Genomic DNA, 113,007 nt, shown 5'->3' on the forward strand with positions numbered 1-113,007 from the left:
CGGCCGCTGAGGCGCAGACCCAGGCCGCTCAGCCTCTTCAGCCGATGATACGGGAGCACCCGCGCGCCCCACCCGAAACACGCTCACATTCGTCGCAATCCGCCCGTTGTACATCCCCACGGTCCGCTCCGGCGTCATCCGCAGCCCCGCTCCCAGTCCCGCATCCGGCGTGATCACCGCGAGCTTCCAGCCCGCGAATCCTCCTTCGCGCAAGCCAGCGGCCAGCTCGGCGTAGAGCGCAGCCAGCTCTCGGCGCTCGCCGATACGCTCGCCGTATGGCGGGTTGGTCGCCACCAGCCCCGGCCGCTCCGTCACGCCGTCGGTCACAGCGCCCTCCGGCGCCACCAACTCCGCGACCGCGCGCCGCTCGACCGACACGTGTCCCTCAAGTCCCGCGCGCGCCACACACGCAGCCGCGACCTCGATTGCCCGTGGGTCGACGTCGTATCCGGCCACCGGCACCATCGCAGCCAGCCCCGCCTCGCGCCGCTTCTCCGCCGCTGCGCGCACTCGCTCCCAGTCGCCGGCGTCGTGCCCCAGCCATGCCGAGAACCCCCAGCGCTCCCGAAGCAGCCCCGGCGCGATGTCGCCCGCCATCATCGCAGCCTCGATCGCCAGCGTGCCCGAGCCGCACATCGGGTCGACGAACGCCCCGCCCGCCTCGGCGATCTCGGGCCAGCCGGCCACCAGCAGCACCGCGGCGGCCAGCGTCTCTTTCATCGGCGCCGCGACCTGAACTCCGGGCTCGCGGTAGCCTCGGCGGTGCAGGGGCTCGCCGGCCAGATCGATCGAGACGGTCGCGCGATCTGCCCGCACCACCACATTCACCAGCAGATCAGGCCGCACGGTGTCCACGCTCGGGCGGATGCCGCCGCGCGCGGTGAACCGGTCGGCGATCGCGTCTTTCACGCGCACCGCCGTGAACTGCGTGTTGCGCAGGGCGGCGTTCACGCCGGTCGCGTCGACCGCGATGGTGCCGTCGGCGCGCACGTGGTCCTCCCACGGCAGCGCGCTAACAGCGGCGTAGAGCTCGTCGGCAGAGGCCGCCGAGACGCGAGCGAGCGTGAGCAGCACGCGCGAGGCCGTGCGCGACCACATGAGCGCCCGATACGCGTGCTCAAGCCGGCCGCCAAACGACACACCAGCGGCGACGGGCCGCACGCTGCGGCACTTGAGCGCCCGCAGCTCGTCGGCCAGGAACTTCTCGGCGCCTCTGGGGCATGGCGCGAAGAACTCCAAGCGGTCGCCTGTGAGCTGCAGCGTACTAGTATCAGCCATGTCTCCCGCGATCTATCAGGCGAAGCCCTCCACCACGTAGGTGCCGGAGCGCGTGTCTTTGTGCAGCGTGATGAAGCCCATCTTCTGAGCGTCCTCAAGCAACTGCGTGAACGATCGGTAACCGTAGGACGATTCCGAGAACTGCGGCTGCTTGCGCTTCATCGTGTCTTTCAGGAGCGACGAGTGCATGGCGCCCACATTCTCGCGCTGCAGCGCCTCGATCGTCTCGAAGAGCAGCGTGAACGCGGGCTGCTTCGCCGTCGGCACCGTGTCGCTGATCTTGGGCGCTCCTGCGGCCGCACCAATGTCCTCGTAGTAGATGAATTCGTCGCAGTTGGCGGCCAACAGATCGCTCGTCGAGTCCTTCATCCCCACGCCGATGACCGTCTTACCGTTTTCTTTCAGCCGCAGCACGAGCGGCGTGAAGTCGCTGTCGCCCGACACGATCACGAAGGTGTCGATGTGCTCCTTGGCGTAGGAAAGCTCCATCGCGTCGACCACGAGCCTTATGTCGGCCGAGTTCTTGCCGGTCTTGCCGCGCTCGGGGATCTCGGTGAGTTCAATGCCCAGCTCATGCAGAACAGTCGTGTACTCCGAGAACCGCGCCCAGTCGGCATACGCGCGCTTGGCGACGACCTTACCCTTTTCAACGAGCCTCTCAAGCACCTTCTGGAAGTTGAGCACCTCGGTGATCTTGGCGCGCCTTCCGCCATTGCGCGGAGCCAGGCCCAAGGCGATGTTCTCGAAATCTATGAAAACAGCGAGCGAGTGCGCTTCTTCAGCCACGGGATTCCCCTCTCACGGGATACTTCGCTCCTGATAATGCCACATGTGGGGGTTTCTCACACGGATTCGCCCTAGGCGATGTACCGACGACAGCTACCGTGACCCGCCGCTAGAGGGGCGAGATCACCTCTACGTGCACATCCGCAAGCCCCATGGACTTGATACCGAGTATCTCGGCGGACCGCTTGGTAATGTCGAGAATACGGCTTCCCGAGTAGGGCCCGCGATCGGTCACCACCACAATGATGCGCTTGCTGCCGTAGGAGACCGCAAGGCGGGTTCCAAAAGGCAGTGAGGGATGGGCGCATGTCAGCTCGTTTTCGTTGAAACGGCGTCCCGAGGATGTGTAAGCGCCGGAGCCCGCATTGCCGTACCAGGAGGTGATACCGTCAAATGCAATGCCTGTCGTGCGGTACGCCGTCGGCTCGCCGGCCATGACGATGTAGCCGCCCTGGCCATCGACCGTCGCCTGCGTCAGATCGGTGCCATAACTGGCCCCGCTGCCCGAACCCGCCCTGGCCGCGGCGCGCTGCGCTTCGAGAATCGCCGCAACCTCGGCAGAGAGCGACTTCACGAACTTCTGTTGCTCCGCGACCGCAGCCATCGCCGCATCGCGCTCCTGGGTGACCGACGCAACCAGAGCGGCCTGCTGCAGCTCTCGCTCCTTGAGCTCGGCGGTAAGCCGAGTCACCTCGGCGCTTTGGTCCTTGAGTGCCACCATCAACTTGGCGTCCTGGGACGAGATGATCATCATGACCCGCAGCCGGTTCGCAAACTCCTGAAACGACTTCGCCGAGAACAGCGCATTCAAAAATCCCGTACCGTCGGTGCGGTACAGGTAGTTCGCCTGGTCGCCGAGCCGGGCCTTGCCGGCCTTGAGCGAGGCATCGAGCTCCGTCAAGCGCTTGGTGTTGGCGGCGATCTGTTCGCGAGTCTTGGCCAACTCTCCGGATGCTGAGTTGTAGGTCGACATCGTCTGCCCGAGAGAAGCGCTCATCTGATCCAGCTTGGACTGAGCGTCTTGCGCCTGTTGCTGGATCGATGAAACGGTAGGTGCAGCCAGCCCGGGGGCAGGCGTGCCAATGAGCACGACCACCACACCCAGGACCGGAACTACAGCGCGCAAGATTCTTGGAAGCGACGCCAAACATGCCTCCGCGTACAATAGACACGACACCGCGACGGTCGATCAAGATCGTGCAAGGGGAAAGTTTACATCATCAGGCACAGCAACTGGCTAGCCAACCTGCGTGCCAAGAGAGGACAGGCGCCTCATGACCGGGAACACCCTTTCTACCAGCGACTCCGGCACCGCACCGAAAGTCGTCATGTACTGCCGGACGTGGTGCGGCGATTGCTCCCGCGCGCGCAGGTGGCTGGAAGCTCGCGGCATCGACTATATCGAGATCGACGTCGAATCCGATCCGGGTGCGCATGCCCGCGCCGCTGCCCACAACGAAGGCCGACTGCACACGCCCACCTTCGAGATCGGCGACGGCGTCTGCGTCGACTTCCATCCTGACAAGCTGGAACGCCTGCTCGGCCTCTAGCCTACCGACCCAATCGGAGCCGCCCACTCGGTTCGCGAATACGCGTGGCACAAGCCCAGCCGCTCCATGTTGCGCTTGCTCGAGCTCTCGGCTGCGGCTTCGCTGACGGCCAGTTCGCAGCCGGCGTCGCGGGCGATAGTGAGCCTGGCCCGCTGCAGCGAGCGCTGAACACCGCGCCCGCGAAACTGCGGTACTGTCGAGTCCGCCGACAGCCAGCCCACACCATCGTGGCACTGAAGCTCGGCCGTACCTGCCGGGCGTCCGTCCACCAGCGCGAGCAGGAACCAACCATCATCACGCGCGACGATCGAGCGGCACAACTGCAGCTCGGCAGGCGTCGGATCGTCCGGCGCCGAGAACCCGTTCGCCGAGACAAGCGCCCATACCTCGCGCTCCTCGGGGGTCTCGGCGAGGCGGATCTCGACATGCGCTTCAGGCCCGGGGATCTCGTCTGCCGAGGAGATCTCGCGCACCATCACGTCCTCGCATCCGAGAGGCGTCCAGCCGCGGCACATGAGCGCATCCTCAAGCGAACCATCGGCAAGCGAGCACACACTCACGATCGGCCTGGCACCCCGGGCGCGGAAGAACTCCTCTACTGCCTCGACATCGCACTGCGACACCCGGTCGCCCGAGAACCCCAAGCCGACGGTCTGGTTCACCGGCGAGGCGGGACCCACGAACGCTGCCACTCCCCCCGCGACTTCGAGCACCTCCGGCTGGATCGCCGGAAACGCCCTTTGGGCCGCGAACGCGAGAAGCCGCAGGTCGGAAGCGGCGATCGTCTCAAGGCGACGCGCGAGTGCCTGCACGTCTCGCATCGGCGGCAGCGCCTACTCGCCGAGGTGGCCGAGCAGCCAGGCCATGTTCTCGCCCAAGCGGCGCATGGTGCCCATGCCCTCGGCGTCGCCGACGACCTCGCCTTTGGCTCCGCCGAAGCCGACATTCCAGTACGACGAGCCCACCACGATCATCTCGTTGATGAGGAAGAAGTTGTTGATGCTCGTGAATGCGTGCATTCCGCCGGCGCGGCGCATCGACACCACCGCCGCGGCGGGTTTGCGCGCAAGCGTGTTGCCGTTGCCGCGCGAGACGTAACCCACCCGGTCGATGATCGCCTTCATCTCGGCGGTGACATCGGCGAAGTACGTAGGGCTGCCGAGGATGATCGCGTCGGCGTCACGCACGGCATCGATAACGTCGTTCCCGAAGTCCTTGCGCCCGTGGCACTGCCCATCGCGAAGTTCGCGGCAGCGTCCGCATGCCGTGCACCCGCGGACGTCCTTGCCCGCAAGCTCGATGAGCTCACACTCGATGCCCGCCTCGCGAAGCGGTGCGAGCGCGGCCTCGATAAGCAGCGCCGTGTTCCCGCCTTTGCGAGCGGACCCGTTGATTGCGACAACTCTCATGGGATCGATCCTTTCGTGTGTGTCGATTCCTGACCAGGTTCTTATGCCCAGTCCCGCTCAGTTTCGTAGACGATGCCCACGGCCGGGCCAACGTGCACGCCTACGACCGGGCTGACCGGGACGAGCCGGACACTGTACCCGACAATCGGCTCTATGTGCTCCTCAGCAAACTTCCTGGCGACTTCTCGGCTGCCGATGTAGTGCACGACAATCTGTGAGAGGCCATAGGCGCACATATCGTCGGCAAGCTTGCGGGCGATCTCGGCCATCGCGCGGGCGCGCGTGCGCACCTTCGCGAAGGTCTGCGTCTCGCCGTCTTCCACCGTGAGAATCGGCTTGATCTGCAGCAGCCCGCCGAGCAGGGCGGTCGCACCGCCGATACGCCCTCCGCGGCGCAAAGGCTCGAGTGTCTCCGGGGTGAACAGGTATCTCGTCCTCTTCAGGGTAGCCGTCGCGGCCTGCACGCACTGCTCCAGCGACTGGCCCATCTGCGCGGCCTTCGCCGCGGCCAGCGCGCCGAACCCTTCCTCCATCGAGTTCGAACCGCTGTCGACCAGCTCGATCCGCACGCCGGGGTGATCCTTGAGCACCATCTCGGCGGCCATTCGAGCGGTAGCCATCGTGCCGCTCATCTTCTCGGAGATGAACACGCCCACGACATCGCAACCGCGCTCGACCGCGTGCTGAAATGCGCACATCAGCGAATCCACCGAGGGCTGAGAGGAAGTGGGGAGGACCCGCATGGCAGGAAGCCGCGTGTAGAAATCGTCAACGTCCATGTCCAGCTCCCGCGTGGTTCGCTCACCCTCGTTGACATACAGCGACACCACGTCGATGCCGTATTGAGTATTGAGTTCCGCCGGAATCGATGCCACCGAATCAGTGACCACGTTCACACACATGTGCACTCCCGCCCTGACGCTATCTGTTTGCCAAGATTTGTGTTCCCACGATACACGAGTCGGCGGCGCTGCCCCCAAGAAGTCGTTACCGATCGGCACGCCATGTCGCCGTTTGTCGCGAACCCGGGGGACGGCGGCGCTCTCCTACTCGCCGATGGGTATATCGCCCGTACGTTCAATCAGTGCAATCCACCGCCGCCCGAGATCCCTTCCGGAGGACGCGATGAATAGTGACGCGAACACAGCACTTCTGAGAGGCAAGAACGCCGGGTCCGACAGCCGCCGAGACTCGGCGTCGGAGATCTCCCTCCTCATGGCGGACAGAGTCGGCGGACTCTACGCCGAGGAGGAGCGTCGTTCACGTCTCAAGCGGACCGAGGACATGATCCGCAGAGCGCAGTCTTTGAGATAGCGTACCGGCGCTCAACCCTGCGATACTGACCTCTCAACAAATGAAACGAAATCACGGAGGCCTTCTGCGCATGTGCCAATTCTGCGTCGAGCACGGTGAGGGCAAGCGCTGGTATCTTGAGGCCGCGAACTACGCGCACGATCTCGAGAGCGACCTGAAACGCCGAGACTACATGGTGGGCTTCATCCGCGACTTCGACTCGATGCGCGCAAACGGAATAGCGGGCATGGAGATTCTCGGAAAGCTGCCGAGACCGCTCGAGACCGCCGGCAAGAACGCGGTCTCCCGCCATATGCGCAAGAAGCATTTCGGTCAGCCGCTTTCGCTTGAGGATTGCGCGGAAGTCTTCTCACTTGCGACCAGCATCACCGTCATCCCCTGCATCTGCCGCATGCACGCGCCCAACCGCGTCGCCGAGGAAGTCTGCATTCTGGTCACCACTCAGCCCATCACACCGCTGCTTGAAGAGGGCTTCAAAGACTACATCGACGGCCCCGATCTCGACGACTTTCGGACCGTCACCAAAGACGAAGCCATGTCTCTCCTGCGCTCATGCGAGGAGCGAGGGCTCCTGCACTCGATCTGGACGTTCAAAACACCCTTCACCGCTGCGATCTGCAACTGCAACCTCGCAAGCGGATGCATGGCGATGAAGATGACCGCGGGCTACGGCATGAAGATGATGTGGCGCGGCGAAGACATCGCACAGTTCGACGCCGAGAAGTGCTCAGGCTGTGGAGTCTGCGTCAGGCTCTGCCCGTTTGATGCAATCAGCACCAACCGCGGCGGAGGACCCGTGCGCCACGACGTCGCCAAGTGCTGGGGCTGCGGCATCTGCCGCGCGGGGTGCCCGCGGGATGCGATCAGCCTGGCCGATCGGCGGAGCGTGCCCGCGGTCGCAAACCTCTGGTAGCTCCTCGCAGCCCGAAGACTGTCGGCACTAAGGTGCCCGTCGACGTGGGATGGCCGCCGGCGGGCACTTCACTACCCTTTGTACCCCTAGGATGTTGCAGATATGTTTCTCGCGCGGCTGACTTTGGTTTTTAGTCGCTCCGAAAGCCGTGTGGCTGGTCCTTGCTTTGCACGTCTCGCCGTCGCCGAGACGCACGCTGCACCCGCCGTTTCTCAACGATGAACGATGCTGCGGAAGCGGGGTCGAACTTCTCCCCCATACTGTCCGTGTTCGCCAGAATCGCCATGCCGAGCGCGATCCGTCCGGCGTGTTCCTCGTCTTCCGCGCACGTGGCAGCAACGAATGCTCCGATGAGCAGCCCGTCTTGGCGCCACACCTCCACAACGTACTCCCACTCCCAACCAAGACCGTCTGCGGGCGCGCACACAGGAACACCTGACAGCGGGATCTCGGTAGTCCGGTCGAAGGCGGGGTCCTCACGCGGGGGCCACGGCGGGCGGGCAACATCGAGCACCCAAGCCGTCACCGCAACAGCAGTCTCCCGCACGTCTCGGTCGGCGTCCTCCAGCGCACGTTCCAACCAGAGAATGCGCTCGTCGCACTCCACATGCTGGAGCATCGCCACGGCACGCCTGCGTGTTGCCCTGCCGGACGATGACAGAGCGCGCTCAAGCACGCGATAAGGATTAGAACCACGCTCAACATTCATGCCGCATCACTCTCCGGGAACCAGAGTAGCTCGGCAGTCTGACATGCCCGCCGGTGCGATCCCGGGCCACATGGAGCGCTTGGTGCTACGCAGGCCGCACGGTCACGCCCCACGCCGTGCCCACGTGAGTGGCAACCACGATACCCGCCTCACAGATGTGCATCTCAGAGACCTGATACTGCTGCTCAATGTGCGCGCGCAGCCATTCCGCACGCTCGGGAGACATGGCATGCGTGATGGCGAACGCTCCGCGCTTGGCGCCGTTCATCTGCTCGGCGACCCACTCCAGCGTGTAACGGAGCGCCGCCTTCTCGCCGCGCAACCGTTTGAGCGGCTGAAACTTGCCCTCCGCGTCAACCGTCAACGTCACCTTCAGGTCGAGCAACGCGCCGAGAAATGCGCTCACCTGGCCGATACGCCCGCCCTTCGCGAGGTTCTTGAGCGAGTCCAGCCCGACGAGCATCTTGACGCGTTCCCGCGCAACCTCAAGCCGCGAGATCGCTGCTGCCGGCGTAAGCCCTTCGGCCGCCGAGGCAGCCGCATCGAGCGCCTGAAACGCGAGGCCCATCGAGAGGTTGCGCGAGTCGAAGACGTCGACGCGTCCCGGGAACCGTTCTGCGGCCTGCAGAGCCGCCTCGATCGTGCCGGAGAGTTTTGAAGAGATGTGGAGTGAGATGATGTGGTCGGCGCTCGCCAAGATGTGCTCGTACACCTCGATGAACGTGCCGACCGGGGGCTGCGAAGTGGACGGCAGCTGCGGCGCCGCATTCATGCGCTCGAAGAACTCGGCTTGCGTCAGCTCCCCGTCCTTGAACGTCTCATCTCCAAACGTCACGCTGAGCGGAACAACGACGATGTTTCGCTCGGCCGCCAGAGCCACAGGGATATCTGCGGTTGAATCGGTGACCACGACGAAGTTCGGTTTCGGTGATTCTGCTGCTGACATGTCGGAACTACTCCTCAAGTTTGCGTTTCAGGACCTCGTTGACCACGGCCGGATTCGCCTGCCCGCCGGTTTCGCGCATTACCTGTCCCACGAAGAACCCGATAAGTCCCGTCTTGCCGCTACGGTAACCCGCGACCTGCCCCGGGTTGGCCGCCAGAATGCGCTGGACGACCTCCTCGATGGCTCCCGTGTCGCTCACCTGCTTCATACCCTTGATTTCGACGATCGCACCCGGCGCGTCCCCGCTTGCAGCCATCTCGGCGAAGACTTCCTTGGCCTGCTTGGAAGAGATCGTGCCGTCCTCCACAAGCGCGACCAGCTCGGCGACCATGGACGGCACGACGCGCGAGTCCGTAACCGAGATGCCCTCGGCGTTGAGGTAAGCCGTGAGGTCGTTCAGGATCACATTCGAGATTGCCTTTGCGCGCTCGACCCCGCCGATCGCAACCGCGCTCTCGAAGAACTCGGCGAGATCGAAGTCGCCGATCAGGAGCGTGGCATCACGGACCGGAAGGCCATACGCCGCGATAAAACGTGCGCGCTTGGCATCGGGAAGCTCCGGCAGGCGACCGCGGATCTCGGCAATGAAGGCGTCGGAGAACTCGAAGGGCACCATGTCGGGCTCGGGGAAGTAGCGGTAGTCGTGCGCCTCTTCCTTGCTGCGCAGTGCGCTTGTTCGCTTGGCGCCGACGTCGTAGTGGCGCGTCTCCTGGATGACGCGGCCGCCGCCCTCGATCAGCTCGGCCTGGCGGACGATCTCATAGGCAAGCCCGTCGTGCAGTGCGCGGAAGCTGTTCATGTTCTTGATCTCGGCTTTGGTGCCAAACTCGGTCTGGCCGCGACGGCGCACGCTGACGTTCGCGTCGACGCGCATCGAGCCTTCCTCCATCGAGCAGTCGGAGATGGAAAGCGAGAGCCAGATGAGGCGCAACTTCTGCGCGAAACGGCGGGCCTCCTCGGGCGTGCGGATGTCGGGCTCGCTCACAAGCTCGATCAAGGGCGTGCCCGCGCGGTTGAAGTCGACGAGCGACTTCGTGGCGCCGGAGATGCGTCCTTCGCTGCCGCCGACATGGATCATCTTGCCGGTGTCCTCTTCGAGGTGGATGCGCGTGATGCCGATACGCGTCGTGTAACCGTCGCCGTCCGCCGACACCGTCACGCCCGTGGGCGCAGCCGCGAGGTCGTTGCGCTCATCGGCATCCCTGCCTTCGAGTTCGATATCGACCCAGCCCGCCGAACAAAACGGCAGGTCGTACTGCGAAATCTGGTAGTCCTTGGGCATATCGGGATAGAAGTACTGTTTGCGATGGAACTGGCTCCAGCGCGCGATCTCGCAGTTGGTCGCAAGGCCCGCGAGCACCGTGGACTCGATCGCAGCCTGATTGGGCACCGGCAGGGCGCCGGGCAGGCCGAGGCACACCGGGCACGTACGCGTGTTTGGCTCGCCGCCGAACGCCACCGCGCAGCCACAGAACATCTTGCTGTTCACTGTGGTGAGCTCGGTGTGGATCTCGAGGCCGATAACGGCTTCCCAGGTCTCAAGAACCTCTGCGAGACGGTCTTTCGCCATACTTGAGCGCTCCTTCTGGCTTTTCATGTTGCGCCGACGGATGGCGCGCATGCCATTTTCTGTACGGGCTGATTCTACCCGAGCGCACGGGCACGTGGGCGAAGACGTGGCAGGACGACAAACAGGGGCGGCCTGGATGGGACCGCCCCTGCTCTAGGACATCGAAAACGATGCAGTTCTACACCAGCCGAGCGGGTGGCGCAGGTGGCTCTTCCTCTGCGAGCGGCGCAGTCGGCGACCCGGGTGCCGGTGGCGCGGGTGGCGCGGGTGGCTCCGGCGCCGGTGGTGCTGGGGGCGCTGGGGGTGCAGGTGGCTCCGGCACTGATGCCACCGGGGGGGCAGGCGCGACCGGCGGTGCCGGCGGAACGTAGCTGGCGGGCGGCGTGTAGGTCCCTTGCTCGTAGGCCGTCTTCTGGCTGGAGAGCGGCGCCATGGTCGGCCCGACACTGGTCTTGCCGAATGCGGCCTTCACGTCGGGAGTGAACAGGTAGTACAGGATGAACAGGTTGAACGCTAGGCCGAGTAGGTCGCTGAAAGCTGATCCACTTACGGCGACAAGCTGGATGAGGTTCGAGACGGCACCGATGGCCATCAGCACGACGCCCACCGTCCATGCCCAGCCCCGCAACTTCAGTGCGCCGAAGCCGAACACCATGTCCGCTGCGCCGATCAGCCCCAGCCAGAGCGCCAAGAACACGACAACGACTCCGCTTGCCGCGGCCGCACCGCTTCCGGCTCCAAGCACGAGCAGCGCAAACCCACTAAACAGAGCCACGATGCCGCCGAGAACCGATAGTGCGCCGCCGATGATCGCCAGCCATCCGATCACGGTAACGCCGGTCGGTCTGTTCATGTGATCCCCTTTCACATCCTTGGTCCCAACGTATCAGTCGACACGCCGACGGCGTCTTCTCTTGAGCCGTCTGTCGCGTTGTATTCCCATTCGTTGCCAAACCAACCACTTCGATCGGCGAAAAACACGAAGGCTGCACAATGGCAGCCTTCGAGGTGAATCGAGTCATGCCGCGTTCGCCGTCTACCGCGCGAGGGGACTCCTCAGATCCAGCGCCAGATCGCGCTCGAGCGCCGCGGCGGCGCGATAGATCGTGCTCTCGGCGAAGTAGTCGCCGATGATCTGCAAGCCGATCGGCATCCCGTCGGCCGAGAAGCCACACGGCACGTTGATCGCGCAGTTGCCGGCCAGATTGACCGGGATCGTGTAGATGTCGGAGAGGTACATCGTCAGCGGGTCGCCCTTCTCGCCGAACTTCCACGCAACCTGCGGGCTTGTCGGCGTGAGCAGCACGTCGTAGTCCGCAAACGCCGCCGAGAACTCGCGTGCGATCAGCGTGCGCGCCTTCTGCGCCTGGCCGTAGTAGGCGTCGTAGTAGCCGGCCGAGAGCGCATAGGTGCCCAGCATGATGCGACGCTTCGCTTCAGGCCCAAAGCCTTCGGCGCGCGAGCGCAGGTAGAGGTCGATGGTATCGGCGGGGTTCTCGGCGCGGTGGCCGTAACGGATGCCGTCGAATCTCGCGAGGTTCGAGGATGCCTCAGCGGGACCGATGATGTAGTACGCCGAGAGGCCATGCTGGCTCGTGGGCAGGTTGACCTCGCCCACCGTCGCGCCCATCGCCTCGAATCCCGCAGCGGCAGCAAGCACGGAATCGCGGACCTCTGAGGTGACGCCCTCGGCGTCGAGGAGGTCGCGCACGATCGCGACCCGCAGGCCGCGCACGTCGGCGTCGCGCGTGGCGGTCACGAAATCCTCCGGCACGCGGTCGGCCGAGGTCGCGTCGGCCGGGTCCTTACCCTGGATCGCGCTCAGTGCACGCGCGTTGTCGGCGACCGTGCGAGAGAACGGGCCGATCTGGTCGAGCGAACTCGCGAACGCGACGCAACCGTAGCGGCTGACGCGGCCGTACGTCGGCTTGATCGCGACGGTGCCGGTGAGCGCGCCCGGCTGGCGGATCGAGCCGCCGGTGTCGCTGCCGAGTGAGATCGTCGCCATGCCGGCCGCAACCGCCGCGGCACTACCGGCGCTGGAGCCGCCGGGCACGCGAGAGAGGTCCCACGGGTTCTTCACCGGGCCCCACGCGCTCGACTCGCCCGACGAGCCGAAGGCGAACTCGTCCATGTTGCACTTGCCCAGCGGAATCACGCCGGCGGCGATCATCCGCGCGACCGCCGTGCAGTCGTACGGACTCACGTAGTTCTCGAGAATGCGGCTCGAGCACGTCGTGCGCGTGCCGATCAGGTTCATATTGTCCTTGAAGGCGGCCGGCACGCCTGCGAGCGGCGGCAGGTCAGCCTCGCTCGCACCACCGCGCACGAGCGCATCGATGCGTTCCGCGGCGGCGATCGCCAGATCGGCCGTCACCTGATTGAAGGCGTTGACCTCACCGTCGAGGGCGTCGATGCGCGCTAGAGCGGAGTTGGCGACCTCGACAGCCGAGAACTCCCCGGCCGCGATACATCCGCGGATCTGCTCGGCGGTCATGTTCGAGACGTCGATTTTGTGGGTCACTCGTCATCGCCTCCCCCGGTGATCTGCGGGATCACGAAGGCGCCGTTCTCGGCGAGGGGGGCGTTGGAGATGGCGACGGCCTGAGGGAAGCTCGGGCGAGCAACGTCGGGACGGGTCACGTTGACGACCTCGATCGCGTGCGCCATCGGCTCGACACCAGCCAGATCGAGGCGCTGGATCTCATCGATGTGGCCGAGAATGGAGTTCAAGTCACTCTGCATGGCCTTGGTCTCCTCGTCGGTCAGGCCAAGGCGCGCGAGCATCGCCACATGGCGAACGTCGTGCTCGGAAAGGGACATGCGGATGGTCCTTTCGTGCGGATGTGAGAACGCACTCCATCATACCCGAGTTGCGCGCTACCGCACCGCCATGAAGGCGGCGACGACGGCCGCCGAATTGTAGAGCATATGCAGCAGAATCGCCGATGCAAGCGAACGCCGAGTCCACGCGATCCAGCCCAGCGCCACCCCCAGCACGAACGTGGGCAGGAGCATCCAGAGGCTGAGGTGAGAGGCGGCGAACAACAGCGCCGAGGCGATGATCGCCGGCCACATCCCCCACTTCTCGCCGAGCGCGTTCAGGACCACGCCGCGAAACGCCAGCTCTTCCACGACCGGGGCGACGAGTGCCACCAGCGCGACGGCGAGCACCGCGCCTGCGGTTCCCGCGCCAAACACCGCCGTCAGGTCGCTCGACAGACGCACCGGCTGCGCCCAGCCGAGAGCCTCCACAGCGAGGCTGTACACAAACGCGACGAACTCGATGCCCAAGAACAAAGCGATGGCCAACCCTGCGGAGCCCATGCGCGCGAGCACCGAAGGCCCGGTTGCGCCCTTGACGCGCCGCAACCCGAACGCCTCGAGCAACCCCACGTTGCGGCGCGACGCGAGAAAGGCGAGCACGCCGATCTGCAGCGCATAGAACACCACCAGCACGACCACGCGCATGGCGACCTTGCCCGAGAAGGGCATCAGCGAGATCGCTCCCATGCCCAGAACCGCAGTCTTCGCGTACATCGCAAGCATCAGCACCGAGAGCACCGCAACGGCGTCAAGCAGCGTCCATCCCGCGACGACGCCCGATGACGAACGCGACGGGGGCTTCGGCTTCGCCGTGGATGTTGCCTTGGCCGACTTGCGCCACGCGGTACCGTCTGACGCGGTCGCGACGGGCTTCGTCGATGCAGCGGACTCGGCGGGCCTAGCGGCATCGCCAGCCCTCTCGGCGAGACTGCTGTCGGAGGCGGCACCGCGCGCTGACGCATTCGCCGGACGCACGATGGCGTCTCGGCGACACGCCTCGACGCAGGCCGCACAGCTCGTGCAGGCCGCCCAATCCACGTAGATGTAGGTGGGCCCCACGTTCACAGCCCCAACCGGACATACGGCCATGCAGGCGCCGCACCTGTCGCATCTGTCGGGATGAAGCGTGAAGCGTTCCATTCTGACGCCCGCCATCATGCCCCCGCGGCTTTGAGCGCCAGCAGCAGTGCCAGCGCGAGCAGGTTGTATGCCGAGTGCGCCACCATCGAGACCCACAGCGACCCTGAACGCACGTACAGCCAGCCGAGGATCACCGCCGTGAGCGCGATCGGCACGAAGTCGTAGCCGCTGAAGTGCGCCAGCGCGAAGACCACCGATGAGCCGACAATCGCCACCGGGATCCCCCACCGCTTCCGCAGTGAACGCAGCAGCACCCCGCGAAACACGAGTTCCTCGGCGAAGGGAGCGAGCACGCCTATTGCGATCGCAGCCATGATGGTGCCGGCCACACCTGCCGGGAAGAGCTTCGTAAGATCGACGCTCTGACCAGGAGGTGTGAGGTTGAGCACCGCAAGCACGATCGCGTACACGGCCGTCACCACGCGCGCAAGCACCGCTCCACCCAGCGCGGCCGCAAGCCACATCCCCGGACGATCGACCCGCGCAAACCCTACCGATCGCGCGAAGCCGAGACCGGATCTGCGCGTGCCCATCCAAACCGCCACGACGTAGAGTGCGTAGACAACGAACAGGACGACAGCCAGCAGCAGTACGGAGGCGCCGCCTCTCGCGAGGAAGTAGCTGCCGAGCACGGTCTCGGCAAGCACGAAGACCACCAATGCGAGCGCCCGGCCGATCCCCCACGCTCCCGCGACACCGGCAGCTTCAACCGGCTGCAGCGTAGACTCGCTCTCCACGTCGCCGGACGTCATGCGCCTTTGACCCCGCTTGGCGCTTCGCCGGTCGTAAGGATGCGCTCGAGGTCCTCCTCGGCAAGCACCGGCACACCCAGCTCGAGCGCGCGGTCGTACTTGGAGCCGGCGTCCTCGCCCGCGATCACAAATGACGTCTTCTTGCTGACGCTGCCGGAGACCTTCGCGCCCAGCGCCTTGAGCGTTTCGCCGGCCTGATCGCGCGTGAGGCGCGAGAGCGCGCCTGTGAGCACGAACGTCATCCCTGCGAGCGTCTGCGGCGCTTTCGGCTCGCGGCGCTCCTCGGCCAGACGCACGCCGCCGGCACGCAGGCGATCGAGAACCTCGATGTTGTCGGGATTCGCGAAGAACGCGCGTATGCTGGCTGCGATCTTGGGGCCGATACCATCGACTGAGGCCAGTGGATCGGCCGCCAGCGCGGCTGCTGCCGAGACCTCGCCTCCTGCCGGAAGCGGTGCCTCTGCCGCCTCGCGAATCGCATCGATGCTGCCGAATGCTGCCGACAATGCCTCGCCCACGGTCGCGCCCGCGTGGCGGATCCCGAGCCCGAACAGCAGACGCGCGAGCGGGCGCGTGCGGCTGGCGTCGATGCTCAGCATCAGCTTGGCGGCAACGGTCTCACCCAACAGGATCGCGGTGCCGTCCACGCGAGTGCGGCCCATGTCGAGGCCGGCGAGCTGCTCTTGCGTGAGTGCGTAGAAGTCGGCGACGTCGGAGAGCAGGCCCGTCTCGGCGAGGCGGGTGATGATCTCTGCGCCCATGCCGTCGATGTCGGCGGCTCCGCGACCGGCCCAGTGGCCGAGACGCTCGAGGCGCTGCGCAGGGCAGGCGACGTTGGTGCAGCGCACGGCGACCTCGCCCGGCTCGCGCCACACGGCCGCGCGGCAGCTCGGGCACACCTCGGGCATCCGCCACTCGGCGGCGCTCGCCGATCGCATGCCGAGAACGGGGCCGACGACCTCGGGGATCACGTCGCCGGCCTTGCGCACGACGATGGTGTCGCCCACGCGCAGGTCCTTGCGGTGGAGTTCGTCTTCGTTGTGCAGCGTGGCGCGCGCGATGGTCGAGCCGGCGACGGTCACGGGATCGAACTCGGCGAGCGGTGTGAGAACGCCGGTGCGGCCCACCTGCACGCGGATGTCGCGCAGCACGGTGGTCTTCTCCTCGGGAGGGAACTTGAACGCGATCGCCCAGCGCGGGGCCTTGCTCGTGTAGCCGAGTTCCTCTTGCAGCGCGATCTGGTCAACCTTGACCACCACGCCGTCGATCTCGTACGGCAGCGCATCGCGCTTCTCAAGCGCCGCCTCGCAGAAAGCTCTCACCTCCGTGGCGTCCGCGCACACGGTCACGTCCGGGTTCACGCGGAAGCCGGCGGCGCGCAGCCACGCGAGAACCTCGCCCTGGCTCGCAACCCCGAGCGCTCGTGGGTCGGCGGAGGCGTAGAGGAACGTCGCCAAGTCGCGGCTCGCGGTGACGCCGGGATCCTTCTGCCGCACGCTTCCGGCAGCGGCGTTGCGCGGGTTGGCAAACGGCGGCAGGCCCGCCTCGTCCTGCTCGGCGTTGAGGCGCTCGAAACTCGCCCTGGGCATGTAGACCTCGCCGCGCACCTCCAGTGACGCGGGTGCGGCAACGCCCTCGCGCAACCTCAGCGGCACGTCGCGGACGGTGCGTATGTTGACGGTGATGTCCTCGCCCACCCGCCCGTCGCCGCGTGTGGCCGCGCGCACAAGCAACCCGTCCTCGTACGTGAGCGCGAGCGACGAGCCGTCGATCTTGAGCTCGCATACGTATGTGCAGCGCCGCTCGCCGAGCGCCTCTCGCACCCGCGCGAGCCATGCGTCGAGTTCGCCCAGATCCATCGCGTTGTCGAGCGAGTACATGCGCGACGCGTGCGCGACCGGCGCAAACTGCTCGCTCGGCGCGGCTCCGATGCGCTGCGTGGGAGACTCGGGCGTGACCAGCTCGGGGTATGCGGCCTCAATCGCCTCAAGCTCGCGGACGAGCGAGTCGTAGACGGCGTCGGAGACCGCAGGAGAGTCGAGCGCGTAGTAGAGGTGCGCGTTGCGCTCGATCTCAAGCCGCAGCTCCTCAGCGCGGCGCGCGGCTGCCTCAGTCTTGGTGGGGACGTCAGCCAAGGTTGTTAGCCTTCCTCGCCTGCCAGCCTCTGAACGTGCACCGGCCCGACCTCATAGATGACGACCGCGGGTACGAATCGCTGTGGGCGCTCGGCCTCGTAGATCCATGTGTCGGTGAGCGTCACTTTGAAATACGTTCCCCCCGGCGCTGCAACCGGCTCGACGTCGACCTTGTTGCACAGGTAGGCGCGCAGCTCGGTCTCAACGTAGTAGGCGAAGACGCGGATCGCGTCTTGGTATTCGGAGTACAGCTTGAGGCGCTTCTCGGCCTCGAACATATCCAGCTCGTCGATGCTGTCCACGTGGCGGTCTTCCTTTCATCCGGCGAACTGCCAAAAACGGCGCGGTAACGAAGCGCCGCTTCACATTCTATCGCTTCCACCTGCGCAGGTTCGCCGATTGTGGCGATACCTTCTACGCTATATCCTTGGAACAGCGACATTCCTCTGTCCGTCCTCTGAAGAAACGGTGGAACCGCCGCCATGGAACAGGTCTTGGGTCTTTGCATCTCGCTTGACCGCTCGGCTCACCAGACGTTCACGCACATGGCAGCTGACTGCTCCGACCCTGAACTTGCGGCAGTGTTTCGCCGCATGAGCAGCGAAGAGTCCACTCACGTGTCTTGGTGGTCGCAACTTCTCGAACAGTCGCATGCCGGCCTCCTCCCTCCGCTTGCAGATAAGGACGAAGTTGTCGCGCAGCTTGAAGCGATCCAATCCGAGTTCGCGCAGACGATTCCCGCAGACACGGCTGGGCTGCCCTGCGACCGCATGCTTGAGATCGCGCTTCGCATGGAGTTCTTCATGCTCGATCCGCTCTTTGGGGAGCTGCTCGATCTGCTGGATCCCGGCGCGACGACCAATCATGCCGACGAGTACGCCCAGCACGTGATCGGCCTCACAAAGGCCATCGAAAAGCACTACAGCCACAGGGAAATTGCGCCGATGCTCGCTGGGATCCTGACTCGCATCTTCGCCGAGCAGGGCGTGCTCGCGACTTTGGCTGTCCACGACCCGCTCACCGGAATCTACAACCGCCGCGGCTTCTACGGCTACCTTCAGCAGTGGTCGGCCTGGTCGGAGCGCTACGAACACCCGCTTGCCGTACTTCTCATCGACGTCGACAACTTCAAGACGATAAACGACACTCTGGGGCACCCCGCGGGAGACACAGTGCTCGAGTCCGTCGCTGCGGCGCTGGGCAAGGCCGTGCGAAAGGTCGACGCGGTCGGCCGATACGGCGGCGACGAATTCGTCATCCTGGCTCCCGAGACCGGCGCAGCGGAACTACCGATGCTTATGGAGCGGGTGCTGCAGATGGTGCGAGAGGCTCGGCCGCTCTCGGAGGACCAGCGCGCTCGAGTTACCGTCAGTGTAGGCGGAGCGTACACGAGCGGCGGGCTCGCGGTGACTCCGGAGCAACTGCTCTCGGCGGCGGACCGCTCTCTCTACGAGGCGAAGGCGGCGGGAAAAGACTGCGCGGGCACGCCGATCGAGATCACAGCGGAGTAGGAGCGGGCGTGAACCGCGCCGCCTAGAGTCCTGCGGCGAGTTCGCCTGCGTGGTAGCTCGAGCGCACGAACGGCGCGCTCGCCACGGCTGCGAACCCGAGTTTGTAGGCGTCGCGTGCCAGCTGCGCGAACACACTCGGCTCGACGAACTCGGCTACGGGAAGATGCGCCGCGCTCGGCCGAAGGTACTGGCCCAGCGTGAGCGCCGTGACACCGTGCGCGAGCAGGTCGTGCATGACTTCGCGCACCTCGTCCGGCGTCTCGCCAAGCCCGAGCATCAGCCCCGACTTCGTGGGCAGATCCGGCTGTGTTTCGCGCACGCGCGCCAGCACCGCAAGCGAGCGGGTGTAGTCAGCGCCGGGGCGCACTTCGGCGTACAAGCGAGGAACGGTCTCGAGGTTGTGGTTGAAGACCTCCGGACGGGCCGCCGCCACAGCGTCGACGCTCTCCATCCGGCCTGCGAAGTCGCTGGTGAGCACCTCGACGGCCGTCTCCGGCGCAGCCGAGCGGACCGCGTCAATGACCGCGACCATATGGGCGGCACCGCCGTCAGCCAGATCATCGCGCGTCACCATCGTGATCACGACATGCGACAGCCCCATCCGCACCACAGCCTCGGCCAGCCGCGCCGGCTCTCCCGAATCGAGCGCCTCCGGAACGCGCGTCTCCACCGCGCAGAAGCGGCACCCGCGCGTGCAGGCATCACCCATCACCAGAAACGTCGCGGTTCCTTCCGCGAAGCACTCCCCGCGGTTGGGGCACTTGGCCGACTGGCATACGGTTGAAAGCCCCAGCTCGCCGAGCAACCCGGCAACCTCGGTCCCGCGTCCGGGCGTGGCGACCGGCCGCCTCAGCCAGGCCGGAAGCCTGGCCTCTGTGGAACCGTGCCGATACGCGCCGTCTTGTGTGCCGTTGCTCATCTAGACCTTGGAGGCCGCATCGGCGGCGGCCATCTTGATGACCTCGGAGACGGTCGGGTGCGCGTGAACCGTGTGCGCAATGCCACCCACCGTGATCCCGTGCGCCATCGCAAGCGCAACCTCGTGGATGATCTCGACCGCGTGCGGTCCGACGATCTGGCAACCCAGAATGCGTCCGGTGCCCTTCTCGGCGACAAGCTGCACGAAGCCATCGCCCTCGCCCTCGCCCAGCGCCTTGCCGTTGGCGGCGAACTTCGCGACCGCCTGAATCGCGTCGATTCCGTCGGCCTTGGCAGCGTCGCGCGTGGCGCCAACGACCGCGACCTCGGGGAACGTGTACACGCATGCCGGCACGCAGTCGTAGCACATCGACGACAGTGCGGCACCCTCGCCCGCGAGCTGCGCGATCGCGTTTCGGGCAGCCAGCACGCCTTCCTCCTCGGCGACGTGCGCAAGCATCATCCCGCCGATAAGGTCGCCGATCGCGTAAACGTTCGCGACGTTGGTGGAGAAGAACTCGTCAACCTTGATCGCGCGACGGTCAAACTCGACGCCCGCTTCGGCGAAACCGAAACCTGCCGAGTTGGGAACGCGCCCCACGGCGCTCATCACGATGTCGCTTTCCAGTACGGCGCCCGAGCGCAGCGTGGAGAGCATGCGCCCGTCGGCGCGCTTAACGCTCTCAACCGCGTCGCCGAGGTGGAACTCCACACCCATGGCCTCGAGCCTGCTCTGCGCCAGCTTCACCACGCGCTTGTCGTTACCGGGCAGCACCTGGTCCATCAGCTCGACCACGGTGACCTTGCTGCCAAACGCGGCGTACGCGCAGGCGAACTCCAGCCCGATCACGCCGCCGCCGATGATGACGATGTCGCCGGGGATCTCGGAGAGCGCGACCGCTTCATCGCTTGTCCACACGCCCTCAAGGTCGTGGTCGATGTTGGGGAGCTTGAAGACTTCCGAGCCCGTTGCCAGAATCACGGCATCCGCCGAGATGGTCTCGGCACCGCCCCCAGTGAGCTCGACTTCGATGGTGTGCGGAGCGTCAGCCACCAAGCGGCCGGTGCCATAGACCACGCGAACCTTCAGACGCTTGGCGGTAGCTTCGATCTGGCCCACCAGATCGTCGACAACGCCCTCTTTGCGGACCCGCAGGCGATCGATATCGACGGTGGCGCGCTGCGCGACGAGGCCGAACTCCTCGGCTTCCGCGGTGTCCTTGACGATGTGCGCCGAGCGCAGAATGGTCTTCGTGGGCACGCAGCCCCAGTTCAGACACGTACCGCCGAGCCTGCTGCGCTCGATGAGCGTGACCTCGGCGCCGAGCCTGGCCGCCTCAAACGCCGCGGCATATCCGCCGGGACCTCCACCAAGGACTGCGATCCGCATCTGTTAGCCTCCTGAAAAGCTGCGCACTTCGGGACAAAACGTCCGAAGATTCTAGCATGCCGATTGACGCCTCTACGCGTTCGGAGTCGGAATTCCTGCGCCCTCAAGAATGCGCCCGACGGCGTCATCTGCGCCCAGCGGCATGATGTGGATCCCGTCGGCGATCTGCGCAAGCTCGCGCACCTGCTCGGTCGCCAGCGCGATAGCTTCCTCAAGAGGCTTCTCGGCGCGGGCGATGCGATCGGCGATGTGGTCGGGGATCATGAGGCCGGCGAGGTTCTCGTTGATGAAGCGCACCACGCGCGGGCTCTTGAGCAGCAGCACACCGGCGATGATCTTGACGCCTGTGGGGCGCAGCGCCTCCACCGTGCGTGCGAACTTGTCGATATCGGTGATCGCCTGGGTCTGGAAGAACTCGGCGCCTGCCTCGATCTTGCCCAGCGCGCGCTCCATCTGGATCTCCCACGGCTCAGCCTCAGGGAACAGCGCCCCGCCGATGTAGAAGCCGGTTCCGCCGTCGAGCTTGGAACCGTTCATGTCGATGCCGGCGTTCAGGCTCGCGGTGACTTCGATGAGCTGCGTCGAGTCCAGGTCGAAGACGCCTTTGCACTTGGGGTGGTCCCCGCCGCGCGGGTCGTCGCCGGTGACCACGAGCACGTTTTCCAGCCCCAGCGTCCAGGCCGCAAGCAAGTCGCTTTGCAGCGCGAGGCGGTTTCGGTCCCGGCAGGTCTGCTGGAAGATCGGTTCGCACCCGCCGCCCGAGTCCAGGACCACCTTCGAGGCCGCCAGCGACGACAGGTGCAGCGTGGCGCCCTGGTTGTCGGTCACGTTGAGCGCATGGCACAGCGGCGCAAGCTTGCGCACACTCTCGCGCATCGCCGAGTAGTCGGTGCCGTGCGGCGGCGCGACCTCGCCGGTCACCACGAACTCGCCGCGCACCAGCGTGTCGCGAAAGCGGCTCATCGCGGCCCACCCCCGCTGCCTTTGGTTTCTCTCAGGTTCACCGAACCCGGCTTCAGTTTCGCCGAGTAATCCTTGGGCGCCAGCGCGCCCGATCTGGTACGGCCCTGCTCGGCAAGCCGGCGGTGAATCTTCACGTGTGTGCACTCGCGATCGGTGAGCACCTCGCACTTGCCGTCCCACATGCCGCCGCACGGGCCGTTGAGCAGCCCTTTGGGGCAGGTCGTGACCGGACAGATGCCGGCGGTCTTGTCGAGCACGCAGTCTCCGCACATCTGACAGCGCTCCTCGAACACCCCGTGCCGAATCACGTTGCCCAGAAACACGCTCTCAAGCCCCGGAAAGACCGGCTTTGCGATGCTCTCGGCGACGGTCTGAACTCCCGCGCCGCACGACAGCACGAGCACGGCGTCGGCCGCCTCGAGCAGACCTGCGTGCTTGCGCATGTCCAGGCGCGTCCCGCCGAGGTGGCAGGCGACCTCGCCCACTGCCCAGCCCGCGACCGCGAACCCGTCGGCCTCCAGCGTCGCCTTGGCGGCCAGAACCTCCGGCTCGCCCCCGGTCTTCGACGTGGTCGCACACTGGCCGCAGCCCATGATGAAGACGCTCCTCGCGCCGACCTCAGCGAGATTCGCGCGGATGCGGTTCCAGTCCCTGGGCTTCGTGATGATCATGCGCCGACACCGGCCCCTGCGGCCGCGACAGCCTCGCGCACAGCGCGCACGCACCCGGGTGCGTCGGCAGCGTAGCCCACGCCGATGGAGGCAGCCCACTCGCCGGTCACGACCGCCCCGCCGACCAGAACCGGCATCGCCGAGTACCGCGCCCGCACCGCATCCACGGTCGCGCGCATCGCCGGCAGCGTCGTCGTCATGAGTGCCGAGAGACACACGGCATCCGCGTCCGCCGCGGCGGTAACCACCGCCTCGCCGGCAACGTCGACGCCCAGATCGGTGACTTCGAAGCCTTGGCTCTCGAGCAGCGAGACGCAGATATCCTTGCCGATGGAGTGGATGTCGCCCTTCACGGTCGCAAAAACCACCCTCCCAGCCGAGATCCCCGCGCCGCCCTCAGGCAGGTGCGTCTTGACTTGCGCGACGGCGGCTTTCATCGCCTCGGCAGCCACCATCAGCTGCGGCAGGAAGACCTCGCCGCGCCCGTACGCGTCGCCCAAGCGCTGGATCGCCGGCGCCAGTACGGCGCTGATGACGTCCTCGGCGGCCAAGCCACCCGCGATCACGGCGTCGATCAACGCAGGCGCGCCGTCGGTGTCGCCGCGGAGCACGGCGGCCTCAAGCGCCGTCGCCGGATCAGCCGCGCCCTCACCGGCGCCGGAAGCGCCCGCAAGCGCCTCGGTGCCGCTGGCGGCGTGAGCCAGAGCGGCCGCGTACGCCGCGTCCCATGCCGCCCACGCATCCTCGCCATGGCCGATCACGCCTGCGTCCTGCGCCGCGCGCGCCACATTGACCGTGCGCAGCGCCTCCATCACCACATGATCGTTAGGATTCAGCAGCGCCGCGTCCAGCCCCGCCTCTGCCGCAGCGCCAAGAAACGCGGCGTTGAGCAGCGGCCTATCGGGCAACCCGTGGCTCACGTTCGACACTCCGAGGATGGTCGCCAGCCCACGCTCATGCGCCGCGGCAAGCGCGCCCAGCGTCACCCTCGGCGCACCCGGATCGGTTGCCGCCGTCATCACGAGCGCGTCGACCACCAGTGCGTCGTCGGACAACCCAGCCTCGTGTGCAGCCTTGCGAACCCGCTCCACTACCGCCACACGCCCATCAATGCTCGCCGGGATCCCGGCGTCATCGAGCGCGAGCACGACCATCGCCGCGCCGTAGCGGGCGGCAAGCGGCAGGACCGCCGCGATGGACGCCGGATCCCCATTCACGGAGTTGATGAGGGCCCGGCCGGGATAGATGCGCAACGCGGCCTCAAGAGCCGCGAAATCGGTGGTATCGATCACAAGCGGCAGATCGGTCGTGCCGACCAGCGCCAGTACGGCCGCCGGAAGCGTCGCGACGGCATCAACGCCCGCAGCGCCTACGTTGACGTCAAGCAGATCCGCACCGGCCTCCTGCTGATCGCCCGCAAACGAGCGCACGATGCTCATGCTGCCAGCTCGGAGCGAATCGGCCAGAGCACGCTTGCCTGTAGGGTTGATGCGCTCGCCAACCACGCGCATCGGCGCTGTCGCCCCCAGCGTCACGACCCGCCGGGGACCGGCGAGCACCGTGCCCGCATACCCGCGACCCTCCACCTCGACGACGTCCATATCGGCGACCTCGGCGACGATGGCACCGGTGAACGTCGGCGTGGATCCGCAGCAGGAGCCAATCATCGCCGCGCCTGCTGCGCGGAACTGCACGGCAGCCGCAGCCATCTCGTCGGGCGTTCCGGGGAAGACGGTCGCACCGCTTGCGTCAAGCGTCGGAAGGCCGGCGTTGGGCTGCACGAACACAGGCAGCCGAGTGGATGCGACCATGCGCGCGACCAGCGGCAGCATCTGCTCCGGCCCCAGCCCGCAGTTCATGCCGACAGCGTCAGCGCCTGCGGCTTCCAGGACCACCGCCGCGGTCTCGGGATCGGTGCCGGAGAGGTCCATCCGGCCGGACGCACCAAACGTGCAGCTCGCGAAGACCGGCAGATCGCACACGGACTTCGCGGCCATAACGGCACAGCGAACCTCGGCGATATCGGTGAATGTCTCGAGCATGATGGCGTCGGGGTTCTCGGCGGCAAGCGCGGTCATCTGCTCTGCGAAGGCGGCGAAGACCTCCTCGAACGTCGCCGACCCGAGCGGCTCCATGACGAGTCCCGTGGGGCCGACGTCGGCCAGTATGTGCGCCCCGCCTTCTTTGCGGGCCAGGTAGACCGCGGCGCGGTTGAGCTCCGCCACGCGGTCGCCGAGGCCGTACTCAGCAAGCTTGGGCCGAGAGCCGCCGAACGTGTTCGTGGTCGCGCAATCAGCGCCTGCAAGCCGGTAGAACCGGTGGATCTCGCTGATGACTTCCGGAGCGGTCACGTTGATCAACTCGGGGCATTCGCCCGCCGGAATCCCGGCACGCTGTAGCATCGTCCCCATCGCGCCGTCGATGATGAGAAGGTCGCGTCCAAGGCGCATCATGATGTCCGGCATGATCGGTCCTTTCGCCCTGGCCGAGATTCTCGACTGCGGCCCTCGCGCTCACGCGAGGCTTGATGTGTGAGCCAATCAGTTTAGCGTAGTGCCATAACACTGCGTAGACGCCGTACTGCGGCTTCCACGATCTCGTCGTGATCGAAGGCCAGCGGCGAGGGCAGCGCGTCGAGCGGGAACCACGCAGCCTCTGCGGCATCGTCCCCGCCGAGAACCTCGGGCATTTCCGGTCCCACGTCGGCCACGTAGGCCGCACACACGTTCCAGCCGCGCGGATCGCGCCCGGGATCGCCGAACGCAGCCACCGGAATCATCGCACCGCTCCAAGCCAGGCCGGTCTCCTCGGCAAGCTCGCGACGGGCGGCGTCCTCGAGGCGCTCCCCTTCGTCCACGAAACCTCCCGGAAGCGCCCACCTGCCGAGGTACGGCTCGGCGCCGCGGCGGATGAGCAGCGCCTTTCGCGCCCCGGCTGGACCCGCGAGAGCGACTGTGTCGGCGGTCAGCGCGGGCCGGGCGTAGTCGTAGCAGTACTTCGTCATACGAGCTCCGTTTCCTCGGCATGAGTGTACTAGAGAATCCCGACAAACAACGGTCCCCGAGCGCTACACTGGGTGAATTCTGTTTGACCGCTTTCGGAGGCTGCATGTCCGCCCTGTCACACCGCACCAAAGTCATTCTCGCCATGCTCACGTTGTACGTCGTCTGGGGCACAACGTACCTCGGCATCAAAGTCGGCATCGACGCGAATCTACCGCCCACGCTCTTCGCCGGCATCCGTCAACTTCCCGCCGCGCTACTCATGTTCGCGATCGCAGCCTCTCGCGGCGCTTCCCTCAAGATCTCGCCGCGCGACCTGCGGATATCGGTGATCGTTGGAATCCTGCTCATCTGCGGCGGCCAGTACTTCACCTTCCTCGCCGAGGTCTCGATTCCGTCGGGCATCTCGGCGCTGGTTGTGGCCTTGCTGCCGCTCTGGATCGCGCTTGCCGAGTCGGCGTTTCCCGATATGCAGCGACCTGGACGGCTCGGCTGGCTTGGCTTGGCGGTCGCATTCGCGGGGCTCGGGATCCTGCTGTGGCCACGCATCGTTGACATGTCGACCAACAGCCACGAGCTGCTTGGGATCGGACTTCAAGTACTGGGAGGCTGGCTGTGGGCCGCGGGCACTATCTACAGCAAGCGCCACCCCGTCAAAGCCAACAACATGGTGATGACGGCCTACGAGATGCTGGCCGCGGGGTGTGTGCTGCTCATTCTGGGAAGCTTCCTCGGTGAGTGGCCACTTCTGCATTTCACTCCGAAAGGCCTGGGCGCGCTTGCCTACCTCGCCGTATTCGGAAGTGCGCTCGCCTTCACGGCGTTCACGTACGCCCTCAAGCATCTCCCTGCAAGCAAGGTCATGACGTACGCCTACGTGAATCCCGTCATTGCGGTGTTCGCCGGCGCGCTCGCCGGACGCCTCGGACTCGTGCCGCCGGAGCCGATTACAGCAGTGACATTAATCGGCATGGTGGTGATCGTTGGCGGCGTTGCGCTGGCCACCTCGGCGCCGGTCCTACCGCCTCGGAAGGAGTCTGGAATCCGCCCAAGCGGGTCCGAAGCGGCCGAAGCGGTCCCCAGCGAGGTCTGAGAGATCCCTTCGAAGCGGGGTTTGATGCCCTGAGCAGGGCTTTTAAGTCCACACCATCTCCACAATCGGTTCATTCCCCCTCCTTCCCGTTGCGAGAAAGTGGTCTTGCGGCAAACAGCCGACAGATCGCACCGCAGACACGAGGGAGGTCGCCATGAGCACAGTAATCGTCGCAGCAGCTTCGATGGCGATCATCGCTTTCTGTGTTGCGTATCTCGCCTCTGACTACTCCGAACGGATGGTTCGTATCAGACAGAGCTAACACACCAACTCCGGCGCCCATCCCAGCGCCTCTTCTCCCTCCTTGTGCGAAACGACCCGGTCTGGCAGAACCGGGTCGTTTCGCGTTTGGGGGGTTCTTTCCCGCTGCCGCCTCACGCCGTGATTTGACGGCGTCTGGCGCACTGCCACGGTAGTCGGTCGCTGATCGGAGCGACTTTCCGAGAGACTCCCCCTCCTTTTCGTGGCTCAGGTTCAACCAGAGCCACTTCTTGCGCCTCTGACGTGCAGTTTTGTTGCAACACTCAAGTTTACGTTCACTCTTGAATTCTATATATGTGTCATCTATTATATGTTTGATCTTATATCACTGTTTAGGGGGTTTCAGTGTCTCTAGAGGCGGCGATTCTCGGCTTTCTGAGCGATCGGCCGCGCTCCGGCTATGACCTCAAGACGCGGGGCTTCGACATCTCCCTCAAGGACCTCTGGACGGCCGATCAAGCGCAGATCTACCGGACGCTGGAGCGCCTGCAGACGGCCCGGCTCGTGACGTCCAAGCGCAAGCGTCAGTCCGGCAAGCCCGATCGCCGCATCTACGACGTCACCCCGGCAGGACGCGCGTTCTTGTCCGGCTGGCTTGCAGAGACGACCCCCCTTCCGCCCGCCAGAGACGCGCTCCTGCTGCGGATGTACTTCAGTGCCGAGCTCCCCGACGAGCATCTGGTGGCGTCCTTGTCGGCAAGACGGGAATTCCACCAGGACCGGCTCAATCACCTGCGATCCCAGCTGCTGGCTCCGCAGACGGCTGAGGTGGCTGCCGACCCGCGGGCTGAAGGCCTGCGGGAGATGGCGGTTGACGGCGCCATCGCGTCAGAGCGCGCCGCAATCGACTGGCTGGACAACTGCATCGAGATCATCAAACGCGGCAAGCTTCCCGCCGCAATCGAGGCTGATGGGGGCGCGGCCCTCTTCGGAAGGGGAATCGGATGAGGATTGTCGCGATCGACGCCAGCCCGACACGAGGCGTGGTGAGCTTTTCGGTGGAAACGGCCGCACAGGCGGCTGCCTCGAGCGGCGCAGACATCAGCCGGGTTCGTTTGTCGGAACTCAGGATCCACAGCTGCACGGGTTGCGGTATGTGCCGCTACACGGGACGCTGCAAGATCCCCGACGATCTCCCCTCTCTGGCTGATGCGATCGCGCAAGCCGATGGCGTGATCTTCGGCATGCCTTCGTACTTCCGGCACCCCGACGAGCATCTGAGGGCGGCGCTTGAGAGGCTGCAGCACTTCTTCCCGGACGACAGACAACTTGTGCTGCCAGGCACTGCGCGATCCGGGGCACCATCACATGCCCAGAAGCGCGCGGTTATCATCACCGCCTGCAACGCTCCTGAACCTCTGGCGACCTTCTTCGGCTACACGACCGGCCCCATCCGCGAGCTGCGGCAAGCACTGGCAATCACCAAGATCAGGACAATTGGATCTCTCGCACTCACGGGCAGTTGGGGACGACAGTCGTTCGACGACTGGGAACATGACAGGGCGAGTTCACTCGGCCGAATGCTGGCAGGAAAAGCATAGGAACAGCGGTCAGCCCAGCAGCAGGTCCATGACCTTTCGACCGGGATCAAGCACGTACCCTGTCCCGGCAGCGGCAACTTCGTCAAACGAAGCAGCACCGTTCGTCGCGATTCCCGGTCCCCAGAGCACGAATGGCACAGATTCGGCCGAGTGAGTCTTGATCGCGACCGGCGTCGGATGATCGGGCATCGCCAGAACGCGAACGTCGTCCCGATCCCGGGCCACTTCTCTGACGCGCGAAATCACCTCGCGGTCGATAGCCTCAATCGCAGCCACTTTCCCGGCAGTGTCGCCGGCGTGGCCCTCCTCGTCCGGGGACTCAACGTGAATGACCACGAGGTCGTAGTCGCCGAGAGCGTCCAGCGCGCCGGCAGCCTGGGCCGCGTAGTCGTTGTCCGAGCCGCCTGTCACTCCCGCGATGGTGAGCCGATCCATGCCGAACAGCACCGCAAGCCCGTTCAGAAGGTCAACTCCGCTGGTCATCGCCGCGCGCACGCCTCGCAGTTCCGCAAACGGCGTCAACGCCCTCGGCGCAGATCCCGGCCAGAACGGCCACACGTCGGTGGCAGCAAGGTGCCCCCGGGAGGCACGCAGCCGGTTAGCCGAACTCTTGGCGAGGAGGGGACGTGCGCTCTCCATATAGCCGAGCAGAAGTTCAGTGCCCGATCCCTTCGGCAGAAACGGTTCGATTCGCCGATCGGAGATGTCGTGAGGCGGCGTGTACGTGCCCTCAAGCAGTTCCGGATGGCCTGTCACCACGAGGATGTGCCGGTAGGCCACGCCCGGATACAACTTGAATGCGTCGTCATCGAGCTCGGCGGCGAGATCCGCGACGATCGCGTGCGACTCCTCGGTGCTGATGTTGCCGGCCGCATAGGACGCCATCACGCCATCGACGACCGTCACGAGGTTGAGACGCAGGGCCACCTGATCCGGTGCAAGTGCGATCCCCATGCTTGCCGCCTCGATCGCACCACGCCCGACCCAATCGGCGACGGGGTCATAGCCCAGGATCGACGTGCACGCAGCCGATGACGAAGGCTCGGTGTTCTCGGGAACCGTCCGTGCACATCCGAGCAACCCGCGACGCGCCAGCGCATCCAAGTGAGGAGTGAAGGCGGCCTGCAGTGTCGTCCTGCCGCCGAGCTCCTCGATCGGCCACCCCGCCGCTCCGTCCAGAATCACGACCACGTATTTCATGCGCAGAGTCCTTAGCTCCTCGGCTACAAGGGAAAGCGTACAACAGGAACGCGCGGATTGGGGGCGCGGGAATCTCGGCAGCCCACGTTTGCATGTGCGGAGCGCTGACATGAACTGATCTGGCGAGCGGCACCGCCCGCTCGGCCGCCCACTCGGGTATCATGCTCGCATGAAGCTGACTACATACCATGACACCCGCGGGCTCGACACCGAGCCCAAGACGTTCACCCAGGTCGTCGTCGAGGGCATCGCGCCCGGAGGCGGGCTGTACGTGCCCGACGAGCTGCCGGCGTTCTCTCTTTCCGAGATACTCTCGCTTTCCGAGATGCCGTACTGGCAGCGCGCTGCGCATGTGTTCGAGCGGTTCGGCGTCGATGTCGCGCCGGAGCGTATCGCTGCGCTCATGCAGCAGGCGTACGGTTCCCAATGGGACGACGAGCGCATCGCGCCGGTCGAGGAAGTCGTGCCAGGCACGTGGGTGCTAGAGCTGTGGCACGGCCCCACCTCGGCGTTCAAGGACATGGCGCTGCAGTGTATGCCGCTCTTCTTCTCCGAGGCGATCGAAGTGCAGCGCGCGCAGGGCCGCTCGGCGGACGACTATCTGATCCTCGTAGCGACGTCGGGCGACACCGGCAAGGCCGCGCTCGACGGCTTCGCCGATCGCGCTCACACCAGCATCATCGTCTTCTACCCCGCCGAGGGTGTCAGCGACATCCAGCGCAAGCAGATGGTCACGCAGCACGGCGAGAATGTCGGCGTCTTCGGCGTGCGCGGCAACTTCGACGACTGCCAGTCGGCCGTCAAGGCGGCGTTCGCCGATCCCTCCTTCGCCGAGATGCTGCACGCCGAGCACGGGCTGAAGCTCTCCAGCGCCAACTCTATCAACTGGGGAAGGCTGCTGCCGCAGATCGTCTACTACGCGAGCGCGTACGCCGACATGGTAGCCGGCGGAGGAGTCGTCGAGGGTCGGCCCATCGATGTGTGCGTGCCGACGGGCAACTTCGGAAACATCCTCGGTGCGTACTACGCCAAGCGCATGGGCGTGCCGATCGGCAGGCTACTTGTGGCATCCAACGAGAACAACGTGCTGGCCGACTTCATCGCCACCGGCGTCTACGACATCTCGGACCGGCAGTTCGTTACAACGCCGAGCCCCTCGATGGACATCCTGATCTCCAGCAACCTGGAGCGGTTGCTGTTCGAGATCACCCGCGACCCCGCACGCATCCGCGAGTGGATGGCGTCGCTCGCCCAGACCGGCCGCTTCCAAGTCGACCGCGAGACCTTCGGCGCGATCCGCGAGCTGTTCTCGGCAGATTACGCCGACAATGACGAGTCACTCGAGACGATCCGCAACGTCCTTGCCGACAGCGAGTACCTGCTCGACCCGCACACCGCTGTGGCTTGGGAGATCGCTGAACGGCTGCGCGAGCGCGACCCCGTGCTCGTGGTGTCGACCGCGCATTGGGCGAAGTTCGGCACAGACGTGTACAAGGCCCTGGCCGGCATCCCGTACGACGAGATCCTGCCGGACGGCATCCGCGAGCTGACCGGCGTCGAGCTGCTGGCGCGAGTGACCGAGCTGGCGCCGGACGCATACGCGCCCAAGTCGCTCACCGAACTCGACGACATGGCCGAGCGGTTCTCAGTCGTGGTGGATGCGGGGCGGACCGGCGTCGAAAACGCCGTCCTGACCTGGCTCTAGACCCACGCTGCCTTCGAGAGCGCGCCGAGTGCTTCGAGTTCACTGCCGTAGGCGATCTGGTCGCGCGACTCCATGCGCCCGTAGAGCGCCCGGCTGATCCAGTACACCTGTTTTGACGTCAGCAGGTCTCGGCGGCGGTCCTGCATGATGGCGCGAGAGAGTTCAAACGATCGCACGGTGCGCACGTCGGAAGTTCTCGGGTGCTCCATGATGGCGCCACCAGCGGTGTAGACGATGATTGCCTCGACCGGCACCGAGCTCAGCTCGCCGCCCGACCAATGGGCGAGGGCCTCACGCATGGATCGCGCAACCTGTTCGGCCGAATCGATGTTCGATGTGCCGCTTGAAACCGCGGGACCTGACTGACGACGGCGCTCTATGCGCACAGCAAAGACGCCGGTCGGCCCGACCACGACGTGACCCACGCTGTCGGGAGCGCCGGAGCCGCCCAGGTTCCAGTTCATGTCGGTGAAGATAGCGTACGTGCGAGGCAGCGTCGAAAGCTCGCGATCGACGAGCATCCCGCCGTCAGCCCGCTTCAACTCCCTGAAGTGGCGACCGGCGTCCCGGGCCAGTCGGCCGACGCGCGGTGCCAGCGCAATCAGGATGGCCATGCCCACAAGGAAGCCGAAGAACGCGGAGAGGTACTGCCCCTGCATAGTGAGCACTACCTCGATGACGCCCCACGCCAACAGACCGGTGACCAAGAGCCCGATTTTGACGGCCCCTCTTCGCGCCCCGATATACGCCGGCCTACCGAATGTGTGCGCCATGGAACCCGCCCCCGTTCCGCTCCCGTTTTCTACATCCGAAGTATCGGCAAGTACCCGGTAATCCTTGACACCCTGACCGCCCGCCCTACACTGTGATGCCATCGACAAACAGAAGACGTGAAAGCCGCGCATGCCCGAAGAAGATCGCGAGATACTGCACCGCTTCCTCGACAACCTCTTCCGAGACTGCACGCGGGTCTCCCGGTTGGACGTCATCATGAGAGCACAGGCATTGGACCTCGACGAGGAACTCGCCGGACTCTTCGAGTTGCTTCCGCCAGGCCCGTACGTACGTCACAGGCTTGCCGACCAGCTGAATTCCGCGATCGTGGGACACGGCTGGAGCCGCCGATACGGGACAGTTGAATAGCCAAGACGCCGAGTGGGCAAACGTCGGGTGGCTCTCTTCGGCCGTTCTGGGATAATGCAGCGTGGTGTCGCTAGCACAATCGTCACGAAGGGATCTGGAAGCCGATGAGGTTAACGGCTGTTCTGGCCGCCAAGACCGTCTCCGCACTGTCGAGAGTCACGCGGCGGGGCAGCGGCATGACCTACTCCGGCATCATTGCCGAGCGGCTGGATCCCACGTTCATCCGCGACATGGCAGGGGATCCGCGCGATGGCGTAATCGTCCTCACGGGCACCAACGGCAAGACGACGACCGCTAAGATGCTCGGGGACGCGCTGGCACAGTGGCCTCGCACGATCGTGCGCAACGACTCCGGCTCGAACCTGCGTCAAGGCATCGCCTCGGCCCTCGCACTCGCGGCACACCCGCTCACCGGTGCGATCACGGCCGACCTGGCCGTCTTCGAGGTCGACGAAGCGACCATGCCCCGAGTTGCCCCCGACCTCTCCCCCCGCCTTATCTGCGTCACGAACCTCTTCCGCGACCAGCTCGACCGCTATGGCGACCTCGACGGAACCGCGGAGAAGATCCGCGAGGGTCTCTCGGCAACTCCGGGCGCAACGGTGCTGCTGAACGCCGACGATCCCATTGTCGCCGGGCTTGCAAGTTCGGCACGCGGGCCTGTGGTCACGTTCGGGATCGACGATCCGGCGCTCGCTCGCCCCGTATCGGGCCGCGGACTCAACACGGCGCATTGCCCCACGTGCGGTGGAAGCCTCGCGTTTGCCCGCGTCTACTACGGTCACTTGGGCGACTGGGGATGCCCGCACTGTGCGACCGTGCGGCCGACGCCGGAGTACGTGGCGCGCGACATCGAGCTTTCCGCCGAGTCTTCGCGGTTCACCTTCGTCGCCGAGGGAGTCGCCACCCGCGTCGATCTTCCGCTGACGGGGGTTCATAACGTCTACAACGCTCTGGCGGCGCTGGCCTGCGCGACGATCGCAGGGATGCCCGCCGAGCAGGCCGCCGCCGCGATCTCCCGATTCAAGCCCGCATTCGGCCGTGCCGAGAAGCTCGATGTGGACGGCAAACTCATCGAGATCGCGCTTGCGAAGAACCCCATCGGCGCCGAGCAGGCAATCGCGACGGCGCTCTTGCTCGGAGCGGAGACAATCGGCATTGCGCTGAACGACAACTTCGCCGATGGCACCGACGTGTCGTGGATCTGGGACATCGATCTTGATTCGATGGATTTGTCCCGCGCATCGTTCGTGTTTTCAGGAAGCCGCGCGGAGGACCTTGTTCTCAGGCTCAAATACGCGGGCGTGCGCGGTGACCGCATCCTGATGCAGAAGAACCCGGCTGAGGCTATCCTCATGCTTGCCCAGCGCATGTCCGACGATCACAGCGTGTACATGCTGGCCACCTACACTGCCATGCTTGAGCTGCGAGGCGCCTGGACTCCCGTCGGCGACCGGTTCTCGGGGCTTGGAAAGAGGCTCGCGCATGACGGCTGACATCCCCGCTCGCAGGAAGATCAAAATCGCGCACCTCTACCCCGAGGCCATGGATCTCTATGGCGACATCGGCAACATCATCACGCTGTGCCGACGCTGCGAGTGGCGTGGGATCGACGTCGAGGTTCTTGAGGTGCGAGCCGGAGACGACGCGGACCTGCACGACGCCGACCTGCTCGTCATGGGGGGCGGCCAGGACAGCGCGGAGTCTTACGTGGCAAGCGACCTGAAGGCACGCGGCGCGCTCATCCGCACGCTTGTCGATGAGGGCGCTGCTGCGCTCGTCGTGTGCGGAGGATTGCAGCTCTTCGGCCTCACCTACGAGACGGCGTCGGGTGCGGAGCTGGAAGGCATCGGCGTCTTCAATGTGAGGACGACGGCGGGCGGGCGGCGCTACATCGGCAACATCGCGATCGAAGCCAAGCTGGGCACACCAAGCGATGCGGTGGAGCCGGAAACCGTGGTCTTGGTCGGCTTTGAGAACCACTCGGGCCTCACCCACGTCGGCGGGGACACTCTTCCGCTTGGGCGCGTACTCATGGGAGCGGGCAACCTCGGCGACGGATCAGTCGAAGGTGCAATCTACAAGAACGCCATCGGCACGTACCTGCACGGGCCCGTGCTGCCCAAGAATCCCAAGCTCGCGGATCACCTCATCGCAACCGCTCTCGCGCACCGCTACGGCGTGAACGAGCCCCTCGGCGAACTCGATGACACTGCCGAGATGGCCGCCCATGCGGTCGCACTCACACGCTGCGAAACCGGGCGCGTCGCCGGGCCGGTGCGAAAGAAAGCCTAGCCCGGGGCGGGATGCGGAGTCGTCGATCCGTGCAGCTAGCGTGCACGATCCTTGCATACACTCCTGAGCACCAGATAGCCCGCGTAGCCGGCCACGACGGAAGCGATCATGATCGCGGCCTTCGCTTCATTGACTTGGGATGCGTCACTGAAGGCCAGCCCGCTAATGAAAATCGACATCGTGAAACCGATTCCGCCGAGGATACCGGCACCAATGATGTGGCGCCAACCTGTGCCCGACGGAAGCTCGACCAGGTGAAAGCGTTCCGCGAGCCACGTCGCCAGCACGATTCCGAACGGCTTGCCGAGCAGAAGGCCGAGCGTGACGCCCAGTGCGATCGGGGTCGCGAAGAGATCGGTAAGGCTTGCGTCAACGAATCTGACCCCCGCGTTAGCGAGCGCGAAGAGCGGGAGCACCAGAAACGTCGTCCACGGGTGCAGCGCGAATTCGAGCCGCTGCAGAGGCGCGGATGTATGGTGTGCTGCTCGGCGGATGCGGCGAGCCACGATTTGCTGGCGATCATTCTCAAGAACGTGCTCCCCCCGAACGTGATGGCTCTCGATCTCGGAACAGTCTTCGCGGGTCTGTCGAGCAAACGACAGGGGATCGAGCTTGGCGGTGGACGGGATCGCGAAAGCAAGCATGACGCCTGCGATGGTCGAGTGAACGCCGCTCAGTAGCACGCAGAACCACATGAGCACTCCGACGATCAGGTATGGTGCCGGATGATCGACCGAGAGACGATTCAGCAGGACGAGCGCGACGAGCAGCAGAACCGCAAAGGCGAGCCATAGCACGGAGAGATCCGCCGTGTACGCAACCGCTATGATCAGGATGGCACCGATGTCATCCACAATCGCCAAAGACACGAGGAATACCTTGAGTCCCTGAGGCACGCGGCTGCCGAGAAGCGCCATGACCCCAACTGCGAACGCGATGTCGGTCGCCATCGGGATACCCCAGCCGCTCTCCCCTGCCCCTCCGTAGTTCAGCGCTAGGTACACAAGTGCAGGGACAGCCATACCGCCGATGGCGGCGAGCAGCGGGAGCGCTGCCTTTCGACGAGCAGAGAGCTCGCCAACGAGAATCTCGCGCTTGATCTCGAGCCCGACTACCAAGAAGAAGAGTGCCATGAGTGCATCGTTGACCAGATCGACCAGCGGCATCGAGAAGCCGTGATCGCCGATCGCGATGCCGACAGAAGTCTCCCAGAACGCCTCGTAAGCCACATGGAGCGGCGAGTTCGCGAACACCAGAGCGATTACCGTAGCCGCCAGCAGCACGATCGCGCCAACAACCTCGGTGCTCAAGAACCGCCCAAAATCCTCGGGCATACGCTTGGGCATCGACAATTTTCTAGGGATCGTGGTGCTCACTTGCTTTCTCTCTTCTCCGCCGAGGTGCCGTCGCTCTCAAGCGTACTTCAACTCGGCTTGCTCCCTTGTGTCTGCAAGTGTACCAACTAAGCGTTCCGAGAGCCGACCAAGAGGCATAGCACGGTCGCGTGTGCGCCCCCTATAAGTCGAACTCTGATCCACCGGAGGCGGAAGTGTTAGGACAGAAGCGAGTACAGGTACACGACGTATCCGCAGAGCAAGCCCGCGCCCTCCCACCGATTCAACACCGAACCACGCCACATGAGCGGTAGCAGCAGCACAGCGCTTGCGACCATGACGGCAAGGTCGGTCGCCCTGAGCCCCTCCACGTCGAACGGACGTATCAGAGCGGCCACGCCGAGAACCGCCAAGATGTTGAGGATGTTCGATCCGATGACATTGCCGAATGCGACATCTGCTTCGCCCCGGATGGCAGAAGTGACTGACGTCGCAAGCTCAGGCAGACTCGTACCTATCGCAACGATTGTAAGGCCTATCACGACTTGACTGATCCCAAGTGTCTCGGCGATGAACACAGCACCCTTGAGCAGCATGTTTGCCCCGAGGAGCAGTGCCGCTAACCCGGTCGCAAGTAGTATCAGATCCACACTCAGACGACGCTTGGGACTCACCAGTGCCTCGTCGAATTCCGCCTCAATCGCACGACCCTCGCCGCGCTTCGCCGCAGAATAGGAGAATACCGTGTAGGCGACGGCCCCCAGAACCAGAAGGAGCCCGTCGAGACGGCTTAGGCTTCCGTCAAGGAGCATGCCCCCTAACACCAGCGTTACAGCAATCATCAACGGCACTTCGCGCAGGATCAACTCGGAGCGCACACGCATTGGCTTCACGAGAGCGGCGATTCCTAGGACAAGCGCAATATTGCTGATGTTGGAACCAACAATGTTGCCCAAAGCCAGACCGCCGTTTCCGGCTCGTGCCGCTTGGACACTCAGAACGAACTCGGGGCTGCCCGTACCGAACGCGACGATGGTCAGGCCGATCACCAGCGATGTGACACCGAGGCGAAGAGCTAGGGCCGTGCTTCCGCGAACCAAGCCCTCGGCCCCGATGACCAAGAGCAGAAGCCCGCCGACCATGAGGAGAACATTGAGGAGCACTTGTATCGATCCTCCGTACGCATGTGCGCACCACCTTGAGCAAAAAGGAGCGCGCCGGCACTCGGCCGACACGCCCGTGCTTTCGCCTTTCAGGATACCGCTATCCGAAGCGGCCCGTGATGTATGCTTCCGTGCGTTTGTCATGCGGCGTCGTGAACATCGCCTTGGTGTCCCCATACTCGATCAGCTCCGCGGGCCGATCCATCGACTCACGCAACATGAAGGCGGTGTGGTCGGAAATACGCGCTGCCTGCTGCATGTTGTGGGTCACGATCACGATCGTCACGGTTGGCTTGAGCTCGGCGATAGTGTCCTCGATCTGCTGGGTCGAGATCGGGTCGAGTGCCGAGGCCGGCTCGTCCATCAGCATGACCTCGGGTTGAGTCGCCAGCGCACGTGCAATGCAGAGGCGCTGTTGCTGCCCACCGGAGAGTTCGAAAGCATGCTTCTTGAGCGAACCTTTGACCTCATTCCAAAGGGCGGCACGCCGCAACGACTCCTCTACCAGTGTGTCGAGCTCGGCGCGCTTGCGTATCCCTTGCGTCCGAGGCCCGAAGGCGACGTTGTCGTAGATGGTCATCGGGAAAGGATTGGGCCGCTGGAACACCATACCCACGCGCATCCTGAGTTCCACAGGATCAACGTCTCGGCTGTTGATGTTCACCCCGTCGAGCAGCACTTTGCCGCCCGTTGTCACGTTGCCCACTTCGTCGTTCATGCGGTTCAGCACCCGCAGCAGCGTGGACTTGCCGCATCCCGACGGGCCAATAAGCGCCGTCACTTTCTTGGGTGCGATGTGCATGCTGACGCCCGCGACCGCGGTCTCCTTACCGTAAGTCACCGACACGTCAACGAGTTCGAATGTCCCGCTCGCGGACTCTACCATCTGATCTTGCTCCTTTGCCGAGAACGCCAGGCGGCCGCGAGCACTCCCGCGATCGTCACGCCTGCCACGAGTACGAGGGCGGTTCCCCACACGATGTGCGGGGCGGGTTTCACGGCCTGAGTGGCCATGATGTAGAGGTGGTACGGCAGCGCCATGACCGGCTCGAACGGGGAGTTCGGCAGCGGGGCATAGAATGCGGCGGCCGTGAGAATGATCGGCGCGGTTTCCCCGGCGGCTCGAGAGAGGCCGAGGATCGACCCGGTAACGATCCCCGGTGCTGCCGCGGGCAACACCACACGTGCAACCGTACGCAGTTTCGTGGCACCCAAGGCAAGCGACGCCTGCCGAAGGTCCTGAGGCACCTGACGGAGCGCTTCTTCAGTCGCGGAGATGACGACCGGCAGCGTGAGACATGCAAGGGTCAGCGAACCTGCAATGAGCGACTTGCCGAAGTGCGCCACGATGACGAAGAGCGCCAGGCCGAACAGCCCGTACACGATCGACGGAACTCCCGCCATGTTCGCAATCGACAGCCTGACGATGCGTGTGCGCAGGCCGCGTTTGGCGTACTCAGAGAGGTAGATGCCTGCTCCGACGCCCAGCGGCAACGCGAATAGTGCGGTCCCGAAGGTAAGGGCGAGCGTGCCGTAAATTGCCGGCCAAATACCGCCTGCGCGCATGTTGCTCTTGGGCATCGCCGAGAGAAACTCGGCCGTGATCGAAGGCGCCCCGCGGTAGACGATGGCGCCGATGACGCCGATCGTCGCCACCACCGCGAAGAGGAGGCACGCGCCGGTGATGATCTTGGCGGTCGTCTCGAACGCACGGGCGCGCTTGACCCGCGACTTCTTCATAGCAGACGTGCTCATCGACGCCACCTCTTACGCTGACGCTCGAGCACCATGTCGGCGGCAAGGTTGATCAGGAACGTGATGACGAACAGCACCAGACCCATCGTGAACAGCACTGAGTAGTGCTCTCCCCCACTCACGACCTCACCCATCTCCTGAGCAATCGTCCCCGTGAGCGTGCGCGCTGCCTCAAGCGGTGAAGAGATGATGAGGCCGGAGTTCCCGGCAAGCATGAGCACGACCATTGTCTCGCCGATGGCCCGGCCCAAGCCCAGCATCACCGCCGCGAAGATACCCGAGGACGCCGAGGGAACGACAACCTTGTAGATCGTCTGCCACCTTGTGTTGCCCAGAGCGAGCGACCCCTGCCGCAGGTCCTTGGGTACGCTGTGCAGCGCGTCCTCGGAAATCGAGATGATGGTGGGCAGCGACATGATTCCCACGACGAGGCCGGCCGTCAGCGCCATGAGCCCCGAGCTAACATGGAACGTCGTAGCCAGCAGCGGGGCCAGATACGCCAGCCCGAGCAGTCCCAACACGACCGACGGAACGGCGACCATGAACTCCACGACCGACTTTGTGACCTCCTTGACCCAACCCGTGGCGAACTCGGACAGATAGATCGAGCCCGCAATGCCGATCGGAACTGCGAGCAGAAGCGCGATGCCGGTCACCCACAGCGAGCCCACTATCGACGGCAGGAAGCCATACCTGGCAGGCTCAATCGTTGGATACCAGTCCGTGCCCGAGAGCATCTTCCACAAACCCACATCCCGGAGGGCCTGCGTTGCGTTCCATGCGAGAAATACAAAGATGGCCACGAGAACCGCAATGGCCACCCACCCACACACCCATATTGAACGCCTGGCGATCGCATCGGCCGCCCGGTTGAAGGCCGGGCGGCCCTTGCGCGCCGTCTTCTGTGAAGACGGTACAGTCATGTCATTTTCCTTTTAGGGCCGGAGAGCTACTTCTTCAGGGGCACGAAACCTTGCTCGGCAACGATCTTCTGGCCCTCGGTGCCGAGGATCCAATCGATGTATGCCTTCATGACGCCCGTCGGCTGACCGTTGCTGATCATGTTCAGGTCACGACTCAGCGGATAGGTGCCGTTGAGCACCGTGTCTACTGAGGCAGTCACTCCCGCGCAGGTCAGAACCTTGATTGAGGAGTTGTCGTAGCCGAGGCCCACGTAACCGATCGCATCGGCGTTCTTGCTGACCTCGTCAACAATCGCCTGGTTGGACTGGAGGTTGCGCATCGATTTTGCGTAGGTCTTGCCGCTGCCGATGATCTCGTCCTGGATGAAAGAGTACGTGCCCGAAGACGAGTCCCTGCCGAGAAGGACGATCGTCGCGTCCTTGCCGCCGACGTCCTTCCAGTTGGTGATCTCACCGCGGTAGATCTTGCCCAGCTGCTCCTTCGTGATGTCCTTCATCGTGTTCGCCGAGTTCACGATGATCGTGACAGCATCTTTCGCAACAACCGTGGTGACCGCGTTGAGACCGGCCGTCGTCGCCTGGGACTTCTCGGCATCTTTGAGCTTACGCGAAGCGTTGGCGAAGTCGACTGTCTTGTTCAAGAACGCCGCTATACCAACGCCGGAGCCGCCGCCCGCGACCGTCAGCACGACACCCGGGTTCTCGGTGTTGAACTTCTCGGCCCAGGCCTGTGCCATATTCACCATCGTGTCGGAGCCTGAGATCTTGATCGTGCCGGACAATGTCGACTTAGTCGATCCCGACGTGTTCGTGTCTGTACTTGTGCTCTTCGAACTACAACCGCCTGCCGCGAGGGCACCGGTTGCGAGCATCGCCGCAAGCGATATCATCAACCACTTCCTGAGTTTCACCAGCATCTCCTCCTTGTGTGTGTACATCATTCGCACGCTCTTTTCCGAGCCCGCTACGAGCATGCTAAGAGGAAGCCTCCTGGAGTTGGTTGCATCGTCGTTAACTCCGGAACATATATGTAAAACAAATGTGAATTGCACTGCGTACGAGACTCTCGCATGGCATGATGCTCGCGAGACATGTGTTCCCGCGAGTAAGCAGGAGGAAACGTGGCAACCTTGCTCGTTGTCGAAGACGATCCGATCATTCGTCAGACAGTTCAGTACTCCCTGAAACGTGCAGGGTTCACCGTCCATGCGGTCAGCGACGGCGGCGAGGCCCTGGAAGCTGCCGCGCGCATCCAGCCCGACTTGATTCTTCTGGATCTCATGTTGCCGGGTATGGACGGCTATGAAATCGCTGAGCGTCTCCGGCGAACCGACAAAGAGACCGCCATCATCATGGTGACAGCGCTCGACACCGAGCGTGACAAGGTGCGCGGCCTAGACGTCGGCGCCGACGACTACATAACCAAACCCTTCTCGACCGAGGAGCTCCTTGCCCGCGTCCGCGCCAATCTGAGGCGGGTTCGTGCCAAGGAGGCCCTCGCCGGCGATCGGCTCATCGAAGTGGGCGACCTCACGATCGACCCAAAGAGTTTCCGGGTTTCGGTGCGCGGCACTCAACCTCGCCTGCGCCTGAAAGAGTTCCAGCTTCTGCTCGCACTGGCGCAGCGTCCCGGCCAGCTCTCCACGCGCCAGTTCCTTGCCGAGGAAGTGTGGGGCTACGAGCATCTCGCCTCTTCCAGAACCATCGACGTTCACGTGAGACGCTTGAGGCAGGCCATTGAGGACCCGTCGGACTACATCTACATCCACACGGTTCACGGAATGGGGTACCGCTTCGAACCGATCCTCAAGTCCGACCTTGAGCCGAACGGCGGGGTGCGCAGATGAAACGCCCCGAGTACATGCGGGGTTCGTACCGTGCCCGATTGGTCCTCGGCTACATTCTGGTCGCAACTGTTCTTGCCGCAGCTTGGATCTGGTCAATGTACGGCCCACTGAACACCGCAGTCGTCAACCAGGAGGAACGCAACCTCACGCAGACAGCACGCGCCGCAGCACTCTACGCCAACGCGTCAACGGAGCCGATCGGCGATGTCGCCAAGCGCCTCGTCGCCAATTCCGACCTTCGGCTCACTGTTGTCTCGGCGGACGGAACGGTGCTCGCCGACACCAACAACGACGCCTCGACTATGGAGAACCACCTGTCACGCCCCGAGATAGCGGCGGCGCTCAAAGGCGAGGTCGGCATCTCAAGGCGCGTTTCAAGCACGGAGGACAAACGGGAGATCTACGTCGCGGTACCGGCAACCATCGCCGGAAAGCCGGCGGCTCTGCGCATTTCTCGGCCTCTCACCGACGTTGAGCAGATTGCGAACACGTCCAGAAGTATCGGCTTGGGGCTGCTGCTTGCCGCCTTGGCGATCGTGGCAGGAATCGCGACCTGGGCGAGCGGTGCTGCCGCGCTCCCGATCCGCGACCTCTCGGCGATCGCGAAGCGCATGGCCTCAGGCGACCTGCACTCGCGGGTGCCGGAGGTGCCGGCCGACCTCAAGGCGCTCGCAGACGCGCTCGAGACGCTTCAGCATCAGATGCGCGACCGGATCGATGCCCTTGAAGGCGAGCAGAAGACGCTGCGCGCAGCCCTCGACGGCCTCACCGACGCCGTCTTCCTGTTGGACGGCACCGCTATCCACTACGCGAACCGGGCTGCCGGCCGGATCTTTCGCGCGGCCACGGGCGATCGGCGAGAGGTGCCGCTCGCCCGGTCCGGACTCCCCGAGTCGCTGGTGGCCGCCATTCTCGGCCCGCTCGGCGAGCGGCGGCACGTCGCCGTCGACCTCGATCCGGATCCGTTTGGGAGGACGCTGCGCCTCCTCGTCGTCCCGCTCGACGCCGCCGAGAACGGACGCACTCTCGTGGTCGTCACCGACATCACCGAGCGCGCCAGGCTCGACCGCATGCGCCGCGATTTCGTCGCCAACGCGAGCCACGAGCTCAAGACGCCGGTTGCCGGCATTCAGTTGCTGGCCGAATCCGCCGAGACCGCTGCCGAGGACGGCGACGCCGAGCAGTCGTTCGCCTTCACGCGCCAGATCGAGGCCGAAGCCGCGCGCCTGAAGCGCCTCGTGGGCGACCTGCTCGACCTCTCCCGTCTTGAGTCGATCCCCTCGCCTGATGCGGTGACTGACGTCAGGCAGGCTCTCGACAACGCTCTTGTCGGGCACCGCACGGCCGCCGGCCGCAAGGGCCTCACGCTCAGCGCGGACCTCTCGGCGGTGCGCGGCATCGACGTATTCGCCGCTGCCGCCGAGCCCACGGATGTAGCCATAGTTCTCGACAACCTGATCGACAACGCGATCGCCTACACCGCCGAGGGTTCCGTACGAGTCTCGGTTGAGGCAACCCCTTCCGAGGTTCGCCTGCTCGTGACCGACACCGGCCCCGGCATCGAATCCGAACACCTCCCCCGCATCTTCGAGCGCTTCTACCGCATTGACCGTGCTCGCAGCCGGGAGAGCGGCGGCACCGGCCTGGGCCTCGCGCTCGTGCGTCATGTCGCCGAGAGAAGCGGAGGCTCCGTCACCGTGAGCTCCGAGGTCGGCGTGGGCACGACGTTCACCGTGACGCTGCCGAGAGCACAGTAGGCAGCTTTGAGTTCGAAGAGCGCGTGGCTCAAACCCATGCCACCTGCTAGGATGCCTAGCGGGCGTTTTGGAGGATGCGAGTACCGTGCAGGATGACCTGAGAGACAACAGAGCGGAAGAACGCGCGATGCGGCGACGCAGGCGCGCACGCCGCGACAGGTGGATCGCAAGCGCTATCGCCGTTGTCGGCGTGCTTGTTGTCGTGGGCGCGATCGCTGGCGTGGTTCACCTAGTCTCGCCGGCACGCGCCGAGAACACTTCGGCGGACAGCAGTGCGGCTTCAGCCTCCGTCGCAGCAACGTCATCCCCGGCATCGGCGGTGGCCACGGCATCCGTGCCGGCTTCAACCCCGCCTGTCGCGACGCCGCCGGCCGAGACCCCCAAACCCGCTGCGACGTACAAAACCGACGGTAAGCGGACGATCGTCGTCTACCGGAGCCGCCAGGAGATCACGCTCTTCGCCGAGGACGGCAACGAGGTCGCTACCTACCTCTGCTCGACGGGCGAGTACTACCCGGTACCCGGAACATACAGCGTGTCCGATCACCAGCAGGCCTCATACGAAGCTGACCTGCGGTTCTACTACTTCACGATCTTCGCCAAATCGGAGAAGGGCAACAACATCGGCTTCCACTCGGTTCCGATCGATGCTGCAGGAGTCTCCGTCGGCGGGCTGGGCCAGCCGGTTTCGCATGGCTGCGTGAGGATCGCGTACGACAATGCAAAACTGGTGTACAGCTGGGCGGCCGTGGGAACCAGGGTCGTAGTGGTCAAGTAGGAGCGATCCTACCTGCGCCGCCAGCTCACATACGCCCTAGCGCGATCACGACCGTTACAGCCAACGCTTCAGCACGCGAGGCTATCCGCGCTTGACCGCATAGCCGACCGGTGCCCGAATATGCTGCAAGGCAAGAGAAGAGCAGCGGCCCAGAAGCCCGAACCGCTGCCTCACTGCTCTATCGATCGAGAACCGACTCTCAGTTGTCCGGATTCTTCCAACCCTCTGGGAGTTCCCAGCTGTGACAGCTGTTGCAGAAGAGAGTCGAAGTGCCGTGCATACTGTGGCATTCGTAGCAGTTCATCACCCCTTGGTGCGAACTGTGGGGGTTGGCATTCTCACCGCCGCCGTAGTCTCCAGTGGCCTTTGTGACGTCATCATAGTTGTGGCAACCTTCCTGAAGACAGAATTTAGGGGTGGCAAACTTGCGCCCCTCAAGCGGATCGTTGAAGTTGCCGGTCACCCACTTGCCGGCCTCGGCAAGTTGCTCCGAAAGCGCGGGTTCGTGGCAGTCGAGACATGAGACCCCATTGTCTGCATGCGCGGTGATAAGGAGCTTGCCGTCATTGCCGTAATAGCCATTCACATACGCGTTCATCGGTGAATGGCATATGGCGTTGCAGAAGCTCGGCTTGCTGTGAAGGTAGAAGAACCCGCCGACAAGGGCAACGACTACTATGATAATGATGCCCAGCGTGATCCAGAGTCTCTTTCGGGACTTCTTGAACTTCACGGAGCCCATTAGGGCTTCGGTGTCTGACATCTACGACTCACTTCCTGTGGCATTCACGGAGTGGCGATTCTAACAGTCTGCTTGCCATGCGACGTCAGCTATTTAGGCTCATTTCCGAGCAGTTGTTTGAGGGGATTCGCGGTAGTACGATCGGCCAGAGGCCCATCGTATTCCTTGTCGCCATACCAGTTTTTGGCAACCGTCCCACCGAGAAGGTTTGCTACGGCATGACGAGCGGCCACGCTTCCGCTCCATAGAGCCACGGCCTGAGATGTGCCGGTGCTGTATACCTCAACGTTGAAACCGTGGACGCTGATGCCTCCAGCGTACAAGCCTTCGATGGGGGTGAAGAACGGATCACAGACACGGCAGGACTCGTCGATACGGATTCCTCCGTTGGTCTGAATAATGCCGGAGAAGATCCTGAATCCGTAGTAGGGGCCGTCACCGAGAGAAACCATGTATTTTGCGGTCTTGCCGAGAACAGAGTCGCCGGTACCAGCTGTCACGTTCGCTTCATAGGCCTTGATAGTGTTCACGAACGTATCACTAGGCACTCCCATCGCTTGCGCAAGCCCCTCAAGAGTTGGCGCAGTGAAGACGTATTTATTGTCCTTGTACTTCGCCAGATCACTGTCGAGACTGGTAGGTGTCTTGTAGTAGTAGTACCAGAGCGCGTCTGACCCCTTTGTCTCGAAGTACTTCTTCAGATTCTGTCCGAATATCGAGAAGCAATAGCCTTCTGTCTCGATGGCTTTGCCAGCCGGGATGAAGGGATACACAGAAGTCGCCTCTTCATTCACAAATCGCTCACCACGCTGATTCACCCAGACGTTCGTTGGCTGCAGGGCCACGGCGACTCCTAGCGGCGAGGAAAAAGAAAATCCCTTCACATTGTGGAACATGCCCGTGGGATAAACGCCCTTGCACATGCCATGAGCGGTCTGCTCAACCATAAGATGACCGTCGCCATCCTGACCGGCACCGAGCCCGAGGCACTTCTGCTGCACATCTTCGCCCGTGTAGTATGAGAGCAGGTCCAAGTTGGTTCCCATGCCGGCCGTGGCCAACAGGACAGCTTTTGCGTTGATGTTCTTGTACGCGCCAGAGACAACGTCGAGAGCTTGCACGCCAGTGCACTTGTGATCACTGGCCAACAGAAGTGCGGTCGCTCGGGTGTTCAAGCGAATTTCGACATTAGCGTAGGCTGAGTCGGACTTGATCTGGCTGGTGAGTTTCGCCATCGATTTGGCACCGTTGCGAGTCTCATAGTACATATGGGTTTCGTCGAGAAGAACGCCGTGTTTGGTGAAGAGCCATGCCGAGTTCTTGGCTGCATCGAGGTACAGATTGACCAACAGTGCCGGATCCTTCAGATACGTGCTAGCCTTGAACATGTCAAGAGCCTTCTGCCTAGCGGCCGCATAGGTTGTTGCACGAGCCGGCGCGTTGATCTCCGCAAAATTGCTGTTCCCGCCAGTAGCGGAAAGCTTCTCGAGCAAGAGTATCTTCGCCTTCGGCATCTGTTCTGCTGCGATCATCGAGGCCGTGAGACCAGTCAAACCCGCCCCCACAACCACGAAGTCGAACGTTTCTTGAACAGACGTGTTCTGTACGATTCCTATCTTTGCGGAGTTCTCATAGGTGGTGTATTTAGTTCCTTTTGCAGTCCCAGTATCCTGCGCTCCCTGACTTTGAGAAGTGCACCCTGCCGCAGCGACTCCCATGGCCATAGAGGTCAACGCTGCGCCTTTTAGAAATGCCCTTCTCGTCAGCGTCCTTGGACCTTGTTCTGAAACAGTAATCATTGAAATCCCTTCCTCCCTTAGAGCTCAGTGTCTTCTTTCCCTCATAACGAGTCTAGAAGGGGAGGCAAAACGGCGGTATCACTCGCCGCGGATGAATCCATGTGCGGCTTCTTGTATTCGCATCACCCGTGGCGTGTGATAGTCGGTAAGTAGACCCTTTGCATACGCACCGAGTGGAGTCTCGGCAGAAAGCCTCAACTGACTAGCCGTGCGGCATGGAAGGAAAAGCCAAGCACGACTGGGATGTGCCGCCCCTGAGGCTCTTTCGACTTCAGGAAGGCCAAGGGGCACCGCTCCCCGCCTTTGGGCTTGTCTCCGTCGCTGCATCCACCTCACCGAAGCACCGGCGTGCGGTTCTCGTGACTCGATCTCCTAGTGTTATGATGCCAACTGACTGTGAGCCTCATGGGATGGCTCTCTTTCGCTTCGGGGGTTCGTATTGCCAAACGACTGTCCTTGGGAAGTGACTCGTCGTGAATGAGCACGGAATGCCTCAGATTCTGAGAGTCGTCCTGCTTCTGCTTGGGATCTCTTTCTATCTGCTCTGGTTGATCGCAGGGGTCTTCAGCTTCCTAGTGTGGTATGGCGATTCGCCCTACCATGGAATGAACGCATGGCTGGTGACTCTGGTCGCGAATGCGGTCTCCCTGGCACTGGCATATTTTCTCGTCAGACGGATAGGTCCCCTAGTCCAGAGAATCCCCATAGTAGTAGCGTCAGCATGTGTGACAGCAGCGGGTATCGCATTGGTTTCTATTGCGTTGAATGTCGATGGGTATCTCCAGTTCATGATTCCTGGATGTGTGCTCACTGGTATTGGAGCAGGACCGCTTGCGCTCTGCTGGCGGGAGTGTTCCGAGGATTTGGCATCAAAACGGATCCAACGCAGCTTGTTCGCTCTGGCCATGGCATTGGATACCATGTTCTATCTGCTCGTCGTCTCGCTTCCGTTTGTCGTGGCCTTGATAATCTGCACGCTGGCCCCGATCTGTTCGGCCTTGTTCTTCCTCTATTCCTTCGACTCCTCGTCGAAGGCCGGGTCCGTCCTGAAACAGGAGAGAGTGACTGTGACAGCCTCTCAGAGGGGAACGGCCCTGGCAAGAGAGCAGGGAACACATCTGGCAATGTTGCTGCTCTGCTGCCTTTCCTTGTCATTCGCACAAGGAGTCTTCCGGACCGGTTTCCCGGCGGCAAGTGCGCGGTTGCCCTGGACCCTGATAATATCGAGTGCCGTATTGACGATTGTGGGCGTAGCTGCAGTCGACCTGTTTCTGCTGCAGAGGCTGCCGAGCAAGACTCTCCCACGTCTGTTCTTCCCCGTTGTGGTGATTGCGTGTCTGGCAATGCCCTTCTTCGTATCCCAAGACGCCTCGATCGCCCATTTCTTCACTTTTGCCGGTTGCTTCCTGCTCATGGTCTATCTCTATTCCGAGGTAGATGCGGCAAACCCGGGCAGACATCTTCCGACGCAAGTCTTCGCACTAGGGATCATCGCCTCAAATATCGGCTGCATCTTAGGAATCGTCTTTGGGAACATGGCGGGGAGCACCTCTACTACGGCGGTAGTAGGGTTACTTTACGCGGCTGTGTGCCTCGCTCTATGCCTATGTCGCGAACTGAGGAAGTCCTCGGTAGAGAGTGAACGCTTCTTGCCCGTGGCCAAGTCCGGAGAGAAGTACAACATATTTCGGATCCCTGCCGAGCCGGGAATGACCATGATAGACAGCATTTCCCGCCAATGCCATGGCGCAGCGATACAGTACGCACTCTCGACACGCGAGGAGGAAGTGCTGCGGTACTTGGTCAGGGGGAAGAGCGCAAAATCGATAGCGAGCAGCACATATATCTCCTACAACACCACGAAGACCCACATGAGCCACATCTACCAGAAGCTTGGCATACACACGCGCGAAGCGATGATTCAACTTGTGGAATCCATCACAATCAATGAGTGAGCTGCTGACCAGTAGCCTATGAGGCATGGTTCATGGGAATAGAATCCAGCCAACAGGAACGAAAGCTTGAATGGGAGATGGCCTGCCTGTAGTGGCGCTAGGAACAGTTTGTCCCTAGCGCCTGCGCCGCCAACTCGCATACGCCCCCGCGCACAACGACAACCACGCCCCGCCGAACAGCCACGACGCGATCACATCGCTGGGCCAATGGACGCCGAGGTAGACCCGCGAAAGCCCCACCAGCACGATCACGACTGCGGCGACCACAGCAGTCAGTACCCGGGGCCATCCGCACTTGACCGCATAACCCACGAGCACCCCGAACATGCCGAAGAACAGCAGTGATGCCAGCGCATGACCGGACGGGAACGAGTACGACGTCGGCAACGCGATCAGGGCATTGCCGGATGGAGGCCGCGTCCGCACGTACAGGTTCTTCGCCAGTGCCCCGAGGAGCGCTCCCGCCCCGACCGTCCCGGCAAGCGCGATCGCCTCGGCACGGTGTCTGAACGCGTAGAGCCCCAGCGAGACCACAGCGACCAGCAGCCACATCGTGGCGCCATTCGCAATCGAAGTCACGAGCATAAATACGCGCGTCAGTTCGGGCGTGCGCCAGGCGTGCACAGCTGCTGTGACGCTGCTGTCAAACTTCGCGATCGCCGAGGAGATCCGGAAGTCCTCGGCGAGTTCGAAGAATGCTGCGAGGCACAGGGCGGCCACAGCCACCCCCGCCAGAAGCGGCCAGATGCGGCGCGTGCGCGTTCTCGCCCGGGCCACCTACGCGTCCGCCGCTTCGAGGAGACGCGCGGCGATCTGCTTCTTGCGCGAAAGCACGCCCGGCATCCACGCCGAGCCACCTACGAGCGAGATCCCCAGCGCGCGCTCGATCCCGCGCGTCGCACCGACTGCGAGAACTTCGCTCCCCTCGCGCATGATGTCGGTCACCAGCAGCACGACCGCCGAGTACCCGCGCGCCTCGCGCAGGGTCTCCATCGTCGCGCGCAGCTCGTCGGCGTGCTCCATGACGGCGTTCGCGTCGACGGTCTCATACTGCGAGACCAGGAGCGTCCCCTTGCCCACGCGGAACTCTTTCGCGTCCGCGCGAACCACACCCTCCGCCGAGAACACCTCGCCGACCCGTCGCGAGCGCAGAAGCTCCATCCCAAACTCGATCGGGTCCACTCCCACGGTGCTCGCGAGTTCAGTGGCGATGCGGCGATCGGTGTCGGTGGTGGTCGGCGACTTCAGGAGCACGGTGTCCGTCAATATAGCCGAGAGCAGGATCCCCGCGATCGCGGCCGGAATCTCCACGCCGAGCTCTCGGAAGCGCGCCGCCACGATCGTGGCCGTCGAACCGACTGGCATGTTGAGGAACAGAATCGGGCTCGCGCTCTGAATGTCCCCCACGCGGTGATGATCGACGATCTCGACCACGGTCGCGTCTTCGATCCCCAGCGCAGACTGCGCGACCTCGTTGTGGTCGACAAGCACGACGCGCCGCCGCGTCCCGCGCGCGACATCGGTACGTGTGAGAATGCCCACGACCCGGCCATCCTCCCCGCTCACCACGGCCTCGCGCTGAGAGCTGGCGAGGAGGTCCTCCGCCGCCTCGGCAAGCAGTGCCTCGGGGCCGACCGTGAGCACGTCGGTGTCCATCAGGTCGCCGACCGCATGCGCAAGCGAAACCAGGCGCGCAGCCGAGTACGTGTCGCGCGAGGTGACGACAACGGCGGCGCCCTTGGCGCGCGCGAGTTCAATGACGTCGTCGGCAGGGCGGAAGCCGCCGGTCGAGATCAGGCACGCCGCACCTGCTGCCAGCGCCATCGGCTGAGTGCGAAGGCGGTCGCCCACGATGAGCGTGTCGCCCGGACGGATGCGCGCAGCCATCGTTGAGGGCTCGGCGGCACCCACGATGACGTCGCCGCTGATCTCGGCTCCCGCGTCGCCGCACAGAAGCTCGCCGTCGAGTGCGAGCACAAGCTGCTCCACGCTTACCGGCATGCGCTGGAACCCTGCGATCACCGTTTCGTCGAGGTAGTGTTCGGCGAGCACGCGTTCGCCCACGAAGCCCACCGCACGGCCATCGACGTCGACCACCGGTACGCCACGCACGCCGTGCTGCCGCATGATGCGGCCGGCCGCAAGCATCGGGTCCTCGGGGCGAATCGTGATCGGTTCGGGCGTCATGACATCGCGAACGCGGGTTCGAACGTGCTCGAGTTCGGCGGGCGCATCAAGACCGAAGCGCTCGAACACCCAGCGGGTCTCCTTGGGCAGCGGCCCGAGCCGCACCGGCAGATAGACGTCGCACGCGTCGGTGACGTTCTTGAGGTGCGCGTATGCGACAGCCGAGCAGATGCTGTCGTTATCGGGATTCCTGTGGCCGAAGACGAGGATCTGGCCCATGTTTCCTCCTGCGCCGCGCTCGCGGACTTAAGGCTTGAGCTTGACTATTGGAGCGTACCCGACCAGCAGCTTCTTCGTCTCTCCGGTGCGGTCGAATCTGATCTCGAGCGCGTCGCCGTTGACCGACAGCACCCGCCCGCGCCCGAACGCCTTATGATCGACGATGTCACCTGGACAAAACGTCTCGGCGGATTCCTTGGGCGCACGTGAGACCGGGCCCGCCGGCGCGCCGGAGCCGAACACGCGGCCGCCACTGGCGCCGGCACCCGTGCCATGACCGAGCGTTCCGCGCCTGTCGCCGCGCTTCTCCCATCCGCCGCCTGACACACCGTCAGAGCCCACACCGCAAGCCAGAAGGTGCTCGGCGGGAATCTCGCTCACGAAGCGGCTCGTGGGGTTGTGCTGGGTGGTGCCGTAGATCGAGCGCGAGTTCGCGTGCGTCAGGTAGAGCCGTTCGCGGGCGCGCGTGATCGCGACGTAGGCGAGGCGGCGCTCCTCCTCAAGACCGGAAGGATCGAACATGGAGTTCGCGTGCGGGAAGATCGACTCCTCAAGCCCGACGACGAACACGACCGGATACTCGAGGCCTTTCGCCGTGTGCACGGTCATGAGCGTGACGAAGTCGTCGCCCTCAGCGATCGAATCAAGATCGGTGCGAAGCGCGAGCCATTCCATGAATGCGGGAAGATCGGGCGTATCGTGGTTCTCGGCGAACTCGGCGACGACGGTGAAGAACTCGCGGACGTTCTCGGCGCGCTTCATTCCCTCGTCGGTGCGCTCGGCCTCGTAGGCGTCGAGCATGCCCGAGCGGGCCACGATCATCTCGACGAGCTGACGCAGGTCGCCCTGCATCGAGCGCAGCTCGTCGAGCAGCTCCGTGAACTGCGCGATCGCGGTGCGGGCGCCCGAGCGGTGAGTGTCGTCATCGGCGGCCGAGCGAAGCGCCGTCTCGAAGCCGACGCCGGCCTCATGCGCAGCAGACTCCACGCGCTCGACCGTCGTTGAGCCGATGTTGCGCTTGGGTGTGTTGATGATTCGCTTGAGCGAGATATCATCGGCGGGGTTCACGACGGCCTTGAGGTACGCCATCACGTCGCGGATCTCGGCGCGGTCGAAGAAGCGCGTGCCGCCGACGATTCGGTACGGCACGCCGGCCTTCATGAGCGCGTCTTCCAGCACGCGGGACTGCGCGTTGGTGCGGTAGAACACGGCGATGTCGGTGTAGTGGCGGTACATGGTGCGGACAAGCCGCTCGATCTCGCCCGCGATGAAACGCGCTTCGTCGCGCTCGTCGGTCGCGAGGTAGCTCGAGATCTTCTCGCCCTCGGCGTTGGCGGTGAAGAGCGTCTTGACCTTGCGGTTGGGATTGTTCGCGACAACGGCATTTGCGGCCGCGAGGATGCGGGCGGTCGAGCGATAGTTCTGCTCGAGTTTGACCACCGCGGCCACAGGATAGTCGCGTTCGAACTCGAGGATGTTTCGCAGGTCCGCCCCACGCCAAGAGTAGATCGACTGGTCGTCGTCGCCGACGACCATGAGGTTGCCGTGGCCGGCCGCCAGCATGTTGGTGATCTGGTACTGCGCGTGGTTGGTGTCCTGGTACTCGTCCACCGAGATGTAGCGGAAGCGGTTCTGATACACGCTCAGCACATGCGGGTGCTCGGAAAGCAACCGGTAGGCGTTGCGCAGCAGATCGTCGAAGTCCATCGCGTTGGAGGTGAGCAGGCGCTGTTGGTAGCGTTCGAAGACCTGCGCAGCTTTGCGGTCAAGCGGCATGGCCGCCTTCGCCGCAAACGCGCTCGCCGTCATGAGCTCGTTCTTGGCCGCCGAGATCCTGTTGGCGATTCCGTTGATCGGATACTGCTTCTCGTCGATATCGAACTCGCGCATGACCTCTTTGATGAGGCGCTTGGAGTCGTCGGCGTCGTAGATGGTGAAGTTGCGGGTGAAGCCGAGTAGCTCGCCGTAGGATCGCAGCATGCGCACGCACATCGCGTGGAAGGTGAGCACCCACATGTCGCGCACGCGGGGCCCGACGAGTTCGCCGAGACGCCCCCGCATCTCGGCGGCGGCCTTGTTGGTGAACGTGATTGCCAAGATCTCGCCGGAACTAGCGCCCAGATCGCCGACGAGGTGTGCTATGCGAAACGTGAGTACGCGCGTCTTACCGCTGCCGGCCCCCGCGAGAACGAGGAGCGGGCCTTCGGTGGTCAGCACGGCTTGACGCTGCGCGGGATTGAGTGTGGAGAGATCGATATTCATGGGACGGGTAGTTTACCATGCCGAGAGGCCCCGGGAGGCGCTATCGGCTGGGGAGTCGGACTTCTTGTGAGATCATCTCAGATCGGCCTGCTGTCGTTCGTCTCGCGGATCTCCCGAAGAATGTCCCGTGATGGCCGCGAATCGAGCACAGGCCCTGCGGCGATCTTCTTCATCGTCAGAAGCGCAACCCGCTTCGCGAGCGCTCGGTCAGCCGTTTCCAGCCTGCAACCAAGAACCTGCGCAAGCGCGACATAGGCGGCGTCAAAAGCGGAGATACCGTTTTCGACCAGCTCCGCTGCCAACAGGACCTGCTCACGATCGGGCCCAAGAAGCGTCACGCCGGCGTCAAGAAACGTGCCCATGGCGTCAGCCAAGTCGGGCACCTCCCGATTCCGCCGAGCAAACACGTTGCACAGTTCATGCACGAGCAACGTCGGGGCGACAAGCTGCACCTCCCCCGCAGCATGCGCGGCGAGCAGCTTGTCCGCTTCGGGTACACCGTCTTCGTTCGCGGTCACAAACCACTTCACGGCGATGCTCGCATCAACCACGATCAGCGACGCGTCAGCCTTCATGGCGGGTCTCCTCGGCAGCTCGCGCCTCGGCGATCAGTGCAACCGGGTCTACACCAGCCAGTCCCAAACGCGTGCCAATCTGCTTCATCCGCTTAGCGGCGGATTCAATGCGCAGGCGCTTGATCTCGGCTTCGCGATCTGTTCGAGCTGCCGTGATGTACCGAACCGACGCCTCTTGTATCAGCCCACTCCGTGTGATGCACAACACGTCCGCTTCAGAATCGATCTCATCGAGCAGCTCTTGCGGAAGCGAGATATTGATCTTAGCCATCTTGCCACCTCCTAGTGGAGAACTCTATTCTCTACTCGGAGTATACACCGAATTCGGTGCGTCCTACGCCAGCGTCTTCCCCACCGAAGCCGCCACGCCTCGCAGGTCTGCGACCAGGGCGCGTATCCCCTCGAGGTCGAGCGACTGCGGACCGTCGCACAGCGCTCCGCGAGGGTCCGGGTGCACCTCGACCATGATGCCGTCCGCGCCCACCGCCACCGCGGCACGCGAGATAGCAGGCACGAGGTCCGCTCGGCCGGCCGGGTGTGAAACGTCGACGATTATGGGCAGCAGCGAGAGACTCTGGACGACCGGCACGGCCGTGATATCGAGTGTGAAGCGGTACGCCGTTTCAAACGTGCGGATGCCTCGCTCGCACAGTATCACGTTCTCGTTACCGGACATGGTGATGTAGTTGGTGGCCTGCAGCCACTCCTCGATCGTGGCGGCCATGCCGCGCTTGAAGACGACAGGCTTGCCGCTCTCGGCGGTGACCTGGCCGACCTTCTTCAGGAGGCTGAAGTTGGCCATGTTGCGCGTGCCGATCTGGATCATGTCGGAGTACTCGGCGATGAGCTCGGCGTGGGCTGAGTCGGTGACTTCGGTGACCACGAGCAGGCCGTACTCGTCGGCGGCTTCGCGGAGGAGTTCGAGCCCCTTCTCCTCGAGGCCTTGGAACGAGAATGGCGACGTTCGCGGCTTGTAGGCACCGCCGCGCATGACCTTGATGCCGAGCTCGGACAGGCACGCCGCGACCTCGTGCATCTGCTCGCGAGTCTCCACCGAGCAGGGCCCAGCAATGATGGTGCACGTGTTGTTGTCGCGCGTGACTGCGCCGATGGCCGGCGCGTTTTGCCCGCTCATCCTCGCAGCTCCTTCATCACATGCAGAATCGCCGAGTAGATCTCGCGGAGATTGTCGGCGAACAGCGGGCCCTTGTTGTGCTTCGCGAGGTTGACGAAAATCTCCTCCTCGCGCGCCGGGTCGTACAAGCCCCAGTGTACGACGGGCTTGAGATGGCGGATCTCCAGTGAGCACTCGGCGCGCTTGTTGAGCAGCTCCACAAGCTGGCCGTCGATCTCGTCGATCTCGGCGCGAATCTGCGCGATGCGCTCGGCTGCGGCGGTGTCGTTGGTTGTCATCTCAAAAAGCCCCTTTGCATCTGGACCCATAGGCCACGGAGAAGGCGGTGGCAAGCATTGTAGCCGAATCGGCGCTCAAAGGTCTGCCTATCGCGCCAGCAGCTCCGCCACTCGCGGAGTCAGATCGGCTCGCTCCGCTTCCGAGAGACCCTTGATCGCCGCCCACACCTCCGGGCAGTGCGCATCTGCAGGCGAGCCAAGCACCTCGCGGATCGCCGCGTCGACACGCTTGCGGCTGGGTTTGTCGTATTCGAGATCGAGGGCTTCGAACAGCCAGTGCATACTGCGCAGATAGCAGCTCATCGCGCCGCCCTTTCCCGGCTCGGATGCAGTCTCGCCCGGACCGGAGGCAGCAAGCTGACCGCCCACAGTGCAGCAGCGACTACGAACACCAGCGCGTACTCGGTGACAGGGATGAAGCTTATCTCGTAGACCTTCGCCAGCCGTGCGCCCGAGAAAGCGCCACTCGGATAGAAGGTGTAGAGGCCGAGCGACAGGAGCAGGTATGCGGCAGATGCCGTGCGGATGACCCACTTCGGAAGCCCGAGACCGTAGATCTGGGTCACGATGAAGATCGTGAGGAACCCGGTGAAGAACATCGTCCAGATGATCGAGCGCTGCGTATAGAACGCCACAGCGGTGCCGTGGATGAGCACGATCACTTCAAGAACAAGCGTCCAATACTTGTTCATGTGTACTCGCGTGTAGGCAAGCGACATTTGGATGAGCAGCAGGAACATATAGAAGAAGCCGATCACGTGCGCCCACGTGCTGACCACAGGATGGAACCAGAACGTGTAGATCGCCGCCCAGGCAATGTAGTAGCTGTGAACCCTGGTGGTCATCAGCACGCCGTCCTTGGGCAGCCGGACCTTGTGGCCGAAGAACAGCCCGCGCCAGCGATTCTTCATGATGAGGATCAGCACAAGCATCCCGACAACGGAGTACTGCGAACTCCAGATGGGGACGTCCTGAGCCAGTCCGTCGTAGAACAGCGATGTCTGGACAAAGTGGATCACGACGAACACGCCGTTGACGCCCAGAAGCCACCAGTTCCACTTCGAAAGAGAGTCGTCGACGCGCTTCTTGGAGGTGGTGAGCCTGTAGATCAGGTACCACACCAGAACCTGCTGAACTAGGTACGGAATCCACACCGAAGCCCGCGTCCACCATGTTGCATCCGGAAGCTTCCAGAAATACCACGCAGAGCCCTTGTCCGGAATGAGTGCGACTTGGGGCACCAGGAAGGCGTCGAAGACCGGAATGAGCGCGGCTACAAGAACCGCGGCGATCACGGACCACAAGAATGCGCGGCGATCGACCTTCATGGGCTCATCCCCTCAACAGCGCATGGAAGATGAACCCATGATACCCGTCCGTTTGAGAAACGCCAGAACGTCGGCGATGGCGCGCCGACGTTCAAGGCTGACTCTCGGAGATAGCCCAAGGGCTACTCCACTCCATTTGGAGATCACTTACTTAAGTGTCTCTCCGCGGCTCTCGAGCTCGCTCTTCACTTTTGCAGCCAAGATCGAAGAAACCGGGTTAGAGGGAGTTCTGCTGTATTTTTCGTACAAAGCAATCAGTTCTTCTTTGCTTTGTTCCTTGAGATCCTTCTCTTCAGCCATGATTCTCCTTTCATCAAGGACTAATTGTACTGTGTCTTCAGCCATGCGGCCAAAGTCGATGCGCAAGGGCAATCACTTGTCAGATGGCGCAACTGGAGCAGAAGGGGCTTTTGGTGCCGTAGGAACAGAAGGGGCTTTTGGTGCTCCAGGGGCAGCGGGGGCCATGGGCGCGCCCGGAGCCGGTGCGCCCTTCACTGCGGCGACTGCCTCAGATACGTCGGCTTCGCAAAACGGACAAATGTTCGGGATGTTCCCCATGACCTCATTTATCTTCTTGCCACAGTCGGGGCATTTTACCGACAAGCTCACGGTGGGGGGTCTAAAGCACATGGTCTCTCCCTAAAGAATGGACGTTGCCAAAACAGATGCTACGGGCTGCACCGGAACTGAGAAGGCCGATGCAGCCCCGCAATCGCTTACGGTATGAAACAGACTACCTTCTCGCCCTTCCCGGATACGGTCTCGCCAATCTTCTCGATGGGAACCGCAGTCATGCATGCGCCTAGGCAATGATGCACGCATGCGGGACGCTTCCCGGCTTCGATGCGATCCTCACACATGTCGCAAAGACTCGATGGGATGGGAACGTAGTCGTACATCCACGCGCCGCCGAGCTTGACGGGACCCTGTTTGGTTACTTTGATGCCATATTCCTCAACAGGCAGACCCTTCTCCTTGCGACATGCAACCTCGCAGGTGTGGCATCCGGTGCAGTATTTGTAATCGATGATGAGGGCGTACTTCGACATAGTTGCTCCTTCTCCTTTCAGTTGCCCTAGGAATCCAGTCCGTCGACCTTGTAGATCTTCGCGATGACGCTCTTGTAGTTGGCACCGTAGCCAGTCGACCCAATGATCTCGTGCGGGATAAGGTTGTTGGGGTTGGCTTTGAAGGGACCATACAAGTTGGGCGCTTCGCTGGTCTGCTCTGGAAACCACCAGCCATGTTCGCAGTGAATGATCCTCGGATCAGCCTCATAGCTCAAAGAGGCGCGCTGAACGCAGCGACCCTCAGGGTTCTCGATGGCCACCCAGTCGCCATCAGAGATGCCGTGCTTCGCGGCGGTCTCGGGATGGATGGTGACCAGCGGATCGGGATGCAGCGAGCGCAGGCTGGGAACGTTGCGGTGCTCGGAGTGGAAGTACAAGATATTGCGGCCGCCAGTGGTAAGGACGAGGGGGTACTCGGCCTTCACTTCGTCGGAGATGCGGTCGCTGTAGGGGCTGTAGTACGGCTCCTTGAAGAACGGTAGGGCCTCTTCGCCAAACATCGGATAGATGCTCGACTTCAGCTCGACCAGACCCGTCGGAGTATCGAAGCCGGGATCCTTGTCGGCGCGAAGCTTGCCGGTGCGGAACTTGTAGTACTCGAACGGCTGCTGACGCACGACATCCTGCTGGAGATCCTTGAAGTCCCAGTCGTACTCGGTATGCAGCTGCTCATCGAGGAACGCTTCCTCGTCTTCCCATGGCCATATGTCGGGACGCAGTCGCTTGCCCATATCAAGCATGATCTGGAAGTCGCTCTTGGTGTCGCCGGGGTCGACGGCCTGGTTCATGGCTCCGAGGAAGTGCGTGTTGCGGCCAAAATGGGGCATGACAATGCCGATGTGCTCCGCCCAAGTAGAAACCGGGAGGACCAGGTCGGCCAGAGCCATAACGGTCGGGGTCATGAATATCTCATTGGCGATGAAGAATTCCACTTGCTGCAAGTTCTTCAGCCATCGCTCGGGCTGTGCAGCCGAGCAGGCAAGAAGGTTGCTGCCGACGATCCAACCAAGCTTCAGAGGAAACGGCGGGTTCTCCATTTCCAGCCAGTCGATCATGGTGTCGCCAAGGGCGCCGGGCATGGCTCCGCCGGTCGTGTACACGGAATAGCGGCCGTCAAGCGGCTTGATCAACTTGTCGCGAGTCTCCGGCGGCAGGGACACAACGGCATCGTAGCGCCACTTGCCCATGAATGATGCGGGAGCGGCCAGCGTTAGACCGCCGGGAACGTCCAGGTAACCGCAAATGGCAACAATACCCAAGAAGAGATGGCCAGCCTGCACGCCGTTCTCCTGCATATCGAAAGCCAAACCCCACATAGCCGAGGAGGGGCCATTCGTGGCAAAAGCACGGGCAGCTTCGCGCAGAACGTCGGCGGGAACCCACGTGACTTCCTCGACGCGCTCGGGCGTCCACTCAGAAACACACTCGGCGAATGCCTTGAAACCGTAGCACCACTCATCCACGAACTCGTGGTCGTAGAGATCCTCCTGAATGATGACATTGGCCAAGCCCATGCCGAGAGCGGCGTCGGTGCCGGGGCGCAGCTGCAGATGATACTCGGCATGGGCAGCCAGCCACGTCAGGCGGGGATCGATCACGATGAGCTTCGAGCCGCGCTGCATCAGGTCGACGACGGCATGGCCGAACAAACCATCGGAGTTGGAATAGATCGGGTCCTTGCCCCAGATGACGATGTACTTGGGAACCTCGTAGCGCGGATCGTCGTAACGATCCGGGAAGAACGCCGCGTAGTCGAGCTCGGGATAGCCAGCTCCAAGATGATAGTTGGCCATGGTGCAGCGGGGACCGTAGCAGGAAGCACCGCTGATGACACCGGTCCTGTTGGGGGAACCCAGTACGTTGGTGGCATACACGTTCGCCCACAGCGTAGTCTCACGGCCAGTGCCTGTGATGACGAAGCAGCATTCGGGGCCGTGCTGTTCCCAAACCCTGCGAACCTCAGTCTCAATGAGATCATAGGCCTCGTCCCACGTGATCCGCTCCCATTTGTCTGTTCCGCGATCCTTTGGGTCACGCTTCATCGGGTGCAGCAGACGGTCGGGATGGTACTGAACCTCGTCAAAGGCCAAGCATCTGGGGCACAGGCGTCCTTGGCTTATCGGATGCTCAGGATCTCCTTCGACCTTGATAATCTTGCCGTCCTTGACGGACATGATGACACCGCATCCCGTGGGGTGATCACCAGGCGCGGACCAGGCGCAAGAGCGCACTTTGATGATGCCGTCTTCCTCCGTCATCCATTTCTTCTCGTCTGTCGTGCCCATATCTGTTCTCCTTTGCTTCTTCGCGGACTTCCTCACTGGCGCACGAAGGAGATCCGAGGTGTTACCCCAAAGGGAACCGTACGGCGGGCGACAAGACGCGCGCATCAGGCACAGCAGCCGAACGTTCATGAGAAGCGTGCGAAGTAACGGACAAAACAGGCATTAGCCTAATTGGTCTAGCCCCATCTCGGGAATGCCTCAAGCAGCCCACAGTCGCCGATCTCCCACCTATCGTCTTCCGACTGGGCTCAAACGCTGTCCCCATTCGGTCTTGTGGCGGGCATGATGTGGGACGAAGGGGTCTGCTCGCTCTTCCTCGATCAACGGCACGGTCTGACGTGAGTCATGCGAGCATATGCCGTCTGAAACCACGTTGTTCGTACGTTCTACTCCCACTCGATCGTGCCGGGAGGCTTGCTCGTGATGTCGTAGACGACGCGGTTGATGCCTTCGACCTCGTTGATAATCCGGTTGCTCATCTTAGCCAACAGGTCGTGCGGCAACCGCGCCCAGTCCGCCGTCATCGCATCGGCCGAGGAGACCGCGCGGATGATGATCGGATGGCCGTACGTACGCTCGTCGCCCATGACGCCCACCGAGCGGATGTCGGGCAGAACCGCGAAGTACTGCCACACGCCGCGCTCCGTGTCCCACGCGCCGATCTCCTCGCGGACGATCGCATCGGCTTTGCGAAGCAGTTCGAGTTTCTCGTGCGTGATGGCGCCGATGATGCGGACCGCAAGGCCCGGACCCGGGAACGGCTGGCGATGGACGATCTCATCGGGAAGGCCGAGTTCCGAACCCACCGCGCGCACCTCGTCCTTGAAAAGCGCCTTGAGCGGCTCAATGAGCTCGAAGTGGACGCCTTCCGGAAACGGAATCAGGTTGTGGTGGCTCTTGATCTTGGCGGCCGTCTTGTTGCCCGACTCGATGACGTCGGGATACAGCGTGCCCTGCGCGAGGAACCGCACGCCCTCAAGCGTGGTCGCCTCGTCGAAGAAGACCTTCCAGAACTCCTCGCCGATGATTGTGCGCTTCTTCTCGGGATCGGTGACCCCGGCCAGAAGCGACAGGTAACGATCCTCGGCGGATACGTGCACGAGATCGACGCGGAACTGGTCGCGGAAGACGCGGATGACCTCGTCGGCTTCGTTCAGGCGCAGCATGCCGTGGTCGACGAAGACGCAGGTGAGCTGATTACCGATCGCGCGATGCAGCAGCGCCGCGACCACGCTCGAGTCCACGCCACCCGATAGGCCGCAGATGACCTTGGCGTCGCCGACCTGCGTGCGGATGCTCTCGACCGCGTCATCGATGATGTTGACCATCGTCCAGAGCGGCGGAATGCCCGCAAGGTCGTGGAGGAAGCGTCGGATGATCTGCTGGCCGAACTCCGTGTGCGCGACTTCGGGGTGGAACTGCGTGGCGTAGAGCTTGCGCTCCGCGTCCTCCATCGCGGCAACTGCCGTGGTGCCCGTGCGCGCGGTGACGGTGAAGCCGCTCGGTACGGTGCCGACGCTGTCGCGGTGGCTCATCCAGACCTGCGAGATGACCGGCAGTCCGTCGAGCAGCTGACACTCGGGCTCGAGCACCTCGAGCTGCGCGAAGCCGTACTCGCCGATGTCGGTCTTGGGGATCTCCCCGCCCAACTGCAGCGCCATCTCCTGGATGCCGTAGCAAAAACCCAGGATCGGGATGCCCAGCGCGAGCACGGCGGGATCCATATGCGGCGCACCCTCGGCGTACACGCTCGCGGGACCACCCGACAGGATGATCGCGGCCGGACCCCGACGTGCGACCTCCTCGGCAGAAATGTCGAAGGGTACGATCTCGGAGTAGACGCGGGCTTCACGCACGCGGCGTGCGATCAGTTGCGCGTACTGCGCGCCAAAGTCCAGGACGAAGACGGTGGGCTGGTTCTCGTGTTGTTGCGCCACCGGCTGCTACCGGCCCATTCCGACGCCCTGCGTGTTCTGCAGTACCTTGCCCTCGGTCTGAAGCGACGGGGCAACCATGACTTCGGCCTTCTGGAAAGCCTTCAGGTTCTCGTAGCCGGTCGTGGCCATCGAAGTGCGCAGGCCGCCGAGAAGGTTCAGGGTACCGTCGTTCTGGTGCGCCGGGCCAAGCAGGATCTCTTGCAGCGTGCCGCGTATGGTCGCCTTGACGCGGGTGCCGCGAGGCAGATCCGGGTGGAAGGTCGCCATGCCCCAGTGGTAGCCGCGGCCGGGCGCCTCAGAGGCACTCGCGAGCGGCGAGCCGATCATGACGGCGTCGGCGCCAACGGCGATCGCCTTAGCGAGGTCGCCACCGGTGCGCATGCCGCCATCGGCAATGATGTGGCAGTACTTGCCCGTCTCCTCAAGGAAGCGGGTACGAGCGGCAGCTGCGTCGGCAATAGCGGTGGCCTGCGGCACACCGATGCCGAGCACGCGGCGCGAGGTGCACGCATGGCCTGGGCCCACACCCACGAGCACGCCCACGGCGCCGGCACGCATGAGGTGCAGAGCGCCTTGGTAGCTGCAGCAACCGCCGATGATGCACGGGATGTCGAGAGCTTCGACGAAGGCGTTCAAGTCGAGCGGCTTGTCGTAGCTGCTCACGTGCTCAGCCGAGACGACCGTGCCCTGGATGACAAGGAGGTCGAGACCGCCGGCAAGGGCAGCTTCTAGGTAGCGTTCACAGTTCTGGGGAGTGAGCGATGCGGCGGCAAGAACGCCGCCGTCTTTGATCTCGCGAACGCGCTTCGTGATCAGCTCAGGCTTGATCGGCTCCTTGTAGATCTCCTGCATCTTCGCGGTTGCCTCTTCCTTGTCGAAAGAAGCGATCGCGTCGAGCATGGGCGCCGGATCCTCGTAACGGGTCTGGATGCCCTCGAGGTTCAGGACCGCGAGACCGCCCAATTTGCCTAAGGTGATCGCAAAGGCGGGATCGACGACACCGTCCATAGCTGAGGCGAGGACAGGAAGCGGGAAGACGTAATCACGACCGCGGAACGAGAACTGCCAAGTGATATCCACATCGCGCGGATCCCGAGTCCTCCTGGATGGCACGATCGCAATGTCGTCGAATCCGTATGCCCGCCGTGCCGTCTTGCCGCGTCCGATCTCGATCTCCATATGTGCGCATCCTCCTTGAAAGTCAAAACGCCTCTTTGGGCGATGGTTCCACTTTCACCGGGGACGAGGGCGGCGGGTCTTCCAGATACGACGAGACCAGGCAATCGTCGCCGAGTTGCAGAAGCGAGCTGCCTGGTCCGACCTAATGCTACGAAGAGTGGCCCGCGGAACCGGAAATCCATCCGGACTGCGCCCCGGTGTGAGTATTCTACACGTTGAACTTGAAGTGCACCACATCACCGTCAGCCATGACGTACTCTTTGCCCTCAAGCCGCATCTTGCCTGCCTCGCGGGCGCCCTTCTCCCCGCTGAGCGCGACATAGTCCTCATATGCGATGACCTCGGCTTTGATGAAACCACGCTCGAAGTCCGAGTGGATCACGCCGGCTGCCTGTGGCGCCTTCGCGCCGATCGGAATCGTCCACGCGCGAACTTCCTTCTCTCCCGCGGTGAAGTAGCTCTGCAGGCCGAGCAGGCGGTATGCCTCGCGGATAAGCGCGTTTAAACCAGGCTCAGACAAGCCGAGATCAGCGAGATACTCGGCTGCCTCTGTCGGATCGAGTTCGGCGACGTCTGCCTCTATCTGGGCGCAGATAGGGATGGGACGCACGCCATCCACCAGCGCCAGCTCTTTCGTGACCTGCGACTCGTCGACGTTGGCGACGTAGAGCATCGGCTTCATGGTGAGCAGATGCAGGTCGCGCACCGACTCGCGCTCCTCGGGAGTCATGTCCATCTTGGCCGCGCGGTGACCCTGGTTCATCCAGACCTGTAGGCGTTTGGCGACCTCGATCTTGAGCTCGAGTGTCTTGTCGCGTTTGGCTTCCTTCTCAAGCCGCGGAAGCGCGCGTTCCAGAGTGCCCAGATCCGCTAGGACGAGTTCCGTTCGAATCGTCTCGACGTCACTCTCGGGATCGACCCGGCCTTCGACGTGGACGACATTCTCGTCGGTGAAGTAGCGCACGACCTCGGCGATGGCGTCGGTCTCGCGGATGTTGGCGAGGAACTGATTGCCCAGACCCTCCCCTTCGTTCGCGCCCTTGACCAGCCCGGCGATGTCGACAAACTCGACGGTGGCCGGCATGATGCGCTGAGGGTGCACGATCTCGGCAAGGCGCTCAAGCCGGGCATCCGGAACCGCCACGATGCCGACGTTGGGCTCGATCGTGGCGAACGGATAGTTCGCGGCGTCGACCATCTTGCGGGTCAGTGCGGTGAACAGGGTGGACTTGCCCACATTGGGCAAACCGACGATTCCCAGGGAAAGCGCCACGTCTAGACTCCTCGGCAGAAGCACCGGAACGCCAACCGCCCCGCGTGCATGCGGTATAGTACCACCCATGAGTTCTCTACCAACGATCGTGGTCGTACACGCATCGGTGGGCTCCGGTCATAAGATCGCCGCCGAATCCGTTGCCGCCGAACTGCGCACACTTAATCCCGAAGTCCGCGTCAGGGTTCTCGACGTGCTTGACTTCGGCACTTTGCGAATCTCGGGCAACTCCGCTGCGAGCATCGTTGCAGGTCCGATGGCGCCCGTCTATAACGCCGTCTGGGGCAGCGTTCCTCTCGGCCGAGCGGTCATGGCGGCAGGACGCCCCGCTTTGCGCGGCTTCTTCGGGCGCTTCGAGCGCTGGCTTCGCGAGAATCGCCCCGTTGCCGTAGTCGCCACCCACGCACTCGCCGCAAACCTCGCGGTCCAAGCGGCGGCGCGCAATGCCAACCTCAAGAACATGCCGATAATCGCGGTCGCGACCGACTTCGGCGTTCACGGCTACTGGCCGCGGCGCGGGCTTTCTCTCTTCTGTGTGGCCGATGACGCAAGCGCACGGGAGCTGCAGCATCGTGGAATGCCGGAGGACGCGATCGCAGTGACGGGCATCCCCGTACGTCCGCAGTTCATGGTATCCCGAGACGCTATTGCGACCCGGGAGCGTCTCGACCTGCCACCCGAAAGGCGTCTGCTTCTGGCGCTTGCGGGAGCCTCGATGCCGGGACCGTATGAGCACTTCAAGACTGCGCTTGCCGTCGCACTGCCTGCAATTGCCGGATTGCCCGATACGGCCGTAGCGGTTGTCACCGGCCGCGACACGGCGTTCGCCGATGAACTACGCAAGCGCGCCTCCGGCATCACCGCCACGAACGTCCGCATTCTCGGCTACACGGAGAACATGGCTGACCTCATGGGTGCCGCCGATCTGGGAATATGCAAGCCCGGCGGCCTCGTGACCGCAGAGTGCATCGACTCCGGCCTTCCGGTGGTATTGGTAGGGCCGTCGGCCGGTCAGGAGCGCGCGAACGTGCACACGCTGGTCCGAGCCGGAACCGCGGTCGACTGCGAAGACCCGCGCCGACTCACGGAAGTCGCGCGCAAGACGATCTCAAACCCCGCTAAGCTCGCGCAGATGCGGGAAGCGACGCTGAAGCTCGCGCGCCCGACCGCTGCAATCGATATCGCCGAGCGAATCTTGAGACTCATCGGCTAAGGCACCGAGGGGAATCACCCTCTGCCCGGATTTGTCACTTATCTCCAGGCAGAGGATTCCCGCTAGAAACACCCTTTCGCGCTAGCGTCTCTCGATCAGGAAGAGATCGCACGTGCCGGGTGCGCCGCTTGAGCCCTTCCATGCGATTATCGTCCCGTCCGATGAGGTCTTGACGAAATCCACGGCCTCCCGGAGTGGCGCGTACTCTTGCTGTTGCCCATGTTTCTGGTCGATGAGCTGCACCGTAAGCTTCCCATTCCGATCGACGATCACAAGCAGGTTGTCGGCGATTCTGAAGTAGTTGGCGATGAACCCGTCCTCCACAATCGGCACGAATCGCCGCTCCTCGATCGAGTAGTAGCCGAGCTGCTGAGCATTCCAATCCCACTCGTCCGTGGAAGTGAAGTTCACGGAATAGATGCGACCTCCTACCTCTTGAGCGTAGCCGGGATAGCGGAAGACCCCGTCAGAAAGAATGTAGCCCTCCTTGCCACCAGTCGCCGTGTCAAGAACGTTGTAGTACCCTGCTCCGTCGATAACGTCCGTCCAGACAAGCCGACTGCCGTTCCACGACGGGAAGTTATTGTAGAGATCCGGCAGCACTAGTGGAGCAACCACCGTCGTCTCCTGTGATTTCAGATTCCGCAAGACAATCTGGTGCGTACGCGAGGGCGTCAGGTCGTCCCACGCGACCAGGTCCCCATTCAGCGCAGGGGCGTAGAGATCTCGCGATGAAGACAGAACTTGCCGCTCCCCAGTAGCCACCGACTGCGCGAAGAGCTCGAGCCCCACATTCCAGACCAGCCAGCTATCGTTCGCGACAAACCAGCCAATCGCCTCGGAGTCCGAAGCCTCGACAATGATCTTGGCGGTCTTCGAATTGATGTCGTAGCAGATGAGCGCGTCTCCCTTGTCGGCCCCCTGACCTACGGTTGCGTAGATCGACGAACCGACCTTCTGTGGGTTACCGCAGTCGGCATATGGTAACCGCACACTCGTGACAGTGAACGGCTGGCTTTCCGTCTCGGTCGCGCTGCCCGAAAGCTTGCCGCATCCCGGAACCATCAGAAGCGCGACTGCAAGCGCAACAGCACACGAGGACTTCCACAGTCGCCTCGTGGCTACCATGCCATCGCCTTGTTTGTGCCTCTGACGTCAGCCTCATAGCAGGCCCGGCACAGTCCGTTGACGGTGGTGGATCCGACGTTCTCCCAGCGGATCCCGTAGTAGGCGCTGTTGTAGTGCGGATCGACACTACGCATCTTCATCGGACTGACGGTGTCGTTGATTCCGCTGATAGTCATGTAGTGGCGCGCGGAGACTCCGTTGTAGCGAGGGATGTACTTGGTCTCCACAAGAATGATCGGCGTCGTGGGGCTTGAGACCATGTACTTCAGCATCGTGCCGATCCTGTTCACGAAGGTCTCGTACGGATTTGCGGTATCGGTGATGTCTGAAGCCAAGTACGAGACAGAGCCGAATGTGCCGTTGTAGCGATTCAGTGCAGACGCGATACCGGTTGTCGTGCTGCCGGATGTGGTGGTTCCGATTCTGGTCGCCAACGTAGACTGCGATGGCAGCGCCGCCGATGAACCGCTGAACGCCTTGTGGAAACTCAAGGCCTGGCGGGCTGAGGCCACTCCGCACCAGTACGTAGTCTCCTGCCGATAGTTGGTCACGGGCCGCGTCACCAGTCCATAGGAGTTGAGCGACATCGTCGAAATGCCGCCCCCCGTGCGTATTCCGTTGGCAGCATCCTTTTCGGCACTGAGTGCCTGCAGTTGAGACTGGACTATCGGGGTCAGACTCGGGTCGTTAACAAGAGCGCCACTCTGGTTTGTCTTGCCCGAAGCGGCGAAAGCCGGGGTGGCCGATGCGGCCAACAGCAATACAACGAGTGTCGTTGCGATGAAAGGACTCTGTTTCATGAAGCATTCCCCCCCTGAACCGGGACGATGGATGTACCGCTACCACCTACTGAATTGATTGACTCCAGCGACTCTGATCTCGCCTCCTGTCCGCCGCACCGGTTGTCTCAGCCGCGCCCCCGGCGACCGCTACACACGCAGGACGAGCGTATGCTCCATGGCTTGCGCGAACCCTGCACAGACCTAATCCGGACCCATGCAGCAGGGAAATGTGGCGCAACAGCAAGAGCCCCGACATCTTCGCCGAGGCTCTTGCTGTTCTATGGTGCTGGCGCTCTGCTGTAGACAGGAAGCCTACATCATGCCGCCCATGCCGCCCATGCCGCCCATGCCGCCCATGCCAGCTCCAGCGCCGCCATCCTTAGCAGGCGCGTTGTTGACAGTGGCCTCAGTGATGAGGATGAGTGCCGCGATCGACGCGGCGTTCTGCAGCGCCGTGCGGGTCACCTTGACGGGGTCGATGACACCCATCTTCAGCATATCCCCATACTCGCCGGTCGCGCTGTTGAGGCCCTCGCCCTTGGGGAGCGTTTTGACCTTCTCAACCACGACAGAGCCTTCGAAGCCGGCGTTAGCGGCGATGGTCTTCATCGGGGCGATCAGCGCCTTGCGGATGATGTCGACACCCACAGCCTCATCGGCATTTGCGGGAACGATCGCGTCGAGTGCGGGCAGCGCGTCAACAAGCGCCACGCCGCCGCCGGCAACGATGCCCTCTTCGACTGCCGCGCGAGTCGCCTGAAGGGCGTCCTCTATGCGGTGCTTCTTCTCCTTGAGCTCGACCTCGGTGGCCGCCCCAACCTTGATGATGGCCACACCGCCGGAGAGCTTGGCGAGACGCTCCTGGAGCTTCTCCTTGTCGAAGTCTGAATCCGACTTCTCGATCTCGGCCTTGATCAGGTTGACGCGCGCCTTGATCTCGTCCTCGGATCCCGCACCGTCAACGATGGTGGTGTTTTCCTTGGTGATCTTGACGGTCTTGGCTCGGCCCAGCATCTCCAGCGTGACGCTCTCAAGCTTGGTGCCGAACTCCTCCATAATTGCCTGCCCGCCGGTGACGATCGCGATGTCTTCCAGCATGCGCTTGCGACGATCGCCGAAGCCCGGAGCCTTGACGGCGACGGCGACAAAGGTCCCGCGCAGCTTGTTGACGAGCAGTGTCGAAAGAGCTTCGCCGTCGACGTCCTCGGCGATGATGAGGAGCTGCTTGCCGGCCTTCATGACCTTCTCGGCCACGGGGAGCAGATCGTTGATCGAGCTGATCTTCTGACCGGCGATGAGGATGAGCGGATCGTTAAGCACCGCTTCCATGCGCTCCGGGTCGGTGACCATGTAGGGTGAGATGTAGCCCTTGTCGAACTGCATGCCCTCGACGGTGTCGATGTCGATGCCGAAGGTCTGGGACTCCTCGACGGTGATGACGCCGTCCTTGCCCACGACATCCATCGCTTGGGCGATCTTGTCGCCGATCTCGTCATCGGCCGCCGAGATGGACCCGACGTGCGCGATCTCTTCCTTGGTTTCGATCTCTTTGGCGTTCTTCTTGATCTCGACCACGATCGCGTCCACGGCCTTCTCGATGCCGCGGCGAATGGCGAGAGGGTTGGCACCTGAGGTGACGTTGCGCAGGCCCTCGGTCACGATGACCTGGGCGAGCAGCGTCGCGGTGGTGGTACCGTCGCCCGCGACGTCGTTCGTCTTGACGGCGACTTCCTTGACGAGCTGAGCGCCCATGTTCTCGAGGGCGTCCTCAAGTTCGATCTCCTTGGCGATGGTCACACCGTCGTTGGTGATGGTGGGCGCGCCATACATCTTCTCAAGCACCACGTAGCGGCCTTTGGGGCCAAGCGTGACTTTGACGGCGTCGGCAAGCTTGTTGACGCCCGCAGCGAGGCCGTGACGAGCCTCTTCGTTAAAACGGATCTCCTTAGCCATTCCGGAAGTCCCCTTTCAGTTAATTACGGACAAATCGGACGTTGAGCGAGCCCAAGACTAGACGACGATTGCGAAGATCTCGTCGGTGCGCAAGATCTTATACTCCTCTTCGTCGACCTTGATGTCCTGGCCGCTGTACTTGCCGTAAATGACGACGTCCCCGACCTTGACATCCATCGGGATGCGCTTGCCGGATTCATCACGCTTGCCCTCGCCTACCGCAAGCACAGCGCCGCGCGCGGGCTTCTCCCTGGCGCCCTCTGCAAGGATGAGACCGCTCTTGGTCACTTCCTCGGCTGCCGCCACCTTGATGATGACGCGATCTCCCAAAGGCTTCAGATTCATTCGCGTTCCTCCTACCTTTCAGTCTGATATTTCCTGACAGTGTCCTTGGCGCAGTTCTTTCGAGCTTTAGTCTTGCCCGGGCGGACGCATCTCGCTTTCGCCCTCAGGTGTTTGGCACCCCGCTCGTAGAGTCTACCCCGACTGCTGGCACTCCGATCACCTGAGTGCCAACATAGGCGATTCTATCGTTACCTTCGAGGAGGTTCAAGAGAAAAGAACGCGAATCCCCACAGATCTGACAACTGCGCACTCAGATTTCTTCGTCAGCACAGGTGTCTACTCTGTGTCGAGTCGCCAATTTGGCAGCGGCTCGGCGTCGAGTGACAGCCTGTCGCCGCACAAGAAGCGATAGTGTGCCGCGGCGGCGATCATTGCGGCATTGTCGGTGCACAGCGCCATCGGCGGCACGCTCACGTGAACGCCGAGCGCCCCTATCGCCGAGACGAGCGCCGAGCGCAGCGCAGGGTTGGCTGCAACGCCGCCGGCCAGACAAAACGTGGTCGCACCGGTCTCCTTGACAGCGCGAACCGCTTTGGATACCTGCACGTCGATCACTGCCTGCTGGAACGAGGCCGCAAGATCGGGAATGTCGATCTCGCGCCCAGCCTCCCGCTCGTGGCGGATGTGGTTGATGACGGCAGTCTTGAGCCCCGACAGCGAGAACGCGTAGTCGCCGGATCGCATCATTGCCCGCGGGAAGTCGATCGCTGCAGGATCGCCGGTCTCGGCCATGCGCGAAAGAATGGGTCCACCGGGATAGCCTAGTCCAAGCACCTTCGCGACTTTGTCGAACGCCTCGCCGGCAGCATCGTCCAGCGTTTCGCCGAGGGTGTGGTAGCGCCCCCACTCCGGCATGTGCACAAGCGACGTATGGCCGCCGGATACCAGAAGGGCCACCAGTGGTGGTGCAACCTGTGGATCGGCGAACACGTTTGCAAAGATGTGGCCTTCGAGGTGATTCACCCCCACAAGGGGCAGTCCGGTCGCCATCGCAAGCCCCTTCGCGTAGGCCACGCCCACCACCAGTGCGCCGACAAGACCCGGGCCCTGCGTCACCGCTATCGCATCGAGATCGGCGAACTCCAGCCGGCCGCCTTCGAGGCCGAGCGCCGTACCGGCTTGCTGCATCGCCTCCTCGACCACGCTGACGATCGCCTCGGTGTGCTTGCGGCTCGCGATCTCCGGCACCACACCTCCGAAGCGCGCATGGAAGACGATCTGGCTCGCCACGACATCGCCGAGAAGTTCCCGCCCGCCCCTCATGACGGCGGCGGCAGTCTCGTCGCACGAGGACTCGATCGCGAGAATGAGGTCGTCGGTGCGGAGGGCTTCTCGGCGCAGTTCGCACACTGCACATCCGCGATCGGACTCCTCCTCGGCAGGGAGGTCTCCCCACATGATGACGGCCGGCTCGCCCGTGTCACTGTAGTAGCCGGGACGCAGGCCGACCTCCTCCAGCCCGTGCGCGCGATAGAGAGCGATTGCGGCCGCGTTGCCGGGGCGCACCTCAAGCGTCATTCGCTCAGCACCAAAACCGCGCGCATCGCGCATGGCGCTTTCGAACAATAGTCGGCCGATTCCCTCGCGCCTGCGGTCATTCCGCACGGCGATATCCATAAGGTGCGCCTCGTTGCCGACGATCATGACACCCGCGTAGCCAACCAGCGAACCGTCACCCTCGTCCTCGGCGACGAGATAGAGCCTTCCTGGGGCGCAGAGCTCGTCATCGAACATGCCTCGCGTCCACGGGTCGGAAAACGACGTCGCCTCGATCGCGCTTACGGCGGCAATGTCATCGTGGCGCATGTCGCGCAGTACGACGCTCATCGGCAGGTTCCCCCCGCCTCGCCCGCGGCTTTGATGCGCGCGGCCTCGTCTTCCTCGGCGTCAGAGAGACGCGTGTAGACGGGCAGAACCTCGCCCGCCTCACCCGAGCCTTCCGCGCCGTCGGCCAGAAGAGCCGAGAACGCGCCGAAGAGCCCATAGCCCGAAGGCGCCCACTTCGCTTCGTCAACCGCCATTGCCCGGTCGCCCAGCGCCGAGGTGAACCGCGGGCCATACTTGCGCAGGCCGTTGCCCGCGAGCAGGAGCGGCTCGCCGAGCGCGGCCCATTCGCCCGCGACCTCGTCGGGTTTGGCGACGCGGTGGGGCGTCAAGCGCTCTGCACGGCCACCACCAAGGCGGAACAGCGCCGGGTAGACCTCGCCGCGCATGGCATCGCCGACGACGCCCAGAAGCGCGTGCTTGTCGGCGAACCCCCAGGCGATGGCGTCGAGCGTGCCGACCCCGTACAGGGGAACGCCGAGGCCGTGCGCGAGGCCCTTCGCGGTCGCGACACCGATGCGCACGCCAGTGAACGAGCCCGGCCCTCTGCCAACGATGACCGCGGAGACATCGCGCGACGTCACACCGCCGGCCGCGAGGAGCGATTCCGCTATCGGAAGCACGCGAGACATCGCCGCACGAGGCGCGTCAACTTCGGCACTCGCGACGACCTCGATGTTGTGTGCAGTACGCCAGGCAAGCCCCACGACGGTGACTTCGGTGGCGGTATCGAGCGCGAGGAGCAGTTGCCTCACAGCCCTTCACCCGCCGAGACATTCACGCCCGCGGCATCGGAGCACGCGTCCACCCACGCCCTCACAAGCGCAGCACCGCGCTTTCCGCGCGGCTCGAGCTCGATCTCGCGCGTTTCGTCGCCCGTGATCGTGAATCGCACGATCACGCATTCCTCCGGGACAGCCGAGGGGAAGCGGTCCCCCCACTCGACGAGCGAGACTCCATCGGCTTCGAGCGTGCCCCAGTAGTCGATGTCTTCGAGCTGCTCGGCGGAGTCGAGACGGTAGATGTCGAAGTGGTGAAGCGGGATGCGCCCCTCGTGAATGCGCATGATGTTGAAGGTCGGGCTGGTCACCGGCTCGACTACGCCCAGCGCCCGCGCCACGCCCTTGGTCAGGCACGTTTTGCCCGCACCCAAGTCGCCGGAGAGGATGAGCACGTCACCAGGCACCAGAAGCGGGGCAAGCTTCTCACCGCACTCCTCGGTCGCTACGGCGCCGGCGGTGCGCAGAACGCAGGTGGCCATCATCGCCCCGCAGCCAAGAGTTCACGCAGAAGCCCGAAATCGGCGAAGAGGTCGTCACTCTTGGTGCGGTCATAGATAGCCGCAGCAGGGTGAAAGATCGGCAGCACCGTGAAACGGCCGGCATGCGCAACCTTTCCGCGCAGCTGGGTGATGCCGGTCTCCGTGCGCAGAATCGCCTTCGTGGAGTGGTTTCCCAGCGTGACGAGGATCTCGGGTGAAATGAGCCTGGCCTGTTCGCGAAGGAACGGCATGCACGTCTCCTTCTCGACCGGCTCGGGATCGCGATTGCCGGGCGGGCGGCACTTCACCATGTTGGCGATGTAGACCTCGTCGCGAGTCAGGCCGGCATGCGCGAGAAGGTCGTTTAAGAGCTGGCCCGCCGCCCCAACGAACGGCTCCCCCTTCAGGTCCTCGTTCTTGCCCGGAGCCTCGCCGATCAGCATCACGCGGGCATGAGGATCCCCCACGCCAAACACCAGCTTCGTGCGCGTGTCGCCTAGCGGACAGCGATGGCAATCGCCGATGAGTTCGCGGAGTTCATGCAAGTCGGCACATCCAAAGCCTGACACCTGTTCACCTAGATCCACGTGGAGACTTCGGAAAGCGGCCTGCGCGCCGGACGCCCGGCAGACTCCGCCGAATAGCCGATGGGCAGTATCACCAGCGGTTCAATGGGAGCAGGAATCCCAAGCGCTTCGGAAACCGCCTTCGCGTCGAACGCGCCGACCCAACAGGAGGCGAGTCCCCTGTCGACAGCGGCAAGCAGGATGTTCTCGGCAGCTGCAGCGGTGTCCTGGATGGCGTAGAGGCGCTCGCCGCGCTCGGAGTAGCGCGCAGCACACGGCCGGGGATCGACGGAGACGACAATCACGACCGGGGCGCCGGTAGCCCAGCGTTGGTGCAGTGCGCCGGCGAGACGCTCGCGCGCTTCCGCCGAGCGGACCACGGTGAAGCGCCATGGCTGGATGTTGCCGGCCGTCGGAGCGGCCACCGCCGCATCCAACAGGTAGTTGATGTCCTCATCGGAGACTTCGCGTTTGCTGTTGAAGTGGCGCACGCTGCGCCGTTTGGCGATCAGTTCCGAGAAATCCATCCTAGGAGCTCCTTGTGATGCTTGGCTGTCGTTATCAGGCAGCACGTCAAGTGCGGCTGTCACATTCTAGACCAGCGCTCCGACAGCTGCAGCAGTCGCCCGCAAGGTCACCGTGGAGAGAGCCGCAGAAGAAGACGAGTCTAGACGTACACCCGTTCCAGCCGCGCGCCAAACGCGCATGACAGCTCGTAGTTGATGGTGCCCGCGCGCTCGGCGAGGTCGTCGAGCATGATCTGCCCGCGGCCCTGCCGCCCGACGATGACGGCTTCGTCGCCCATCTCGGCCGAGACCCCGCGCGGCACTTCGACCATCAGCTGGTCCATGCACACGCGCCCGATCTGCCGACAGCGCACCCCGCCGATGAGGACTTCCATGTTGTTGGACAACACGCGGTGAATGCCGTCAGCGTAACCCAGCGGAAGCGTGGCGACCGTGGTCGGCGCCGCCGCCGTCCACGTGAATCCGTAGCTGACGCTCTCGCCCACGCCGATGCGCTTCACAAGCGAGAGTCGCGCCTTCAGGGTCAGGATCGGCTCGAGCTCGATGTGTTTGTACGTGCTCGGCGCCGGGTGCAGTCCATACAGCGCGATCCCACAGCGCACCATGTCGAAATGCGCGTCCGGCCACAGTATGGTGCCCGCGCTGTTCGCAGCGTGTACGATTCCGGGGTCCACGCCCTCGGTCCGCATGACCTCGAGCGCATCGGTAAACCGCTCCAACTGCCGCCTGACCTCCCAGTCGCCTGGCACGTCCGCGGTTGCTAGGTGGGTAAACGTACCCTCCAGCGCCAAGCCGCCCAACCCCGACTGCCAGCGCGCAAACTCCGCAACGTCTTCGGCCCTCACGCCGCTGCGGTTCATGCCGCTGTCGACCTTCAGGTGGTAGTGCGCCCGGGCTCCGCCGGAAAGCGCCCGTGCGGAGAGCGCGGAGGCAAACTCGCGCGTCGTGACCGCGGGAATGACGTCTTTGGCCAGCAGCGCCGGAATTGCCGAGACCGGCGGCTCGGAAAGAAGCTGCAGGGGCGCCCTCAGGCCCGCTGAGCGCAGTTCCAGCGCCTCATCGACAGTGGCCACGCCCAGACGGTCCGCGCCTGCCGAGACGGCTGCGCGCGCGACTCGCACCGCGCCGTTGCCATATCCGTCAGCCTTGACGACTGCCATGAAACCCGTACCGGGACGCGTCTTGGCCTTGAGCGTACGCACGTTGCGACCAAACGCCGCCAGATCGATTTCGGTCCATGCCCAACGACGATCGGTCACTTCTCGGCGCCCCCGACAATCGAGCGCAGCACGTCGGACTTCGTGACGATGCCGATAACCACGTCGCCATCGAGCACGGGAATCCTTGAGACATCGCGGTCAACAAGCAGCGTGGCGACATCTTCGATGCTCGCCGATCCCTGAACGGTCACCGGATTCTTGGTCATGACGTCGTCCACCGTTGCGGCAACCGCCTTTCGAAGCTCGCTTTCGAAACGCGCCGTCGAAGGTGGATACATGAAGAAGCCGTCAAGAAGGTGAATGTAGGTCGGATACTCAAGCTTGATGTCCTTGATGATCAGGTCGCCCTCGGTGACCAAGCCCACGAGGATTCCGTTCTCGACCACGGGCAGTGCGCCGATCCCCTTGTCCACCATGAGACGCGCGGCGTCGGTGACCGACACTTCGCGTCCAACCGTCACAGGATCAGGCGTCATGATGTCGCGCACGGAACCTTCTGCCATCATCGTCCTCCTAGCGCTCTCGTATCGATTGTCTTGCCGCGAGTATTCTTCGCGCCGAGCAAACCGGCGACCGCGACCGGCAGATAGCCCGGCACGTCCTCGGCGGTCACACACACCGGCGTCAGCACCTCCGCCGCCGCTTCCCCCGCGCGTCCATGCAGGTACGCGCCGAGCGCACCCGCCTCAAGGGGCCCAAGCCCCTGTGCGAGCAGTGCGCCGATCACCCCTGACAGCACGTCACCGGTTCCCGCCGTAGCAAGAGCTGGAGTACCCGACGTGTTGATGACCTGCCGATCCGCCCCGCTGGTAATGGTTCCTGCACCTTTGAGTACCACGGCACGCATCTGCCCTGCCAGCATTCCTGCTGATGACAGCCTATCACTCTGAACCCGTTCCACGCTCGTCTTGAGCAACCGCGCCAGCTCTCCGGGGTGCGGCGTCATCACGACGGGGCCGACAAGGCCTCGCACAAGGTCCGTCCCATTCGCCAAGGCGTTCAAGGCGTCGGCGTCCAGCACGACCGGCACTTTGAGCCGCAGCACAACCTCCCGCACAGCCGCGACCGCGCCGGGAGCCACTGTCAACCCGGGGCCAAGCACCACTGCATCGGCGTTCTCGGCCAGACTGAGAACCTCCTCGGCCGCCTCGGCCGACAGTGCGCCATCGGTACCTTCGGGAAGTCCCACAACAGGGACCGCAAGCAGATGGCACTGCGCGATCGGAACGACCGATCGCGGAACAGCTAGGCGCACATAGCCCGCCCCGGAGCGCATGGCGCCCTTCGCCGCAAGAATCGCCGCCCCCGGATACGCGAGCGACCCTGCGACCACCAGCACCCGCCCGCGCGAGTTCTTGTGCGCGCCGAGTGCCGGAACCGGGAGCAGCGCAGCGTAGTCGGCAGAATCCCAAACCTCTGCAACTCCGGGAACAGGCACAAGAAGACCCGTCCCCACGTCGGCCACGACCATCTCACCAACATAGCCAGCACCGGGGTAGGTCAGCAGCCCGAGTTTGGGGGCCGCGAAGGTTACCGTGCAGTCGGCACGCATGGCGCCGCCCGGTACCGCGCCGGAGTCGGCGTCCACACCGGTCGGCACGTCGACAGCCACCACGAAGGCGTTGCCAGCGTTCGCAGCATCGACCCAGGCTCCGATCGGCGCACGAGGTGCACCCGACACTCCCGTGCCGAGGAGCGCGTCAACGATCACCGCAGCCTCGGCCAGCTCGTCGGGAGCAGGCGAGCCGAACGGCACGCGCCACTGCACCCCGCTCGCAATCGCGTCGCGGGCGGCCTCCGCGGCAATGCCGGAGAGTTCGCCCGGATTGCGCACCGAGAGCACCTTCACGCTTCTGCCGGCCGCCTTCAAGTCACGCGCAGCCACCCAGCCGTCGCCGCCGTTGTTGCCCGGTCCGGCCAGCACCACCACGTCGCCGCATGCGGCTTTCTCGGCGACGACGCGGGCGACCTGGAGACCTGCCGAGCGCATCAGCGACGCCAGAGAGACTCCTGCGCTCACGGCCTCTTCCTCGACGGCCCGCGTCTGTGCTGCTGTCAGCGTGCGAAACACCCCAGTCCCCTCCTCCGCTCGCAGACCAACTGACTCAAAGAAGAGCCTACCCCAGACCGCCCCGTTCTTGCCCCTTCTCGGGGGAAACTTCATCGAGTAGGAAGCGCGCCTCCTTGAAGGACGCCGCCAACTGAGCGCGGGTGTCCGGACGCTCATCGCGCGTCGGCCGAGCCTCCTGGGTGATCGCGACGGCCGAAGCGACCGCTGTCACGTGGGTGAACGACAGCGACAGATGCATCTCGACCACGCCGAGCTCTGCGGCCCGCTCGGCGGCCCGGCCCGAAAGGCGCGGCACCGGCCGTCCGCTCGCCTCGCGCATAACCTCCACGTCGGTGAACCTCATCCCCCGAAACCCGGTGCCGAGTGCTTTGAGCACGGCCTCCTTGGCTGCGAATCTCAGCGCGTAGTGCACCTCGGGCCGCGAGCGCTTATCGCAATACGCGCGCTCTTCCGCCGAGAACAGCCTCTCCTTCAGGAGCGGCCGACGGGCGAGCGCGACCTTCATCCTCTCGATCTCGACGATGTCGACACCCAATCCGGTGATCATCGGGGCTACTCCACCGTCACAGACTTGGCGAGGTTGCGGGGCTGGTCAACGTTGCAGCCCCTATGCTTGGCGATGCGGTACGCGAGCAGCTGCAACGGCACGGTCGCAGGAATCGCCGAGAGTGCCTCGATCACCGGCGGTATGTACAGCACGCACTCGGCGTAGTTCCGAATGTGCTCGTCACCTTCGGTCGCAACCGCAATGACGTGGGCGCCGCGAGCGCGAACCTCCTGGATGTTGCTCATGACCTTGTCGTACGTGCGCCCCTTGGTGGCCACCACGACGACGGGAAGCTCATCGGTTATGAGCGCGATCGGACCGTGCTTCATCTCGCCGGCCGGATAGGCCTCGGCATGGATGTAGGAGATCTCCTTGAGTTTGAGCGCCCCCTCCATCGCCACAGGCACGCCCATCCCCCTGCCGAGGAAGAGCACACTCTTCGCATCGCCGAAGACCCCCGCACAGTCATCCAGAGAACCTGTATCGGCAAGTATCGCTTCCACGATCTCGGGAATCGCCGAGAGGTCCGCAAACAGGGAGGCGACCTTCTCCGAGGTCAGCAGGCGCTTGGCCTGCGCGAGCTTGAGCGCCAGCACCGTGAGCGCGGCAATCTGCGCGGTGAAGGTCTTCGTCGCCGCGACGCCAATCTCGGGACCGGCGTGGGTGTAGATGACGCCGTCGGCCTCTCTCGTCACGCGCGACCCCACGACGTTCGTGATCGCGATGACCTTGCCGCCACGATCTTTCGCTTCGTGAATCGCCGCCAAGGTGTCTGCGGTCTCTCCCGACTGGGTGATCGCCACACACAGCGTCTTCTCGTCGACAATCGGGTCGCCATAGCGGAATTCGCTTGAGCACTGCACCTCGACTGGCACCCGAACCCACAGCTCAATGAGATTCTTGGCAACGTAGCCTGCGTGCAGGGACGTGCCGCACGCTACCACGTACACGCGGTCGATCGACTCGATCTGCTCCGGCGTCATCGCCAGCTCGGAAAGCTGGATGCTCCCATCCTCGCCCATACGCCCCCTGAGCGTCTCGCGTATGGCCTTGGGCTGCTCAAAGATCTCCTTGAGCATGAAATCTTCGAAGCCGTTCTTTTCGGCGGCGTCGAGGTCCCACTGCACATGCATGAGTTCGGGTTCCACCGCGTTGCCGGCCATGTCTCGCACTGTAACGCCTTCGCTCGTCACAACAGCAATATCGCCGTCGTGTAGCGCGAGCACTTCGCGCGTGTACTCCAGCACGGCCGGGATGTCGCTTGCCACGATGTTCTCACCGTCGCCCAGACCGATGATGAGCGGCGAGTCCTTTCGGGCCGCGACGATGACGCCGGGCTGGCCGCGGTGAACCACCGCGATTGCGTAGCTTCCCTCAAGGTCGGCCATCGCGCGGGCGACCGCCGAGACGAGATCTCCGCGGTAGTGGCTTTCGACCAAGTGCACGATGGTCTCGGTATCGGTCTCACTACGCAAGACGTGCCCGGCCGCTGCCAACTGTTCGCGCAACTCGGCGTAGTTCTCAATGATGCCGTTATGGACCACGGCGATGCTGCCGGTGCAATCCGTGTGTGGGTGAGCGTTCTCTTCCGATGGACGCCCGTGTGTCGCCCAACGCGTGTGGCCGATGCCCGTCCCGCCGAGGAGAGGAGCCGCATCAAGCGCATTCCTCAAGTTGACAAGCTTGCCGACACGCCGCGTGATCTTGAGCTTGTCGCCTTCCAGTATCGCAACTCCGGCCGAATCGTATCCACGGTATTCGAGCCTGGCCAGACCGCTCAGGAGTACGTCACTGGCCCGTCTGGGGCCAACATATCCGACTATTCCGCACATAGCTGGATGAACCTCCGGTTTGTGGGAGTGTGTGTTTTCGCGCGGCCGATATGCCGCAATGAGCCCGCAGCGCCCTGCATGCCGGAGGCCGGGGCATCTGGCCCCTGTGAGTTGTGGAGAAACCGGTGCGATGCCGTCTCTGTCTCCGCAGTCACCCGCGGGCTTTCTTCGACACCGTCACGACCCCGGTTGGGGCCGGAGGGCCATCCGCCGAATACTTCGATGAGCCCTCTCCTCGTCAACTGGCGAAAATTCGCACGAGCCAGTTCCGGCGCTCTGCCATGCTGCTATCTCTCGGGTGGCGCTCCTCCCTGTCGGCACGAGTTCTCGTCACTGCAGTGTAGCAGCCCCAGAGCGCACAAAGCGATTACGGGTAGGTGACGGCAACCGCCTACCCCACGATCTCTAGCCGATCTCGGCGCGCACGACTTGAGCGATATCCTCGGCGAGTTCACGTGCCGTCGCCTCATCCGCAGCCTCGATCATGACCCTCACAAGCGGCTCGGTCCCCGACGCCCGCACAAGAACCCTGCCCGTGTCGCCAAGCGCATCTTCTGCCTTCAGAATCGCCTCGGCGATCCTCACATTAGCCGAGAAGCCGCCCTTGTCTCCCACCCGCACATTGACGAGTGTTTGCGGATAGCGGCGCATGACCTGCTTGAGTTCTGAGAGCGGTTTGCCGGTCACGTGAAGCACGGATGCGAGCTTGAGAGCCGTGACCAATCCGTCGCCGGTCGTATTGTGCTCAAGGAAGATGACGTGGCCGGATTGCTCACCGCCCAGCGTGGCACCTGAGTCTCTCATCTGCTCAAGGACGTAACGATCGCCGACAGCGGTCTTGATGACGCGAATGCCGCGTTCCCGCATGGCGATCTCGAACCCGAGGTTGCACATGACGGTCGAAACCACCGCGTCCAACGACAGGCGGCCGCCCTCGCGCAGATGCGCGGCACAGATTGCCATGATCATGTCGCCGTCGACTTCCGCACCGGTCTCGTCGATCGCAAGCATCCTGTCGGCGTCGCCGTCGTGTGCGATGCCGAGATCGGCTCCCTCACGCACAACAAGCTCCGCCAGCGGGGCCAGATGGGTGGAGCCGCACCCGACGTTGATGTCGAATCCGTCGGACTCGCAATTGAGGGCGATCACCGTGGCGCCGAGACGGCGCAAGGCCTCCGGTGTGATGCCCGACGATGCGCCGTGCCCGCAATCAACTGCGATGACCAGCCCCACAAGATCGCCCTCAACCGTGGCGATGCTGTGAGCGATGTAGCGTTCAACCGCGTCCTCGACTCGGAGAACCCGTCCAACCGCCGAGCCCGTCGGATGTGCCCAGTCACGCTCAGCGACACAGAAGGCCTCGATCTCGTCCTCGACCGCATCGGCGAGCTTGAAACCCTGGCGGTCGAAGAACTTGATGCCGTTGAACTCGGGCGGATTGTGCGATGCGGAGATGACCACACCGCCGTCGGCGCCCAGCTCACGGACCAGCAACGCGACCGCAGGAGTGGGAACAACGCCGGCGACAAGCGCATCCGAACCCGCCGAGCAGATCCCCGCTACGAGCGCCGCTTCCAGCATGTCGCCGGAAAGCCGGGTGTCTCGGCCGACCACGATGCGACCGCGGGCGGATCCGGCCAAGAACCGGCCTGCCGCTTCTCCCAGTTTGAGCGCGAGTTCCGGAGACAGCTCCGAGTTCGCTATTCCGCGGACGCCGTCCGTGCCGAAGAGTCGGGCCATGCTTTCCTCCCGGGGATGAAACGGGGCCCGCCGCTTCCGGCGAGCCCCGATCGAGACAACTGATGAGCCGCGGATCCTAGCGCTTGGAGAACTGCGGCTTCTTGCGGGCCTTCTTCAGACCGTACTTCTTGCGCTCGACCATACGCGGGTCGCGGCGCAGGTAACCCGCCTTCTTGAGGTCGGCGCGATAATCGTCGCCAGCCTCCAAGAGCGCACGTGCGATGCCGTGACGAAGCGCACCGGCTTGGCCGGAGACTCCGCCGCCCTCGAGCTTCGCGATGACGTCGAAGCGGCCGACGGTTTCGGTCGCCTTGAACGGAGTCTCGGCGAAGTTGACGAGCGCCGCCCGGCCGAAGTACTCGACCGCGGGCTTCTTGTTGATAGTCATGACACCCGTGCCGGGTATCAGACGCACACGGGCCACGGAGGTCTTGCGGCGGCCGGTGCCGTAGTAGACTGCCTTGATTTCAGCCATCTCGACTAGCCCTCCAGAGTGATCTCGCGCGGCTTCTGAGCTGCGTGAGGGTGGTTCGGACCGGCATAGACCTTGAGCTTACGGTTCATCGCCCGGCCGAGGGTGTTCTTCGGGAGCATGCCTTTGACGGCCTTCTCGATGATGCGCTCGGGGTGCTTGGCCAGCATGCGCTCGTAGGAGACCTCTTTGAGTCCTCCGATGAAACCACTGTGGCTGTAGTAGATCTTGGTTTCAGCCTTATTGCCGGTCAGACGGATCTTCTCGGCGTTGACAACGATGACGAAGTCACCGGTATCCACGTGCGGGGTGTACTGCGGCTTCGTCTTGCCTTTCAAGATCTGGGCGATCTGGCTGGCCAGACGGCCGAGCACGACGTCGGTGGCGTCAACAACAAGCCACTCGCGCTCAACTTCGCCTGTCTTGGCGTGGTAGGTCTTCACAAGTCCTCCAACAGATGTTTGCATGGAATTGTTCGAGTCAACCGTTTCACGGGGCTGGGAAACGAACCCTCACATAGTAGCCGCGAGCCTGCTGCACGTCAATCAGCACACGCATCCGGGTGTTCCCACACGTCGACAGGGTACTCGACCTTCCACAGCGTGAGTCCGCGAGCAGGTGCCGTCGGCCCTGCAGCAGACCGGCTGTGCGCCTTCAGCGCGTCGGCCACCCACCGTGGTTCTCGCCTGCCCACGCCCACCTCGACAAGCGTCCCAACAACTATCCGGACCATCGAGTGCAGAAATGCGTTGCCGACCACCCTCACGACCACGCATCGCTCGCCCAGGTGCTCTTCCTCAACGATGTCGATCTCGTCGATTCGCCGAAACGTGCGTTTGCCCTGCGCAGACTCCGTGACGCAGAACGACCTGAAGTCGTGCTCTCCTATGAGGTGAGCGGCCCCTTTGCGCATGGCGTCCAGATCGATGTCCTTCTTCACCCACCATGAGAAGCGCGCTAGGAACAGCGGTGGAACCGGGCCGGTGACAAGTCGATAGCGGTACTCCCGCGAGACTGCATCGAACCTCGCCGAGAACCCCGGTGGCGCTTCGCGCACTTCCGTCACAACGACGTCGTGGCCCACGAGCGCGTTGACTGATCGGAGCAATGACGTCGCCGGGAGCTCTTCGCCGTCGGAGTCGAAACTGACGACCTGCCCCAAGGCGTGCACGCCTGCATCCGTCCGCCCAGCGCACACGGTCTCCACCTCACGGCGAAGGACCGTCGACAAAGCAGTCTCAAGCCGTCCCTGCACGGTTTCAAGCCCAGGCTGCCGAGCAAACCCGGCGAACTTCGAGCCGTCGTAGGACACGGTGAGCACGAGCGCGTGAGGAGACGAATCATCCATCTTCATAGGGCTTTCAATATCGTCCATCGCAGGCACTAGAGTACGACCGCAGCCATAAGTACCGCTACCCCTGACGCCAGGATGATCCAGTCCACCGTGCGCATATGCGGCTGGTGCAAGCGCGTACGGCCCTCGCCGGTGTAGCAGCGCGATTCCATCGCAAGCGCGAGATCGTCCGCTCGGCGAAAGAGGTTCACGAACAGCGGTATGAGAACCGGCACCCACGCTTTTGCGCGCCGAACCGGTCCGCCTTCATTGAAGCGGGCGCCGCGAGCTGTCTGAGCAAGAGTGATCTTCTCGGCTTCCTCGGCAGTGGTCGGGATGAAACGCAATGCGATCGAGAACATCATCGCCACGTCGTCCACCGGAAAGCGAAACACGCGTAGGCCGCTCATGAGCCGTGCCAGAGCGTCAGTGAGGGCCACCGGCGATGTCGTAAGCGTGACGAGCGACGTGCTCACCACGATGAGTACGATACGCGCCGAGAAGAAGAGTCCCGTCGAAAGGCCGGATGCGTCTACACCCAGTGGACCGACGGACACCAGCGCCGATGAAGAATGAAGCCGCAGCGCGTTTACGGCCACGGTGAACAACAACAGCAAGGCGACAGGCTTGAGCCCGCGAAGTGCCAGTCGCGGCGGAACGCCGGAGAAGACAAGCGCGATGACCGCAAGCAACGCCGGCACCGCCAACCGTATCCAACCGTGGACCGCGAATACAAGTACGGTGAACGCGGCGGCCAGCACAAGCTTCACGCGTGGATCGAGGCGGTGCACGGGCGAGTCACCCGGGACGAACTGACCGAACGGCATCGGGACCGACACTATGCCCACCCCCCGGCCTCGGCCATATTTCTAGCAGCTTGCAGAGGATCGACAGCAAACGGCGCTTTCAGGTCGATACCACGGTCACGCGCCAGCCACTGCGCCCGGAGCACCTCGGGGGCATCCAGACCGGCACGCGCCAACACTCCGGGATCGGAAACCAGAGCCTCGGGCGCACCCACGAACACGGGGGCGCCAGCCGCCAGCACGAGCACCGCAGTCGCATCCTCCAAGAACTCCTCGGCGGAATGGCTCACTATGACAACCCCGGCGCGGTGTCGAATCTCGTGTACGAGCGAACGGATGGCGTGCCGGCCACCGGCATCGAGTCCGGCCGTGGGCTCATCGAGCAGCAGATACCGGGGATCCATCGCCAGCACGCCTGCAATCGCCACGCGCCGCGACTCCCCTCCCGACAGCGCAAACGGCGACCGCTCGCCATACTGCGCGGCATCCAGCCCGACTGCCAGCAGCGCGCTTTCTGCCACGGTGCGCGCCTCGGCAGCCGAAAGACCGAGATTGCGCGGACCGAACATCACGTCATCGCATACCGTGTCGGCAAAGAGTTGAGATTCAGGATCCTGAAACACAAGGCCAACCACCCCGCGGGCGCTTGATGAGTCGAGAGGCGCTCCATCGATCCGGATTTCGCCTGCCGAGGGTTGTACCAACCCGGCCGCCAAGCGCAAGAGTGTCGACTTGCCGGATCCCGTCGAACCGATCACGAGCACCAGATCGCCCGGTGCGACCTCTAGCGAAACTCCAGTCAACGCCTGCTGCGAGAACGTGGTCCCGCTGGAGTATGTGTATCCCACTGTCTGCATGCTCAGGGCCACAGCGACATCACCAGCTTCTCGGCGTCTGCAACGTCCCGCGGCACCGGGACACCCAGTCTGCGAAGTTCCTCGGCGAACCGAAGGAAGGGGGGCATCTCGAGCCCGCATTCCGCGAGCAGCCCAGGCTCAGCCAGGACTTCTCGCATGGTTCCTGCGAAGCGCACACTCCCCTTGAGCAGCACGACAACCCTGTCCGCATCAAACACGTCCGCGAGGTTGTGAGTGACGTGCAGAAAACCGTGCCCCTCCTTGCGAAGCTGCGCAAAGATGCCGAGAACCTCTGTTCGCCCCTGAGGATCGAGCATTGAAGTCGGCTCATCCACAATAAGGTACGCCGGCCGCATCGCCAAAGCACCCGCAATAGCGAGCCGCTGTTTCTGCCCGCCCGACAAAAGATGCGGCTCCCGGCGCTCCAATCCTGTCAGGCCGACAGCCGCCAACGCCTCATCAACGCGACTCCGTAGGTGCTCCCGCGCTAGGCCGAGGTTCTCGGGTCCGAAGGCGACCTCGTCTTCGACGCTCGTCGCGACTATCTGGTCGTCCGGACGCTGGAACACCATGCCCACACGTTCGCGCAACTCACGAACCCGCTGAGTGTCGCGTGTATCGATCCCGTCGACGGTAACCGTTCCGGAATCCGGCAGGAACAGTCCGTTCGCCATGCGCGCTAAAGTCGACTTACCGCTTCCGTTCGATCCCAAGACGGCAACCATGTCGCCGGGATGGACCTCGAGACTGACGCCCCGGAGCGCCGGTGCTCCGCCTTGAGCATCGTATGAGTACGCTATGTTCTCGAAGCGAATCAAGCTCGCAAGCTCTCTCTAAGACAACGGCACCACACGTACAGGAAAGACATATGAAAGGGGCCTCCAGCGGAGGCCCCTGCATAGTACCGCGAGCACGCACAATAACGCGCAAGTGGTTCCTTAAACGATCTAGTCAACCAGCTCCATGATGACCATGGGAGCCGCATCGCCCTTGCGGGGACCGAGCTTCAGGATACGGGTGTAACCACCCGGACGACCCTCGAACCGCTCGCGATCGTTAAACACCTTGGCAACCACTTCCTTGTTGTTGCCAAGTGCGGCGATGGCCAGACGACGCGAGTGCACGTCGCCCTTCTTGGCCCAGCCGATGATCTTGTCCACAAGTGGACGGACTTCTTTTGCACGGGCTTCCGTGGTCTTGATTCGCTCGCTCGTGAGCAGCCCGATCGCAACCCCTCTGAGGATAGACTTCGTATGGGATGCATCGCTGCCGAGCTGGCGGCCTTTAACTTGGTGTCTCATCGTTTGTGCTCTCCCACTACGGCTTCAGGCCCAGACCGACCTGCTGCAGTTTGTCCTTGACTTCTTCAATCGACTTCGCGCCGAAGTTCCTGATGTTGAGCAGATCATTCTCGGAACATTCGGTAAGCTGACCAACGGTGTTCACGCCCTGCCTCTTGAGACAGTTGTATGAGCGAACCGAAAGGTCAAGTTCCTCAATAGGAGTGTCCAAAACGCTCTCACCCTCGTCGGCAGCTGCAGCAAAAATGCCTTCGCCCTCCAACTCGGTCGAGGCCTGGTCGACGAAGAGCAACATGTGCTCCTCGATGATCCGGCCGGACCGCGCGACAGCGTCGCCCGGATCGATCGAACCATTCGTCTCGACCTCAAGCGTCAGCTTGTCATAGTCCGTACGCTGTCCGACACGTGTGTTCTCCACAACGTAGGTGCAGCGCGAAACCGGGCTAAACAGCGAGTCAACCGTTATCACGCCGATCGGATCTTCCGGACGCTTGTTGCGGTCGGCCGAGACGTACCCACGACCCACGCCTATCCGGATGCTCATCTCAAACTGCGCGCCCTTATTCAGGGTTGCAATCACATGCTCCGGGTTCATCAGCTCGAACTCGGAAGGAACCCGAAGATCCGCACCCGTGACAACCGCAGAACCCGTGACAGACAGCGTGGCGACTGCGTCGCCGGCGCCGATGCCGGTCTCACGGAACACGAGACCCTTCACGTTCAGCACGATGTCGGTAACGTCCTCTCGGACTCCGTCGATCGAGGCAAACTCATGCTGCTGACCCTCAATGCGAATTGAGGTTGCAGCTGCGCCCTGAAGCGACGACAGCAACACGCGACGCATGCAGTTGCCCAGCGTGTATCCAAAACCACGCTCGAGCGGCTCCACGACGTAGCGAGCTACCCGCTCGTCGATTCGGTCTACTTTGACCTGGGGCCTCATGAACTCTGTCATCCAGTAGCCTCCTTGGCTTCCCGGTAGGTTACTTCGAGTACAGCTCGACGATCAGCTGCTCGCGAACCGGCGCATCAATCTGCTCACGCGTCGGCAGCGACAGGATCTTTCCCTGCAGCTTCTCGATGTCAACCTCGAGCCAGCCCGGAACCTCGATCTTCTCCGACGAAATGAGTGCCGTCTTGATCACGAGAAGATCCTTCGCTTTCGTGGTGACCGATATCACTTCGCCCGCACGAACGCGGTATGAAGGAATGTCAACACGCTGGCTGTTGATATCGATGTGACCATGACGCACGATCTGACGTGCCTCGTCACGCGACTTGGCGAAGCCAAGGCGGTAGACGACGTTGTCCAGACGGCTCTCAAGCAAGCGCAACAGGTTCTCGCCGGTGATGCCCTTCTGGTTTGACGCAACGGTGTAGTACGCACGGAACTGCTTCTCCAGCAGGCCGTACATACGCTTCGCCCGCTGCTTCTCGCGAAGCTGGACACGGTATTCCGAGTCCTTCGGACGCTTCTTGCCCGCCTGTCCAGGCGGATACGGGCGCTTCTCTACTCCGCACTTCTCGGAGTAGCAGCGATCGCCCTTGAGGAACAATTTGATGCCTTCACGGCGGCACAGACGACAGTCCGCCCCGGTGTATCGAGCCATAGCTTAGATCCTCCCGAGTTACACGCGACGACGCTTGCGCGGACGGCAACCGTTGTGCGGGACCGGCGTGCAATCCTGAATGCTGGAAATCTCCAGACCGGTGGCCTGAAGCGAACGGATCGCTGTCTCCCGACCCGAACCCGGGCCCTTGACGAAGACGGCAACTTTGCGGAGACCATGCTCCTGCGCCATCTTCGCAGCCGCTTCGGCAGCCATCTGCGCTGCGAACGGCGTCGACTTACGCGAACCCTTGAATCCCACGGTGCCTGCGGACTGCCATGAAATGACGTTGCCCGTCGGATCCGTGATTGTGACGATGGTGTTGTTAAACGTGCTCTTGATGTGTGCCTGGCCAACAGCGATGTTCTTGCGCTCAGAGCGCTTGAGCCTCGTCCTGACGGCCTTTTTCTTCGCTACCATCGTCTATTTGCCCTTCTTCTTCGCACCAATTTGGCGACGCGGACCCTTGCGAGTGCGCGCGTTCGTATGCGTGCGCTGACCGCGGACCGGAAGGCCCTTGCGGTGACGAAGGCCACGATAGCAGCCAATCTCCATGAGGCGCTTGATGTTCTGCGAGACCTCACGGCGGAGGTCTCCTTCGACCTTGAGGTTCCGGTCGATGTACTCGCGCAGAACAGCGACCTCTTCTTCGGTGAGATCACGAACGCGAGTCGAGGGGTTGATGCCTGTCTCGCGGATGATCTGCTGACTGGTCGTCAGACCAATCCCGTAGATGTAGGTCAGGCCGATCTCAACGCGCTTTTCGCGCGGGAGGTCGACACCTTGAATTCGGGCCAACGCGTACTCCCTCCCTAGCCCTGACGCTGCTTGTGGCGCGGGTTCTCACAGATCACGAGAACACGCCCATGGCGCCGGATGACCTTGCACTTGTCGCACATTCTTTTGACTGAAGGACGTACCTTCATCGTTCTCCCTTTCAGTACTGATCACATCTATCTGCACGTCCAGCCGCAGACGTGGTTTTTCGTTCATGGCCGGCACACGCTGCCGGGAGTATCCACTTGCCGAGAACCCAGCTTACTTGTAGCGGTATGTGATGCGACCGCGGGTCAAGTCATACGGTGAAAGCTCAACAACCACTTTGTCACCCGGCAAGATACGGATGTAGTGCATACGCATCTTGCCAGAGATGTGCGCAAGGACCTTGTGTCCATTCTCGAGCTCAACGCGGAACATTGCGTTGGGTAGGGGTTCAAGCACCGTACCTTCGAGCTCAATGGCATCGTCACGCTTTGTCACTAAAGGCTGCTCCTCACAAGGGGCGTAACACGCAAGTGGACATCTTATCGTACTTCACCTATCGGCGCCAGATTTTTATTCTCGGCGACGATTGTCTCGCTATTCATCAAGCGTCAGAACGAGTGGCCCGGCTGTTGTGACGGCCACGGTGTGCTCGAAGTGCGCCGAGGGCGAGTTGTCCCTAGTGACAACAGTCCACCCGTCCGGAAGTGACTCTACCGCGGCACCGCCGGCGTTGATCATCGGCTCAATCGCGAGCACCATGCCGACTTCAAGCAGCGGTCCCTTGCCCGGGCGCCCGTAGTTCGGCACGTTCGGATCCTCATGCATACTGCGGCCGATTCCGTGACCGACGTACTCACGAACCACCGAGAAGCCTGCACCCTCCGCAACGGCCTGCACTGCTGCGCCGATGTCGAAAAGATGATTGCCGGCACGGCATGCATCGATACCCGCCCCCAGCGAAGCTTCTGTCGCTTCGAGGAGACGCTGTGTTCTCGGCGCGATAGCCCCAACCGGAAACGTCCGAGCATTGTCGCCATAGTAGCCATCGATGATCGCCCCGACGTCTACGGAGAGAATGTCTCCCTCGCGCAGAACGACCTTCTTCGATGGGATTCCATGAACCACCTGCGCGTTCACGGAAGTGCACAGCGTCGCCGGGAAACCATGATAGCCTTTGAACGCCGGGGCTCCGCCACCCGCGCGGATGATCTCCTCGGCAAGCTCGTCAAGTTCGGCCGTGGTGACTCCGACCCTGACCGCTTCCCCAACCATGCGAAGCGCCCTCGCACTGAGACGCCCTGCCTGGCGCATCAATTCTATCTCGGCTGCCGACTTGCGGATGATCACGCGAGTCAGGCTCCCAACACTGATTTGACGTCGGCGAATACGACCTCTACCGGACGATCACCATCGATCTCATGCAGCACGCCCTTGGAGCGGTAGTACTCGATGAGGGGAGCCGTGGAGCGTTCGTAGACATCCAAGCGATTCCTGACGGTCTTCTCATTGTCGTCGTCGCGCTGGTAGAGCTCGCCACCGCATTTGGCGCACTCAGGACCCTCGGCATCCCCGGTGATCGCGCCGCAAACGCGGCATACGCGCCGTGAAGTTAGGCGGCACACGATGACCTCAGGATCTACGGTAATCGCAATCGCCGAGTCAATCTCCTTGCCAAGCGTCTGGAGTTCGAGATCCAGTGCCTCCGCCTGATTAGTGGTGCGGGGAAACCCGTCCAGAATGAAGCCCTTGTCGGTGTCCCGCTCGCCAAGGCGCGACTTCACGAGGCCGATCACGACCGAGTCCGGGACAAGCTCACCCGCATCCATGAAGCGCTTGGCCTCGAGTCCGAGAGGCGTCTGGTTCTTGACAGCCGCTCGAAGAATGTCGCCCGTAGAGATGTGCGGAATCCCGTACGCCTCGATCAGGCTGGCGGCCTGTGTTCCTTTGCCGGCACCGGGCGCCCCCAACAAAACGATGTTCATATCCGTTACCCCTCCCGCAGTACTTGTAGGATGTCCGGCCTACTCAGGGAAAAAGCCATCGTAGTGACGCATCTTCAACTGGCTCTCAAGCTGCGTCATCGTTTCCAGCGCGACGCCGACCATGATCAGGATCGACGTTCCGCCGAACTGCTGAATCAGCGTGTTCTGGGTGGTGTAGAAGACCATGCTCGGCACAACCGCGATAAGACCTAGGAACAGAGAACCGGGCAGGGTTATGCGGTTCAGAACGTTCTCGATGTAACGCGTCGTAGCGCCACCCGGGCGCACTCCCGGTATGAACCCGCCATTCTTGCGCAGGTTGTCCGAGAGATCGAGGGGGTTAAACACGAGCGCAGTGTAGAAGTACGTGAAGAAGACGATGAGCACAAAATCCAGCACCCAGTACAGCGGACCCGCTGCCAGTGCGTTGCCGAGCTTCGTCAGCCACGAGATGTTCGCCAGCGCAGCAAGCTGCGAGGGGAAGAACAGTATCGCGGAAGCGAAGATGATGGGAACGACGTTGGCGCCGTTGATCTTCAGGGGGATGTAGGTCCCTGAACCACCATAGACCCTGCGGCCGATGACACGCTTCGCGTACTGCACGGGAATCCTTCGCTGCGCACGCTCCATAGTCACGATTGCAGCGATGATGAAGAGCACGATGAACAGCAGTGCGGCGGTCAGCAGCCCACTGGCAAACTCGAAAGACTGCACGATCGCGGTCGGAAAACGCGAGACAATGCTCGCAAAGATCAGCAAGGACATGCCGTTGCCAACACCGTGCTGAGTGATGAGTTCACCCATCCACATGATGAAGGCGGTACCGGCGATCAGGGTGACGACAATCACCATGTCCGTGAACCATGAAGGCACACCCGTTGCCGAGGACAGGGTAATAGCACCCCGGAACGTAGCAAGCAGGCCGAGCGACTCCAGCAGTGCAATTCCCAGAGTCATGTAGCGCGTGATCTGCGTGATCTTGCGTTGTCCGGTTTCGCCTTCCTTGGCCCATTGCTCAACCTTCGGGATCACACCCTGCAACAGCTGCATGATGATCGACGAAGTGATGTAGGGCATGATGCCGAGCGAAAACACCGCGAACTTCTCGAGCGCACCGCCCGAGAATAAGCCAAGCAGACCGAGGGCTGCGTTGCTCTCGATCTGCGTCTGCACGGTCGCGATATCGATGCCGGGTACCGGGATGAACGCGCCGAGACGATACAGCGCGATCATCGCCAAGGTGAAGAGAATCTTGCGGCGGAGCTCCGGGACGCGAAACGCGTTGGAGATCGCTGTCAGCACGATACCTCTACCGTCCCTCCCGCAGCCTCGATCTTCTGCTTGGCTGCGCCCGACACCTTGTCGACTCTTACGGTTAACTTCTTCGAGATCTCACCATCGCCGAGGATCTTGACCGGGACGGAGGTGTTCTTGATTAGCCCCTTGGACACAAGCGCGTCGCAGTCGACCAGATCGCCATCGGCGAATACAAGCTCGAGACGAGACACGTTGACAACATCGTATTCAACTCGGCTGCGGTTCGTGAAGCCCGGAAGCTTCGGAAGCCGCATGGCCAACGGGTTCTGTCCACCCTCGAATCCCGGACCCTTACCTCCACCTGCACGCGAGTTCTGGCCCTTGTCGCCGCGACCCGCAGTACTTCCGTGGCCACTTCCGTTTCCGCGTCCAACGCGCTTGCGGTTCTTCCGTGAACCCGGTGCCGGGAACAGGTCATTGATCTGCATTGCTTGACTCCCTCTGTTCGCTTCTCATGGAGCCTCCCGGCTCCGCGTTGCCGACCGCTCGCCGCCGGCTGACTCTACCTGCTTGCTGCGGGCAAAGACGTTCGCCCAAACACACGCGGTTCTCGCCGCGCATGAACCGTGCTAGATCTCTTCAACTTTCACAAGGTGCTTGACTTTGAAGATCATCCCTCGAACAGTCGGAACATCGGCCTGTTCAACGGTATCGTTGATACGCTTGAGTCCAAGAGCACGAACGGTGCGCTTCTGGTCGGCCGGAAAGCCGATACCACTCTTGATCTGAGTGATCTTGAGTCTCTTCTCGGCCATAGGTTACTCCTCCCAGCCGTAGATGCGGCCCACGGACAGACCACGCCTGCGGGCAATGTCCTGCGGGCTTGCGAGCTGCTGAAGACCTTGTGCTGCAGCCTTGACCATGTTAAGCGCGTTGTCGCTACCGAGCGACTTGGAAAGCGCATCGGTCACGCCCGCAAGCTCAAGAAGCGCGCGCACCGGGCCGCCGGCAATGATTCCGGTACCAGGGGCTGCAGGCTTCAACATGACACGACCAGCACCGAACTCGCCGATGATCCCATGTGGAATCGTCTTGTCTTTGGTGAGAGGCACCTTGAACATGTTCTTCTTGGCGTCCTCAATACCCTTCTTGATGGCGATCGGCACTTCCTGGGACTTGCCCATTCCGACACCGACGTTGCCCGCGCCGTCGCCGACGACGACCAAGGCGGTCAGCGCGAACCGACGGCCGCCCTTGACGACCTTCGATACACGGTTGATGTATACGACCTTCTCCTGGAGTTCGGAGACAGGAGCTTCTCTGCGCGCCATGTGCTGATCCTCCCTAGAACTCAAGGCCGGCGCTACGCGCACCGTCCGCAAGAGCCTTCACGCGGCCATGGTACAGGCGACCGCCCCTGTCAAAGACTACAGCCGTCACGTTCGCGGCAAGCGCGCGGCGTCCAACGGCCTCGCCCACTACCTTCGCGGCCTCTGCGGTGCCGCCGCTCTTTAGCGCACCCTTGAGTTCGGGGTCCAGCGTCGAGGCAGCGGCCACGGTGACGCCGGCGACATCGTCAATCACCTGCGCATAGATGTTCGTGTTCGTGCGGGTCACGCACAGGCGGGGCCGCTCGGCGGTTCCGCTCACTTTGCCACGAACCCTGCGATGCCGGCGGTCGAGTTTCGCCTGCTTCGCCTTCAACTTGTCCATATCGTCACTGCTCTCCTCGTTCGCGCCGACCAGCCGGTCGGTTTGCCAGAATCGTTACTTAGCGGCCTTGCCGAGCTTACGGCGGACCTTCTCGCCTTCGTAGCGGACACCCTTGCCCTTGTAGGGCTCAGGCTTACGCCACTGGCGAATGTCGGCGGCCACTTGTCCCACGCGCTGCTTGTCGATACCGCGAACGGTGATCTTCGTCGGCACGGGAACCTCGAATGTGATGCCCGGCTCGGCCACCATGAGTACCGGATGGCTGAATCCGAGCAGCAACTCCAGGTCGCTGCCCTTCATCGAGGCGCGGTAACCGACGCCGACGATCTCAAGGTTCTTCGCAAAACTCTCAGACACGCCGGTCACCATATTCGCGATGAGCGTACGAGTCAGACCATGCAGTGAGCGCGCTTCGCGCGACTCATCCGCACGAGCGACTATGATGGCACCGTCCTCGATCTCAACCGAGAGCAAGTCACTGAAGGCCTGCGAGAGATGACCCTTCGGCCCCTTGACGGAGACGATCGAATCCTTAATCTGCACCTCGACCCCGGACGGGACCGGGATGGGCTGTTTGCCGATACGTGACACGGCTGTTCGCTCCTTTCCTTAGTCCGGTCCGACTACCAAATGTAAGCGATGACTTCGCCGCCGACGCCCGCTTTGCGCGCACCCCGGTCGGTCATCACGCCATGAGAAGTCGAAATAATGGCAATACCGAGGCCGCCGAGAACTCGGGGCAACTCGTCTTTCTTGGCATACACACGCAAGCCGGGCTTGCTGATCCGGCGAATACCTGTGATGGTGCGCTCTTTCTTCGCTCCGTACTTCAAGGTTACCTCGAGCGAATTCTGCGGATCTCCTTCGATCACCACAAAATCGGCGATGTAACCCTCCTGCTTCATGATGCGCGCGATCTCGACGAGTTTCTTCGACGATGGCATCGTGGTGACCGCCTTGTATGCTGAGTTCGCATTGCGAATGCGCGTCAGCATATCGGCGATCGGGTCGGTCATGCTCATGTGTTCCTCCTATGGTCCGGGATGATCCGATCCCGTGGTTCGCGCCTACCCGTGGCGGGCGCGCCTCTCAGGCCGGGTCTCCTCCGTGCGTGATACGGACTACCAGCTAGCCTTGCGCACGCCGGGAAGCTCGCCGCGGCTCGCAAGCTCACGCACGCAAACTCGGCATAGACCGAACTGCCGGTAGAACGCGCGTGGTCGCCCACACCGGGCGCAGCGATTGTGCTGACGCACCGAGAACTTGGGCTGGCGCTTGGCCTTGGCGATCATCGACTTCTTTGCCACTTCATCCTCCTTGTCACGGCAGCTTTTCTGAGCTGCCGGCTGACGCCTATCGCTTGAACGGGAAACCGAAGGCATCGAGCAATGCCTTGGCGCCATCGTTGGTGTCTGATGTCGTAACAAACGTGATATCCATGCCGCGAGTACGGTCAACCTTGTCGTAATCGATCTCAGCGAAGATGAGCTGCTCGGTCACGCCCATTGAATAGTTGCCGCGCCCGTCGAATGAGTTCGGATTCAGGCCGCGGAAGTCACGTACCCGCGGAATGGCCGTTGAGAGCAAACGATCCATGAACTCCCACATACGGTCGCCACGCAGCGTGACCTTGGCGCCGATGGGCATACCCTGGCGAATCTTGAAGCCTGCGATCGACTTCTTTGCGTGGGTGATCGTCGGTTGTTGGCCGGTGATCAGACGCAGATCGGCGATCGCGGCGTCAAGTTGCTTGGAGTCCTGAACTGCAGCGCCAACACCCATGTTGACGACGATCTTCTCAAGACGCGGGATCTCGTTGACATTCCCAAGAGCCAGCTGCTCCTTGAGAGCGGGGACCACCTCTTTGAGGTACTTCTCTTTGAATCTCGGAGCCATTCTTTTCCTCCAACGGGGTTCTCAGTACAGGATTTCCGACCCTGTACCTCCTCGACAATGCGGGGAGCCGCTTACTAGTCGATATCTTTGCCGCACTTCTTGCAGGTACGAATCCGGTTGCCGTTCTCACGCCTACGGCCGATGCGGGTCGGTTGCGAGCACTTCGGGCACACGATCATTACGTTGGAGACGTGAATCGTTCCCTCGATCTCCAGGATGCCACCCTTGGTGTTCTTCTGAGTCGGGCGAACGGCCTTCTTCATCATGTTGACCCGCTCAACGGACAGACGCTCCTTGTGCGGGAACACCGCGAGAACCTTGGCCTCTTTGCCCTTGTCCTTGCCGGCGATCACTCTCACGTTGTCGCCCGTGCGGATGCTCATCTTTGCCATGTGTACAACCTCCTTAGAGCACCTCAGGCGCCAGCGAGACAATCTTCATATACTTGCGGTCGCGCAGTTCGCGCGCAACCGGGCCGAAAATACGGGTCCCCTTGGGGTTACCCTGGTTGTCGATGATGACAGCCGCATTGTCGTCAAACTTGATGTAGCTGCCATCAGGACGACGGACTTCCTTCTTGCAGCGCACGACGACTGCCTTCACAACGTCGCCTTTTTTCACAGCACCGTTAGGAACGGCTTCCTTGACGGCACAGACGATGACATCGCCCACATACGCATAGCGACGTTTCGAGCCGCCGAGAACCTTGATGCACAGAACCTTGCGTGCACCCGAGTTGTCAGCAACTTTCAGCCGGGTTTCTGCCTGGATCATATCTTCCTCCGACTACAGATCGGTCCTTCAGCGGTGCACCTTCGCATCTGGCGCACATGATCGGCCGACGGAACTACTTGGCCTTTTCCACGATTTGGACGAGACGCCAGCGCTTCAGCTTCGAAAGCGGGCGGGTCTCCATGATCGTCACTGTATCGCCTACACCGCACTCGTTATTCTCATCGTGTGCGTGGAACTTCTTCGACATCGTGATCATCTTGCCGTAGAGCGCATGCTTCTTACGCTCTTCGACCTTCACAACGCAAGTCTTGTCAGGGGCCGTCGAGACTACGACGCCCTGGCGAACCTTACGGCTGTTGCGATCGGTATCCATTCCTTCTCCTCACATGTCCCTTAGGACGCTGCCGCGTCGCGCTGGGCGCGAAGCTCACGGCTGCGCAACTCAGTGCGCAGACGAGCGATATCTTTCTTCACGACCGCAATGCGGCCGGTATTGCCCAACTGGCCTGTTGCCAACTGGAAACGAAGGTTGAACAGTTCCGCCCTTGTGTCCTTCAGCTTCTGCAACAGATCTGCATCAGCCAGCTCTATGATCTCTGAAGTCTTCATCTACGCCTCCCCGCCTGACTCGGCACGGGTAACAAACTTCGTCTTGATCGGCAGCTTGTGCGCCGCCAAGCGAATCGCCTCGCGTGCGACCTCTTCGGAAACGCCCGCGATTTCGAACATGACACGGCCGGGCTTGACTACGGCGACCCACTTCTCGGGGCTGCCCTTACCTGAGCCCATTCGGGTCTCAGCCGGCTTCTGCGTGATTGGCTTGTCCGGGAACACGCAGATCCAGACCTTGCCGCCACGCTTCATGTAGCGAGTCATCGCAATACGTGCGGCCTCAATCTGACGGTTCGTGATCCAGGCCGCCTCAAGCGCCTTGATACCGTATTCGCCAAAATTGACGGCGGTACCGCCCTTGGCCTCACCCTTGCGGGATCCGCGCTGCACCTTGCGGTGCTTGACTCTCTTCGGCAAAAGCATTTCGACTATCTCCCTTCACCGCGACGCGGCCGGGCTGAACGAGCGCCCTCGATGGCCGGGTTGGGAGGTTCCTGCCCTGGCAGCACTTCGCCGTGATAGACCCACACTTTGACGCCGATGGCGCCCATTGTGGTTGCGGCTACCTTGGTACCGTAGTCAATCTTGGCACGCAGGGTGTGAAGCGGCACGCGGCCTTCGCGATACCACTCGCGGCGGCTCATCTCGGCGCCGCCGAGACGGCCGGAACACTGAATCCTGATGCCCTGCGCGCCGCTCTTGATGGCGGAGGTTACCGCCTTGCGCATCGCGCGGCGGAAAGCCACGCGGCCCTCAAGCTGCTCGGCGACGCTCTGTGCGATCAGGACCGCATCCAGCTCGGGACGCTTGATCTCAACGATGTTGACTGAGGCCTGCCCGCCTGTGTACTTCTCGATTTCCTTGCGCAGCACGTCGACTTCGGCGCCTTTCTTGCCGATGACGATGCCGGGGCGGGCGGTCCATAGCGAAACGACCGTCTTCTCACCCTTGCGCTCGATCTCGATCTTGCTCAGTGCAGCACGCGCCAGTCTCTTGAAGAGGAACTTGCGAACCGCAAGATCACTCTCGAGTGTCTGCGCGTAGTTCTTGCCGGCGTACCAGCGCGAGCGCCAGTTCTCCGTGATGCCCAGACGTAGGCTGATTGGATATACCTTCTGTCCCATGCGGCTCCTACGCCCCCTCTCGCTGCTTGACGACGACCGTGATATGGCTGGTTCTCTTGTTGATCCGGAACGCCCGGCCCATGGCCCGCGGCGTAGTCCGCTTCAGGGTCGGACCCTCATCGACGAATGTGGCACCGACGATGAGGTCGCTCGCCTTGATGTGGAGGTTACGCTCGGCGTTGGCCGTAGCGCTGTTCAGTACCTTCTCCACGACTTCAGCGGCGGCACGTGGCGAGAACCTCAGAATGGCGCGAGCATTCTCGACGGACTTGCCGCGGATGAGGTCGACCACCAGTCGGGCCTTGCGCGGGCTTACCCGCACGTAGCGTGCAACTGCTCTGGCTTCCATGTGCTCTACCTCTTGCCCTTCTTCTTGTCGGCGGCGTGACCGCGGAATGTCCGCGTCGGCGAAAACTCGCCGAGTTTGTGGCCAACCATCGACTCGGTAACGTACACCGGTACGTGCTTGCGGCCATCGTGCACGGCTATCGTGTGTCCAACCATCTCCGGGAAGATGGTTGACGGCCGTGACCACGTCTTGACCACTCTCTTCTCGCCTGCCTCATTCATCGCGTGAATACGCTCGAGGAGGCGAGGCTGTACGAACGGTCCCTTTTTCAGGCTTCTGCTCACTGTCGAATCAGCTCCCTATCGCTTCTGTGAGCGCTACTTCTTGCGGCGTCTGATAATGAGGCGACTTGACGCCTTGGTCTTATTGCGGGTCCTGTGACCCTTTGTCGGAACACCCCAAGGGGTGACCGGGTGACGACCGGCTGACTTGTTCTTGCCCTCGCCACCTCCGTGCGGATGGTCCACAGGGTTCATGGCGGTACCACGAACGGTCGGACGTACGCCCATCCAGCGTGCGCGACCGGCCTTTCCGATCTTGATGTTGCCGTGCTCGGCGTTTCCGACTTCGCCGATGGTTGCGCGGCAGGTGACGAGTACGCGGCGCATTTCCGAAGAAGGCATGCGCAGCACCGCATAGTCCGCCTCCTTGCCCATCAGCTGGATCGATGTTCCAGCTGAACGCGCAAGGGCAGCGCCCTTACCAGGCTGGAGCTCCACAGCGTGAACCACAGTACCGACCGGAATGTCAGACAGAGCAAGCGTGTTGCCGGGCTTGATATCGGAACCAGGCCCGCTGTTCACAGTATCGCCGACGACGAGGCCCTTCGGCGCCAGAATGTAGCGCTTCTCGCCGTCCGCATAGTGCAGGAGAGCGATACGGGCCGACCTGTTCGGGTCGTACTCGATGGTCGCGACCTTCGCAGGCACGCCATCCTTCTTGCGCTTGAAGTCAATCACGCGATATTGGCGCTTGTGCCCGCCACCCTGATGCCGCGTGGTGATGCGGCCATTGTTGTTGCGGCCGCCCTTCCTTGGCAACGGCTCCACAAGCGACTTCTCAGGAGTCGTGCACGTGATCTCCTTGAAGTCGGATACCGTCTGGAAACGGCGACCCGGGGAGGTCGGTTTGTATTGCTTCAGTCCCATGTCGTCTCCTTCCGTCCGATGGCCGGTGTCGTCCGGGACCGGCGGAACTTCTCCGCCAACGACTCCGACGCCGGACTACCACGGTGCCGGGCGGCTCCATAAAGAGTCATTCTCCGACACCCTTGGCCTTACGTACAGACCCTTACCTTAGTGACTCTGGAAAAACTCGATCGAATCGCCAGCTTTGAGTGTGACGATTGCCTTCTTCCAGTCGCGCGTCATGCCTTTGGCGGCACGCACACGACGTGGTTTTCCGTTCACGTTCAAGGTGTTCACGTTCGTTACCGTGACACCGAAGATCTCTGCAACCGCCGAGGCGATCTGAGGCTTGCGGGCGCTCTTCGCAACCTCGAAAGTATATCTGTTCATCTCGATCATCTCGTAAGATTTCTCCGAGATAATCGGGCGAATCACTATATCGCGAGGATCGTACATTAGGACAGCACCCCCTCAAGCCACGTCAGGGCCGGCCGGGTGAGCACAACGGCTGCGTTGTCGATGAGATCATACGTATTCGCTTCGGATCCCGTGATCACGCGCACCCGCTTGATGTTGCGGAATGACAGCATGGTGTTAACGTCGTCTTCACCCACCACGATTGTGATGCGTCCCTTGACGCCCAGCGCCGCGATGATTTGCTCGGCCTGCTTGGTCGAGGGCTTCTCGAAAGCGAAACCGTCGATCACGTACAGTACTTCCTCGGCAAGCTTCGCCGAGAGAGCTGAACGCATCGCAAGCTTGACGACCTTGTTGGGAACCTTGAACCCGTAGCTACGAGGATGCGGCCCGAAGACCACTCCACCGCCCGCCCACTGCGGCGAACGTGTGGAACCCTGGCGGGCGCGACCTGTGCCCTTCTGGCGCCATGGCTTCGCCCCACCGCCGGAAACCTTCCCGCGGGTGAGAGTCGAATGCGTACCAGCGCGACGAGCCGCAAGCTGGCTGCGCACGACCTGGTGCATTGCAAACATGTTCGGCGCTATGCCGAAGACGCCCTCGGCGAGGTCGACTGTGCCGACCTTCTTGCCGGCGGTGTCTGTGATATCGATCTTGGCCATCTTCAGTATCTCCTTGACTGCGTCGAAAAGCTGCAAAAGCGTCTTTATGCCATCCGAATGGTAAGCAACGCGCCCTTGCCGCCGGGAACGGCGCCTTTGACGATGATCAGGTTCTGCTCGGTGTCGATCTTGACGACCTCGAGGTTGCGAACGGTCACAGTCTCGTCACCCATGTGACCGGGAAGCTTCATGCCCTTGAAAACGCGCGACGGAGTCGCACACTGTCCAATGGAACCGGGAGCACGGTGGAAGTGCGAACCGTGTCCACCAGGACCACCCTTGAAGTTGTGACGCTTCATGACGCCCGCGAAACCCTTACCCTTACTGGTTCCGGTGACGTGCACGGCTTTGGCCTCTCCGAACGCTTCGACCGTGATAGCCTGCCCAACCTTGGCGGTCTCACCGGCAGACATGCGAATCTCGGCCAAATGACGCTTGGGATCGACATTGGCCTTTTCGAAGTGGCCGGCCATGGGCTTGTTCACTTTGCTCGGCTTCATGTCGCCAAAACCGATCTGTACCGCGCTGTACCCATCGTTCTTGTCCGTCTTGACCTGGGTGACCACGCAGGGGCCGGCCTGAATGACGGTAACCGGCAGGAGCTTGTCGTTATCGCCCCAGACCTGCGTCATCCCCAGCTTGCGGCCGAGTATCGTCGTAACCATTTCTCTTCCTAACCTTAAGCGGTCATGGGACCCTCGTGGCGCATCTTTGCATCACTGCCCAGCGGACCGCACCTGTCGCGTCGTCCGCGCAAAGCGCACGGCCGACGATTCTACCAGAAAACTAGAGTTTGATCTCGATATCCACGCCGGCAGGCAAATCCAGCCGCATGAGCGAGTCAACCGTCTTTGCCGTAGGCTCAAGGATGTCGATGAGCCTTTTGTGCGTCTTCATCTCGAACTGCTCGCGGCTGTCCTTGTTGACATGCGGCGAACGGATAACGCAGTACAAGCTGCGCTCAGTCGGAAGCGGGATCGGTCCGCAGACCTTCGCGCCCGTCTTCTGAGCTGTGTCAACAATCAGCTTCGTGGACTGATCCACAATCTCGTGGTCGTAGCCCTTGAGGCGGATCCTGATCTTCTGGTTCGCCAACTCTCAACCCTCCGTCAGATGCGTTGCCCCGACACTATTGCTCGGGGCGTGCGTGTTGCCTGTATTAAGCTTTGCCGCCGACCTTGCTGACGATCTCTTCTGCCACCGATTTCGGCACCTGCTCGTACGCCTTGAACTGCATGGTGTAAGCCGCACGTCCCTGCGTCTTCGAGCGCAAGTCGGTTGCATACCCGAACATCTCGGACAGCGGAACCTTAGCGCGGATGACCTGCGCATTTCCGCGCTGCTCCATCGCTCCGATATGTCCGCGACGACGGTTCAGGTCGCCGATGACGTCGCCCATGAAGTCCTCGGGCGTGTTGACCTCAACGGACATCATCGGCTCAAGGATGATCGGGCCCGCTTTGCGGAGGGCCTCTTTGAAGGCCATCGAGCCGGCGATCTTGAACGCCATTTCCGAGGAGTCGACTTCGTGATAGCTACCGTCTATGAGTTCGACTTTGACGTCGACGATCGGGTAGCCGGCCAATACGCCGGAACCGAGCGACTCCTGGATGCCCTTGTCCACTGAAGGAATGTACTCCTTGGGAATCGCGCCGCCGACGACCTTGTTGTCGAAGGAGTAGCCGGCACCCGGTTCCTGGGGCAGGAGGTTGATCACAACGTGACCGTACTGACCACGGCCACCAGACTGGCGGGCGTACTTCAGGTCGACGTTGTCGGCGCGACGGCTTGCCGTTTCGCGGTAGGCAACTTGAGGCTTGCCGACATTCGCTTCGACTTTGAACTCGCGCAGAAGCCTGTCGACGATGACCTCGAGGTGCAACTCGCCCATTCCGGCGATGATGGTCTGGCCGGTCTCGATGTCGGTGCGTACCCGAAACGTCGGATCCTCTTCTGCGAGTTTCGCAAGCCCGTTGCCGAGTTTGTCCTGCTCGGCCTTGGTCTTGGGCTCGATCGCGATGTCGATAACCGGATCGGGGAAGACCATCGACTCGAGGAGCACAGGGAAGTCTTCCGCGCACAGCGTATCGCCGGTCGTGGTGTTCTTGAGTCCGACTGCGGCAACGATGTCGCCTGCCGAAACCTCGTCAATGTCCTCGCGATGGTTCGCGTGCATCTGTAGGAGACGGCCGATGCGCTCTTTGTGGCCCTTGGTCGAGTTCAGCACGTAGGAGCCGGAGCTCAGCGTGCCCGAGTAGACGCGGAAGTAGGTCAGCTTGCCGACAAACGGGTCGGTCATGACCTTGAATGCGAGAGCGGCGAACGGCGCCTTGGCATCCGCCGGACGCTCTACCTCTTCGTCGGTATCGAGGTCGATTCCCTTGATCGCAGGAATATCGAGTGGCGAGGGCAGGAAGTCGACAACCGCATCCAAGAGGGGCTGAACGCCCTTGTTCTTAAACGATGCACCGCAGACGACCGGAGTGACCGCGTTGGCGATGCACGCACGACGCAGGGCCGCTTTGATCTCGGCGGCAGTGACGGGCTCGTCTTCCATGACCTTCATCATGAGCTCGTCGTCCCACTCCGTAGCAATCTCGATGAGTTCATGGCGGTACATTTCCGCATCGTCCGCGAGTTCGGCTGGGATCTCGCCAACGGTGGGATTGATTCCCTTGTCATCCTCGTTGAAATGGATGGCGTGCATCTCGATCAGGTCGATGATGCCGGTGAAGGTATCCTCGGCGCCGATGGGGAGCTGGATGGATACAGGGCGAGCAGCTAGGCGCGACTTCATCATTCCGACGACGTTATAGAAGTCAGCGCCCGAGCGATCCATCTTGTTGATGTAGGCGATACGAGGGACTCCATAAGTGTCCGCCTGACGCCAGACTGTCTCAGACTGCGGTTCGACCCCGCCGACAGCGCAGAATACTGCGACCGCGCCGTCCAGAACTCGAAGGGACCGCTCGACTTCGACGGTGAAATCGACGTGCCCGGGGGTATCGATGATCTGGATCCGGTGGTCCTTCCAGAACGCGGTGGTCGCGGCGGAAGTGATGGTGATGCCGCGCTCCTGCTCCTGAACCATCCAGTCCATGGTGGCAGCGCCGTCGTGGACCTCGCCGATTTTGTGCGTCTTGCCTGTGTAGTACAGAACGCGCTCAGTCGTCGTGGTCTTACCGGCGTCAATATGAGCCATGATCCCGATGTTGCGGGTCTTGGCGAGTGTGTACTTGGGGGTGGCCATTAAACTGCAGACCTCTATCTCATTCGCAAGCGGTCGGAGCTATTACCAGCGGTAGTGCGAGAAGGCACGGTTTGACTCGGCCATTTTGAAGAGGTCCTCACGCTTCTTGACCGAGGAACCCGCTCCATTCGATGCATCGAGGATCTCACCGGCAAGACGCTCGGCCATGGTCTTCTCACGGCGCTTCCGCGAGAAGGTCACAACCCAGCGAACCGCAAGAGTGGTCGAACGGCGAGAGTTGACTTCGACCGGAACTTGGTACGTCGCGCCGCCGACTCGCTTCGGGCGAACCTCAAGCGTCGGGCGGACGTTGTCCATGGCCTTCTTGAACGTGGCCAAAGGATCAGCACCCGTGCGCTGTTCGACGATCGAGAAAGCGCCGTACACGATGTCCTCGGCGGTGGCCTTCTTGCCGTCGAGCAACACCTTGTTGATCAGTTGAGTGACGAGCCTGTTGTTGTAAATGCTGTCTGGCATGATCTCGCGCCGGACAGCTGCTGCGCGCCTTGGCATCTGCCTGTCTCCTCCTAAAGCGGTCAGGACCGCGCGGTCGCGGTCCATCACATCACAATTACTTGGTCTTGGGCTTCTTAGCGCCGTAGCGCGAACGTGCCTGGGCACGCTTGTTCACTGCGGCACAGTCGAGCGCAGCGCGGATAATCTTGTAGCGAACACCCGGGAGGTCCTTAACACGGCCGCCGCGCACAAGCACGATGCTGTGCTCCTGCAGGTTGTGACCGATACCGGGAATGTACGCCGTGATTTCCATACCGCTCGTAAGGCGGACACGAGCGACCTTACGCAGGGCCGAGTTCGGCTTCTTCGGGGTGGTGGTGTACACACGGGTACACACTCCGCGCTTCTGCGGGTTCCCTTTCAGCGCCGGCGTCTTGCTCTTCTCGGCTGCCTGATTGCGGCCCTTGCGGACCAGCTGGTTGATTGTAGGCAACGCTGCACTCCTTCGTTGATGTCTCGTGCCAGCTCGAGGTTTCTACGTGACCCCCGAGCGTCAAGTCACAAGGTCGCACTTTACCAAGCCCCGAGCAGCGTGTCAAACACCACGCACCCGGGCGTATCCATTTCCGACACGCACCTGCGCCCAGGCAGATGCCCAGGCGCAGGTCAGATACGCATCTTAGCCGAGCAGCGACAGTCCGTTCGCTTCAAGGCCGTCCCTTACCTCGTCAACCGCCCGCTGGCCGATGCCGGGAAGGCTGAGCAAATCATCTTCCGTCTTGCCACGAAGATCGGCGAGTGTCTCGACGCCGGCCTCGGCAAACTTATTCACCCAGCGAGTCGATACTCCGATGTCGCCAAGAGCCACCGCAGACGGATCGCGCTTCGCAAGCAAGCGAATGCTTGCCGCTGATGTATCGGCGTTGGGATCAAACGTGATCCCGGCAAACGCAGCCACATCGATATCGGCATCCTCAAGATCGAAGTCTGCAAATGCACTCTCGAAGTCCTCATCGGAAAGCATCGACGGCTCCGGTATGGCCGGGAGCAACGCCTCGATCTCCCTGAGCTCCTCGGGCGCCCAATCAGGCAGTGGTCCCTCAGCAGCAGCGCTCTCCGCCTCGATGTTTTGGCCTTTGTAGGTCAGCTTCACCGAACGGTAGCGCTTCATGCCGGTCGCAGCCGGGATGAGTTTGCCGATGATGACGTTCTCCTTGAGGCCGAGCAGGTTGTCTTCCTTGCCCGCGATAGCTGCGTCCGTGAGGACTCTGGTGGTCTCCTGGAACGATGCCGCCGACAGGTAGCTCTCCGTGGCAAGCGAGGCCTTGGTGATGCCGAGCAAGGTCGGATGCCCGCTTCCGGGCTCTCCCCCGCCGGCGACCACAGTGTTGTTGGCAGCCGCAAACTCGAGACGCTCAACCAGCTGACCGGGCAGGAAGTCGGTGTCTCCCGGCTCTGTGACGCTGACTTTGCGCAGCATCTGCCGAGAGATGACTTCGATATGCTTGTCGTTGATGTCTACACCCTGCGAGCGGTACACATCCTGCACCTGCTCGACGATGTAGCGAAGGGTTTCGTTCGGTCCCTTGAGGTGCAGCAAGTCGTGAGGGTTCACTGAACCCTTAGTGAGCTGCTGACCCATCTCGATCATTGCTCCATCGGAAGTTCCCGGGAGCAGCGTGGCACGGCGAGACACGGTATAGATCCGCTCCTCACCCTGCTCGTCAATGATCGTGAGCTTGCGCGTCTTGTCTTGGTCCTCGATGGACAGCCGACCGCCGGCCTCGGCAAGCACTGCCTGGCCTTTCGGCTTGCGGGCCTCGAACAGTTCTGTGACACGCGGGAGACCGTGGGTGATGTCCTCGCCCGCAACTCCACCGGTGTGGAACGTACGCATGGTGAGCTGAGTGCCCGGTTCGCCGATGGACTGAGCAGCGATGATACCCACCGCGGTTCCGATGTCGACAGGCCTCGAGGACGCAAGATCCCAGCCGTAGCATGCTTGGCAGATGCCAAACTTCGCATGGCAGGTCATCACCGTGCGCGCGACAACCGTATGCACGCCTGCATCGGCGAACATACGAACCTGGTTGTCATGGCCGATGTATTCGCCGGCGTCGAGAAGCACCTCGCCTGTCGCTGGGTTCACGACCGGCTCGAGCAGACACCTGCCGACAAGATTGTGGTCGACAGCACCGTCGTCCTTGAGAACCGGCAGCGCAACGCCTTCGTCTGTGCCGCAGTCCGACTCACGGACGATAACGTCCTGAGCAACGTCGACAAGACGGCGCGTCAGATAGCCCGAGTCTGCCGTACGCAGGGCGGTGTCGGCGAGGCCCTTACGAGCTCCATGGGTCGAAATGAAGTACTCGAGAACCGTGAGGCCTTCTCGGAAGTTCGCCTTGATCGGGCGGTCGATGATGTCACCCTTCGGGTTCGCCATCAGGCCTCGCATGCCGGCCAGCTGACGGATCTGCTTGATGTTACCTCGTGCGCCCGAGTACGCCATCATGTAGATGGGGTTGAACTTGTCGAAGCTCGCCGCCATCGAATCGCCGACCTCATCGGTCGCACGGGTCCACACGTCAACGATCTGGCGGTGCCGTTCCTCACGCGTGATAAGACCAGTGTCGTACTGCTCCTCCACTTTGAGCACAAGCGCATCCGCGCGGCCGAGAATCTCCGGTTTGTCCTCTGGGATCATCGCGTCGTATACCGACACAGTAACGCCTGCGCGCGTGGCGTAGTGGAAGCCCAGGCGCTTGAGCTCGTCCAGAATCATGCCCATGCGGGTCGTAGAGTAGAGAACCGAGCAGTCCTCGACGATGCGGCTGATGCCCTTTTTGCCCACTTCATAGTTGATGAAGGGGTAGTCGTCAGGAAGCGACCTGTTGAACGTGATACGCCCAACCGTCGTCTCAATGCGCTCTCCGGCCTTCTTCTCTTCGAACACGTCAGGCTTGGGCTGGACGCGAAGGTCCTCATGCAGGCGCACAAAGATCTTAGCCTGAAGATCTAGGTCACTTCTGGCGTCGTAAGCAAGCAGCGCCTCATCCATGCTGAAGAACGCGCGCCCTTCGCCGGGCACGCCGGCGCGATCGGCCGTCAAGTAGTACAGGCCGATGACCATGTCCTGCGTCGGCGTCGTCAACGGACGTCCGTGGGCCGGCGATTTCACGTTGTTGGTTGAAAGCATCAGGATGCGAGCCTCTGCCTGCGCTTCTGCAGACAGGGGCAGGTGCACAGCCATCTGGTCGCCGTCGAAGTCGGCGTTGAAAGCCGTACATACGAGCGGATGGATCCTGATGGCCTTGCCTTCGACCAGAATCGGTTCGAACGCCTGTATGCCGAGGCGGTGCAGGGTGGGCGCGCGGTTGAGCATGACCGGATGGTCGCGAATGACCTCTTCCAACACGTCCCAAACGACACCCTTCTGGCGATCGACCATGCGCTTGGCGCTCTTGATGTTCTGCGCGTGGTCGAGATCGACCAAGCGCTTCATCACGAACGGCTTGAAGAGTTCAAGCGCCATGGCTTTCGGCAGGCCGCACTGGTGCAGCTTCAGCTCAGGTCCGACGACAATGACCGAACGCCCTGAGTAGTCGACGCGCTTGCCGAGAAGGTTCTGGCGGAAGCGTCCCTGCTTGCCCTTGAGCATGTCGGAAAGCGACTTCAGAGGCCTGTTGCCGGGACCCGTGACAGGGCGGCCTCGACGGCCGTTGTCGAACAGGGCATCGACAGCCTCCTGAAGCATACGCTTCTCGTTGTTCACGATAATCTCAGGCGCGCCGAGATCCAGAAGCCTCTTCAGACGGTTGTTGCGGTTGATCACTCTGCGATACAGGTCGTTTAAGTCGCTCGTGGCGAAACGCCCGCCATCGAGTTGGACCATCGGACGCAGATCCGGCGGAATGACAGGCACGGCGTCCAAGATCATCCACTCGGCGCGGTTCTTGGAACGCAGCAGGGCATCCACGACTTTCAGGCGCTTGATCGCCTTCTGGCGCTTCTGTCCCTTACCGTCCCTAATCTGCTCGCGGAGTACAAGAGCAAGCTCGCCGAGGTTCAGGTCGGCGAGAAGGTCCTTGACGGCCTCGGCGCCCATTCCTCCGCGGAAGTAGTCGCCAAAGCGCAACTTCATCTCGCGATACAGGGTCTCATCGTTGATGAGCGACTTGACGGACAACTTCACGAACGTATCGAAAGCTTCCTGGAACAGCGCCTTGCGGTCGGCGTACTCCTCTTCGATGTCTTTGATATCGCGCTCGGCGTCACGCACGACCTTCTTGATGCGGTCTTCTGTCGGCGTCTCATCATCGAGATCGTCGCCCTCTTCGGGCTCGGCCTCTCCTCGCGCGACAGCGATGAGACGATCGCGCTCGGCGACGACCTCTTCCAGCTCTTCACGCATCTCGGCGTCAAGCTGTTCAATGTCGGCAGTGAGCTCGTCTTTCAGCATCGGAAGGTCGGCCTCGCGGTTCTCCAGGTTCACCGAGGTGATGATGGAGCTCGCGAAGTAGAGCACCTTCTCCAGATCCTTGGGTGCGATGTCGAGCAGGTAACCCATGCGCGACGGTACACCCTTGAAGTACCAGATATGACTGACGGGCGCGGCAAGCTCGATGTGCCCCATGCGTTCGCGGCGAACTTTGGCGCGAGTGACCTCGACGCCGCAGCGCTCGCACACGATGCCCTTGAAGCGCACGCGCTTGTACTTGCCGCAGTAGCACTCCCAGTCCTTCGTCGGACCGAAGATCTTCTCGCAGAAGAGTCCGTCCTTCTCGGGTTTGAGCGTGCGGTAGTTGATGGTCTCCGGCTTCTTAACCTCACCGCGTGACCATTGGCGAATCTGTTCCGAGCTCGCAAGCCCTATGCGAAGCCGGTCAAAGTTATTGACGTCGACGTCGAGCAATGGTTACTCCTCCTCGTCCGTCAGGTCCATGTCAGGCTCTCCGAACTCGCCGGCGATATCGAGTGCGGAAACATCGCTCTCGAGAAGTTCCTCGAGTGCGTCAACCGAATCAAGGTCGTCTCGGCGGCCTCCGCCAAGATCAAGTCCCAATTCCTCGGCTGTCTTGAAGATGTCTTCGTCCTCTTCCTTGAGTTCGATCTCCTCGCCGCTCTCCGAGATGATCTCAACGTCTAGACAGAGTGACTGCATTTCCTTGACGAGAACCTTAAACGACTCCGGAATGCCCGGCTCGGTGATGTTCTCGCCTTTCACGATCGCCTCGTACGCTTTCACGCGCCCGACAATGTCGTCGGACTTGATCGTCATGATCTCGGAGAGAACGTAAGCTGCGCCGTACGCGTACAGCGCCCACACTTCCATCTCTCCGAAACGCTGGCCGCCGAACTGCGCCTTACCACCGAGCGGTTGCTGAGTGATAAGTGAGTACGGGCCGGTCGAACGCGCGTGGATCTTGTCGTCGACCAGGTGCAGCAGCTTCAGAATGTAGATCTGCCCCACCGTGATCGGCTCGCGGAACGGCTCACCCGTGCGACCGTCAAAGAGCTGCGTCTTGCCGGTCCTCGAAAGGGTCGGCACGATCTGTGAGAAGTACTTGTCACCGTAGCGCTCTTGGTGCTTGAGATGCAGGTTACGGTTGGCTGCCTCGATTACGTCCGAGATCTCCGTCTCACGCGCACCGTCGAACACAGGGGTGGCCACAGGAATTGGACCTTGGACCGCATCATTGGACGACGCATCGTCGCTCCATCCAACGCTGGCGGCCCAGCCGAGGTGCGTCTCAAGCAACTGCCCGATGTTCATTCGGCTCGGTACGCCCAGCGGGTTCAAGATAATGTCGACGGGCGTCCCATCGGCAAGGAACGGCAAATCCTCGATCGGGAGGATCTTGGAGATGACACCCTTGTTTCCGTGACGGCCGGCAAGTTTGTCGCCCTCTTGGATCTTCCTCTTCTGCGCAACGGAGACACGGACAAGCTCGTTGACGCCCGGCGGCAGATCGTCACCAGCGTCGCGGCTGAACTTGTGCACAGAGATCACACGGCCGGTTTCACCGTGCGGAACCTTAAGCGATGTGTCGCGGACCTCGCGGGCCTTCTCGCCGAAGATTGCGCGCAGCAGGCGCTCCTCGGCGGTGAGCTCAGTCTCTCCCTTGGGAGTGACCTTGCCGACTAGAACGTCGCCCGGAAACACCTCGGCGCCGATACGGATGATGCCGTCCTCATCGAGGTTGGCAAGCACGTCCTCACCGACGTTGGGGATCTCGCGGGTGATCTCTTCAGGGCCAAGCTTGGTGTCGCGGGCCTCGACTTCGTACTCCTCAAGGTGGATCGAGGTCAGGAGGTCTTCCTTGACCACACGCTCTGAGAGGATGATTGCGTCTTCGTAGTTGTAGCCTTCCCAAGGCATGAACGCGACAAGAAGGTTTTGACCGAGCGCAAGCTCGCCATTCTCCGTCGAGGGACCGTCCGCAAGCACTTCGCCCTCGGAAACCGTCATACCCTGGGTCACAAGCGGCCTGTGGGTGATGCAGGTTCCCTGGTTGGAACGCATGAACTTGGGCAGACGGTAGGTATCCAGCGAACCGTCGTTCGCGCGCACCTGAATGCTGGTGGCGTCGACGATCTCTACTTGGCCCGAACGCTTCGTGAGGATGATCTCGCCCGTGTCGATCGCGGCACGATACTCCATACCGGTTCCTACGAGCGGGGCCGAAGGCTTGAGCAGCGGCACAGCCTGACGCTGCATGTTCGAGCCCATAAGGGCGCGGTTGGCGTCGTCGTGCTCGAGGAACGGAATCAGGGCGGTGGCAACCGACACCATCTGGCGCGGCGAGACGTCCATGAAGTCAACCTCGGCGGGGATCTTCTCTTCAGGCTCGCCGAAGTCGCCGGAAGATCCCATGACGCGGCACAGGACCTTGGGGTTGCTGAAGATGCCCGTATTCGCGTCGAACGGCTCGTTCGCCTGCGCGATGACGTGCTTCTCTTCCTCGTCCGCGGTGAGGTAGTGGATGTCGTCGGTGACGACACCGTTTTCCACCTTGCGGTATGGAGTCTCGATGAAGCCGTACGGGTTGATACGCGCGAAGGTCGCCAGCGAACCGATGAGGCCGATGTTTGGACCTTCAGGCGTCTCGATGGGGCACATGCGTCCGTAGTGGCTCGGGTGAACATCTCGGACTTCGAAGCCGGCACGCTCACGCGACAGACCGCCGGGCCCAAGTGCGGAGAGCCGACGCTTGTGCGTCAGACCGGCAACAGGGTTGGTCTGGTCCATGAACTGCGAGAGCTGGCTCGAACCGAAGAACTCCTTGATCGAGGCGACGATCGGCCTGATGTTGATGAGTGACTGCGGCGTGATCTCATCCACATCTTGAGTGGTCATGCGCTCGCGCACAACGCGCTCCATGCGAGCCAGACCGATACGGAACTGGTTCTGGATGAGCTCGCCGACGCTGCGGATACGACGGTTGCCGAAGTGGTCGATGTCGTCGATATGCGCCTCGGACGAACCTTCCCACAGCTTTACCAGATAGGCGATGGCAGCCTTGATGTCCTCAGCGGTCAGCGTCGACTGCTCGTCCGGCAGTGTCAGCTTCAGCTTCTTGTTCACCTTATAGCGGCCGACTCGAGCAAGATCGTAGCGCTGCGGGTTGAAGAACAGCCCGTCCAACAGCGCGCGGGCGGACTCGACGGTAGGAGGCTCACCCGGACGAAGACGCTTGTAGATCTCGATGAGGGCATCTTCGCGCGTCTCAGTGAAGTCGCGATCGAGAGTATGCTGGATAGCCTCGGAATTGCCGAACATCTCGAGGATTTCCTCGCGGGTCTCGGCGATGCCGAGCGCCTTGAGGAGTACCGTGGCCGGCTGCTTGCGCTTGCGGTCGATGCGCACCGAAACAATGTCGCGGCGATCGGTCTCAAGCTCGAGCCATGCACCGCGGGCCGGAATCACTTTCGCGGTGTAGATGATCTTGTCGCTCGTCTTATCGAGTTCCTCGGAGTAGTAGACGCCCGGCGAACGGACAAGTTGAGAGACAACGACACGCTCGGTGCCGTTGATAACAAAGGTGCCGCGATCCGTCATGAGCGGGAAATCGCCCATGAAGACCTGCTGCTCCTTGATTTCGCCGGTGTCCTTGTTGATGAAACGGACCTCGACGAAAAGCGGAGCTTGATAGGACATGTCTTTTTCTTTGCACTCCTCTACGGAGTACTTGGGATCGCCGAATTCATGGACACCGAACTCTACTGCGAGAGTGCCTGTGAAGTCTTCGATCGGGGAAATATCCCGGAAGGTCTCGCGCAAACCTGCCTCAAGGAACCACTTGAAACTATCTCGCTGAAGCGCGATAAGATTGGGGACCTCAAGTACTTCGGGGATCTTAGCGAAGCTGCGACGCTCGCGCCGCTCGGCGCTGACGACGGGGGAACCTTGTCCGCGGGGCACCAGGCGATTCCTCCTTCAGAATGGGAAGCTGCCGACATTAGTCGCAAAGT

General features: G+C 62.7%; 120 protein-coding genes and 1 pseudogene. 18 read left to right on the plus strand and 103 right to left on the minus strand.

Annotated elements, in window-relative coordinates; genetic code table 11:
- From HGA39_02820 to HGA39_02830, 3 genes are all read right to left on the minus strand, one after another.
- Positions 1 to 1,278 (minus strand): 23S rRNA (guanine(2445)-N(2))/(guanine(2069)-N(7))-methyltransferase (locus HGA39_02820; GenBank protein ID NTW28282.1); only part of this gene is annotated, 1,278 nt, incomplete at its 3' end.
- 15 nt (positions 1,279 to 1,293) lie between these two features.
- Positions 1,294 to 2,064: an NYN domain-containing protein gene (locus HGA39_02825; GenBank protein ID NTW28283.1), complete on the minus strand. Its 771-nt coding sequence runs from the start codon at positions 2,062 to 2,064 to the stop codon at positions 1,294 to 1,296.
- A gap of 109 nt (positions 2,065 to 2,173) precedes the next feature.
- Positions 2,174 to 3,211: a hypothetical protein gene (locus HGA39_02830; protein ID NTW28284.1), complete on the minus strand. Its 1,038-nt coding sequence runs from the start codon at positions 3,209 to 3,211 to the stop codon at positions 2,174 to 2,176.
- A 127-nt stretch (positions 3,212 to 3,338) separates the two neighbouring features.
- On the opposite strand from HGA39_02830, the gene HGA39_02835 reads away from it, so the two are divergent.
- Entirely contained in the window at positions 3,339 to 3,614 is a 276-nt protein-coding gene (locus HGA39_02835; protein NTW28285.1) for a glutaredoxin family protein, read from the plus strand.
- Here HGA39_02835 and HGA39_02840 read toward each other — a convergent pair.
- Genes HGA39_02840 through HGA39_02850 form a run of 3 tightly spaced genes read right to left on the minus strand, consistent with a single transcriptional unit; the run spans position 3,611 to position 5,925 of the window.
- Positions 3,611 to 4,435 (minus strand): hypothetical protein, encoded by an 825-nt coding sequence (locus HGA39_02840; GenBank protein NTW28286.1) that lies wholly within the window; start codon positions 4,433 to 4,435, stop codon positions 3,611 to 3,613. The genes HGA39_02835 and HGA39_02840 overlap by 4 nt on opposite strands.
- Before the next feature lie 12 nt (positions 4,436 to 4,447).
- Positions 4,448 to 5,023 (minus strand): flavodoxin family protein, encoded by a 576-nt coding sequence (locus tag HGA39_02845; GenBank protein NTW28287.1) that lies wholly within the window; start codon positions 5,021 to 5,023, stop codon positions 4,448 to 4,450.
- 41 nt (positions 5,024 to 5,064) lie between these two features.
- A complete protein-coding gene (locus tag HGA39_02850) occupies positions 5,065 to 5,925 on the minus strand; it encodes a DegV family protein (GenBank protein NTW28288.1) in 861 nt (286 codons plus the stop codon).
- A 223-nt stretch (positions 5,926 to 6,148) separates the two neighbouring features.
- Between HGA39_02850 and HGA39_02855 the strand changes: the two genes are divergently transcribed.
- Together HGA39_02855 and HGA39_02860 are read left to right on the plus strand one after the other, a co-directional pair.
- Positions 6,149 to 6,337, plus strand: coding sequence for a hypothetical protein (locus tag HGA39_02855; protein NTW28289.1), 189 nt, complete (start codon positions 6,149 to 6,151; stop codon positions 6,335 to 6,337).
- 70 nt (positions 6,338 to 6,407) lie between these two features.
- Positions 6,408 to 7,250, plus strand: a complete 843-nt coding sequence (locus HGA39_02860; protein NTW28290.1) for a 4Fe-4S binding protein — start codon at positions 6,408 to 6,410, stop codon at positions 7,248 to 7,250.
- A gap of 130 nt (positions 7,251 to 7,380) precedes the next feature.
- Here HGA39_02860 and HGA39_02865 read toward each other — a convergent pair whose 3' ends face one another.
- The 3 genes from HGA39_02865 to gatB form a co-directional block, all read right to left on the minus strand.
- A complete protein-coding gene (locus HGA39_02865) occupies positions 7,381 to 7,959 on the minus strand; it encodes a hypothetical protein (protein NTW28291.1) in 579 nt (192 codons plus the stop codon).
- 85 nt (positions 7,960 to 8,044) lie between these two features.
- Positions 8,045 to 8,905 carry a DegV family protein gene (locus HGA39_02870; GenBank protein ID NTW28292.1) on the minus strand — a complete coding sequence of 287 codons (861 nt, stop codon included), beginning with the start codon at positions 8,903 to 8,905 and terminating at the stop codon, positions 8,045 to 8,047.
- 7 nt (positions 8,906 to 8,912) lie between these two features.
- Positions 8,913 to 10,475 carry an Asp-tRNA(Asn)/Glu-tRNA(Gln) amidotransferase subunit GatB gene (gatB, locus tag HGA39_02875; protein ID NTW28293.1) on the minus strand — a complete coding sequence of 521 codons (1,563 nt, stop codon included), beginning with the start codon at positions 10,473 to 10,475 and terminating at the stop codon, positions 8,913 to 8,915.
- Between the two features lie 224 nt (positions 10,476 to 10,699).
- Here gatB and HGA39_02880 point away from each other — a divergent pair.
- Together HGA39_02880 and HGA39_02885 are read left to right on the plus strand one after the other, a co-directional pair.
- Positions 10,700 to 10,846 (plus strand): annotated as a pseudogene (locus HGA39_02880) (esterase).
- A 213-nt stretch (positions 10,847 to 11,059) separates the two neighbouring features.
- The gene (locus tag HGA39_02885; GenBank protein ID NTW28294.1) at positions 11,060 to 11,332 is read left to right on the plus strand and encodes a hypothetical protein; all 273 of its coding nucleotides are present in this window, start codon (positions 11,060 to 11,062) and stop codon (positions 11,330 to 11,332) included.
- A 179-nt stretch (positions 11,333 to 11,511) separates the two neighbouring features.
- Here HGA39_02885 and gatA read toward each other — a convergent pair whose 3' ends face one another.
- From gatA to HGA39_02915, 6 genes are read right to left on the minus strand one after another with little or no spacing between them, the layout of a single operon-like run.
- Complete coding sequence (gatA, locus tag HGA39_02890; protein NTW28295.1) at positions 11,512 to 12,972, minus strand: Asp-tRNA(Asn)/Glu-tRNA(Gln) amidotransferase subunit GatA; 1,461 nt, start codon at positions 12,970 to 12,972, stop codon at positions 11,512 to 11,514.
- A 23-nt stretch (positions 12,973 to 12,995) separates the two neighbouring features.
- The gene (gatC, locus tag HGA39_02895; GenBank protein NTW28296.1) at positions 12,996 to 13,298 is read right to left on the minus strand and encodes an Asp-tRNA(Asn)/Glu-tRNA(Gln) amidotransferase subunit GatC; all 303 of its coding nucleotides are present in this window, start codon (positions 13,296 to 13,298) and stop codon (positions 12,996 to 12,998) included.
- A 57-nt stretch (positions 13,299 to 13,355) separates the two neighbouring features.
- Positions 13,356 to 14,441: a CPBP family intramembrane metalloprotease gene (locus tag HGA39_02900; protein ID NTW28297.1), complete on the minus strand. Its 1,086-nt coding sequence runs from the start codon at positions 14,439 to 14,441 to the stop codon at positions 13,356 to 13,358.
- Positions 14,442 to 14,455: 14 nt separating this feature from the next.
- Complete coding sequence (locus tag HGA39_02905; GenBank protein ID NTW28298.1) at positions 14,456 to 15,193, minus strand: CPBP family intramembrane metalloprotease; 738 nt, start codon at positions 15,191 to 15,193, stop codon at positions 14,456 to 14,458.
- A complete protein-coding gene (gene ligA, locus HGA39_02910) occupies positions 15,190 to 17,328 on the minus strand; it encodes an NAD-dependent DNA ligase LigA (protein ID NTW28299.1) in 2,139 nt (712 codons plus the stop codon). The genes HGA39_02905 and ligA overlap by 4 nt, the downstream gene beginning before the upstream one ends.
- A gap of 5 nt (positions 17,329 to 17,333) precedes the next feature.
- Positions 17,334 to 17,630, minus strand: coding sequence for a DUF2469 family protein (locus HGA39_02915; GenBank protein ID NTW28300.1), 297 nt, complete (start codon positions 17,628 to 17,630; stop codon positions 17,334 to 17,336).
- Positions 17,631 to 17,810: 180 nt separating this feature from the next.
- On the opposite strand from HGA39_02915, the gene HGA39_02920 reads away from it, so the two are divergent.
- Positions 17,811 to 18,839, plus strand: coding sequence for a diguanylate cyclase (locus HGA39_02920; protein ID NTW28301.1), 1,029 nt, complete (start codon positions 17,811 to 17,813; stop codon positions 18,837 to 18,839).
- A 22-nt stretch (positions 18,840 to 18,861) separates the two neighbouring features.
- Here HGA39_02920 and lipA read toward each other — a convergent pair whose 3' ends face one another.
- The 6 genes from lipA to HGA39_02950 all read right to left on the minus strand — a co-directional run bounded on the left by lipA (position 18,862) and on the right by HGA39_02950 (position 25,785).
- The gene (gene lipA, locus HGA39_02925) at positions 18,862 to 19,758 is read right to left on the minus strand and encodes a lipoyl synthase (protein ID NTW28302.1); all 897 of its coding nucleotides are present in this window, start codon (positions 19,756 to 19,758) and stop codon (positions 18,862 to 18,864) included.
- Positions 19,759 to 21,147, minus strand: a complete 1,389-nt coding sequence (gene lpdA / locus HGA39_02930) for a dihydrolipoyl dehydrogenase (GenBank protein NTW28303.1) — start codon at positions 21,145 to 21,147, stop codon at positions 19,759 to 19,761. It lies immediately after the preceding gene.
- Positions 21,148 to 21,219: 72 nt separating this feature from the next.
- Positions 21,220 to 22,110: a methylenetetrahydrofolate reductase gene (locus HGA39_02935; protein NTW28304.1), complete on the minus strand. Its 891-nt coding sequence runs from the start codon at positions 22,108 to 22,110 to the stop codon at positions 21,220 to 21,222.
- The gene (locus HGA39_02940) at positions 22,107 to 22,781 is read right to left on the minus strand and encodes a 5,10-methylenetetrahydrofolate reductase (GenBank protein ID NTW28305.1); all 675 of its coding nucleotides are present in this window, start codon (positions 22,779 to 22,781) and stop codon (positions 22,107 to 22,109) included. The genes HGA39_02935 and HGA39_02940 overlap by 4 nt, the downstream gene beginning before the upstream one ends.
- Positions 22,778 to 25,246, minus strand: a complete 2,469-nt coding sequence (locus tag HGA39_02945) for a dihydropteroate synthase (GenBank protein NTW28306.1) — start codon at positions 25,244 to 25,246, stop codon at positions 22,778 to 22,780. Before HGA39_02945 ends, HGA39_02940 begins: the two co-directional genes overlap by 4 nt.
- Positions 25,247 to 25,326: 80 nt before the next feature.
- On the minus strand, positions 25,327 to 25,785 hold the full coding sequence (locus HGA39_02950) for an NUDIX hydrolase (GenBank protein ID NTW28307.1): 459 nt from the start codon (positions 25,783 to 25,785) through the stop codon (positions 25,327 to 25,329).
- Positions 25,786 to 25,889: 104 nt separating this feature from the next.
- On the opposite strand from HGA39_02950, the gene HGA39_02955 reads away from it, so the two are divergent.
- The 3 genes from HGA39_02955 to HGA39_02965 all read left to right on the plus strand — a co-directional run bounded on the left by HGA39_02955 (position 25,890) and on the right by HGA39_02965 (position 28,678).
- Complete coding sequence (locus tag HGA39_02955) at positions 25,890 to 26,876, plus strand: EamA family transporter (protein ID NTW28308.1); 987 nt, start codon at positions 25,890 to 25,892, stop codon at positions 26,874 to 26,876.
- Between the two features lie 606 nt (positions 26,877 to 27,482).
- Positions 27,483 to 28,085: a PadR family transcriptional regulator gene (locus HGA39_02960; protein NTW28309.1), complete on the plus strand. Its 603-nt coding sequence runs from the start codon at positions 27,483 to 27,485 to the stop codon at positions 28,083 to 28,085.
- On the plus strand, positions 28,082 to 28,678 hold the full coding sequence (locus HGA39_02965) for a flavodoxin family protein (protein ID NTW28310.1): 597 nt from the start codon (positions 28,082 to 28,084) through the stop codon (positions 28,676 to 28,678). Before HGA39_02960 ends, HGA39_02965 begins: the two co-directional genes overlap by 4 nt.
- A 9-nt stretch (positions 28,679 to 28,687) precedes the next feature.
- On the opposite strand, the gene HGA39_02970 is transcribed toward HGA39_02965, so the two are convergent.
- Entirely contained in the window at positions 28,688 to 29,878 is a 1,191-nt protein-coding gene (locus tag HGA39_02970) for a cofactor-independent phosphoglycerate mutase (protein NTW28311.1), read from the minus strand.
- A gap of 169 nt (positions 29,879 to 30,047) precedes the next feature.
- On the opposite strand from HGA39_02970, the gene HGA39_02975 reads away from it, so the two are divergent.
- Positions 30,048 to 31,583 (plus strand): threonine synthase, encoded by a 1,536-nt coding sequence (locus HGA39_02975; protein ID NTW28312.1) that lies wholly within the window; start codon positions 30,048 to 30,050, stop codon positions 31,581 to 31,583.
- On the opposite strand, the gene HGA39_02980 is transcribed toward HGA39_02975, so the two are convergent.
- A complete protein-coding gene (locus HGA39_02980; GenBank protein ID NTW28313.1) occupies positions 31,580 to 32,356 on the minus strand; it encodes an NERD domain-containing protein in 777 nt (258 codons plus the stop codon). The genes HGA39_02975 and HGA39_02980 overlap by 4 nt on opposite strands.
- 130 nt (positions 32,357 to 32,486) lie before the next feature.
- On the opposite strand from HGA39_02980, the gene HGA39_02985 reads away from it, so the two are divergent.
- The 3 genes from HGA39_02985 to HGA39_02995 all read left to right on the plus strand — a co-directional run bounded on the left by HGA39_02985 (position 32,487) and on the right by HGA39_02995 (position 35,021).
- Complete coding sequence (locus tag HGA39_02985) at positions 32,487 to 32,726, plus strand: hypothetical protein (protein ID NTW28314.1); 240 nt, start codon at positions 32,487 to 32,489, stop codon at positions 32,724 to 32,726.
- A gap of 104 nt (positions 32,727 to 32,830) precedes the next feature.
- A complete protein-coding gene (locus tag HGA39_02990; protein NTW28315.1) occupies positions 32,831 to 34,222 on the plus strand; it encodes a DUF1727 domain-containing protein in 1,392 nt (463 codons plus the stop codon).
- A complete protein-coding gene (locus HGA39_02995) occupies positions 34,212 to 35,021 on the plus strand; it encodes a glutamine amidotransferase (GenBank protein ID NTW28316.1) in 810 nt (269 codons plus the stop codon). Before HGA39_02990 ends, HGA39_02995 begins: the two co-directional genes overlap by 11 nt.
- A 35-nt stretch (positions 35,022 to 35,056) precedes the next feature.
- On the opposite strand, the gene nhaA is transcribed toward HGA39_02995, so the two are convergent.
- The 6 genes from nhaA to HGA39_03025 form a co-directional block, all read right to left on the minus strand.
- Complete coding sequence (gene nhaA / locus HGA39_03000) at positions 35,057 to 36,367, minus strand: Na+/H+ antiporter NhaA (protein ID NTW28317.1); 1,311 nt, start codon at positions 36,365 to 36,367, stop codon at positions 35,057 to 35,059.
- 206 nt (positions 36,368 to 36,573) lie between these two features.
- Positions 36,574 to 37,497 carry a calcium/sodium antiporter gene (locus HGA39_03005; GenBank protein NTW28318.1) on the minus strand — a complete coding sequence of 308 codons (924 nt, stop codon included), beginning with the start codon at positions 37,495 to 37,497 and terminating at the stop codon, positions 36,574 to 36,576.
- 121 nt (positions 37,498 to 37,618) lie between these two features.
- Positions 37,619 to 38,404, minus strand: coding sequence for a phosphate ABC transporter ATP-binding protein (pstB, locus tag HGA39_03010; protein NTW28319.1), 786 nt, complete (start codon positions 38,402 to 38,404; stop codon positions 37,619 to 37,621).
- Positions 38,398 to 39,273, minus strand: a complete 876-nt coding sequence (gene pstA, locus HGA39_03015; GenBank protein ID NTW28320.1) for a phosphate ABC transporter permease PstA — start codon at positions 39,271 to 39,273, stop codon at positions 38,398 to 38,400. The genes pstB and pstA overlap by 7 nt, the downstream gene beginning before the upstream one ends.
- Positions 39,270 to 40,196: a phosphate ABC transporter permease subunit PstC gene (gene pstC / locus HGA39_03020; GenBank protein ID NTW28321.1), complete on the minus strand. Its 927-nt coding sequence runs from the start codon at positions 40,194 to 40,196 to the stop codon at positions 39,270 to 39,272. The genes pstA and pstC overlap by 4 nt, the downstream gene beginning before the upstream one ends.
- Positions 40,197 to 40,222: 26 nt before the next feature.
- A complete protein-coding gene (locus tag HGA39_03025; GenBank protein NTW28322.1) occupies positions 40,223 to 41,170 on the minus strand; it encodes a PstS family phosphate ABC transporter substrate-binding protein in 948 nt (315 codons plus the stop codon).
- 147 nt (positions 41,171 to 41,317) lie between these two features.
- On the opposite strand from HGA39_03025, the gene HGA39_03030 reads away from it, so the two are divergent.
- From HGA39_03030 to HGA39_03040, 3 genes are all read left to right on the plus strand, one after another.
- A complete protein-coding gene (locus tag HGA39_03030; GenBank protein ID NTW28323.1) occupies positions 41,318 to 42,043 on the plus strand; it encodes a response regulator transcription factor in 726 nt (241 codons plus the stop codon).
- Positions 42,040 to 43,800 (plus strand): GHKL domain-containing protein, encoded by a 1,761-nt coding sequence (locus HGA39_03035; protein ID NTW28324.1) that lies wholly within the window; start codon positions 42,040 to 42,042, stop codon positions 43,798 to 43,800. The genes HGA39_03030 and HGA39_03035 overlap by 4 nt, the downstream gene beginning before the upstream one ends.
- Before the next feature lie 127 nt (positions 43,801 to 43,927).
- Entirely contained in the window at positions 43,928 to 44,578 is a 651-nt protein-coding gene (locus tag HGA39_03040) for a L,D-transpeptidase (GenBank protein ID NTW28325.1), read from the plus strand.
- A gap of 199 nt (positions 44,579 to 44,777) precedes the next feature.
- Here the strand turns inward: HGA39_03040 and HGA39_03045 are convergent, their stop codons facing one another.
- Together HGA39_03045 and HGA39_03050 are read right to left on the minus strand one after the other, a co-directional pair.
- Positions 44,778 to 45,341, minus strand: coding sequence for a cytochrome c3 family protein (locus HGA39_03045; protein NTW28326.1), 564 nt, complete (start codon positions 45,339 to 45,341; stop codon positions 44,778 to 44,780).
- A gap of 68 nt (positions 45,342 to 45,409) precedes the next feature.
- On the minus strand, positions 45,410 to 46,873 hold the full coding sequence (locus tag HGA39_03050) for an FAD-binding protein (protein NTW28327.1): 1,464 nt from the start codon (positions 46,871 to 46,873) through the stop codon (positions 45,410 to 45,412).
- Between the two features lie 1,109 nt (positions 46,874 to 47,982).
- Here HGA39_03050 and HGA39_03055 point away from each other — a divergent pair.
- Entirely contained in the window at positions 47,983 to 49,074 is a 1,092-nt protein-coding gene (locus HGA39_03055) for a response regulator transcription factor (GenBank protein ID NTW28328.1), read from the plus strand.
- A 114-nt stretch (positions 49,075 to 49,188) separates the two neighbouring features.
- Here HGA39_03055 and HGA39_03060 read toward each other — a convergent pair whose 3' ends face one another.
- The 15 genes from HGA39_03060 to ychF form a co-directional block, all read right to left on the minus strand.
- Positions 49,189 to 49,851 (minus strand): phosphatase PAP2 family protein, encoded by a 663-nt coding sequence (locus HGA39_03060; GenBank protein NTW28329.1) that lies wholly within the window; start codon positions 49,849 to 49,851, stop codon positions 49,189 to 49,191.
- Positions 49,852 to 51,480 (minus strand): putative manganese-dependent inorganic diphosphatase, encoded by a 1,629-nt coding sequence (locus HGA39_03065; GenBank protein ID NTW28330.1) that lies wholly within the window; start codon positions 51,478 to 51,480, stop codon positions 49,852 to 49,854.
- Between the two features lie 27 nt (positions 51,481 to 51,507).
- Positions 51,508 to 53,742 (minus strand): UvrD-helicase domain-containing protein, encoded by a 2,235-nt coding sequence (locus tag HGA39_03070; GenBank protein NTW28331.1) that lies wholly within the window; start codon positions 53,740 to 53,742, stop codon positions 51,508 to 51,510.
- Between the two features lie 77 nt (positions 53,743 to 53,819).
- On the minus strand, positions 53,820 to 54,317 hold the full coding sequence (locus tag HGA39_03075; GenBank protein ID NTW28332.1) for a type II toxin-antitoxin system VapC family toxin: 498 nt from the start codon (positions 54,315 to 54,317) through the stop codon (positions 53,820 to 53,822).
- On the minus strand, positions 54,307 to 54,588 hold the full coding sequence (locus tag HGA39_03080; protein NTW28333.1) for a hypothetical protein: 282 nt from the start codon (positions 54,586 to 54,588) through the stop codon (positions 54,307 to 54,309). Before HGA39_03080 ends, HGA39_03075 begins: the two co-directional genes overlap by 11 nt.
- A 63-nt stretch (positions 54,589 to 54,651) precedes the next feature.
- Positions 54,652 to 55,452, minus strand: a complete 801-nt coding sequence (gene aroF, locus HGA39_03085) for a 3-deoxy-7-phosphoheptulonate synthase (GenBank protein NTW28334.1) — start codon at positions 55,450 to 55,452, stop codon at positions 54,652 to 54,654.
- Complete coding sequence (locus HGA39_03090; GenBank protein ID NTW28335.1) at positions 55,449 to 55,730, minus strand: chorismate mutase; 282 nt, start codon at positions 55,728 to 55,730, stop codon at positions 55,449 to 55,451. Before HGA39_03090 ends, aroF begins: the two co-directional genes overlap by 4 nt.
- Positions 55,731 to 55,817: 87 nt before the next feature.
- A complete protein-coding gene (locus HGA39_03095; protein ID NTW28336.1) occupies positions 55,818 to 56,033 on the minus strand; it encodes a hypothetical protein in 216 nt (71 codons plus the stop codon).
- Complete coding sequence (locus tag HGA39_03100; protein NTW28337.1) at positions 56,030 to 57,058, minus strand: hypothetical protein; 1,029 nt, start codon at positions 57,056 to 57,058, stop codon at positions 56,030 to 56,032. Before HGA39_03100 ends, HGA39_03095 begins: the two co-directional genes overlap by 4 nt.
- Before the next feature lie 147 nt (positions 57,059 to 57,205).
- Positions 57,206 to 57,358 (minus strand): hypothetical protein, encoded by a 153-nt coding sequence (locus HGA39_03105; protein ID NTW28338.1) that lies wholly within the window; start codon positions 57,356 to 57,358, stop codon positions 57,206 to 57,208.
- A 416-nt stretch (positions 57,359 to 57,774) separates the two neighbouring features.
- Entirely contained in the window at positions 57,775 to 58,107 is a 333-nt protein-coding gene (locus HGA39_03110; GenBank protein NTW28339.1) for an oxidoreductase, read from the minus strand.
- A 26-nt stretch (positions 58,108 to 58,133) separates the two neighbouring features.
- Entirely contained in the window at positions 58,134 to 60,413 is a 2,280-nt protein-coding gene (locus HGA39_03115; protein ID NTW28340.1) for a molybdopterin-dependent oxidoreductase, read from the minus strand.
- A 386-nt stretch (positions 60,414 to 60,799) separates the two neighbouring features.
- Positions 60,800 to 62,350, minus strand: a complete 1,551-nt coding sequence (gene guaA, locus HGA39_03120; GenBank protein ID NTW28341.1) for a glutamine-hydrolyzing GMP synthase — start codon at positions 62,348 to 62,350, stop codon at positions 60,800 to 60,802.
- Positions 62,351 to 62,356: 6 nt separating this feature from the next.
- Entirely contained in the window at positions 62,357 to 63,529 is a 1,173-nt protein-coding gene (locus tag HGA39_03125; protein ID NTW28342.1) for a GuaB3 family IMP dehydrogenase-related protein, read from the minus strand.
- Positions 63,530 to 63,737: 208 nt separating this feature from the next.
- Positions 63,738 to 64,802 carry a redox-regulated ATPase YchF gene (ychF, locus tag HGA39_03130; protein NTW28343.1) on the minus strand — a complete coding sequence of 355 codons (1,065 nt, stop codon included), beginning with the start codon at positions 64,800 to 64,802 and terminating at the stop codon, positions 63,738 to 63,740.
- A 67-nt stretch (positions 64,803 to 64,869) separates the two neighbouring features.
- Between ychF and HGA39_03135 the strand changes: the two genes are divergently transcribed.
- On the plus strand, positions 64,870 to 66,015 hold the full coding sequence (locus HGA39_03135) for a hypothetical protein (protein NTW28344.1): 1,146 nt from the start codon (positions 64,870 to 64,872) through the stop codon (positions 66,013 to 66,015).
- An 81-nt stretch (positions 66,016 to 66,096) separates the two neighbouring features.
- On the opposite strand, the gene HGA39_03140 is transcribed toward HGA39_03135, so the two are convergent.
- The 57 genes from HGA39_03140 to HGA39_03420 all read right to left on the minus strand — a co-directional run bounded on the left by HGA39_03140 (position 66,097) and on the right by HGA39_03420 (position 112,957).
- Positions 66,097 to 67,143 carry a hypothetical protein gene (locus tag HGA39_03140; protein NTW28345.1) on the minus strand — a complete coding sequence of 349 codons (1,047 nt, stop codon included), beginning with the start codon at positions 67,141 to 67,143 and terminating at the stop codon, positions 66,097 to 66,099.
- Positions 67,137 to 67,943, minus strand: a complete 807-nt coding sequence (locus HGA39_03145; protein ID NTW28346.1) for a hypothetical protein — start codon at positions 67,941 to 67,943, stop codon at positions 67,137 to 67,139. The genes HGA39_03140 and HGA39_03145 overlap by 7 nt, the downstream gene beginning before the upstream one ends.
- Positions 67,944 to 68,237: 294 nt before the next feature.
- Positions 68,238 to 69,878: a chaperonin GroEL gene (groL, locus tag HGA39_03150; protein NTW28347.1), complete on the minus strand. Its 1,641-nt coding sequence runs from the start codon at positions 69,876 to 69,878 to the stop codon at positions 68,238 to 68,240.
- Positions 69,879 to 69,935: 57 nt separating this feature from the next.
- Entirely contained in the window at positions 69,936 to 70,223 is a 288-nt protein-coding gene (locus tag HGA39_03155) for a co-chaperone GroES (protein ID NTW28348.1), read from the minus strand.
- A 276-nt stretch (positions 70,224 to 70,499) separates the two neighbouring features.
- Positions 70,500 to 72,050 carry a tRNA (adenosine(37)-N6)-threonylcarbamoyltransferase complex transferase subunit TsaD gene (tsaD, locus tag HGA39_03160; GenBank protein NTW28349.1) on the minus strand — a complete coding sequence of 517 codons (1,551 nt, stop codon included), beginning with the start codon at positions 72,048 to 72,050 and terminating at the stop codon, positions 70,500 to 70,502.
- A complete protein-coding gene (gene tsaB, locus HGA39_03165; protein NTW28350.1) occupies positions 72,047 to 72,802 on the minus strand; it encodes a tRNA (adenosine(37)-N6)-threonylcarbamoyltransferase complex dimerization subunit type 1 TsaB in 756 nt (251 codons plus the stop codon). The genes tsaD and tsaB overlap by 4 nt, the downstream gene beginning before the upstream one ends.
- Entirely contained in the window at positions 72,799 to 73,293 is a 495-nt protein-coding gene (tsaE, locus tag HGA39_03170) for a tRNA (adenosine(37)-N6)-threonylcarbamoyltransferase complex ATPase subunit type 1 TsaE (GenBank protein ID NTW28351.1), read from the minus strand. Before tsaE ends, tsaB begins: the two co-directional genes overlap by 4 nt.
- Positions 73,294 to 73,307: 14 nt before the next feature.
- Positions 73,308 to 73,895 (minus strand): uracil-DNA glycosylase, encoded by a 588-nt coding sequence (locus tag HGA39_03175; protein NTW28352.1) that lies wholly within the window; start codon positions 73,893 to 73,895, stop codon positions 73,308 to 73,310.
- Positions 73,886 to 74,401 (minus strand): nitroreductase family protein, encoded by a 516-nt coding sequence (locus HGA39_03180; protein ID NTW28353.1) that lies wholly within the window; start codon positions 74,399 to 74,401, stop codon positions 73,886 to 73,888. The genes HGA39_03175 and HGA39_03180 overlap by 10 nt, the downstream gene beginning before the upstream one ends.
- 140 nt (positions 74,402 to 74,541) lie before the next feature.
- Positions 74,542 to 75,660: an alanine racemase gene (gene alr / locus HGA39_03185; GenBank protein ID NTW28354.1), complete on the minus strand. Its 1,119-nt coding sequence runs from the start codon at positions 75,658 to 75,660 to the stop codon at positions 74,542 to 74,544.
- A complete protein-coding gene (locus HGA39_03190) occupies positions 75,657 to 76,124 on the minus strand; it encodes a CBS domain-containing protein (GenBank protein NTW28355.1) in 468 nt (155 codons plus the stop codon). Before HGA39_03190 ends, alr begins: the two co-directional genes overlap by 4 nt.
- Entirely contained in the window at positions 76,124 to 77,692 is a 1,569-nt protein-coding gene (locus tag HGA39_03195) for an NAD(P)H-hydrate dehydratase (protein ID NTW28356.1), read from the minus strand. The genes HGA39_03190 and HGA39_03195 overlap by 1 nt, the downstream gene beginning before the upstream one ends.
- 46 nt (positions 77,693 to 77,738) lie before the next feature.
- Positions 77,739 to 78,239 carry a holo-ACP synthase gene (locus HGA39_03200; GenBank protein NTW28357.1) on the minus strand — a complete coding sequence of 167 codons (501 nt, stop codon included), beginning with the start codon at positions 78,237 to 78,239 and terminating at the stop codon, positions 77,739 to 77,741.
- A gap of 5 nt (positions 78,240 to 78,244) precedes the next feature.
- Positions 78,245 to 80,071 (minus strand): glutamine--fructose-6-phosphate transaminase (isomerizing), encoded by a 1,827-nt coding sequence (gene glmS, locus HGA39_03205; protein ID NTW28358.1) that lies wholly within the window; start codon positions 80,069 to 80,071, stop codon positions 78,245 to 78,247.
- 405 nt (positions 80,072 to 80,476) lie between these two features.
- Positions 80,477 to 81,811 (minus strand): phosphoglucosamine mutase, encoded by a 1,335-nt coding sequence (locus HGA39_03210; protein ID NTW28359.1) that lies wholly within the window; start codon positions 81,809 to 81,811, stop codon positions 80,477 to 80,479.
- A 76-nt stretch (positions 81,812 to 81,887) separates the two neighbouring features.
- Entirely contained in the window at positions 81,888 to 82,286 is a 399-nt protein-coding gene (rpsI, locus tag HGA39_03215) for a 30S ribosomal protein S9 (GenBank protein NTW28360.1), read from the minus strand.
- Positions 82,287 to 82,291: 5 nt separating this feature from the next.
- Positions 82,292 to 82,726: a 50S ribosomal protein L13 gene (rplM, locus tag HGA39_03220; protein NTW28361.1), complete on the minus strand. Its 435-nt coding sequence runs from the start codon at positions 82,724 to 82,726 to the stop codon at positions 82,292 to 82,294.
- 98 nt (positions 82,727 to 82,824) lie between these two features.
- Positions 82,825 to 83,637 carry a tRNA pseudouridine(38-40) synthase TruA gene (gene truA, locus HGA39_03225; GenBank protein ID NTW28362.1) on the minus strand — a complete coding sequence of 271 codons (813 nt, stop codon included), beginning with the start codon at positions 83,635 to 83,637 and terminating at the stop codon, positions 82,825 to 82,827.
- Positions 83,638 to 83,666: 29 nt separating this feature from the next.
- On the minus strand, positions 83,667 to 84,455 hold the full coding sequence (locus HGA39_03230) for an energy-coupling factor transporter transmembrane protein EcfT (protein ID NTW28363.1): 789 nt from the start codon (positions 84,453 to 84,455) through the stop codon (positions 83,667 to 83,669).
- On the minus strand, positions 84,455 to 85,291 hold the full coding sequence (locus HGA39_03235; protein ID NTW28364.1) for an ATP-binding cassette domain-containing protein: 837 nt from the start codon (positions 85,289 to 85,291) through the stop codon (positions 84,455 to 84,457). The genes HGA39_03230 and HGA39_03235 overlap by 1 nt, the downstream gene beginning before the upstream one ends.
- Positions 85,282 to 86,097 carry an energy-coupling factor transporter ATPase gene (locus HGA39_03240; protein NTW28365.1) on the minus strand — a complete coding sequence of 272 codons (816 nt, stop codon included), beginning with the start codon at positions 86,095 to 86,097 and terminating at the stop codon, positions 85,282 to 85,284. Before HGA39_03240 ends, HGA39_03235 begins: the two co-directional genes overlap by 10 nt.
- Positions 86,098 to 86,226: 129 nt before the next feature.
- A complete protein-coding gene (gene rplQ / locus HGA39_03245) occupies positions 86,227 to 86,580 on the minus strand; it encodes a 50S ribosomal protein L17 (protein ID NTW28366.1) in 354 nt (117 codons plus the stop codon).
- 16 nt (positions 86,581 to 86,596) lie between these two features.
- Positions 86,597 to 87,535: a DNA-directed RNA polymerase subunit alpha gene (locus HGA39_03250; GenBank protein ID NTW28367.1), complete on the minus strand. Its 939-nt coding sequence runs from the start codon at positions 87,533 to 87,535 to the stop codon at positions 86,597 to 86,599.
- Between the two features lie 28 nt (positions 87,536 to 87,563).
- Positions 87,564 to 88,190, minus strand: a complete 627-nt coding sequence (gene rpsD, locus HGA39_03255) for a 30S ribosomal protein S4 (protein NTW28368.1) — start codon at positions 88,188 to 88,190, stop codon at positions 87,564 to 87,566.
- Between the two features lie 18 nt (positions 88,191 to 88,208).
- Entirely contained in the window at positions 88,209 to 88,610 is a 402-nt protein-coding gene (rpsK, locus tag HGA39_03260) for a 30S ribosomal protein S11 (GenBank protein NTW28369.1), read from the minus strand.
- Between the two features lie 3 nt (positions 88,611 to 88,613).
- Entirely contained in the window at positions 88,614 to 88,988 is a 375-nt protein-coding gene (gene rpsM / locus HGA39_03265; protein NTW28370.1) for a 30S ribosomal protein S13, read from the minus strand.
- A 14-nt stretch (positions 88,989 to 89,002) separates the two neighbouring features.
- Entirely contained in the window at positions 89,003 to 89,116 is a 114-nt protein-coding gene (gene rpmJ, locus HGA39_03270) for a 50S ribosomal protein L36 (GenBank protein ID NTW28371.1), read from the minus strand.
- A 112-nt stretch (positions 89,117 to 89,228) separates the two neighbouring features.
- Complete coding sequence (gene infA, locus HGA39_03275; GenBank protein ID NTW28372.1) at positions 89,229 to 89,450, minus strand: translation initiation factor IF-1; 222 nt, start codon at positions 89,448 to 89,450, stop codon at positions 89,229 to 89,231.
- Between the two features lie 99 nt (positions 89,451 to 89,549).
- Positions 89,550 to 90,302: a type I methionyl aminopeptidase gene (gene map, locus HGA39_03280; protein ID NTW28373.1), complete on the minus strand. Its 753-nt coding sequence runs from the start codon at positions 90,300 to 90,302 to the stop codon at positions 89,550 to 89,552.
- Positions 90,303 to 90,307: 5 nt separating this feature from the next.
- Entirely contained in the window at positions 90,308 to 90,937 is a 630-nt protein-coding gene (locus tag HGA39_03285) for an adenylate kinase (GenBank protein NTW28374.1), read from the minus strand.
- A 39-nt stretch (positions 90,938 to 90,976) separates the two neighbouring features.
- Positions 90,977 to 92,239, minus strand: coding sequence for a preprotein translocase subunit SecY (gene secY, locus HGA39_03290; GenBank protein NTW28375.1), 1,263 nt, complete (start codon positions 92,237 to 92,239; stop codon positions 90,977 to 90,979).
- Positions 92,233 to 92,682 carry a 50S ribosomal protein L15 gene (rplO, locus tag HGA39_03295; protein ID NTW28376.1) on the minus strand — a complete coding sequence of 150 codons (450 nt, stop codon included), beginning with the start codon at positions 92,680 to 92,682 and terminating at the stop codon, positions 92,233 to 92,235. Before rplO ends, secY begins: the two co-directional genes overlap by 7 nt.
- Positions 92,683 to 92,823: 141 nt before the next feature.
- The gene (rpmD, locus tag HGA39_03300) at positions 92,824 to 93,009 is read right to left on the minus strand and encodes a 50S ribosomal protein L30 (GenBank protein NTW28377.1); all 186 of its coding nucleotides are present in this window, start codon (positions 93,007 to 93,009) and stop codon (positions 92,824 to 92,826) included.
- A 3-nt stretch (positions 93,010 to 93,012) separates the two neighbouring features.
- Positions 93,013 to 93,525: a 30S ribosomal protein S5 gene (gene rpsE / locus HGA39_03305; GenBank protein ID NTW28378.1), complete on the minus strand. Its 513-nt coding sequence runs from the start codon at positions 93,523 to 93,525 to the stop codon at positions 93,013 to 93,015.
- Between the two features lie 13 nt (positions 93,526 to 93,538).
- Positions 93,539 to 93,907 carry a 50S ribosomal protein L18 gene (locus tag HGA39_03310; GenBank protein ID NTW28379.1) on the minus strand — a complete coding sequence of 123 codons (369 nt, stop codon included), beginning with the start codon at positions 93,905 to 93,907 and terminating at the stop codon, positions 93,539 to 93,541.
- A gap of 54 nt (positions 93,908 to 93,961) precedes the next feature.
- Positions 93,962 to 94,498: a 50S ribosomal protein L6 gene (rplF, locus tag HGA39_03315; GenBank protein ID NTW28380.1), complete on the minus strand. Its 537-nt coding sequence runs from the start codon at positions 94,496 to 94,498 to the stop codon at positions 93,962 to 93,964.
- Between the two features lie 32 nt (positions 94,499 to 94,530).
- Complete coding sequence (gene rpsH, locus HGA39_03320) at positions 94,531 to 94,929, minus strand: 30S ribosomal protein S8 (protein NTW28381.1); 399 nt, start codon at positions 94,927 to 94,929, stop codon at positions 94,531 to 94,533.
- Between the two features lie 99 nt (positions 94,930 to 95,028).
- Positions 95,029 to 95,214: a type Z 30S ribosomal protein S14 gene (locus HGA39_03325; GenBank protein NTW28382.1), complete on the minus strand. Its 186-nt coding sequence runs from the start codon at positions 95,212 to 95,214 to the stop codon at positions 95,029 to 95,031.
- Positions 95,215 to 95,260: 46 nt separating this feature from the next.
- Positions 95,261 to 95,803 carry a 50S ribosomal protein L5 gene (rplE, locus tag HGA39_03330; protein ID NTW28383.1) on the minus strand — a complete coding sequence of 181 codons (543 nt, stop codon included), beginning with the start codon at positions 95,801 to 95,803 and terminating at the stop codon, positions 95,261 to 95,263.
- A gap of 74 nt (positions 95,804 to 95,877) precedes the next feature.
- Complete coding sequence (locus tag HGA39_03335; GenBank protein NTW28384.1) at positions 95,878 to 96,195, minus strand: 50S ribosomal protein L24; 318 nt, start codon at positions 96,193 to 96,195, stop codon at positions 95,878 to 95,880.
- Between the two features lie 13 nt (positions 96,196 to 96,208).
- On the minus strand, positions 96,209 to 96,577 hold the full coding sequence (gene rplN, locus HGA39_03340) for a 50S ribosomal protein L14 (GenBank protein NTW28385.1): 369 nt from the start codon (positions 96,575 to 96,577) through the stop codon (positions 96,209 to 96,211).
- 73 nt (positions 96,578 to 96,650) lie between these two features.
- Positions 96,651 to 96,911, minus strand: coding sequence for a 30S ribosomal protein S17 (gene rpsQ / locus HGA39_03345; protein NTW28386.1), 261 nt, complete (start codon positions 96,909 to 96,911; stop codon positions 96,651 to 96,653).
- Positions 96,912 to 96,931: 20 nt separating this feature from the next.
- Complete coding sequence (gene rpmC / locus HGA39_03350; protein ID NTW28387.1) at positions 96,932 to 97,147, minus strand: 50S ribosomal protein L29; 216 nt, start codon at positions 97,145 to 97,147, stop codon at positions 96,932 to 96,934.
- Positions 97,148 to 97,573 (minus strand): 50S ribosomal protein L16, encoded by a 426-nt coding sequence (rplP, locus tag HGA39_03355; protein ID NTW28388.1) that lies wholly within the window; start codon positions 97,571 to 97,573, stop codon positions 97,148 to 97,150.
- Positions 97,574 to 97,578: 5 nt separating this feature from the next.
- Positions 97,579 to 98,274 (minus strand): 30S ribosomal protein S3, encoded by a 696-nt coding sequence (gene rpsC, locus HGA39_03360; protein NTW28389.1) that lies wholly within the window; start codon positions 98,272 to 98,274, stop codon positions 97,579 to 97,581.
- 7 nt (positions 98,275 to 98,281) lie between these two features.
- Positions 98,282 to 98,623 carry a 50S ribosomal protein L22 gene (gene rplV, locus HGA39_03365; protein ID NTW28390.1) on the minus strand — a complete coding sequence of 114 codons (342 nt, stop codon included), beginning with the start codon at positions 98,621 to 98,623 and terminating at the stop codon, positions 98,282 to 98,284.
- A gap of 5 nt (positions 98,624 to 98,628) precedes the next feature.
- Positions 98,629 to 98,907: a 30S ribosomal protein S19 gene (rpsS, locus tag HGA39_03370; protein NTW28391.1), complete on the minus strand. Its 279-nt coding sequence runs from the start codon at positions 98,905 to 98,907 to the stop codon at positions 98,629 to 98,631.
- 33 nt (positions 98,908 to 98,940) lie between these two features.
- Positions 98,941 to 99,771: a 50S ribosomal protein L2 gene (rplB, locus tag HGA39_03375; protein ID NTW28392.1), complete on the minus strand. Its 831-nt coding sequence runs from the start codon at positions 99,769 to 99,771 to the stop codon at positions 98,941 to 98,943.
- Positions 99,772 to 99,918: 147 nt separating this feature from the next.
- Positions 99,919 to 100,206: a 50S ribosomal protein L23 gene (gene rplW / locus HGA39_03380; GenBank protein ID NTW28393.1), complete on the minus strand. Its 288-nt coding sequence runs from the start codon at positions 100,204 to 100,206 to the stop codon at positions 99,919 to 99,921.
- Positions 100,206 to 100,829, minus strand: a complete 624-nt coding sequence (gene rplD, locus HGA39_03385; protein ID NTW28394.1) for a 50S ribosomal protein L4 — start codon at positions 100,827 to 100,829, stop codon at positions 100,206 to 100,208. The genes rplW and rplD overlap by 1 nt, the downstream gene beginning before the upstream one ends.
- Positions 100,830 to 100,873: 44 nt before the next feature.
- Positions 100,874 to 101,494, minus strand: coding sequence for a 50S ribosomal protein L3 (gene rplC / locus HGA39_03390; GenBank protein NTW28395.1), 621 nt, complete (start codon positions 101,492 to 101,494; stop codon positions 100,874 to 100,876).
- A gap of 121 nt (positions 101,495 to 101,615) precedes the next feature.
- Complete coding sequence (rpsJ, locus tag HGA39_03395; protein NTW28396.1) at positions 101,616 to 101,924, minus strand: 30S ribosomal protein S10; 309 nt, start codon at positions 101,922 to 101,924, stop codon at positions 101,616 to 101,618.
- 64 nt (positions 101,925 to 101,988) lie between these two features.
- A complete protein-coding gene (fusA, locus tag HGA39_03400) occupies positions 101,989 to 104,079 on the minus strand; it encodes an elongation factor G (GenBank protein ID NTW28397.1) in 2,091 nt (696 codons plus the stop codon).
- 42 nt (positions 104,080 to 104,121) lie between these two features.
- On the minus strand, positions 104,122 to 104,592 hold the full coding sequence (gene rpsG / locus HGA39_03405; GenBank protein ID NTW28398.1) for a 30S ribosomal protein S7: 471 nt from the start codon (positions 104,590 to 104,592) through the stop codon (positions 104,122 to 104,124).
- A gap of 58 nt (positions 104,593 to 104,650) precedes the next feature.
- Complete coding sequence (locus HGA39_03410; GenBank protein ID NTW28399.1) at positions 104,651 to 105,028, minus strand: 30S ribosomal protein S12; 378 nt, start codon at positions 105,026 to 105,028, stop codon at positions 104,651 to 104,653.
- Positions 105,029 to 105,214: 186 nt separating this feature from the next.
- Positions 105,215 to 109,447: a DNA-directed RNA polymerase subunit beta' gene (locus tag HGA39_03415; protein NTW28400.1), complete on the minus strand. Its 4,233-nt coding sequence runs from the start codon at positions 109,445 to 109,447 to the stop codon at positions 105,215 to 105,217.
- 3 nt (positions 109,448 to 109,450) lie between these two features.
- Positions 109,451 to 112,957 carry a DNA-directed RNA polymerase subunit beta gene (locus HGA39_03420; protein ID NTW28401.1) on the minus strand — a complete coding sequence of 1,169 codons (3,507 nt, stop codon included), beginning with the start codon at positions 112,955 to 112,957 and terminating at the stop codon, positions 109,451 to 109,453.
- Between the last annotated feature and the right edge of the window lie 50 nt (positions 112,958 to 113,007).

The sequence above is a fragment of the Coriobacteriia bacterium genome, from assembly GCA_013336165.1.
In the GTDB taxonomy this organism is placed as follows: Bacteria; Actinomycetota; Coriobacteriia; order Anaerosomatales; family JAAXUF01; genus JAAXUF01.

What these genes read in the sequence shown, in the direction of transcription:
- HGA39_02835 (NTW28285.1), top strand. Translation starts at nt 3,339, where the DNA reads ATGACCGGGAACACCCTTTCTACCAGCGACTCCGGCACCGCACCGAAA.
- HGA39_02840 (NTW28286.1), bottom strand. Translation starts at nt 4,435, where the DNA reads ATGCGAGACGTGCAGGCACTCGCGCGTCGCCTTGAGACGATCGCCGCT.
- HGA39_02845 (NTW28287.1), bottom strand. Translation starts at nt 5,023, where the DNA reads ATGAGAGTTGTCGCAATCAACGGGTCCGCTCGCAAAGGCGGGAACACG.
- HGA39_02850 (NTW28288.1), bottom strand. Translation starts at nt 5,925, where the DNA reads ATGTGTGTGAACGTGGTCACTGATTCGGTGGCATCGATTCCGGCGGAA.
- HGA39_02855 (NTW28289.1), top strand. Translation starts at nt 6,149, where the DNA reads ATGAATAGTGACGCGAACACAGCACTTCTGAGAGGCAAGAACGCCGGG.
- HGA39_02860 (NTW28290.1), top strand. Translation starts at nt 6,408, where the DNA reads ATGTGCCAATTCTGCGTCGAGCACGGTGAGGGCAAGCGCTGGTATCTT.
- HGA39_02865 (NTW28291.1), bottom strand. Translation starts at nt 7,959, where the DNA reads ATGAATGTTGAGCGTGGTTCTAATCCTTATCGCGTGCTTGAGCGCGCT.
- HGA39_02870 (NTW28292.1), bottom strand. Translation starts at nt 8,905, where the DNA reads ATGTCAGCAGCAGAATCACCGAAACCGAACTTCGTCGTGGTCACCGAT.
- gatB (NTW28293.1), bottom strand. Translation starts at nt 10,475, where the DNA reads ATGGCGAAAGACCGTCTCGCAGAGGTTCTTGAGACCTGGGAAGCCGTT.
- HGA39_02885 (NTW28294.1), top strand. Translation starts at nt 11,060, where the DNA reads ATGGCCATCAGCACGACGCCCACCGTCCATGCCCAGCCCCGCAACTTC.
- gatA (NTW28295.1), bottom strand. Translation starts at nt 12,972, where the DNA reads ATGACCGCCGAGCAGATCCGCGGATGTATCGCGGCCGGGGAGTTCTCG.
- gatC (NTW28296.1), bottom strand. Translation starts at nt 13,298, where the DNA reads ATGTCCCTTTCCGAGCACGACGTTCGCCATGTGGCGATGCTCGCGCGC.
- HGA39_02900 (NTW28297.1), bottom strand. Translation starts at nt 14,441, where the DNA reads ATGGAACGCTTCACGCTTCATCCCGACAGATGCGACAGGTGCGGCGCC.
- HGA39_02905 (NTW28298.1), bottom strand. Translation starts at nt 15,193, where the DNA reads ATGACGTCCGGCGACGTGGAGAGCGAGTCTACGCTGCAGCCGGTTGAA.
- HGA39_02920 (NTW28301.1), top strand. Translation starts at nt 17,811, where the DNA reads ATGGAACAGGTCTTGGGTCTTTGCATCTCGCTTGACCGCTCGGCTCAC.
- lipA (NTW28302.1), bottom strand. Translation starts at nt 19,758, where the DNA reads ATGAGCAACGGCACACAAGACGGCGCGTATCGGCACGGTTCCACAGAG.
- lpdA (NTW28303.1), bottom strand. Translation starts at nt 21,147, where the DNA reads ATGCGGATCGCAGTCCTTGGTGGAGGTCCCGGCGGATATGCCGCGGCG.
- HGA39_02935 (NTW28304.1), bottom strand. Translation starts at nt 22,110, where the DNA reads ATGAGCCGCTTTCGCGACACGCTGGTGCGCGGCGAGTTCGTGGTGACC.
- HGA39_02940 (NTW28305.1), bottom strand. Translation starts at nt 22,781, where the DNA reads ATGATCATCACGAAGCCCAGGGACTGGAACCGCATCCGCGCGAATCTC.
- HGA39_02945 (NTW28306.1), bottom strand. Translation starts at nt 25,246, where the DNA reads ATGCCGGACATCATGATGCGCCTTGGACGCGACCTTCTCATCATCGAC.
- HGA39_02950 (NTW28307.1), bottom strand. Translation starts at nt 25,785, where the DNA reads ATGACGAAGTACTGCTACGACTACGCCCGGCCCGCGCTGACCGCCGAC.
- HGA39_02955 (NTW28308.1), top strand. Translation starts at nt 25,890, where the DNA reads ATGTCCGCCCTGTCACACCGCACCAAAGTCATTCTCGCCATGCTCACG.
- HGA39_02965 (NTW28310.1), top strand. Translation starts at nt 28,082, where the DNA reads ATGAGGATTGTCGCGATCGACGCCAGCCCGACACGAGGCGTGGTGAGC.
- HGA39_02970 (NTW28311.1), bottom strand. Translation starts at nt 29,878, where the DNA reads ATGAAATACGTGGTCGTGATTCTGGACGGAGCGGCGGGGTGGCCGATC.
- HGA39_02975 (NTW28312.1), top strand. Translation starts at nt 30,048, where the DNA reads ATGAAGCTGACTACATACCATGACACCCGCGGGCTCGACACCGAGCCC.
- HGA39_02980 (NTW28313.1), bottom strand. Translation starts at nt 32,356, where the DNA reads ATGGCGCACACATTCGGTAGGCCGGCGTATATCGGGGCGCGAAGAGGG.
- HGA39_02985 (NTW28314.1), top strand. Translation starts at nt 32,487, where the DNA reads ATGCCCGAAGAAGATCGCGAGATACTGCACCGCTTCCTCGACAACCTC.
- HGA39_02990 (NTW28315.1), top strand. Translation starts at nt 32,831, where the DNA reads ATGAGGTTAACGGCTGTTCTGGCCGCCAAGACCGTCTCCGCACTGTCG.
- HGA39_02995 (NTW28316.1), top strand. Translation starts at nt 34,212, where the DNA reads ATGACGGCTGACATCCCCGCTCGCAGGAAGATCAAAATCGCGCACCTC.
- nhaA (NTW28317.1), bottom strand. Translation starts at nt 36,367, where the DNA reads ATGCCCAAGCGTATGCCCGAGGATTTTGGGCGGTTCTTGAGCACCGAG.
- HGA39_03005 (NTW28318.1), bottom strand. Translation starts at nt 37,497, where the DNA reads ATGGTCGGCGGGCTTCTGCTCTTGGTCATCGGGGCCGAGGGCTTGGTT.
- pstB (NTW28319.1), bottom strand. Translation starts at nt 38,404, where the DNA reads ATGGTAGAGTCCGCGAGCGGGACATTCGAACTCGTTGACGTGTCGGTG.
- pstA (NTW28320.1), bottom strand. Translation starts at nt 39,273, where the DNA reads ATGAGCACGTCTGCTATGAAGAAGTCGCGGGTCAAGCGCGCCCGTGCG.
- pstC (NTW28321.1), bottom strand. Translation starts at nt 40,196, where the DNA reads ATGACTGTACCGTCTTCACAGAAGACGGCGCGCAAGGGCCGCCCGGCC.
- HGA39_03025 (NTW28322.1), bottom strand. Translation starts at nt 41,170, where the DNA reads ATGCTCGTAGCGGGCTCGGAAAAGAGCGTGCGAATGATGTACACACAC.
- HGA39_03035 (NTW28324.1), top strand. Translation starts at nt 42,040, where the DNA reads ATGAAACGCCCCGAGTACATGCGGGGTTCGTACCGTGCCCGATTGGTC.
- HGA39_03040 (NTW28325.1), top strand. Translation starts at nt 43,928, where the DNA reads ATGCGGCGACGCAGGCGCGCACGCCGCGACAGGTGGATCGCAAGCGCT.
- HGA39_03045 (NTW28326.1), bottom strand. Translation starts at nt 45,341, where the DNA reads ATGTCAGACACCGAAGCCCTAATGGGCTCCGTGAAGTTCAAGAAGTCC.
- HGA39_03065 (NTW28330.1), bottom strand. Translation starts at nt 51,480, where the DNA reads ATGGGCCAGATCCTCGTCTTCGGCCACAGGAATCCCGATAACGACAGC.
- HGA39_03070 (NTW28331.1), bottom strand. Translation starts at nt 53,742, where the DNA reads ATGAATATCGATCTCTCCACACTCAATCCCGCGCAGCGTCAAGCCGTG.
- HGA39_03075 (NTW28332.1), bottom strand. Translation starts at nt 54,317, where the DNA reads ATGAAGGCTGACGCGTCGCTGATCGTGGTTGATGCGAGCATCGCCGTG.
- HGA39_03080 (NTW28333.1), bottom strand. Translation starts at nt 54,588, where the DNA reads ATGGCTAAGATCAATATCTCGCTTCCGCAAGAGCTGCTCGATGAGATC.
- aroF (NTW28334.1), bottom strand. Translation starts at nt 55,452, where the DNA reads ATGAGCGGGCAAAACGCGCCGGCCATCGGCGCAGTCACGCGCGACAAC.
- HGA39_03090 (NTW28335.1), bottom strand. Translation starts at nt 55,730, where the DNA reads ATGACAACCAACGACACCGCCGCAGCCGAGCGCATCGCGCAGATTCGC.
- HGA39_03095 (NTW28336.1), bottom strand. Translation starts at nt 56,033, where the DNA reads ATGAGCTGCTATCTGCGCAGTATGCACTGGCTGTTCGAAGCCCTCGAT.
- HGA39_03100 (NTW28337.1), bottom strand. Translation starts at nt 57,058, where the DNA reads ATGAAGGTCGATCGCCGCGCATTCTTGTGGTCCGTGATCGCCGCGGTT.
- HGA39_03105 (NTW28338.1), bottom strand. Translation starts at nt 57,358, where the DNA reads ATGGCTGAAGAGAAGGATCTCAAGGAACAAAGCAAAGAAGAACTGATT.
- HGA39_03110 (NTW28339.1), bottom strand. Translation starts at nt 58,107, where the DNA reads ATGTCGAAGTACGCCCTCATCATCGATTACAAATACTGCACCGGATGC.
- HGA39_03115 (NTW28340.1), bottom strand. Translation starts at nt 60,413, where the DNA reads ATGGGCACGACAGACGAGAAGAAATGGATGACGGAGGAAGACGGCATC.
- HGA39_03125 (NTW28342.1), bottom strand. Translation starts at nt 63,529, where the DNA reads ATGGAGATCGAGATCGGACGCGGCAAGACGGCACGGCGGGCATACGGA.
- HGA39_03135 (NTW28344.1), top strand. Translation starts at nt 64,870, where the DNA reads ATGAGTTCTCTACCAACGATCGTGGTCGTACACGCATCGGTGGGCTCC.
- HGA39_03140 (NTW28345.1), bottom strand. Translation starts at nt 67,143, where the DNA reads ATGGTAGCCACGAGGCGACTGTGGAAGTCCTCGTGTGCTGTTGCGCTT.
- HGA39_03145 (NTW28346.1), bottom strand. Translation starts at nt 67,943, where the DNA reads ATGAAACAGAGTCCTTTCATCGCAACGACACTCGTTGTATTGCTGTTG.
- groL (NTW28347.1), bottom strand. Translation starts at nt 69,878, where the DNA reads ATGGCTAAGGAGATCCGTTTTAACGAAGAGGCTCGTCACGGCCTCGCT.
- HGA39_03155 (NTW28348.1), bottom strand. Translation starts at nt 70,223, where the DNA reads ATGAATCTGAAGCCTTTGGGAGATCGCGTCATCATCAAGGTGGCGGCA.
- tsaD (NTW28349.1), bottom strand. Translation starts at nt 72,050, where the DNA reads ATGAGCGTCGTACTGCGCGACATGCGCCACGATGACATTGCCGCCGTA.
- HGA39_03180 (NTW28353.1), bottom strand. Translation starts at nt 74,401, where the DNA reads ATGGATTTCTCGGAACTGATCGCCAAACGGCGCAGCGTGCGCCACTTC.
- HGA39_03190 (NTW28355.1), bottom strand. Translation starts at nt 76,124, where the DNA reads ATGGCAGAAGGTTCCGTGCGCGACATCATGACGCCTGATCCTGTGACG.
- HGA39_03200 (NTW28357.1), bottom strand. Translation starts at nt 78,239, where the DNA reads ATGATCACCGGATTGGGTGTCGACATCGTCGAGATCGAGAGGATGAAG.
- glmS (NTW28358.1), bottom strand. Translation starts at nt 80,071, where the DNA reads ATGTGCGGAATAGTCGGATATGTTGGCCCCAGACGGGCCAGTGACGTA.
- HGA39_03210 (NTW28359.1), bottom strand. Translation starts at nt 81,811, where the DNA reads ATGGCCCGACTCTTCGGCACGGACGGCGTCCGCGGAATAGCGAACTCG.
- rpsI (NTW28360.1), bottom strand. Translation starts at nt 82,286, where the DNA reads ATGGCTGAAATCAAGGCAGTCTACTACGGCACCGGCCGCCGCAAGACC.
- truA (NTW28362.1), bottom strand. Translation starts at nt 83,637, where the DNA reads ATGAAGATGGATGATTCGTCTCCTCACGCGCTCGTGCTCACCGTGTCC.
- rplQ (NTW28366.1), bottom strand. Translation starts at nt 86,580, where the DNA reads ATGAGACACCAAGTTAAAGGCCGCCAGCTCGGCAGCGATGCATCCCAT.
- HGA39_03250 (NTW28367.1), bottom strand. Translation starts at nt 87,535, where the DNA reads ATGACAGAGTTCATGAGGCCCCAGGTCAAAGTAGACCGAATCGACGAG.
- rpsD (NTW28368.1), bottom strand. Translation starts at nt 88,190, where the DNA reads ATGGCTCGATACACCGGGGCGGACTGTCGTCTGTGCCGCCGTGAAGGC.
- rpsK (NTW28369.1), bottom strand. Translation starts at nt 88,610, where the DNA reads ATGGTAGCGAAGAAAAAGGCCGTCAGGACGAGGCTCAAGCGCTCTGAG.
- rpmJ (NTW28371.1), bottom strand. Translation starts at nt 89,116, where the DNA reads ATGAAGGTACGTCCTTCAGTCAAAAGAATGTGCGACAAGTGCAAGGTC.
- HGA39_03285 (NTW28374.1), bottom strand. Translation starts at nt 90,937, where the DNA reads ATGAACATCGTTTTGTTGGGGGCGCCCGGTGCCGGCAAAGGAACACAG.
- rplO (NTW28376.1), bottom strand. Translation starts at nt 92,682, where the DNA reads ATGCAGATCAATGACCTGTTCCCGGCACCGGGTTCACGGAAGAACCGC.
- rpmD (NTW28377.1), bottom strand. Translation starts at nt 93,009, where the DNA reads ATGGCCGAGAAGAGACTCAAGATCACTCAGATCAAGAGTGGTATCGGC.
- rpsE (NTW28378.1), bottom strand. Translation starts at nt 93,525, where the DNA reads ATGGCGCGCAGAGAAGCTCCTGTCTCCGAACTCCAGGAGAAGGTCGTA.
- HGA39_03310 (NTW28379.1), bottom strand. Translation starts at nt 93,907, where the DNA reads ATGGACAAGTTGAAGGCGAAGCAGGCGAAACTCGACCGCCGGCATCGC.
- rpsH (NTW28381.1), bottom strand. Translation starts at nt 94,929, where the DNA reads ATGAGCATGACCGACCCGATCGCCGATATGCTGACGCGCATTCGCAAT.
- rplE (NTW28383.1), bottom strand. Translation starts at nt 95,803, where the DNA reads ATGGCTCCGAGATTCAAAGAGAAGTACCTCAAAGAGGTGGTCCCCGCT.
- HGA39_03335 (NTW28384.1), bottom strand. Translation starts at nt 96,195, where the DNA reads ATGGCAAAGATGAGCATCCGCACGGGCGACAACGTGAGAGTGATCGCC.
- rplN (NTW28385.1), bottom strand. Translation starts at nt 96,577, where the DNA reads ATGATCCAGGCAGAAACCCGGCTGAAAGTTGCTGACAACTCGGGTGCA.
- rpsQ (NTW28386.1), bottom strand. Translation starts at nt 96,911, where the DNA reads ATGGATACCGATCGCAACAGCCGTAAGGTTCGCCAGGGCGTCGTAGTC.
- rpmC (NTW28387.1), bottom strand. Translation starts at nt 97,147, where the DNA reads ATGAAGACTTCAGAGATCATAGAGCTGGCTGATGCAGATCTGTTGCAG.
- rplP (NTW28388.1), bottom strand. Translation starts at nt 97,573, where the DNA reads ATGCTTTTGCCGAAGAGAGTCAAGCACCGCAAGGTGCAGCGCGGATCC.
- rpsC (NTW28389.1), bottom strand. Translation starts at nt 98,274, where the DNA reads ATGGGACAGAAGGTATATCCAATCAGCCTACGTCTGGGCATCACGGAG.
- rplV (NTW28390.1), bottom strand. Translation starts at nt 98,623, where the DNA reads ATGGAAGCCAGAGCAGTTGCACGCTACGTGCGGGTAAGCCCGCGCAAG.
- rplB (NTW28392.1), bottom strand. Translation starts at nt 99,771, where the DNA reads ATGGGACTGAAGCAATACAAACCGACCTCCCCGGGTCGCCGTTTCCAG.
- rplW (NTW28393.1), bottom strand. Translation starts at nt 100,206, where the DNA reads ATGTACGATCCTCGCGATATAGTGATTCGCCCGATTATCTCGGAGAAA.
- rplD (NTW28394.1), bottom strand. Translation starts at nt 100,829, where the DNA reads ATGGCCAAGATCGATATCACAGACACCGCCGGCAAGAAGGTCGGCACA.
- rplC (NTW28395.1), bottom strand. Translation starts at nt 101,494, where the DNA reads ATGGTTACGACGATACTCGGCCGCAAGCTGGGGATGACGCAGGTCTGG.
- fusA (NTW28397.1), bottom strand. Translation starts at nt 104,079, where the DNA reads ATGGCCACCCCCAAGTACACACTCGCCAAGACCCGCAACATCGGGATC.
- rpsG (NTW28398.1), bottom strand. Translation starts at nt 104,592, where the DNA reads ATGCCAAGGCGCGCAGCAGCTGTCCGGCGCGAGATCATGCCAGACAGC.